Here is a 92865-nt window from a genome sequence, read left to right as displayed (position 1 = left end):
TTCCTTTTTAGGCTAGCAAAGGTATATGCATGAAGGGAATTGACTAAACTTAATCCCCCAAGAATTACAACTGAGCCAAAAAGTTGACGCTAATTCGGTGGCTAATTCGGTGACACGAATGCTCTTTTTTGATATTTTTTTGAGTGGTTCTCAAAAAAAATAACGATGAGCCAAAAAAAGCAAACTTTCAATGTTCTTTTCTGGATAAGGAAAGGAAGAACGAATGAAAAACTGTCACCTCTTTCATGTCGGGTTACGATTTCGGGACAAAGATACGAAATTCCCACGAAACTATACCTACGGTCTGAATCATGGTCGGCAGTTGCGCAAAAGTCACTTGGTAAGACCGCCAATGACAAAGAAGCCAACCGGTATATCGAAGATTTGAAAATCACGATCGAAGATACCGTTACCAAAATCAGACAGAAAAACTACCCTCTCAACATTGAGAACTTCAAACTCATGTTTCAGACACAGGATAATGAGTTCTCTACCATCAGCACACTGTTTGATTACCATGAAATCATGGAGAAGAAAAATCTCCGTGCCAGTACATTTGTCGGCTATCACGTAACGAAGAAACACCTGCTCAACTTTATACGTATCAAATACCATGTCTCTGACTATGATTTGACCGCCATTGACAAAGCTTTCGTTTATGAGTTTTACGCCTATCTGCAAGGCTATAAGAGGGAAGGGGAGACCGTATGCGCTGTCAATGGTGCATTGAAGCATATCCAGCGTTTCAAAAAGGTGATGAATGTCGCCCTGCAAAACGAATGGATAAGCCGGAACCCTGTCTGCCTGCTCAACGCCAAGAAAACGAAAGTAGAAAGAGGATTCCTGTCCGAAAAGGAACTGAAGAGCATCGAGGAAGTCCCTTTGCCCGTCAACCTCTCCATCGTGAGGGACGTGTTTGTATTTGCTGTCTACACCGGACTGTCATTTGTCGACATCAGTAACCTGACGAATGAAAATATAAATGTCGGTATCGACAAAAGCTTGTGGCTGAACTACTATCGTCAGAAAACGGACATACACGCCATGCTGCCTTTATTGCAGCCTGCTGTCTGTATATTAAAGAGGTATGAAGCATACCACAAAGGAAAACGGACTAATCATGTATTCCCGGTACCGCCCAACCAGGTGGCAAACCGATACCTGAAAAAAGTGGCCAAGGAAGCGGGAGTAGAGAAAAATATCACTTTTCACTCATAAAGGCATATTGAATTGCCTTTGTCGCTGAATTTGAATAGATTGCAAAGATTCGTTTCTTGATAGGTAACGATTTAGAAACGAGTGAAGTTCTGTATTTTACCTCGTCTTGCATTAAATCAAAAGAACGCCTTTTTGCAATGCAAAGATAGTGATTAGAATTGATTTACAATAAACTTCATCCTGCAAAATCGTGCAAAATCACAGATTCCTGTGCATTTTTATTGTTCAAATACTGCTAACTTCACTAAAAATGAGTAACTTTGCAAACTAACAAGTATTGGTTTTGCCATGGTTATAAGAACGATAAAATTGACATCGCTATTTGTCAATACTGAAAATTACAGATTTGAGCCTCTTTCTTCACAAAAGGAAGCGATAGATAAGATGGTAGAGGATCAAGGGGATAAATTATATTCCCTTGTAGATGATATTGTAACCAATGGTCTTAGCCCTGTCGATTTAATCATAGTAACACCTAATGAAGATAACAGCAAATATATAGTACTCGAAGGTAATAGACGAATAACATCGTTAAAATTATTAAACAATCCAACACTGGTTGATGACAAGTATGTTTCTTTAAGGAAGAAATTTCAGAAATTGCAAAAAGAAAATCCCAATGCTATTTCTGAATTGAAGAATATTACTTGCGCTGTTTTTGAAACTCCAACTGAAGCTGATATATGGATAAAACGTAAACACTCAGGAGAACTTAATGGTATCGGAACTGTCACTTGGAATGCTCAACAAAAGCAAAGATTCGAGGAGAAGACAGAAGGAAAATCATCAATTCCATTGCAAATTATCACTTTACTAAAATCACAAGAAGAGGTTTCTGATACGATTAAGGATTCATTATCTAAATTAAACATTACCAACTTGCAACGTTTGATGTCGGATCCATATGTTAGAGAACACCTTGGCTTGGAAATTAACAATGGAATTTTGGTTTCAAAGGTTAAAGTGTCCGAAGTTGTTAAGGGTCTTTTAAAAGTTGTTACAGATATTCTGAATCCGGAATTCAAAGTTTCTGATATTTATAACAGAGAAAAAAGAAAGCAATATATTGATAATTTTGACAAGAGTCAGAAGCCAGATTTGTCTAATGAAGCATCTGAACAATGGAGTGTTCAAGATATTGAAAACAATAAAGAACAAGCATCAAGAAATAGCGAGAAACAAGAAATAAAAGGGGATAAAAACAGGAAAACAAGAAACAGAGGAGTTTTAGTGCCCAAGTCTTTGAATTTACATATCAGCAACCCGAAAATTAATAAAATCTTCGAGGAGCTAAAACATGTTCAGGTCAAGACATGCCCCAATGCATCTTCAGTCCTTTTAAGAGTATTTTTAGAACTATCTGTTGATACCTATTTGGAGAAATTTGATTTAGTAAGAAACAATGCTATTACGGCTTGTTCTTCTGGTGAAAGTTTGCAAGGGAAAGTTGGTAAAGTCTTAAATCATATGACCCAATTAGGAACAATGAGTAATGACTTATCAAAGGGCATAAGGTCTGAAATAAATGATAAAAATTCAGTTCTTTCAATCGAATCATTGAATGCATATGTTCATAACGAGTTTTTCTATCCTAAAGCAGATAATTTGATTACTGGATGGGACAACATAGAAAGTTTTTTTATCCAATTGTGGGAATCGATAAAGAATAAAGAATAATATTATGGAATTTCTATCACCTTTAAGATACCCTGGCGGTAAGGCTAAAGTTGCTGATTTCGTACAATGCTTAATCAAAGAAAACGCATTGCTCGATGGCACTTATGTTGAACCATATGTTGGAGGTGGTTCTGTTGCTTTATCTTTGCTCTTTAATGAATATGTCAGCGACATACATATAAATGATAAGGACATATCTATTTATGCCTTTTGGTATAGTGCCTTAAATAACGCGGATGCTCTCTGCAAGATGATAAAGGATACACCTTTAAACATTGAAACTTGGTTTAAACAAAAAGAAATTCAATCCAATAAAGAGAATTCAGACCTGTTAGAATTAGGCTTTTCTACATTCTTCTTGAATAGGACTAATCGTTCAGGAATATTGAAAGCAGGAGTCATTGGCGGTTATGACCAAACTGGAAATTATAAGATTGATGCAAGATTTAACAAAGAAGATTTGATAAAAAGGATTCAACGTATAGCAGATTATGCAGATAGAATCCATTTAACAAATGAAGATGCTGTTTCTTTAGTACGACGGTTAAAAAATGAATTACCGTATAATACGTTATTTTATTTAGACCCACCATACTATGTAAAAGGCAAAGGACTTTATTTGAACTATTACAATGACACAGATCATCAAAATATTGCCAAATCAATAAGCGATTTTAAAGAACAGAAATGGATTATATCATATGACAATGTTGATTTTATAGTAGACTTATATTCTAAGTTCAGACAAAAAACTTTTGAGTTAAATTACAGTGCAAGTAATTCAGGAAAGGGGAAAGAAGTTATGATATTTTCCAATAATCTAGTTATACCAAACCACAAACTATTTTAGCATATAAAATCAGGTCTACATGAAGATTAAAAGTATTTCGTTTGGTGACATTCCATTTAGAATGTTCAGAAATCTTACAATTAATATTTCTGAGCGTCTGACAGTTATAGCAGGTCATAATGGCATTGGAAAATCCACCCTACTTGGTCTTATTGCTAATGGGTCTGAGTTAAAATCCAGTGAAGGGAAAACGCTACTTAAGCGTTCTTTTCAAGCACAATTGCATGAATTGTTTTATCTTGATATTGCACGAGATTATGTAAAAAAATCCGCAGATAAGCCATATTTTACTTTAACATATTCCGAACAAGGTAAAGAGGATCTGACGAAGATATGTAATGTTTCTAAACATTCAGATAAGAAACAAGGAATAGAACGTTTAAAAGTGGTACCTCGAGGTGAACAAGAAGGATGGAATGTTGGTCCTTCAGCAAAAGTTCCTATACCCACAATGTTCTTGAGTATGAGTAGAATGTTACCTAACGGAGAATACCAAAGCAGTCTTAACTCGGAATTGTCTAAGGCATTATCGGATGAGGACAAGCTATATATTCGGGAAAAATTCAAGGCCATTATTGACAATAAAGTTGTTGATAGCGACCATATTACCAAACAAGAATTAAAGGGGACAACAAAGAGGTCTTTATTACCCGAATTTGAACATTCTACTCGAACGATTTCTTTGGGTCAAGATTCTTTGGGTGTTATCATTACTGCATTAGCTTCTTTTGCAAAATTAAAACGTGAAAACCCCAACTATAATGGAGGGATTCTTTTAATTGACGAAATTGATGCAGGGTTTCATCCACGAGCACAAATCAAACTAATACAGCTTATAAAAAAGGAAGCCAAAAGTTTGAACTTGCAAATTATAATGACATCTCATTCATTGACTATTATTCAAGAAGTTCTTAAAATTAATGATGAGACAGCTCGGTCTGGCAGGAATATTGATTCTGTGGTATATATTGAAGATGTTTTAAGACCTAAGTTAATGGAATATCCGACTTATGAAAATATCAAAGGAGATATGCTTGGTGTTCTTCCTGCATTCGATGACGTAACGCCACAAATTAAGATATATTTTGAAGACAAAGAAGCAGAATGGTTTTTCAAAAAAATGTTAGAAATAGAGAATTTTGATTCGAAATTAAGCTATGGGTACGATTTAATATTCGTTTCTGCGAAACTCGGATGTGATAATTTAAAAACATTATATACTATTGATGATTACTTCAGACAAGTAGTTATTGTTTTTGATAATGATGTACTTTTGAATGATAGGATAATACCAATCATGAAGGAATCTAGAACGATATTGGCTCTACCTGCCATTATTGACAATGAGGTCAATAATGCAGAATTAAGAACTCCTGAATTTCAAGTTTTCAACTACTTGTCAAAACTTTTAGAAAATCTTGAACATCCATATTGGAACAATCTTCCACATAGATATAATATTGAATTGATTAAAGATTCAATAATTGAAACATTTCCTATGGTAGCAGGACAAGAGCCACTACGTGTAACTAGAAAAGAATGGTTTAAGACTAATATGATTCATTTTGAACAAACAAATTTGATGTCATATTTTTACAACGACAACATCAAAGTAATCACTCCATTCATTAATGATTTCAAAACTGCTATTGAAACTCTTATAAACAAATAAAATGTTCAGCGTTTACTTGTAGTGGGTAAACGCTGAATTGCTTTCATTACATTAGAACCTCAATAAAATATTTTTTTGAATATGAATTGGCAACTCAAAAATCAAATTTCAAACTTAGGATAAGACTTATTGAAATAAGAATTCACATTGGTTTTATCATTGATTCGATGAAAGCGATTTCCTCATCTGTCAGAGAGTATTTGATATAGAGTTGCTGATCTATCTCAGTAATAGCCTTGTTCCAGTCAATATCACTTGAAGATGTGAAGTTTTGCAAAGGGACAAGACGGTAAACACTCTGTGTAGCGTGCTGTGAGATTTTTAGAGGCGCAACAAGTAAATGAAAGAATTTTGTGTTAATATACTTCTCTGCATTTTCGACTTCTGCCCATGTGTCAAACGGCCCCACCATAAGATAAGTCTCAAAACACACAGATCGATGTTCTGGAATAAACGGTTTTAGCCTGTCTTCTCCAATTCGACCATTGCCCCAAGCACATGGTATAAACAACTTTGGCTTTTCAATAAGTGAAAGCCCCTCATTCACTTTATCAATATCAAGATACCCAACACCATCTTTTCGCCAACCAAAATAATAATATGCGACATCCGTCACTTTGTTGCGAGATAATGAAAATTTTGGTTTAACCTGAATATAAGTCCCTGTAGCTCGAATATCTAAACCGAAAGGGTCTCGTGAACTTACAATAGAATCAAATGTTGCCATTGTTTTCTTCCGAACTTTCTCTACAATAGACACTGCTTCGTTATGTCTAATGAAAGAATCCATCCCTGTCATTACGAGAGGTCTATCAGCGATTGATACAGTTCCGTTAGGAGTATGGGAGACTACATGACAATTTCCGTAGTAACCTTTATCCCAACGGAAATACATAATTCCTCCTTTTATCTCAACATTGGAGAAGCATGCTCTTGCATCAAAATAATCGTGTATGAGTGATAATTGCTTGTCTGCTAACATCGTTTTACGAAACTCATCAACACCACGACCTCCTGCAAACCATCGTGCAGGCATAATCAATGACATGTGCTTAGGCGAAAGTCTCTTTGATATATCAACAAAGAAATTATAGACGGGAGAGGCACTTGCACCAGCTCCGTCATTCATAACTTGATACGGCGGATTGCCTACTATCGCATTGAATTTCATATTCTTCATATTCTTTATTCCTGTTCTTTCGGAAACAAATTTGTCAACCTGCTTGATGAAATGTTCCGGCTTGTTCTTGATTTGATTGATTAAGTCCTCAAAGTATCGGGTGTTTACCTTTGCTTTGCGGAAGCCTATAAGAGTGCGTTTGGTAATGCTTTTCGCCATCGGGGTTTTGCAGATGACAAATATGTTCTCTGCCACTACTTTATCCCATATTCTCTGTTCTTCCTCAATGTTTGTCACCGAAAACAGAGAGTTCTTTACCCGTGTACGATAAATGCTGTATGCCATGTAAAGAGGATACAAACCAGACTTGGAATTGATTTCAAGGATGTGGGAATCTTCAGTAAATACATTGGCTGTCACCTCGCCATGGTCAATAAAGCGAGGTTCGGACAAAGTGGTGTCATAACCTTTCTCATAGAAGTTGTATCCACCCAAACAATCGCCCAAATGCATATTCACTACGCGCCACGGGGTAAGTACGGTTTCCTTGTCGGGATTGCGGAACGTGCTGAAAATATCCGTGATACGTTCGATACGTTCCTCTACTCTGAGTTTGTCCGCTGCACGAGCCATAGCACGGATGCGCTTGCCTGCCGCACAGAATATTTCCGGGTCGTAGTACTTCTTGATGCTGTTAAACTTTTGCTTGGTCACGCCCTTGGGCATAAACTCCTCCCACGATTGCGGGTCAATGAGTGAGGCGAAGTTGTCAATGGTTATCTCTTGGTTTTCATCACTCAATTCCGCACCGTAGATAAGCAAAGGCATTCGGATGGAGATACCCCTAAGAATGGAAATAGCCGCCTCGCGATTGTTCTTCTTCTTTTTCAGTTCTTCAAGGCGTTTCTTCTCTTCTTCCGTCAAAGGTTGCTTGTCCTTGCCCCGCTTCTTGGATTTCTTCTCAAGGTCATCGAGTTCCTCGTACTGTTCATCCGTCAGCCCTTGGTTGTTGATGTCCACCTGATTGGTCTTGGGCATGGCTTTTGTCTGTCCGATAATCTTTTTCAGATCGTCAAATTCCTGCAATTCCAAGTCGTTCAGCTTCATCAACTCGTCATTATACAGGCTTCTGTCCTCAAAACCGTTGCGGACAACCCTTTCCACATAAACCCTCTTGAGCTGTTCCAACATCTTGGGTACATCGAACTGGCTCATCTTGGAGCCTTCGATGGAGATAATCGGACAGAAGTTCAGGAACTCACCCATAATCTTGCGGTCATTGCCACTGGTTTTTCCTGCCTTGGATGAAATCTTCGCTGTTTCGGCTATGACTTTCAAAGTCCTATCCGGTGCGAAATCAAACACATAACATTGTTCCTTGACACGTCCATTGATGGTGGCAGGTGTCTGCACACGGAAAATGGTCTGCATATAACTTGATGCAGCGGTATTATAAGAGCCGGACAACATGAACACGCCCGTCCATGCTTTGACACTTACACCAGTTGTCAATCGTCCGCAGGACAAGGTAATAGTACGTGTGGTAACCGGATCTTTGCCGATAGCTTCTTCCACTGCTGCCAGTGCGTCCTTGCTTTCTTCGTCCTCGTCACCATCTCCCGCCACATTCACCACCTTGAAATGCTGGAATACAGGATGTGATTGTAGTAAAGCACTCATGGCACGAGCCTCCTTCACACCCGGCAACATCCATAGCGTATGACGGAAGATGTTGCGGTATTCCTCGTTGGCAAACGGATAGCAACTGTCCTTGTCCTCCTTGGAGATAAGATTCAAAAATGCCTTCACATCCTTTTCATGAATAAAGTTTCCGGCTTCATTGACCCGAAAAAACTCACGGAAGTTGAAAGCCACATCTTCATCCACGAACTCATGGAGTAACCGTCCAAGGTCGTAGGTATAGATGTTCATCGTAGGTAGAGAGGCGTATGGATTCGGATCACCGAAATGGGTCAAATCCCATGAAGCCTTTGCCCGTTGCTCCATCACATAGTCCCAGGTATAAATCTCGTCCTCCTTGAAGTCATCCAACAGGTTGAACGGAGTGCCGGAAAGTCGCAGAATCTTTGTATTTGCTTTTGTCAGTTCCTGCATGACAGCCTTGCCGAGTTCCGTCTGTGTCCCTTCGTGCGCCTCGTCCACGATGATGCAATCCCAAGCGGTGGCAAACACTTCATTGTTCTTGTCGAAGTTGCCGCCCACAAGTTCAGAACCGCGCAAATCCTGCATGGAAGCGAAATACACATACCGGCATTTTCCCTGTTTGGCTCTCACTTCAAGTGAGGCATGGCTGTCACCGTTGTTCTTTGAGCCATACGCAAAGTCGGGACTATCATAGAATATCTTGCCGAAATCCTCGAACCAGCCGCTATCCACTACGGGGCGATGGGTAAGAATCAAAGTACGGCTGAAATCCATGTCTTTCACCACCTGCAAGGCTGACAGCGTCTTGCCGAAACGCATCTTGGCGTTCCAAAGCATCTGGTTACTTTTCTTGAATTGCTTCTTGGTCTTTTCAATGGCTTCCCGTTGTTCGGGACGGAACACAATCGGTGTTTGGTCGTGTGATATCTCGGCCGAAGACAATGATTCCCGTCCTTCCTTCACGGCCGTTATTGCCCGCTTAACGGTTTCAAGGTCAGTGATGAACCACTCATTGGCTTTGTTTTCGGTATCGAATATCTTTTTCTTGATGCCGGAACGTTCCAAAACGCTATGCACTTCCTTGTCGTTGAAAGAACACAAGCCTTTTCTGCTGTTGTATATGGTAAGTTCCGTATATAAGAGGTCGTATACGATACCTGCCGTCTGTGTGTATTGGTTGATGCGTTTCTTCGCGGACTCGTTGAGAACCTTGCTGTTCGGAGCAAGACCGAAAACATTGTCATTGTCACAAGTGGCCTCGCCCACTTTCAGGCATCCCCTATGTGCGGCATCATTGATGCGGAACACATATATCAGTTTTAATTTTAGTGAAGATGTGAATTTCATACTGCACTATTTTATGAGGTCGATAAATCGGATTCGTTTTCCCATTTTTCCTGTTTTAGGGTCTTTGGCCCGCCAGTCCTTGATTTGGCAATAGATACCGTTGTGCCTGCGGATGTCATCTTTCTGACAGCCTTCGCATTGACTGACTTCTTCCCTTGTCCCGAACAAGTCGGCTACAACCGTCCGACGTTCACAGCAACTATTCGGCACGACACCTTTAAGCCCGTCCATCTGCCAGACGTTCCATGAAATGATGTAGGCGATATAATTGATGGATTTCAACAAGGGTCGCTTGCCGAACTTTTGTTGATAGTATTCGATAAAGGAGATAAGCATGGATTCACGGGCAATCAGCAAGTTATCGCCTTGCCATTCGTAAGCGTATATACTTTTGTACGCTTCCTGTGCCCACTCCAACCATTCGCCGGAAGTTTCCGTGTTTTCGCCAACTACCCGCAACTTACGGTCAAGCAAACCAATGCGTTCCTCAATAGGAATGGTCTCTCCGGTTGTGGTGTCATAGCGACTGACGATATAAGGGGCTTCCCCGCAGGTTATCTCCAGTCGGTTGTCACGTACATAATCTTTCCAAGTCTTACCTTCCAGAAATTGAATTTTCTCTGAGTTGGGTCTCCACCGATGACAGCCTTGTTTGTCGGTGTATTCCGTATTGAACACATCCTTTCTTCCAAACCATGCTTCATCGATCAGGTTGTTCTGCGCATTGCATATCCATGACGGAGTGAACACCTCTGCCATTTCTCGCGAACGTGCGGTTTGGGTGTCACGACTTTTGAGGATACGCGGCATGATGACATGCCCGTTATCTCTGGTAATAAGACAGGGAAGAATTGGCGAATCATATTGATACCCTTCGCCTAGATATTCATAATCGGAAGTAGCCCAAAAGATATTGCGCTGAATATCCTCCTTACTCGTTGTATGGTCTTTGAGCAGGATATTCAACAGTTCGGGCGAGAGCCGAAAGATACTATCTTCCAATATGTCAACTTCAACGGGCATTTTATTTCAAGTTTACGCCCGTCTCTTATAGAAATAAGGGAAAAAGGTTCTTCTCTTACCAAGAGACGGATATTACAATGCAAAATTACGCAAAATAATGATTTTTAGGATATAAAACGCTGAAAATCTTACTTATTGCCATGCTTTTGTTTTGCGAGGAATATCGGATGTTTTGCGAAATTATCCATAAAGAGGGAAAATACAACTCAATATCAATGGAATAAGGCAACTCATCCGTCTCTTGGTAAGCGTTGGACTGATTCGCAAAACATTCACGACTTTACAGCAAATCCAGTATCTTCTTATTGGCTTTATCCACCACTGTAGTATCTAATGATGCAAGATAAATCTGTGTGGTGTTCTCAGAATCATGCCCCATGCCCTCGCTGATGACGGATATAGGCACATTACGGCTCTTGGCGACACTTGCCCACGAATGCCGACCGACATACATTGTCAAGGGTATCAGCAGATTCAGATTCTTCCCGATTTTCTTCAGCAAATGGTTCACCCGATGAAGTCCGTTGGCATATTGCTTCCGATAATCTTCATTCCGTTTTGTGATAATTGGTAGCAGGTACTCTGTTTCGTTTATCGGATATTTGTCAAGAATCTCTTGCATACACTTTTCCCATTTGATGAATAGCTGTTGCCCCGTTTTACGTCTGCGATAAGAAAGAATCCCGTTTTGCAAATCCTTCTTCCTCAAATAAGCCATATCAATGAATGACATTCCTCTTGTATAGAAACAGAACAGGAACATATCACGCGCATAATCAAGATTGGGCTTCAACGACAAGTCTAATCCTTTGATGCGTTTAAGGTCGTTGAGCGATATGGCTCGTTTCATGGTTTTCTCCACTCCTGTATAAACGGACTTGAACGGATGCCGTTGCTCGGTCAATCCGGCTTCCACCGCACGGTTATAAACCGCTTTCAGGATACGCATATAAAAGGATATGGTATTGGGCGTATTTCCCCTGCTTTTTAGATAAGCCTCGTACTCTGCAAACAAATCTGCGTTAAGCTGGTCAAACAAGACCTCCTTATCATTCATAAAGCTACTGAAACTTCTGAGGGCGGCTGTATAGGTTTCCGGGGTGCGTATCTTTCCCAAGCGTTTCAGTCTCGCTATCTGCTGGCTGATGTAAGCGTTAAACGACTGTTCCTGCCTGTTGTCATGAAAGTGTATGACTATATCATCCGTTACAAATATGCCGGATTGGGATAACGCATGTATAATCTTGTTCAGCCTGTCCTTGTCCCACGTGATGCGTGAACCGATTGAAAGTAGATAGTTGTTCCGCTCTTGTCCTGTTGATATACGATGTAAGACAACCGTTTCGGAATGGCGGTCCCATTCCGAAACGAAAAGTTTATACTCGGTGTTTATCTGTCTGACCACACGGTTGTGGATGACCTGATAGTAGAGTGTACCCTCCCTGCCGTTCACGGTGGAGGGACGAAACTTGACCTTTACCGATGCCATATCAATCGGATTTTGATTTGATACTCTCCTGCATCAGGCTGTCGGAAACCGCTTTCAGGGATGTTTCATACCCATCAGCCTGCTTCCGTATCCACTCAATGGCCTTCTCGTCTCGGTGGATGTCAAACACCTTGTTCAACCAAAGCAAATCATTGGCATCACATCCACCCCAAGAGCGGATAGCACGGAACCTCAACGCATCATCGGAATACTTCCTATTGGACTGCCATTGCGAGATATTGCCCCACAGGGATAAGACACATGCCACACCCAATCCCACAACGAAAGAAAAAACCTTGCTTGACTTGATGTCAAAACTATGCCGGTGGATATGCTCCTGCGGTTGTGGCTCTTGTTGCACACCTTGTTCATCCTGCGACTTCTTGATTGTATCAAGGTGATGCAGTATCAGGGTGGAAATCTGTGCGTAAGCCTTCCAGTGCTTATCCAACAAGCCCTTAATTTCTCCAGACTGAGTTTTTGCCGTTTCCACAATAGCCTCCTTAATTGGAGATAAATCCGGTTCATTATTTTCTATTTGTGGTTGTTGTCCTGCCACCTTGGGCAATGCTTCCAGCTTGCCATTTATGCCTTTTAAGGCGGTCTTGATTTCCTCAAAGAGGATGAATACATTGTTGTCTGCCATGATTACCAGTTGATTTTACGTTGTTTCTTCTTTTTCTTGTTTTTCAGATATGGGTCGTATGGCTGTTGTTCCTCCGGCATATTGCTTGGAGAAAACAAGCCTAATGAGCCATTGATAAGTTCGCCGCCGACACTTGAAATCGGGCTTATTTCTTCCCGATTAGTCTGCGGTTGCGGTTGTATCTGCCGTTCCTCGTAATTGTTACGGTTCAATACCGCATCAATCTTGGAGTAACTGAATTGCCTGTCCACCTTTGAACCATTGAAACGATAGCCGTTCATCGTAAAGACTATACCTTGAATCTCATCCGTCTGTCCCTTATATTTGAACTGCACATCTACACCTTGCCGTTCTAATCTTTCAAGCAGGGTATTCCAAACCTTGCATCTGCTGACCTCCGTTTTCAAGATTTGGAACAACTCATACCTCGTCTTATCCGGCTCACGCAATCGGTCTGTCTTCACTTGCTCCTTGCCATTGGCAAAATGAAGCCCGTACATCTTGGTAAGTTCCTTACAGATACGCTCGCTGCGGAAGCGGTCGTTCCTGTCGGATATGGTCTTGCCATTATTGTCGATGCGGTTGAACGCAATATGCATATGCGGATGCTCCTTGTCAAAGTGCCGCCCGATGATGTACTGTGTGTTCTTGATACCCATCCGTTCCATATACTCACGGGCAATCTGCGCCATGACTACGTTGTTCAGTCGTGGCGCATCTTCCTTAGAAAAACTCAATGCGATATGCCCGACAACCTTTGTTACCATCGGATTCATCTGTGCTTGCCCGATAAATCCTTGCGCTATCGTGTCGTTATTTTCCAGAAATAAACCATCCGCATCTATGATTTGAGTACCCTTCTCATCATTCAGGATGTAGTAAACCACACCCTTGAAGTCCGAGCCTTTCATGATTTTTGCTATCATAGGCGTATTCGGTTTACAAGATTGTCTATCTCTATCATCAGTGTGCGGCAGGGAATAAACACGGAGGCGTACCCTTCCGCATTCGCCTTTCGTGCCAGTTGATTCAGATTGTTCGCCATACCGCAGAGTTTGCGGATAAGTTCGCCATGCTCTTTCGATAGCCGTTCTTTCACACTGCCTTCTGTAATGCAACCACGAATGAATTCACTGGCAGAAACACCTGCTGACTTTGCTTTGGATTTCAATAGGTAGTAGTCCTCTGTTGCCATCTTCACCGTGATACGGTATTGCAGTTTCTCGGTGGCTCCTTTGACGGGACGGCCTCCCTTGTTGGCTCGCTCCCGTCTGTTGCCTTTTACATTATTCTTCCTTTTTTCGTTGTCCATGATTTTCTGTTTCTTGATTTGATTACTGATTATAGTAGTTATACAGTAGATAGACCAACGGGATGTGCCTTCCCTGCGATGTTTGGAGCGGGGCAAGTGGTTTCGGTCTGCCCGAAACATAAACTTGCCCCTCCAAACATCGTTACAAGTGATTTAGAGCAACTCTGAAAGATGCCCTAAAAGTACCCGGTTAGTCTCGTCTTAATTCCTACAATTTACGCCATTGCTCGATGTATTCTCTGTAGGCTTCCATGTGCTGACGGGCGAGGTTCTCGATAAGCCCTGATACACTCATGCCACGTCCACCGAGGCGGCGCACGATTTCGTCCAGCCTATCACGGACCTCCCCACTGACGAACACGGGCTTGCGGTCGGCAATCTTGGGTACCCGCAGAAAGGTGGCACGGTATTCGTCCAATGACAGTCTGCGCTGTTTGCTGCTGATACGTCTGGCGATTGTCCGTTCCACGCTAAGGTTATCCGCCTCTATTCTCTTTGTCTCGTTGTCTGATCCCTCGCTTGTTTCCGGCTCGTCCAATACAGGAAAGAGATTGCCCGCTTTCACAACAGGTTCTTGTTCTGTTACGGAAGAACTCTCTTCCGGTTCGTGTTTGGGCATGGAAGGCATATAGTCTTCCAACTTGAAGTTCTTGAACGCTTCATCGTTCTCAATGTTTTTGAATTTCTTGCTCATTGTTGTTTCTTGTTAAAGTGAATACTTGTTGGTCTGTATGCGCATAGTTGACCGTTTGTCGGTAGCAAAGTAAGAGGCTTTAGTTCAGGCAGTCAAGGACTTGGATTCTGTTAGGCAATTTTGTGTAGTTTTGCCTTATGGCGGTATGAACAATGGTGCAGACTTCTTCGATTTGCCGGATATGAATCACAGGAAGAACAAAGATGTATTTACGGGTAAATTTGAATTAAGCCCTTATTTTGTTCTTGGCATTCTTGCTAAAATCCCCAATTAAGATGATAACGATAAATAGTACCCCGGACAACCTATGCCATACCGGTGCCACATGCTTCCACTTTTAGAAAATCCATTGTCGGATAACTGATTATATATTCCTTTGCGGCAAAAGAAACAATAACAGCAAAGAAGAATGTATATGGAAATCGTATCTATCGAAAGAAAGACCTTTGAGGCGATGGTCGCCAAGTTCGACCGCTTCGTCCACCGTATGGAAGCAATCTGCCAACGGCACGGCGAAAAGAGAATAAGTGAGTGGATGGACAATCAGGACGTGTGCCGGATGCTGAACATCAGTCCTCGCACGTTACAGACTCTGCGGGACAACGGTACGCTTGCCTACTCACAAATAAACCATAAGACGTATTACCGTCCCGAAGATGTGCAGCGTATCGTTTCCGTTGTGGAGGATAGACGAAAAGAAGCGAGATTCAAAGGACGGACGATATAATCTCAGTGCAATAAATAAAGTATAATAACAATACCCACTAAATTCAAAGTAACATGAACGAATTGATTAACAAAGACAACGAGTGGATAATCCACTTCATGGGCAGCCTTGACCGTCTGCTGGACAACTACGAGCGCCTGACCGCCAACTACCGCCCGACATTGGGCGGAGAACGTTTCTTTACCGACAAGGAGGTTTCAGCACGGTTGAAGGTAAGTCGAAGAACACTTCAAGACTACCGCAACGAAGGACGGATAGCCTATATCCAATTAGGTGGCAAAATCCTCTACCGTGAATCCGACATAGAGAAGATGCTAACTGACGGCTACCGCTCCGCCTACAGACAGAAGGCAATCTGATTTTCTTGAAAGAGTGCAGTTTGCCGTCTGCCCTATAATTTGCGGTAGTAATGGACTTGACAGCAAAAAGAAAAAGGAACGGTTTACGGATGAAGCATCAAGATTCCGCTTCGTCTGTTAGCCGTTCCTTTTCTTTGTCTTCTGATTTCCCGTCAGTCGCTTGTTTCCGTTGCCGGATGCCTTTCGAGCGTATGGTCGGCAGAGGCAAGGTTTTCGGGCTGAATACGCTCCGCAGGAGGAAGATTCTGCCCGAAACGGCTTTGCCGCCTGACCTTGCCACTGCCATCAGTGCCATGCGCTACCTTTGCATCCGAGCATCGGGAACAGGTGACTGATGGGATGAACCTCAACTATACCATAGGTTGCTTCCTCTGCCACAAGATACAAACAATGTTATTGAGTTCTCTTTCTTGGTGGCGTAGATTTCATTTATCACAAATCGTCTGAACAAGATACTTTCTCTACTGCATATCCTGAATGCAATGGCTATAACCATTTCAAGATTATAAACATCATAACTGATACCATCTGGTTGCTTGATATATTTTATCGTATCACATTCGTTTAACTCCTTATTCCTATATATAGCATGAATCGCTTTACGAATGTCACAAGAGAATACTCCAAACAGGTCGGCGATTTCGAATTGTGTCATCCATACGGGTGCGGTCGGAATAGTGACCATACCCGCTTCACTGATTGTGATTATACCTCTATCCATAATATATTGCATTGACATTGTTTAGTTACTTTTGTTTGTCTTTTCGCCGGTAGATTGTTTCTTCCGGCGTTCCATCAGTTTGTCCATATCCTTTGAGATTTTGTCATCGGTTATACGTGCATATCCCTGTGTCGTCCGAATATTGGAGTGCCCCATCATCTTGGCGATACTCTCTATCGGTATATCCGCTGAAATAAGGAAAGTTCCGAAACTATGTCGGCTTTGGTGGTAGGACAAGTTATCCTCTTTGCCTATGATTACACCTAACTCATGAATTTCAAACCACAAGGCGTCACGGTTAGGAAGCGGAAATACGGGCTGTTCGTCATTGACCGTGTTGTACAGCGACAATATCTGTTCCGCTATGGGATGCAGGGGTATGAACGCTTCCACCTTTGTCTTCTTGCGGTTGATACGGATATACCGTCTGCCCTCCGCATTCATCCCGATGTGGTGGGGATGCAACAACTGTATATCCACATACGCCAATCCTGTCAGGCAGGAGAATATGAAAGCCCGTCTCGCCAACTCCAGCCTGTTGTCGTACATCGTGGTGGAAAGTATCTTCTTGAACTCATCGCGGCTGATGTATCTGTGCTTTGCCTCCGGTTTGGTTTCATATTCCAACTCCTCGCAGGGATTCACTCGGATTATCTCCTTATCGACCGCCAGATACAACAGGCGGTTCAACCATCGCAGACAATGGTTGGTCTGAGATGCCCCGAAGTTCTTGCATCTTTTCAGATATGTCTTATAAGATTTGCCGAAGTCCTCTGTAACTTCTTCAAAACAGATGTCCTTTTTACCCGATGACACAATATAGTCTGTCAGGTACTTCTGGTAATACATTGAACTTCGATAGGAGGAGGTTGAATCTATTTCCTCGGAGTGTTTCTTTAACCGCTCCCGTTCCCATTCTCCCATTTGCAGGAGGGTAGTCGGATGAATGTTGTTTTGGGTGATGTAGCTCTTCAACATCTCTGCACTGACTACACCTTGCGATTTCAGTATTTCCTCGTATGCTTCTGAAATGATCCGGAGATATTCCTGCAAGCGGTTGTTTTCCCTTGTGGACTTTATCTCGTTCTTCTTGCCATTCCAATCTTCGGGACGGCAATAGATACTTGTGCTTATGACAGTCTGTTTCCCGTCAATGGTTATGCGGCAGAGAACGGCGGTCGTACCGTCAGCCTTTACCTTGCTGCGGTTGATATAGGGTAATAGTGAAAATGTACTTCGCATATCGTTTGCCGTATTAAAGGGTAAGTTTGAAATCCTCGGTAGCTTTGATGAACCTGTCCATGTCCTCAAAGAGTTTTTTCGGACTGACACGGGCGTACACCTGAGTGGTGGAAATATCGGAATGCCCCAACATCCTACTGATGGTCTCAATCGGCACACCAGCTTCGAGCGTAATCAGCGAGGCAAAACTATGTCTTGCCTGATGATAGCACAAGTCATCCTTGATGCCTGCCAGTGCCGCCAACGCTTTCATGTGCCTTCTAAGATTGGGCCAGCGAAGTAAAGGGAACAAGGTTTCTCTGTCCTCACTGTTATACTTATTGATAAGTGCAATTGCTTCGGGCAATAGTTTTACACTGGCACGGAGTTCGTTTTTCTTTCTGCGGTATTTCAGCCATAATGCCCCGTCCCCGTCTGTCTGCAAATTAGCATGGGTAATCGAAACGACATCCGCATAAGATACACCTGTGTAACATCCAAAAAGAAACATATCCCTTGCCAGCATATGGGATTTGCGGTATGCAGGTATTTCCACGTCACGGATTTTCTCGAACGATTCACAGCTCAATGCCCGTGGAGTCGTTTCCGTTTTCTTCGGCAGGGTGAAATGTTGGAAGTGGATTTTATCGGCATATCCCTCTTTATAAGCCAGACGGCAAATCTTCTTCAGTATGGCAAGATAATGTCTGGCGGTATCGATTGCCTGTCCTTTTTCTTCCGTGACAAATGTCTGATAGTCGTGGATGAATTGTTCCGTCAGTTGCCCGAAAGCCAAATCCTTGACCTTGTACTGATGCTTGATGAACTCTCCGAGTGCCAGCCGCATATAGTGATAGCCGGGATAAGTACTTTTGGCACGGTCTATGCCGATACGCGACTTGATGTCATCACAAACAACATCGGTCATTTTCATGAGAGTCATCTGCGTTTCCATGCTGCCTTGAAAAAGGTCTTTCACATCGGTGGCATCGAAATCAATCTTGCGCTCCACAAGATTGTCGAATGCCATGTTTACTGCCAACAGCAGTTTGTCAATCTTGGCATTGGTCTCCACCGCCTCGCGGCTCTTGCCGTTCAGACGGCTTTCACGAGAATTCCACAATTCGGGAGTGCAGGACAACTTGCATCCGAACTGAGCCATCGTGCGGTTCACCGTAATCCTTCCCATTATCGGAGCCTTGCCCGACTTGTCCAGTCCGCTCTTTTTGAGGTAGAGCAGCACCTTGAATTTTTCTACTTTCATACGCTTATATTTTTTTAGTGCAAAGTTACTTGCCATATAAGCGTTCCTTGATATGCAAAATACTGTGTATGAGCGCAAACAAAACGGTGAGGATTTCTTTTCATTGCTTTCCGTTACCTGTTCTTGTTCCGGTAACTGCCCGGCTAACGGTCTGGTAACTGAACAACCTCAATATTACGTTGTCATTTGCATTTTCTCAATTTGGCAAAATACTGAAACAATGCTCATTTCAAACGGTTTACGTTTAATCTTCTTCTGCCTGCTTTTCCTTGCGTAGCCTATCACTTTCCACATGGCGAGGCACACTTTTGCCACCACTATCACCCTGTCTCACGGCATACCGATTGAAACTGTGTCAAAAATGTTGGGACATACCAGCATTAAGACGACGCAAATCTACGCTAAGATTCTGGACACGAAAGTCATGGACGACATGGCGGCTCTCAAAGAATTGTACACCAGAAAGGAATCTCAAAAATCACCCGATAATAAAGCCGTAAACGGATGAAAACAACCGCAACCATCAGCCAGGAAGAACTGGAGCAGAAAGCTGTCGATAGCATGATAGCATACGAGAAGAACCTCATTTCCGGACAGGAAATGAAGGAAGCAGTCACCCGTGCGCTGCATCACTACGCCAACAGGGAAGGACACCGGGAAATCGTTCTGAAAGGGTGGATTATAAAAACTATCTACGCCCTCGACAGCAGCCAACTGAAAGACCTCGACCGGGTAGCTTTCACCTGCATGGATAAACGCCGGTTAACCCCTGATAATTAACTCACATAAAAAAACAAAATCATGAAAACAGAAACCAACAGCATGAGAATCGTGAAACCTGAAAAGGAATCTGAAAAAGCAGTCGTGGAATCCCAAAAGGAGAAAGCCACCGGAAAACCGAAGTACAAACCCGTGGAACCCGTCACACTCGAAACTGTTCCGGAAGATGCCGTGTTTATCCGCTCCATGGATGTATGCAAATTGCTCAACATCAGCAACTCAACGTTAAGGAACATGCGTGCGGAGCACGCAATCCCATTCTACAAACTGGGTGGGATATTTCTCTACAGCAAAGAAGAAATCATGAATTACCTCGCATCCAATTACAGTAGAAGAATCTAGCGACAATGGCAAAAACAGGATTATCATATTATCAGGCGGAAACCGACCGCTTTCAGGACATCAAGGTAAAACGCCTGAAGAAGCGGTACGGCTGCGAAGGGTATGCAGTGTACCAGTATATCCAAAACGAGATATACCGGGTTGAAGGCTGTTATATCCGTTTCACGGACGACCAGCTTTTTGATGTTTCCGAATACTGGGGCATTGAAGAGGAGCGGGTAGAAAAGATCATTGAATATTGCACGGAAGTGGAATTGTTCGATACCATCACTTGGCATACGAATCATGTACTTACTTCTGTGGATATTCAGCAGCGATACCTTGAAATCTGCCGGAGAGCCAAGAAAAAAATAGTACTGCCCGAAGACATACGGCTTGTCGAGATACAAGATGCGCCATCCGGCATGGATAGTGCGCCGTTACCTGCGCCACTACCTCTTTTCTCCGGTCAGGAAATCGAGACGAAAACGGGAGAAGCTGTTTATGGTTCTCCCCAAATAGATGCCCAGAGAGAGACTGCGGCCGGTACCGGAAAAGAGACTGCAACCGCTGCCGGAATATCTTCTGGCGCCATTATTCCGCAGAGTTCTGCGGAAACTCCGGAAACTCCGCGGAATTCTGCGGAAAAACGGCACAAAGAAAAGGAGAGTAAAGAAAATTCCCCCTCTATCCCCCGGACTATTCCGCCGGCAAGGGATGATGAGGATAAAGTTTCACTCTCTCCGGACGGGAATAGGGGAAATGTTTCCGCAGAATCCTGCGGGAAACGTCCGGAACATTCTGAAGATTACCGTTTGAAGTTGCAGCGGCTGGGTGAAACCTGCTACAATCTGGGGTGTTCGAAAGGAGATGTCCGTAAGGTTCTGATGATAGAAAATATTGCCATGGATGACAGCCCGATATGGCAACTGATTGAAGAGTTGAAGGCGAGCGGCGGACGTTATTCGTTCACCGGAGACGTGTTGCCCGCCCTGTGGGGACTGGTGAAGACGGGACGCCTGCGGATGATGGAAGAACATACGGATGAAGTGAAAGAGGGCGTTCATAACGTCAGGCAGATGCTGTCGGGTATCGGCGTGCCGAGTTACGACATGGACGAACTATGCGAAGAGGCGAAAGGCAAAGAAGACGTCCTGCAGGAAGTGATACGGGAAATACGACGATCGAAAGGGCGGATTCTCTCGGTGAGCTGCTTCATCAGGTCACGGCTGAAAAAAGTGAAGAAAAACGAATTGCAAAAAACGGCGTAAGCCACACGGTTATGAGTGAAGATAAAAACAAGACGCCACTGTATTACCCCCGCAAAATGCGTACAGGGTGGTGCGTGGCGCACGAAGTGACAGCCGCGGGCGTCACTATCGAGAGATACGGAATACACTGCCAGACGTATGCGGAAGCATACCGGCGGGCGGAAGTGATGAACCGGAAACAAGAGGCGGAAGTGGAAGCGGGGCGCGCCGGAACAGAAGCCGGGGAAGTCACCGATTCGCTGGAACCGTCCGTCTCCGGAGAGAAAGGGGGTGGGTGGTCATGAGCGAAAAAGTAAGTACCATCACGCTACGGCTGACTGCCGAAGAAGCCGCCCAACTGGAGATACTCAAAGACATCATTGGGAAGAAGAGCGGGAGCGAAGCGATTAAATACGTCGTCAAGGAATACCCCCGTTTCTGTACCCACTACAAGCAGGAAGCGAAGGAACACGGAGAACTGAAACGAAAGTACCGGGAGCAGGGCGAAGCCGTGCGGGGTTTTCTGTCGGCACTCGACAAGTTGGAGAAAGCGGGCAGGGAGAAAGAGTAGGGGAAACGATTGCTAGCAAAATACGCTCCGGAAGATCTTGGCCAATGAAAGATTTGCTAGCAGATGTTTCCGGATCGTGTGTTCGAGCTGCGTAAAAGTGCTAGCGGATTCTTCCGGATCGTGTGCTGCAGATCGGGAATAATGCTAGCAACTGTTTCATCCTGGAAGAATCCGGCTGCCGGATTCTGCTAGCGGATTCTTGTTCCCGGTTCGTTCCGGAGCAACTAATTTGCTAGCAATTAACGGGGATATCAAGTTGATGGAGCCGGGATCCCGACAGGTATGTGATAGCAAGTGAAGGTAATAGGCAAGTGCCGAACCAAGCAGATTACTTTCGCGAGCGGCTTATCGTCTGACTGCTCACCGTGCCGCCGTGTGGTTCGTGGCAATGCGTGCAGCGGGAATACCGCCGCCCACACAGCCCCGCTCCCCACAGCAGCACTCCGTCAGTGTTTAATCGGAACATTCCTTCACCGGCAGCGTTTCTCGGATGGACAGTGTTTCTGTGCACCGTGCCGCTTTCCTTGCTTTCCCGTAGCCGTCGGACTGGCGCAAAGAAAGCCGCCCTCTGACAGTGTTTCTATGGAACGTTCTTGGGGGAAGTCTTCCCAAGAGTTACTCCTGTGTGTAACAGTCGAGGCTTGCCAAGTGGGTGATTACGGAAGTTACTACCGCCTGACGCATACGGCTCCGGCTTCCGCTCACACCCCGGCACAGCCGGACTACAAGCGACAGCCTATGCGGTGGCCCCCCCTTGCGGAAGGGTATCCCCTGCGGAACGGGTGACAGCTGTGATGCCCGGTGCGGTTTCGCTCCGCCCGGCACTTGCTGCCGGGACTAAGGCGAGAATCCGCCACCTCTTTTCGGCTGACTATGGGAACGGAAGTGTTAGCCAGGAGTGCAGCCCTGCGGTGCGGAGTTCCCGGGTTTACGGTTGAGCGGGTTTGTATTGTGGAAGTAAGCACCCTTCGCCGTCCTTCGGGCGCGTGCAGACGTGATGCTGCGTGCGCCGTGACAGCAATTGTTTTCCGTCCGCCTTCCTTTTTGGGGGACACCCAAAAAGAGACCGGCAGAAAAACAAAAGGGTAGCGATATTAAACATAACGGGTCATTATGCCCGCACGCCTTGCCATTCAGGCAAGTCGGGTGCATAATGCGTGGTTATGTTTAATATGGATTGTTTTATTTTTCCGCCCCCGGGCGAAAAAAGCCATGCGGACGGTTAACGCCACCACAGTGGTCAGCACCTTTACCGCCCTTTCCGTAGCGTTCGGGGTGGCGGGCGCAAAAGGCGCAGCCGCCCCCGACCACCGCCCCGTAGTTACTTCTGCCTGTCCCAAGCCGTGCGGTTTTCTGACCTGTTGCGGGTGCTTGTGCTTCCTGCGGGTTGCGCCTGGCGGCGTGCCCGATTGACTGATTGCATCCTGCGGGCAGCCTTTGCTGAATAGCGGAGATTTCCGGCGGTCGGCTTCGCCGTCCGCTCCGCGAAGCGGGGCGAAACGCCCCGCCGAGAAGTAACGAACAGAGGAAATCCGTGACAATTGCTCAAATGTCACAAAATAAAATGTAAATTTGAAGCCCTATACAAGACAGTGGAAATATGATGGGCGAGAAAGAAGATTTCTTTTTTATGGTATATGTAGAGGGTGAGCATACCCCAGCGTATAAACACAGCGATCTGACAAGTGCAGAGACAGAGGCTAAACGATTAGCAGAATCTTTGAATAGAAAGGCTTATGTTCTTTGCTCTATAAAATCCTTTGAGGTAAACAAGCTCACGGTAAGAGATTGCCGCCCGACACTTGGAGATGACCTTCCGTTTTAATCAAATCCCAGTAAGAAATGAAAGAATCACATACAGGTATTGGTGTCTGTCATTGTTACCAATGCCGGATGAAAAAAAAGAGCTGCAGCACATCGGGGCGTAAATCGTTTAAACGTGCAATCAATAAGTTTCGCCGCAAGCAATTGAAGTTGGATAAAGTAATCAAGCACAATCACTTCGGCGGATATTGGGCTTAAGACTAATACACGCTTTTATCTGCCCCATACTGCACAGAAACACATTTTTTCCCTTTTTTCTTATACATCTTTTAGGGCATGGACGAACGGCAGGCAAGGAATTTCAGGTAAAAATACCGCACGACGCAGGAGCGCAGGATATTTTTATCTGAAATAGCGTAGCGGTTCTTGACTGACGGGCGGCCATGACCTATCTTTGTAGAAGAAAAGAGGAAAAATACGATGTAAAACAGCAAACTTATCATTTATCCATCCCCATCGCTTTATAGATAATTGCGTTTTTGTCTATGTCACTATGTTTATTTACAGATGGAATCATACGGGAGTAGGAGATAAAATACATGAGAACAAGCGGATAAGAAGTAAAAATGTAACAGAAACCTTTCGATATGTTTTCAAAAATTCATCAGACGTTTTTTTTATTTCATCAGACGTTTTTCAAAAAACTCCTGACGTTTTCTATGAGGCTTTCAGAAGCATATTCCGTTCACCAAACACCCGAAAATGAAATGCCCGGTGAAATGATTTCTCATTCATCGGGCATTTTTCTTGATTGGTTTGTGATGTGCGAAACGAGGGTAATGTGGTAGCTGGTGTTTCCTCGTTACCGGTCACTGTTTAAGCTGCCGGGTCCGGTGCTTCTCCGCCGCCTTCGTCAGGTTTCGGATTTGGTTTCTCATCTCCGCCTTCGCCATCTTCGTTCGCTGCGCTTGCTCCTGCCTTGGAGAAAGAATACATTGCAACGGCTTCCTTGATTTCAGCAGAAGGAACATAGATGACACGTGCTTTCTTGACGGTGCTTGCACCGCATTTAGCAGCCTCTTCGGTGCCTTTGCCGGAAACAGAAGGACGGAATGAGCCAAGGTCGCCCAGGCGGACGGGTGAACCGTTTGCAAGGTTGCGCTTGATGACTACCATTAATGCGTCAAGCACTGCCTTGATGTCAGAGCCGGTCAGCGTACAACGGTCTGCGATCTGTTCAACGATTTGTTTCTGTTTCATTTCCGGAGCGAGCACTACCTGCGCGTAGTATTTTGCTGCAGCGTCTTTGTCCTGCGGATTCTTGCGCAAAGCGGGTTTAATTGTAATTGCCATGTTTATTAGTGTTTTGATGATTAATAATGTTGCAAATCTACATGATACGCACGTGGGCGTGCGGGCGTATGTTCTTATCTGTGAAGATACGTGCCTTATCATGCAATTATGTGCATGAAAAAAGGGCTGCGGTTTGTACTCCGCAGCCCTCAAAACAGGGGTTTCTGATGTTGTCCGTCAGTTTTTGCTGTCCGTTCTCTTTTCGCTTTCACCTACCGGGCCATCAGCTCCGGTGAGCCAGACGAAAATTTTACCGATAACTTTCAGTACTCGCAACGTGTTTCTCCAAAATGGTTTCATTATGACCTCCTTTTTAATTGTTGCCGGCAAAGGTAGGGGAAATGAAGAATGAAGAATGATGAATGAAGAATTGGCTGCGCTTTCATACATTTACATCTGCATAGTAATTCTTCATTCATCATTCTTCATTAAATACCCGTATTCGACGGAGACACAGAAGCAGGGACACTGCTTGATATATTCGCAGGGTTCTATGGTACCGTTCCCGTTCAAGTCGGGCGAGAGGTCACGGTGACCGCAAATCTTTGCTCCCGGATAGGTAAGCAGCAGGAAACGGAGAAGGATTTCAAGACTTTGTTTTTGTGCGTCGGTGCGGGTGTCGGCAGCGCGTCCCGATGCATCCAGTCCGCCTTCGTAGGCTATTCCGATTGACGGGGTGTTGTAGCCTTTGGCGTGGGCGCCGACATGGGTGATGTCACGCATGTGGTGTATGCGGCCATCTTTGGTGATGTAGTAGTGATAGCCACATTCGACAAAGCCTTGGCGTTTGTGCATGGTGTCGAGGCTTCCGGGGTGAGGTTACTTGTGCAACGGGATGCGGTGCAGTGAACCACGATCAGGGTGATGTTTCTTTGTTTAATCATTGTTTTTTGTGGGTGGTTTTTCTTAGTTGTGTATTCTTGTTCTACCCCCCTTCCGTCCCCCTTTGGGGGAGACGCTTGTCGGGGGAAGTGCTCTTCCCCCTTGCCGCAGGGCGTTCCCCTAGCGGAGTAGGTCGGGCTGTAGCCGTGGTAGCTGCTGCGCTGCGGCTTAAAAGGGAGAACCAAAAGAGATGGTTATCAGGTCCTTTTGTTTGGGGGTGAGGATGCGGTTGCTTAACTGGTAGTTTGTTTCCTGCAATGCTTCAAGTAGTTTGGTGTCGTCCTTTATCCACTGTTTGAGGCGGATAGAAGCGGAAGCGGGTGCGATACTAGGAAAATAGAGAACTGCCAGTTCTTTAAAGCCGTAGCTACGGTTGGTCAGACTTTGGCTGTTGTTTTGTGGGTGTACGTTGGTATACATGATTATAGTGTTGGTTTACAGATGTAAAGGTAGGGCTTTTAATGGATGGTTGTTATCCGCAGACTTGGTAGATATAGTTATATATGTTTGTTGGCAGAGGAAATCCGTGACAATTGCCCAAATGTCACAACTTTCTTCTGTTCGTTACTTTCCGGCGGGGCGTTCCGCCCCGCTTCGTGAAGCGGACGGCGAAGCCGACCGCCGGAAGTCTCCGGCTGTAACAGGGATGATCCGCAAGGTGTAAACAGTCAGCCAGGCACGCCGCAAGGCGAAGTCCGCAGGAACAGGAAACCCGCAGGGAACCGGGGCAGGCAGAAGTAACTTAGGGGCGGTGGTCGGGGTGGCGGCTTGCCGCCATAGTGGGGGCGTTTACATTCCGCAAGGCGCAATCCGAAAGGGTGAACACAAGCAGGAGTAACTTTTGGACCCGTTCCCGAAACAACGGAAAGCTCGCAATCAGCAGGAATATCTGGAAGATGCTGTTATGTTGAATTAAAGCACAAAATCCGGAACGGTTTTGTGACTAATTAAACATAATTGCTCTTCCGGATTTCCTGCGCAAAAGCTGCACTCCACTAGAAAAACCGGAAGACCACGGCGCTAGCAACATCACGTCAGCACGGCGGAGAAAGCTTTCGACGCCTCTAGTTCAAACGGACAAACCCGCTCAATCATAAAACACGGGAACCCCGCACCGCAGGGCTGCACTCCTGACTAACAGCCCGTTCCTATAGTCAGACGAAAAGAGGTAGCGGATTCTCGCCTTAGTCCCGGCAGCAAGTGCCGGGCGGAGCGAAACCGCACCGGGCATCGCAGCTGTCACCCGTTCCGCAAGGGCTTAGATTCCGCTAAGGATATCATCCGAAAGAGTGCCCATCGCATAGGGTGCTGCTTCCTTTGCTGTATTCGGCAAGTGAGGGAGCGGCAACCGGAGCCGGATATAAGACGGTAGTAACTTCTGTAATCACCCACTTGGCAAGCCTCGACTATTATACACCGGAGTAACTTTTGGGGAGACTTCCCCCAAGAATGTTCCATAGAAACACTGTCAGAGGGCGGCTTTCCTTGCGCCAGTCCGACGGCTACGGGAAAGCAAGGAAAGCGGCACGGTGCACAGAAACACTGAACGTCCGAGAAACGCTGCCGGTGAAGGAATGTTCCGATTAAACACTAACGGAGTGCTGCTGTGGGGAGCGGGGCTGTGTGGGCGGCGGTATTCCCGCTGCACGCATTGCCACGAACCACACGGCGGCACGGTGAGCAATCAGACGAAAAGTTTCAAGCATGACTTTTTTCCAGTTTGCTAGCACATACCTGGCAGGATCCCGGCTTCATCAACCTGTTATCCCCTGCCAACTGCTAGCAGAATCCGGCAGCCGGCTTCTTCCAGGACGAAACATTTGCTAGCACTATTCCCGAATTGCAGCAGCTGATCCGGAAAAATCTGATAGCAAATCTTTCCTACTGCAGCCGTGGTGAGCTATACAGCCATCGGTTCCTCTTTGATAATCGAGATTTCCAGTGCGTTTTCAATCTTGGTCAAAGTTTCGAGTGAAAGGTTCTCCCGTCCTCTCAACACCTTTGAGATGTATTGCGGGCTGCAATTCATTTTTTCAGCCAATTGCTTTTGGCTCATTCCTAATTCTTCCATCCTGTCCAGCATCAGCATGGCAATATTTTGCGAATGTCGGAGCCAAGACTTGTTTGTTTCAAGGAAGTCAAACAGCTCACGCCATTTCGAAGGCGTTGGAGAAGCATGTTCTTCAAGCCTTTGTGCGATAGATTTCATACGATTTTCCATATCATTCCTCCCAAATTATAATTCACTAATATACTCTATAAACCCTTCGTCGTCAATGATTCCTTCTTCAAGCAAGTAGCGTCGAACCCTGTCTATTTTCACAAGTTCCTGCTTGGTGTGCTCTCTTTCCTGCATCGTAGCCGTCAGCTTGATGGCACCTCCGGTGATGATGTAGTTGCCTTGAATCAATTTGATAGCGTATAGCCGAAGCCATGACGAGTGACCGTATTTACGTTTTAACCGGGCCTTTTCTTTTTGCAGCATCACATCCGAAGCCTGGTTGTTGTCCAGCGGGCGGAATATTTTGCTTAAATCGGTTTCCGGGGAGATGTCCATTATGATGTATCGAAGGCGTTCACTATCTTCAATCGTATCGCTGATAGCTTCTTTTATGTCTGTTATTTTAAAGTAGGCGTTCAAGTCGTCAATGTTCTCCTTGAAGAAAGCACGTAGCCAAACCACGTCCGCCCAGTTGTTGAACACCTTATAAAGTTCGTTATCATCCTCGCCTTCAAAGTGTACAGCCCATAATTTTCTATCTCCAGTAATGTCGTCAAATGTCATATCTCCTTGTTTTATAGTAAGACAAAGATACGCAAAAATAACGAGATAATAAACTTATAGGTTGATTATTTAGCAAGAAAAATGTTTTATTTAGTTGGTTTAGTGGTTGTATGGTAGATGGTGGTGTCTGTGTCCCAGTCATTAATTTCATCATTCGTGTTTATTTGCAGACTGTCAATGAGAGTTTTTTGATGAGTTATTTCCGGTTGTTCGCAGCCTCCTATCAGTTGTATAATGAATATTATTCCTGCTATAACGATTCCTGCTATAGTGTTATTGATAACATTTCTTTTTAAGCCTTTAATATAAGAATTCTGATACCTTTTATTTTGCATAATTTATATTTTTTACGCTGTGAAGTTAATAAATTAAATGCGATATTTATCATTATTTGTCACTTTAATTAGGTTTATCCGATAAAAAACGATACCTTTGTATTACAAAACTTGAATCCTCAATGGGATATTAAAAGAGGGTTTTTGCCAAAGTCGGTGTCTAATTCGGTGACACTACGAAAATAGGAAGCTGTTAATTCATTATGAATGAGACTATAAAGGAATTAAAGTTTGAGGGCAGGTAGCCCAACAAATTATAAGACAAAATAAGCTAAAAGCCGTTATTACTAGGTAATAACGGCTTTTTTGCATGTTTAATAGTATGTGTCTCTAAACTTCTCACCATCAAGAGGTCACATAATAGGTCACTGGAAGTTTTAAAAAAAAAGTTCCTCGGTGGCAAATTCGGTGACACGAATGCATGTTGATAGTCCGAAAAACGCTAATCTTATGAAAAGCCGTGAAGTTGATTGATAAAGAATAAATCCTTAAACTGGCTGTCGTCTTGTTTAGTAGAAAAGAAAAACAGGTTTTATAGCTCAAGTGAGTATAAAACCTGTTTCTAATTTTTCTAAATCGGGCAGAACTCTTATTCTTCTGCTTTTATTGATTCATCGATTACTTTGATCTTTTGTAATACCAGTTCCAAGTCTGCTTTCAACTTATCTACCTTGCGGTTCAATTCAGTCAGCAGGCTGCTGCCTTTCTTAGAAGTAGAAGTCAGGAAGCCCAGATTGTTCTCATAAGTCTGAAGCTCATTCTTCATATTCTCATAAGTACGTACCAGCTTTTCACGTTCTCTGTACAGAGATTGAGTACCGCTTCCCTGGATATTGCTGATATTCGAACGGAAGTTACTTAACTTCTTGTTGGAAGCATTGATGTTAAAGCGGTCGAATAGCTGATCGATGATTCCGTGATACTGCTTGTATAACTTATCTTTTTCTTTGAACGGCACATGACCGATAGAGTTCCACTCTTTCATTAAATCCCGAACCAAGGTACTTGCTTCTTCGGTATCCATGCTTTCATCAATAGCGGATAACTTCTCGATCAACGCTTTCTTCTTTTCCATATTCTCTGTTTCTACAGAACGTTGTGAAGAAGTAGCTTTGTTCTTTTGTTCGAAGAAGTAGTCGCAAGCTGTGATAAACCGTTTCCAGATAGCATCCGAGTGTTTCTTGGCAACAGGTCCGATGGTCTTCCATTCTTTTTGAAGTTTGGTCAGTGCATCGGCAGTTACTTTCCAGTCTGTACTATCTTTCAAGGCTTCCGCTTTTTCGCAGAGCGCTTTCTTCTTTTCCAGATTCTCGTTCATTCCTTCTTTCAGGCTCTTGAAGAATTCTCCTTTCTTCTTGAAGAAATCATCGCAGGCATGGCGGAAACGCTCGAAGATCTTCACATTCATCTTCTGGGGCGCAAAACCGATAGTTTTCCATTTGTTTTGCAAGGCAATCACTTCCTGGGTCTTGTTTTCCCAGGCAGAGAATGTTTTCAGTTCATCATACTCAATCGCTTCAACGATTTCGCAGATGACGGTTTTTTGATCCAAATTATGCTGTTCGGCTTCTTTCAACGATTCGAAGTGCTGCTGATGGCGGCGGTTGACAGCGGTAGAAGCTGCTTTAAACCGATTCCAGATTTCATCACGCAGTTCTTTGGCTACCGGACCTGTATCGCGGAACTCCTGATGCAACTTCTGAAGTTGGTGGAAAGCGGAAACAACATCTTCCTCGTCAGCCAACTTTTCGGCAGCTTCGCAGAGATGTGTTTTGATTTCCAGATTCTTTTTGAAGTCATATTCGCGGAATTCATTGTTCAGTTTCAATAAATCGTAGAACTTCTCTACATATAATTGATAGTTTTTCCAAAGTTCATTCACTTTACCTTGCGGCACCTGTTTCGTATCATTCCATTGCTGTTGCAGCTTCTTGAACTCTGTATAAGATTTGTTGGCGTCATCTCCGGATTCCACCAATTCTTTCAGTTCTTCAATAATGGAAAGTTTCACTTGCAGGTTTTCTTCCTTTTGGCGTTCCAGCTCGGCAACCTGTTTGCTGCGTTTTTCCTTGATAACCCCCATCAGACGTTTGAATTCTTCTTCCGTCGGGTCCTCTTCGGCAACAAAATCTTCAATGTTTCCACCGTTGTCTGTAAACTGTACCTTAGCAGCTTCCAACTCGGCATTATGTAACTTGTAGAATGATTGTTTCAGATTGTCAATATCCTGCTTGTTCGCATTTTCAGCATCTTGCGCAAGCTCTTTTAGCTGGTTTAGTACATCTTCCTTAGTGGCAGGTTTAGGAGCTGCTTCAGGTTGAACTTCGGCAGTAACATCTTCAGCCGGAGTCTCTGTAATAGCTTCAGAAACCTCGACTGTTTTCTTTTCTTCTTCTAATTCCCCTTGGTTCAAGGGTTGATTAGTGTCATGAGCGTCCATCATTGTATATTAGTTTTGGGTCACAAATTAATGAAATAAAACGATTACTTCATACTATTTTGCTTATTTTTTTTTGTTTATCGTGTTTTTATGACAATAAAACGGTTATTCCCATGTACAACATCATTCCGATGATGTCATTTGTAATGGCTATAAACGGACCTGTTGCAATGGCTGGATCGATTTTGAACTTCTCCAATGTCATCGGTACCAGTGTCCCGAAAATAGAAGCGAACATTACCACGGCAAACAGGCTGATGGATACGGAATAGGTGACCGTAGCCGTTGCGCCGAACCTGATAAAGTTGTAGGTGTATACTAATAAGGAGATAATAGTGGCATTAATTAAAGCTACTACCGATTCCTTGGTAATCTGCTTGAACGTGTTTTTAGCGTCCAGCGAGCTGTTTGCCAAACCTTGTACGATGATTGCCGAAGATTGTGTTCCGACATTTCCTCCTGTACCACCGATTAGCGGGATGTACAGTGCCATTTCGGGATGGGCAGCAAAGGTGGAGTCGAAATTACCCAATATCATAGAGTTGCCGATTCCGCCGATCATACCGATTAATAGCCAGGGGAGGCGGGCGGTGGTCTGTCTCAATACATTATCGTCTGTTTCTACGTCCTGCGAAAGACCGGATGCCAACTGATAGTCACGTTCCGACTGCTCACGGACTTCATCCATGACGTCGTCGACGGTGATTTGTCCCACAAGCCGACCGATACTGTCGACAACGGGGATAGCCACCAAGTCATACTTCTCAATCGCCTGTACTACCTCGTCAATGGGAGTATCTACGTGTACCGAAATCGGATCTTTCTGCATCACGTGTTTCACTTTGGATACAGAAGGGGAAGTAATCATCTTTTTGAGCGGGAAGATACCTCGCAGACGTTCGTCATCGTCAATGACATATACGTAATAGATTTCGTCCAGCTCTTCCGCCTGTTGCCGCATCTCTTTCAGACATTCGGGCATACTCCAGTTTTCGTTGACGAGTACCATTTCCGTACCCATCAAACCACCGGCGGTATTTTCGTCGTATTTCAACAAGTCGACGATGTCTCCTGCCTGTTCGATGTCCTCGATGTGCGAAAGAACCTCTTCCTGCTTGTCTTCATCGAGTTCACGCATCAGGTCTACGGCATCATCCGTGTCCATGTAGTCAACGAAACGTTTGGCGATTGTCTCCGAAGGAAGCATTTCGAGCAGCTCTTTACGAGCATCTTCGTCCATTTCGACAAGCACGTCGGCAGCAATTTCGTTATCGAGCAGGCGATAGACGAACTTAGCCTCTTCCGCATTCAGGTCATTGCACAATTCGGCGATGTCGGCCGGATGGAGGTCGATGAGAAGACCTTTTACCTTGTCGGCGTCTTTTTGCTCAATAAGGTGTTTAACGTTGTCAATGTATTCCTCGTTCATCGTTGTCAATTACAAATTACGAATTACAAAATCCAGTTCTCTGCTCACTGTTGCCCGCCAATTATTGGGCGTTGCCGGCTGTCTTTAGTGCTTCTTCCACTTTATTGGTCAGATCGATAAATTCGGCTACCGATAGTTGTTCCGGGCGTTTATTAAATAAGATGTCCTCCGTGAGCGGACAATCTTTGCCTAAAATAGGTTTGATGGAGTTGCGCAATGTTTTCCGTCGCTGGTTGAAGGTCGTTTTCACTACTTGCTTGAACAGTTTTTCGTCGCATCCCAACTCTTTAGTCTCGTTGCGTGTCATACGGATAACAGCGCTTTTCACTTTGGGAGGCGGATTGAACACGTGTTCGCTGACAGTGAATAAATATTCTACTTTATACCATGCCTGTATCAATACGCTAAGGATACCGTATGTCTTGCTGCCCGGTCCGGCTGCAATACGTTCGGCTACCTCTTTTTGAATCATTCCCGTGCAACAAGGGACGATATCTTTGTTGTCCAGCATCTTGAAAAAGATTTGGCTGGAAATATTATAGGGGTAATTACCAGTCAGTACGAAAGGCTTCCCGTCGAACAATCGGTGAAGATTCATTTTCAAGAAGTCATCCTCGATGATGTGGTCTTCCAGTGACGGATAGGCTTCGCGAAGATAAGCAACCGACTCATAGTCAACTTCTACGACCTTTACCAATCGGTCTTTCTTTACTAGAAACTGGGTCAATACTCCCATACCCGGCCCCACCTCTAAAATAGGCAGTTCGGGGAAGATGTCGACCGTATCGGCAATATCTTGCGCAACTTTCAGATCTTTCAGAAAGTGTTGTCCGAGAAACTTTTTAGGCTTTACTAATTTCATTTACCAACTAAATAATTACTTTTGCAGCTGACAAAGGTAATTCTTTTAAATGAAGAACGTACCACTATTTATTAAAAAATAAATGATGTGTCAGCGAAGCTAATGAAGAATTAAGGATGAAGAAACTATTAAAAAAGACGCTGAAACTGATGTTACCGGTTGTTTTAGGCGGCTTTATCTTATTCTGGGTATATCGCGACTTTGATTTTACAAAAGCGGGCGATGTGTTGTTACACGGTACAAATTGGTGGTGGATGCTCTTCTCGTTATTGTTCGGAGTGTTTGCACAAGTCTTTCGTGGTTGGCGGTGGAGACAAACATTGGAACCGTTGGACGCTTTCCCGAAAAAGAGCGATTGCGTGAATGCTATCTTCATTTCATACGCTGCCAGTCTGGTGGTTCCCCGGATCGGGGAGGTGAGCCGTTGCGGAGTGTTGGCGAAATATGATAATGTCTCGTTTGCCAAGTCGTTGGGAACAGTCGTTACGGAGCGGTTGGTCGATACGTTGACTATTCTCCTCATCACAGGCATCACTGTATTGCTCCAATTACCGATATTCGTCACTTTCCTTCAGCAGACCGGAACGAAAATCCCTTCATTAGTCCACCTGTTGACTTCAGTGTGGTTTTATATCATTCTGTTTTGTTTTATTGGTGTGGTGATACTTCTTTATTATTTAAGAAAAACGTTGTTCTTCTATGAACGGGTGAAAGGATTTGTATTGAATATATGGGAAGGAATTATGTCTTTAAAAGGCGTGCGCAACATTCCTCTCTTTATTTTTTATACACTGGCTATTTGGGCTTGTTACTTTCTCCATTTCTATTTTACATTCTACTGCTTTGCCTTTACGGCACATTTGGGTATCCTTGCGGCATTGGTCATGTTTGTCGGCGGCACGTTTGCCGTAATTGTGCCTACCCCTAACGGAGCGGGACCCTGGCATTTTGCCATCATTTCTATGATGATGCTTTATGGAGTAAACGTGACGGATGCCGGAATATTTGCCCTGATTGTACACGGTATTCAAACCTTTTTGGTTGTTTTATTGGGTGTGTACGGCTTGGCTGCTCTGCCGTTCACCAATAGACATCGGGCGTAAATTTTTAGCTAAAAGTGTATATTCTTACATGTTTTTGCCAACCTCCTTTGTCATCTGAAAACTTTTCCATAACTTGGCACTGTTTAATTATCAGATTTAAAATAGTTTTAAAATATTTATTATGAGTACCATTCTTTCTTTAGCTCCACAGAACGTGTGGAAGCATTTTTATTCGTTGACACAGATTCCCCGTCCGTCAGGACACATGGAAAAGATTACAGCATTTCTTTTAGGTTTCGGAAAAGAGCTGGGGCTGGAGTCTTTTGTAGACGAAGCAGGTAATGTGATTATCCGTAAACCCGCCACTCCGGGTATGGAAAACCGGAAAGGTGTGATTCTTCAGGCGCACATGGATATGGTTCCGCAGAAGAACAACGATACTGTACACGATTTTGAAAAAGATCCGATTGAAACTTTTATAGACGGTGACTGGGTAAAAGCAAAAGGCACTACTTTGGGCGCAGACAACGGACTGGGTGTAGCTGCTATTATGGCCGTGTTGGAAGCAAAAGACCTGAAACACGGTCCTTTGGAAGCTCTTATCACGAAAGACGAAGAAACCGGCATGTACGGTGCATTCGGCTTGAAACCGGGTACACTGAACGGAGAGATTCTTTTGAATCTGGATTCGGAAGATGAAGGCGAATTGTATATTGGTTGTGCCGGAGGTATGGATGTAACTGCAACTTTAGAATATAAAGAAGTAGCTCCCGAAGAAGGAGATGTAGCAGTGAAAGTTACATTGAAAGGATTACGTGGCGGACATTCGGGATTGGAAATCAATGAAGGACGCGCTAATGCCAATAAGTTGCTGGTTCGTTTCGTTCGTGAAGCGGTTGCCAGCTATGAAGCCCGTTTGGCTAGCTGGGAAGGTGGTAATATGCGTAATGCTATTCCACGTGAAGCACATGCGGTTATTACCATTCCGGCTGAAAATGAAGAAGAGCTATTGGGCTTGGTGAAATACTGCGAAGATCTGTTCAATGAAGAATATTCGGCAATTGAAACACCGATCAGCTTTACGGCCGAACGTGTGGAACTTCCTGCGGGTCAAGTGCCTGAAGAGATTCAGGACAATCTGATTGATGCAATCTTTGCTTGTCAGAACGGTGTGACCCGTATGATTCCTACTGTTCCGGATACGGTAGAGACTTCTTCCAATCTTGCTATTATTACGATTGGTGGAGGAAAAGCAGCCATTAAGATTCTGGCTCGCAGCTCGAGTGATAGCATGAAGGAATATCTGACTACCAGCTTGGAGTCTTGTTTCTCTATGGCAGGTATGAAGGTGGAAATGACTGGTGGATATTCCGGTTGGCAGCCTGATGTTAATTCTCCGATTTTGCATGCGATGAAAGCCTCTTATAAGCAGCAATTTGGGGTAGAACCTGCAGTGAAAGTAATCCACGCAGGCTTGGAATGTGGTATTATCGGTGCTATTATTCCGGGATTGGATATGATTTCTTTTGGCCCGACTTTGCGTTCACCGCACTCACCGGACGAAAGAGCATTGATTCCTACTGTACGGAAGTTCTACGACTTCCTGGTGGCTACTTTAGAACAAACTCCACTGAAATAAGCGTATTCTTTATAATGTAAATATTCTCCTATTATATAATAGGTATTTATAGCGAAGGCACGGATGAAATCTCATCCGTGCCTTTTTGTCATATTTGTTGCAGGCTATATTACAATTTTATTTCATAACAAATAAATTAATTGATGCAAATCAAGAAATATGCTATAAAACATAAATTTCTCTCTTTTTTAGGTCAATGTATAAACAAAGGCCGTATTTTTGTGTTATAAAACATGTAATTAAGAGGATAACAAAATGAAAAGTTTAAAAAGATTGTTTAGAAAGATCGGCGAAGCCGATGTACATGTTTGGGGATATTCGACAATTAATGCTAAACCAAACAAGTAAGTTTTATTTTTTAGTTTTCAGGAATTAGTAATTTAAAGTTTTAAAGATTATGGCAAAGAAAATGAGTTCTTTAGTTAGAAAAATCCTTAGTGAAGTAGGTCGTAATGAAATGCTTTCATGGGGGTACAGAATTGAGAAATGAGAAAGAGTACATTAACTAGGTTTAGAGTGGGGATACGTTATTAAAGACGATATCCCCACTTTTTCTATATAATTGTAAAAGTTAAGATTAACATCTGTAAATCTTAAGGTTTGTTTTTATGATAAAAGAATGACTTGTACTTTTATACATACTTTATAGCAGTAAAGTCGCTATTTCGGGCGATAATTCGATGTTTTTGTCTTCACCGACAATGATGAAATGGTTGTTGCATAGTGTTTCTATCATGCGCGAATAGGTGACTTCGCCCATACCATGTAGATTTCTTACTTTGTTCCACCCGTATTTAGAAGCATATTGTAGCAGTTCGCGCACGTTTTCAATGTTCGCCTTTGTTTTTAAGACGGCATTGGCATGCGTTTCAAGGATATCGCCTATGCGTGTATTAGTTGGGTCGGTCGTGTCGAATCGGCTGTATAATAGTTCCATTGTCCGGTGGCGGAACGTGGAGATTCTATTTGTGTTCTCACCCAGCTTTTCGAGGATATTGCTATAGGCATTTGCGGTTTGTACGTAAGTGAGCTGATGGCGCGCCGCTACTCTTGCGATAGGTTCGCCTTTGGAAATGGCGAGAAATATTTCCCGTTGATAGTCGTCGGTGATTAGTGCGCCAAGCTCCTCTATCACGATATGGAAAAGTGGTTGATATAGCTTTTGGGTTTTTAATAAGTACAACTCGTCTTCAAAGTAAGCGAGCGTTGCTTCGCACTCCGCTTTTTTCTCCTGAATGAGTTGCTTGAGATAGTCTTCTTCCAGTTCTTTTGTTTGGTTGGCGTCGAGAAAGCGGGTTACGCTATTGTCATCCAGCATCACTACGTTGTCGATGGTTGATGAAGCGATGTAATTCAAGCTCTTCCAGTATCGGAGAGTGTTTTCGGGGATGCCACGCTTCTCTGACAATTGTTTGAGGGTTAGCCAATCAGCCATGCTGTATCCTCCTTTCTGATTGTTTCGTACGATACTTGCATGTCTTTGAGGAGATGATAGTCCACCGGAGTGTTTTTTTTGTTTGGTATGTTCATATCTTATCGAATATTTATGAACGCCCACCTTATTTATATATAAGAAGTCGGGCGCTGAGTTCATATTTATCCGGCAAGAGGTACGACCAAGCACCTACAACATTCAATAAATATGTTCACACGCCCGACTTTACGTCGTACGCATGAAACCAATTCATTGGAATGTTGTTTTTTGCTTTAATATAATTTGGTCGTTTACTTGCCGCAAAAAAAGTTTCAATGAGCCGCATTTCTCTTCGGCTTTCGATAGGCAAAGATAGAAATTCTTATTGATATGGCAAAAGAAGTTGACAGGGAATTTAGGGAGAGTTATATAATAGAAGTCAGGTACAACCTTCTCCTATAAGATGTTTCTCACTTTTTATCTTATATGAAAGAACATTTTGCTCAAAACGGTATAGAATGAGTGAAACGGTGCAGAAATGAACTGATCCGCACGGAAAGAAATTAAATAATATAGTTTAGATTTTTCTCCACTGTATAAACAATCTATCTGAGACCCGGGTGTCAGATAGAACTCTACTACTAAGCGTTTTTTCTTTGTTACTAGAGTAAATAAAATTCCGATGCATCTAATATCTATTCAAATCCGAATTGATATGAACATTACTGTTGAAGCATATTTCAAGTCTATCATAATAAAATTTAGAAATAAGCCGCCGAATACTTTTCTTTTTAAACAAAATATTATAAATTTGGATTCAACATCTGTCTAATCAACAAAAAAATAAATATTTACTATTTAATTAGAAGAATATGAAAAACACCTATCACTTTTTAAACTTATTCTGCATTGTTATATTGTGTACGATGTGTACAGAAAGCATGAGTAACATTGGTGACGAAATTGATTTAATTTCATCAAGATTACAAAATCCAATTGCAATTCAGTTGTTACAGCAGATGCAACGACAACCTCTTATTTACGAACAAATGAAAGAACAATCAGTAGAAAACGTTATCTCTTTCGAGCACACAGTTATATCTTCATCTTCTCAATATGGAATGTTTTATGCAGTACCTTACACCCAACAAGAAACAATAGAAGGATGTTTCATTATACCTATTCAAGAAGAGCACTACAAGAAATTAAGTGTTCCAATCAATCAAAACATTCAAGGTATAACCCCATACAAATGCCAATAGTCATGAAAAAGAACATCTTTACCCTGTTATTTACCATCTGTTGCCTCATGTCATACGCACAAGAGAATGCAACAGCATATGTGTATCATCCTTTGTCCGAATTTGGAACGGACACGTTACGCTTTCTCAAAACAAACTTTGAACGCAAATCGGATTATTTTAAAGGAAAACCTTTGGGAGAAGTTCTCAAATATTATAGAAGAGACCTTCCTGTGAATGTTTTTTTTACTAATGGAACAAGTCCATACATCGACCCTGATGGAAAAAGCTATATTAAAAGCCTCACGGTGGCTCATTATGATCCTATATATTACCATTATGCATTAAAAAGTAAAGGTACTCCAGTAATCGAATTTGAAGTTTACATATCTCAACTACCACGTATCGATGACTATCTGTTTTGGAGAGATATGCCCGATTGTGAAACAGAGGATGAAGAGGCTGAATATGCAAGAGAACTCATAGTAGACCACATCAAAGTGTTCTATCTACGAGAATAAGCATTTTTCATTGGATTTGTAATCCCAATATACCACGCATCATCGGATTACAAATCCGATTGAATACATGCAGTCATTACCATAAAATGCAAATAGTCATAAGAAAAAACATCTTTACTCTGCTATTTTACATCTGTTGTCTCATGTCATACGCACAAGAGAATGCAACAGCATATGTGTATCACCCCTTGTCCGAATTTGGTACTGATACACTTCGTTTTCTCAAAACAAACTTTGAACGCAAATCGGGTTATTTTAAAGGAAAACCACTCGGAGAGGTGCTCAAATATTATAAAAAAGATTTGCCGATAAATATCTTCTATTCTAATGATACGAGTCCATATATAGATCCAGAAGGGAAAAGCTATATTAAGAGTTTCACAATAGTCCATTACGAATATCCTTATTATTATGCAGCACTAAAGAATAAAAACATACCTGTTATCTCGTTTGACGTTTACATATCCCAACAACCACGTATTTACGACGGCAAGTTTTGGAGAGATATGCCTGATTGTAAGACAGATGAAGAGGAAGCAGAATATGCAAGCAGCTTCATTGTAGACCATATCAGAGTATTTTACGTAAAAAGATGAACTATCTAACTAAATAACTCACCGGGTGATCGTTTTTTATTTTATTCCAGAGTGAATTTGCTAATAAGCTAATGTTGGATACAGTGCAGAGCTGATATTTTGATAAAAGTTTTTTTTAAGCTAAAAAGTACAAATCTTTAAACTTTATTTCTTTACTTTGTTATTTATAGAGTGAGACTTATAGCGAACTTAAACTAGAAAGATTATGAAAGTAAAGCAGATTTGTATGATGGTGCTACTATGGTTGGGAGTGATTCCGGCGGTGCAGGCACAGACTTTCGACAAATTATGGAAAGAAGTGGAGCAAGCAGAGAAAAAGAGCTTGCCTAAGACAGTGATAAAACTGACTGATGAGATTTATCAGAAAGGGGAAAAAGAGAAAAACTCTCCGCAGATGCTCAAAGCATACGCGTGGCGGATGAAATACCGGGAAATGTTGAATCCGGATAGTCTTTATGCCGGTCTGAAAGGACTGGAACAGTGGGTGAAACAAACCGACCAACCAATGGACCGTGCTATTTTGCATTCTCTGATAGCCGGAATTTATGCAAATTATGCTGCCAACAACCAGTGGCAACTTCGCCAACGGACGGAAATTGTAGGCCAAACGCCTTCTACGGATATACGCGAGTGGACCGCCAATATGTTTGTAGAGAAAGTGCGGACAAATGTGAAAGAAGCCTTGGCTGACTCTGTGTTACTGCTCAAAACTTCTTCACGCGACTATATCCCTTTCGTAGAACTGGGGAAAACGAGTGAATATTATCACCATGACCTCTATCATTTATTGGCTTCCCGTGGCATTGATGCTCTGTTGCAAGTGGAAAAACTAGGTAGCGGGTATACTGAAACGAACGCCGTAAATCCGGTGAAGCAGGATATAATAGCTATTTACGGAAATATGCTTTCTGCTTATAAAGCAGCCGGATTGAAAGAAGGTTATGTGTTGATCGCACTTAACTATTTGGAATGGAGACGGGGAGCGGAACGGTATATCCGACCTCTCCAAGTAAAGGGAGAGGCTTCAGTATTGACGGATGACACTTACCTGAAAGCATTGAATACATTGAAAAGTAAATATGCTTCGGAGCCGATATGTGCTGAAGTGTACCTGGCACAAGCCCGTTATGCTATTGAAAAGCAACAGCAGGTTAATGCATTGCAGCTTTGCGATGAGGCGATTCGTCTTTATCCGGGGTATGACAGAATCAATGCTCTGAAAAATCTTCGGGAAGAGATATTGGCTCCTTATTTGAATGTCTATGCAGCAGATCAGGCTTTCCCGAACGAAGAGATAGAACTAAGAGCCTCACATAAGAATCTGGATGGTTTTACCGTCCGGATTTATCAGGCGAAGAAACTGATAAAAGAACAACATTACTCTGTAATTCGTCCGGAAGATTACCGGACACAGGACACGGTGTTTACGTTCAAAGCTCCCGAACTTGGAGCTTACGTAATGCGTATCATACCGGATATTCGTGCAAAGAGAGACAGTGAAAGCAAGTTTGACGTAACACGTTTCAAGGTGTTGACTTGTCGTCTGCCGGAAAAACAATATCAAGTGGTGACGTTGGACGGACAGACGGGACATCCTATTTCGAATGCGAAAGTTACGATGTATAGTAACGATGAAAAAGTTTTGCAAGAGTTTACGACGGACAAAGATGGTAAGGTGGTATTTCCCTGGAAATCTGAATACCGCTATTTGAAAGCCTCCAAGGGTACGGATACAGCGATGCCGAAGCAAGGTATCTATGCAGGAAGTTACGGATATTACGGTGACGAAGATAAAGTGGCGGAAAATATGACTTTATTGACTGACCGTTCTTTGTATCGTCCCGGACAGACGGTGTATGTGAAAGGAATTGCCTATTCTCAAAAATCAGATACGGCGGATGTGCTTCCGAACAAGGAATATATGGTTACTTTATTGGATGCAAATAATCAGGAAGTAGGGCAGAAGTCGGTACGCACCAATGAGTTCGGCTCGTTTGCCACTGATTTCGCGTTGCCTTCAGCTTGCCTGAACGGAATGTTCTCGTTGAAGGCAGGAAGAGGTCGTACAAGTATCCGCGTGGAAGATTATAAACGTCCGACATTTGACATCACTTTTGAAAAGCAACAGGGAAGTTACAAGTTGGGAGATGAAGTGCAGGTGAAAGGCAAGATAGAATCTTATAGCGGTGTATTGCTTCAGGATCTTCCAGTAAAATATAAGGTGATGCGTTCTACATATAGCCTTTGGCGCTTTGCGGAATCGGTGCAGATTGCTTCCGGTGAAGTGACGGCCAATGAGAACGGAGAATTTACGATACCGGTCCGCCTGCAGGAAAGTGACTCTTATAAGAATGATGATAAAGTATATTATCGCTATTCCATTGAAGCTACTGTTACCAATGTGGCGGGTGAAACACAATCTTCTACGGATGTCATTTCGGCCGGAAATCGTTCGTTGGTTTTGCAGGTGGAATTGCATGATAAGACTTGTAAGGATAAACCATTCGACACGATGTTTAACGTGCAAAACCTGAATGGACAACCTGTGGAAGTGAAAGGAAATTATTACTTATATCCTGCCAAAGACCAGGATTTCAAACAACTGGAAGAGAAACCGGTTTTAACGGGAACTTTTACTTCTAACGAAGAAATAACGCTCGATTGGAAGAATCTTCCTTCGGGCCCTTATGTACTGAAAGCATCGGTGAAAGATAATCAGGGCAAGGAAGTGACTACTGATACTAACACGATTCTTTTCTCCATTGAGGACAAACGTCCGCCTGTTGAAACGACGGTTTGGTTCTATGGAGAAAATATGGAATTTGATGCGACTCATCCGGCTGTATTCTGCTTCGGTACGTCGAAAAAGGATACTTATGTGATGATGAATGTATTCTCCGGTGATAAACTGCTGGAAAGTAAGATGTTGAACTTGTCTGATACGATTGTTCGCTTCGAATATCCATATCAGGAGAGTTATGGTGACGGTGTGTTTGTGAATTTCTGTATGGTAAGAGATGGACAGGTTTATCAGGAACATGCCCGGTTGACCAGACGTGTGCCGGATAAGACATTGACTATGAAGTGGGAAGTGTTCCGCGATAAGTTGCGTCCCGGACAGAAGGAAGAATGGAAACTGACGATTAAAACGCCACAAGGACAAGCCGCTAATGCGGAGATGCTGGCAACGATGTATGATGCTTCACTGGATAAGATATGGAACCGTCAGCAGAATTTCCAAATCTTCTATAGTCAGATTGTTCCGTATTCTAATTGGATGAGCGGATATTCCGGCAATAATTCATTTAATTACTGGTGGAATACGAAAAGCCTTAAAGTGCCGGGATTGGCGTATGATCGTTTTGTGATGCAGCCGGGGTATGGTATCGGAATTGCTTTAGAAGGAAAATTGGCCGGAGTGATGGTGAGAGGATATGGAACGACAAGAAAGATGACGTTGACAGGCAGTGTTTCGGCGATGGATGTTAGTGCACCAAATATGAAATCGGCTATGGCTGCTGATGCCGTGAATAATGTGGAGTTTCAATCGGAATTAGTATCGACGGAAGAAAAAGCGGATGAATCGTCTGACAGCGAAATGCTTCCCGAAGCTCCTGCCGACCTGCGTACAAATCTTGCAGAAACGGCCTTCTTCTACCCGCAACTTCGTACCAATGAACAGGGAGAAATCTCGTTCTCTTTCACGATGCCCGAAAGTCTGACGCGTTGGAACTTCCGTGGATATTCTCATACGAAAGGGATGTTGATGGGAACATTGGACGGTGAAGCTACCACGAGTAAGGAATTTATGCTGACTCCTAATCTTCCCCGCTTTGTACGTGTGGGAGATAAGACTTCTCTTACTGCTTCTATCTCTAATATGACTGGTAAGCCGCAAGCCGGAACAGTAACTCTGATTCTTTTCGATCCGATGACGGAGAAAGTAATCAGTACACAAAAACAGAAATTCAGCCTTGTTGCCGGAAAGACGATTGGCGTGAGCTTCCAGTTTACCGTCAGTGATAAATACGAAATATTGGGATGCCGGATGATAGCCGACAGCGGTACTTTCAGCGATGGGGAACAACAGTTGCTTCCGGTGCTTAGCAATAAGGAGCATTTGGTAGAGACACTTCCAATGCCTGTACGTGGAGAAGAAACCCGTACTTTCTCACTCGACCGCCTGTTCAACCAACAAAGTAAAACGGCAACCGACCGTAAACTGACTGTCGAGTTTACAGGAAATCCGGCCTGGTATGCTATTCAGGCATTGCCTTCTTTGAGTCTTCCTACAAGCAATAATGCGATCTCCTGGGCTACGGCATATTATGCAAATACCTTGGCTTCGTTCATTATGAACAGTCAGCCGAAGATCAAAGCAGTGTTTGAAAGTTGGAAATTGCAGGGAGGTACGAAAGAAACCTTCTTGAGCAATCTGCAAAAGAATCAGGAAGTGAAGAATATTATTCTGTCCGAATCTCCCTGGGTGCTCGAAGCGCAAACGGAAGAGCAACAGAAAGAACGTATCGCCACTTTGTTTGATTTGAATAATATCCGTAGCAATAATATAGCGGCTTTGACCCGATTACAGGAGTTGCAGAACGCAAACGGTGCATGGTCTTGGTATAAAGGAATGACCGGCAGCCGATATATTACTACCTATATCGCCGAACTGAATGCCCGTCTGGCTATGTTGACAGGTGAGAAATTAACAGGTCCAGCTCTCTCCTTGCAACAAAATGCTTTCACTTACCTTCATCAATCAGCTTTAGACGAATATAAGGAAATCTTGAAAGCACAGAAAGAAGGAGTGAAATTTACCGGTGTTTCGGGCAGTATTCTGCAATATTTGTATCTCATCGCTATTTCCGGAGAGCAGGTGCCTGCTGCCAATAAAGCTGCTTATACCTATTATCTTTCTAAAGTAGGAGAACTGCTTACTTCTCCTTCGATGGATACGAAAGCGATTGCTGCTATTGTACTGGATAAAGCCGGACGCAAGAAAGAAGCACAGGAATTTGTCGCTTCTCTGAAAGAATTCCTGACCAAGACGGATGAACAGGGAATGTTCTTTGCTTTCAACGAGAATCCGTATACATGGGGCGGAATGCAGATGCAGGCTCACGTAGATGTGATGGAAGCATTGGAGGCGATAGGCGGTAACAGCGATACCGTGGAAGAAATGAAACTTTGGCTGTTGAAGCAAAAGCAAACACAACAATGGAACTCTCCGGTTGCTACTGCCGATGCGGTATTTGCGTTGCTGATGAAAGGTGTTAATTTGCTCGACAATCAGGGAGATGTACGGATTGTAATTGCTAATGAAGTGCTGGAAACGGTTGCTCCGAGTAAAACAACTGTTCCCGGATTGGGATATATCAAACGTTCTTTCACACAGAAGAGCGTGGTGGATGCCCGTAAGATTGAAGTGGAAAAGAGAAATCCGGGTATCGCCTGGGGAGCTGTATATGCAGAATTTGAATCCCCCATCAGTGATGTGAAACAACAGGGTGGTGAGTTGAATGTAAAGAAACAATTGTATGTGGAACGTATGGTAAATAATGTCCCTCAATTGCAGCCTATAACAGCGAAAACAGTTCTTCAGGTAGGTGATAAAGTCGTTTCCCGTTTGAGCATCCGTGTAGACCGTCCGATGGATTTTGTGCAGTTGAAAGATCAGCGGGGAGCTTGCTTCGAACCGATCGGCAGCATTTCCGGCTATCGTTGGAACAACGGACTGGGCTATTACGTAGACATCAAAGATGCATCGACCAATTTCTTCTTCGATCATTTAGGAAAAGGAGTATATGTATTGGAATATAGTTACCGTGTCAGCCGTGCAGGAACTTACGAAACAGGTCTGGCAACCATGCAATGTGCATACGCACCAGAATATGCTTCACATTCTGCTTCGATGACGGTAGCTGTTAAAGAGTAACGCAGGACATTTGTAAGAGAAATATTCAGGCACGCATTATGCCTATTTTACGGTTCATTAGATAAACTGAAACCATAAAATAGGCGTAATCCGTGCCTGAATCTATTTGATACCTCTTGATGGAGAGAATTATCCTCTTTCGTCAATCTGTGTTAATCTGTGTAATCTGTGGTGAAAAACTCATCTAAAACCCCTACATTTGTGCACCAAAATAAAAAATATCGCATGAAACGTAGTTTACTATCTATATTATCTTTACTTACTGTCGCTTTGGCAGCCGTTGCCCAACCTCGTATCTCTTCAAATAAAGAGACACATAACTTCGGACAAATTGAGTGGAAACGTCCGGTGACAGTGGAATATACCATCACTAACACGGGAAACCAGCCATTGGTACTGACCAACGTCACAACCTCTTGTGCCTGTGCCGTGGCCGACTGGACCAAAGAACCGATTGCCCCGGGAGGAAAAGGAGTAGTAAAAGCTTCTTTTGACGCAAAAGCGTTAGGACATTTTGAGAAGTCGATAGGAATATATAGTAATGCCAGTCCGAGCTTGGTCTATCTGAAGTTTACCGGTGAAGTAGTGCAGGAAATAAAAGATTATACAAAGCTACTTCCTTATACAATTGGAAATATTCGTTTAGATCGTGATGAGTTTGCTTTCCCCGATGTCTATCGCGGACAGCAGCCTTCATTGACCTTTGATATCGCCAATCTTTCTGATCGTCCTTACGAACCGGTATTGATGCATCTGCCTCCTTATTTGAAAATGGAAGCGGAACCCAAAGTCTTGTTGAAAGGCAAGAAAGGAACTATCAAACTGACGCTGGATGCGAGCCAGCTAAAAGATTACGGATTGACACAGACTTCTGTCTACCTTTCCCGTTTCTCCGGTGATAAGGTGAGCGAAGATAATGAAATACCGGTTTCGGCCATTCTTCTTCCCGACTTCTCTCGTATGACGGAAAAAGATTCTTTGAACGCTCCTGCCATGCACATTTCGGAAACGGATATTGATCTTAGTATCCCGTTGATAAAGAAGAATAAGGTAAGCCATGATATATTGATAGCCAATTCCGGAAAGACTCCGTTAGTCATCAGTAAGTTGCAGGTATTCAATTCGTCGGTAGGAGTGAGCCTGAAAAAGACAGTCCTTCCTCCGGATGGAATGACGAAGCTCAAAGTAACTATTCGTAAGCGTGACGTAGGTAATAAGAAGCATCATTTACGTATCCTGATGATAACAAATGATCCGTTACGCCCGAAAGTCGAAATCAATATCAAACGCTAAATCCTATGATTATGGAACATCCTGAAAATAGTGAAGAATATAAGGGGCTTGTTGTCAATAAAGGCATTGAGCAACCCTCATCTGTGAATCCCTACTTAAAGCGGAAACCTAAGAAACGCCAACTTTCAGTAGCAGAGTTTGTAGAAGGTATTGTAAAAGGTGATGTCACCATATTGAGTCAGGCTGTGACATTGGTGGAAAGCGTAAAGCCTGAACATCAGGCTGTCTCACAGGAAATCATTGAGAAGTGTCTGCCATTTTCCGGTAATTCGATACGGATTGGTATCAGCGGCGTTCCCGGTGCGGGAAAGAGTACATCCATAGATGTATTCGGTCTGCACGTGCTCGAAAAGGGGGGTAAACTGGCGGTATTGGCCATCGACCCTAGCAGTGAGCGTAGTAAAGGCAGTATCTTGGGAGATAAAACCCGTATGGAGCAGCTTTCCGTACATCCTAAATCGTTCATCCGCCCTAGCCCGTCAGCCGGTTCTTTGGGAGGAGTGGCACGCAAAACACGTGAGACGATTATTCTTTGTGAAGCTGCCGGATTCGATAAGATTTTTGTGGAGACCGTAGGAGTGGGACAGAGCGAAACGGCTGTTCACTCGATGGTTGATTTCTTCCTGTTGATTCAGTTGTCCGGTACGGGCGATGAACTGCAAGGGATTAAGCGTGGTATTATGGAGATGGCGGATGGTATCGTTATCAATAAGGCCGATGGAGATAATCTGGAACGTGCCAAGTTGGCTGCCACTCAATTCCGTAATGCATTACATCTGTTTCCTGCGCCTGAATCCGGATGGATTCCCAAAGTATTGACTTACTCCGGTTTTTATAACCTGGGAGTGAAGGAGGTCTGGGATATGATTTACGAATACATTGACTTCGTGAAAGAAAACGGCTATTTTGAATATCGCCGCAACGAACAAAGTAAATACTGGATGTATGAAAGCATCAATGAACAACTTCGTGACAGCTTTTATCATAATCCGAAGATTGAAGCGATGCTCTTAGAAAAAGAACAGCAGGTATTGAAAGGCAACCTGACTTCGTTTATAGCTGCAAGAAGTCTGCTCGATACTTATTTTGAGGATTTGAAATGAGGCTTTTCTGCTTTTTCAAGATCAGCTCTCGATTTACTTTGAGTCACAATATATACTCCCAGGAATACAAGTGCGATAGCGATCCCTTTCTCCCAGCCGAAACTTCCGATACCCATCGCGATTGCTGCAATCGTAGCCACGATCGGTTGCATATAATTGTACATACTGACTACCGTAGGACGGAGCAGCCTCTGGGCAGTCATAATGCAGAGATACGCGAGGAAACTACCTCCTAATACGACATAAAGTACCTGTAGAATGGCGACAGTGGAAACAGAAGTCCATTGAATCGTAGAAATATCATAATAGGAGAACGGAATGTAACACATTGAAGCATATATGAACATCCATTTATTAATCGTTACTGCCGAATATCGTTGAGACAATCCTTTGAATACAGTCAGGTATATGGAGAAACTGATTTGTGCAACGAGACAAAGCAAGTCACCAATCAGGCTTCCATTTCCGTTGCTTCCTGCCTGGCTACTCATAATGAGAATGAGCGCTCCCATCGCACCTATAAAAATCCCCAGTACTTTCTTATTGGTAATAGGTTCTTTTAAGTAAATGGCCGCTACAACCATTGTTACAATCGGTAGAGTGGTAGTTACGATAGAAGCATCAATAGGAGAAGTCATAGAAAGTCCGAAGATAAACACTCCTTGATTGAATACTAGCGCAAACAGTGAAGCAAAGAAGATTTTCAGCATATCTTGATGATTCACATGTTCCTGTTTGCAAAACATGGAAAGGATCCAGAAAGCGGCTGCTGCCCCCACCATGCGGAATGTAGTGACAGAAATTGGAGAAAACTCTTGAAGAGCCGACTTACCGATGGGAGACATTAATCCCCACATAACGTTTGCTGTAAGCGCAAACAAATGACCATACAGGTTCTTACTTTTGTCCATGTTGATACTATTTATTTTACCATATCTCTGATATCATTAACAATCAAATAGAGAAAACGGTTGCAAAGGTAGTCTTTTATCGTATGATTTGTTTATATTTGCCTTGATTAAACTTGAATATTATGGAACAACAAGCCAATTATATCCGTCGTATCGAGATACACGGACTATGGGAACGCTTTAATATAGGATGGGATTTGCGTCCCGATGTGAACATCCTCTCCGGCATCAACGGAGTGGGGAAGACTACCATTCTGAACCGTTCGGTGGGATACCTCGAAGGACTTTCCGGTGAAATGAAAAGTGACGAGAAGAACGGAGTGCGTCTCTTTTTCGACAATCCCCAGGCAACCTATATTCCTTATGACGTCATCCGGAGCTACGACCGTCCCCTGATCATGGGTGACTTCACAGCCCGCATGGCCGACAAGAATGTAAAGTCTGAACTGGACTGGCAGCTTTATCTCTTGCAACGCCGTTACCTCGATTATCAGGTCAACATTGGTAATAAGATGATTGAAATGCTTTCCAGCATTGATGAAGAAGAGCGTCGTAAAGCAGCTACATTATCTGTAGCCAAACGTCGTTTTCAGGATATGATTGACGAACTGTTCAGCTATACACGCAAAAAGATAGACAGGAAACGGAACGATATCGCTTTCTATCAGGATGGCGAACTATTATTCCCTTATAAACTGTCGTCCGGTGAAAAGCAAATGCTGGTTATCCTGCTGACCGTACTCGTGCAGGACAACAGCCATTGTGTATTGTTTATGGATGAGCCGGAAGCCTCCCTTCATATAGAATGGCAGCAGAAACTGATTGCTATGATACGTGAACTGAATCCGAATGTGCAGATTATCCTGACTACCCATTCGCCTGCCGTCATTATGGAAGGCTGGCTGGATGCCGTGACAGAAGTAAGCGATATATCTACCACCGTAGGGCACAAGCTCGACAAGGATTCTCCCAACTGTAATTTGTAATTCGTAACCTGTAATAGAACAAATGGCAACTTCACTACGAGATAATCTGACTTCTTCTTATTTCAATGCCGCCCATAAGCTTTATCCGAAGAAAGCCCGCCGACGTATCATCGCTTACGTAGAAAGCTATGACGACATCGCTTTCTGGCGCACATTGCTTGAAGAGTTTGAAGACGACGAACACTATTTCCAAGTGATGCTTCCTTCGGCCACCTCCCTGGCAAAAGGAAAAAAGATGGTACTCATGAACACGCTGAATACAGCCGAATTGGGGAGAAGTCTGATTGCCTGTGTGGACAGTGACTATGATTTCCTGTTGCAGGGAGCTACCAATACCTCCCGTAAAATCAACCGGAGCAGGTATATTTTTCAGACTTATACCTATGCTATTGAAAACTATCATTGTTTTGCCGAAAGCCTTCACGAAGTATGTGTGCAGGCTACGTTGAATGACCGTTCCATTTTAGATTTCAACTTCTACCTGAAGAAGTATTCTGAAATAGTATATCCGCTTTTCCTCTGGAACGTATGGTTTTATCGCCAACGGGATACTTACACCTTCCCTATGTACGATTTCCATACTTATACTTCTTTGCGCGAGATTAATCTCCGGCATCCGGAAAAGAGCTTGGAATCCCTTCAACAACGGGTTAATCAGAAGTTGGCAGAGTTGAAAAGGAAATTTCCCCATAACATCAATCAGGTGAATGGATTGCGGACTGAATTTAAAGAGCTGGGCTTGGTGCCGGAAACTACTTACTTGTATATGCAGGGACACCATGTGATGGATAATGTGGTAATGAAACTACTGATTCCAGTCTGCACCGTATTGCGCCGTGAACGGGAACAGGAAATCAAGCGACTGGCCGAACACAATGAGCAATTCAGAAACGAACTGACTTGTTATCAGAACAGCCAGGTGAACGTAGAAATCATGCTCAAGAAGAATGTAGCCTACAAAAGGCTCTTCCATTATGATTGGCTACGGCAGGATATCAGTGAATATTTGGAAGAAGGAAAGAATAAAGAAGAAAAGAAACAGAGATCATAAATAAAAGAAAAACTAAAAAAGAGAGAGACGATTGCTTATGAAAGAAGTAAAAGAAGTGGTTGATACAGTGAGTGTGGCATTGGCAAACGGGCAACCGGAAGAAGCAGGTAATGTAGTGATGCAAGAGGTGAATCATGCTTTGCTCTCGATGGGAGTGGATGAAGCTATGGCTGATAAGATTGATAACTTTATCATCTTATTGTTTATTATTGGAATAGCATTACTGGCCAATCTGATTTGCCGCAAGATTATTCTGCGTACCGTGGCTAAATTGGTGAGACAGACAAAAGCTACTTGGGATGATATTGTATTTAATGATAAAGTAATGGTGAACATCAGCAGGATGGTGGCGCCTATATTGATTTATATATCTATTCCTATTGCTTTTCCCGAACATGCAGACTCTGCTTTGCTTGATTTTCTTCGAAGACTTTGCATGATTTATATCCTTGCAGTCTTTCTTCGCTTCGTCAGTGCTTTGTTTACGGCTGTGTATCTGGTATATAGCGCGCGTGAACAATATAAAGACAAACCTTTGAAGGGGCTTTTGCAGACAGCGCAAGTCATTCTCTTCTTTATAGGAGCTATCATCATTATCAGTATTCTGATAAAGCAAAGTCCGGTGGTGTTGCTGACCGGATTGGGAGCTTCCGCTGCGGTTCTGATGTTAGTTTTCAAGGACAGTATCATGGGATTTGTCTCCGGCATCCAGCTTTCCGCCAATAATATGCTGAAGGTGGGCGATTGGATCACGATGCCGAAATACGGTGCGGACGGTACGGTGATAGAAGTAACATTGAATACCGTAAAAGTACGTAACTTCGATAATACCATCACCACCATTCCTCCTTACCTATTGATTAGTGATTCTTTCCAAAACTGGCAGGGAATGCAGGAATCCGGCGGACGTCGTGTGAAACGTTCCATCAATATAGACATGACCAGCGTGCATTTCTGTACGCCGGAAATGTTGGCAAAATACCGGAAGATACAAATCTTGAAAGACTATGTGGATGAAACAGAAAAGGTAGTGGAAGAATATAATAAGGAACATCATATCGACAACTCTGTGTTAGTGAATGGACGCCGGCAAACAAACCTGGGAGTTTTCCGTGCCTATCTGACTAACTATCTGAAGAATCTGCCTACCGTCAACCAAGACCTGACCTGCATGGTACGTCAGCTTCAGCCTACCGAAACCGGTATCCCGTTGGAACTTTATTTCTTTTCTGCCAATAAAGCATGGGTTGCCTACGAAGGTATACAGGCAGATGTTTTCGATCATGTGCTTGCCATTATTCCCGAATTCGACTTGCGTGTCTTCCAAAACCCGTCGGGGGCAGACCTGCATCGGATAGGGGTAAAGATAGAAAACTAATCAAACGATAAAACGCTTATAAATTGTAATTACTATGACTACACCGTTATCCAACCAGATTATCCGTGAAATCACTCCTTTGTCAGATAAGGATTGCTTTTACATTGCGGAACGTTATAAAACGGAATTCACTTATCCTATACACAACCACTCCGAGTTTGAATTGAACTTCACCGAAAAGGCTGCCGGAGTAAGGCGGATTGTAGGAGACTCTTCCGAAGTGATAGGTGATTATGATTTGGTATTGATAACAGGAAAAGATTTGGAACACGTCTGGGAACAGAACGACTGCCATTCGAAAGAGATACGGGAGATTACGATTCAGTTTTCTTCCGATCTTTTCTTCAAGAGCTTTATCAATAAGAATCAGTTCGACTCTATCCGCCGGATGCTGGATAAAGCACAAAAAGGGCTTTGTTTCCCGATGTCTGCCATACTCAAAATATATCCGTTGCTGGATACGCTTGCTTCCGAGAAGCAAGGATTTTATGCGGTCATTAAGTTTATGACAATCCTGTATGAACTTTCTCTCTTTGAAGAAGAAGCGCGTACCTTGTCCAGTTCGTCTTTTGCCAAGATAGATATTCATTCGGACAGCCGGCGTGTGCAGAAAGTGCAGGAGTACATCAATACACATTATCAGGAAGAAATACGTCTGGGGCAGTTGGCTGATATGGTTGGGATGACGGATGTGTCATTCAGCCGCTTTTTCAAACTGCGTACAGGCAAGAATCTTTCCGATTATATCATTGATATTCGGTTGGGCTTTGCTTCCCGGTTGCTGGTAGATTCTACGATGTCTATCGCCGAGATTTGTTATGAGTGCGGTTTTAATAACCTTTCCAATTTCAACCGGATCTTCAAGAAGAAAAAGAGTTGTTCGCCTAAAGAGTTTCGTGAGAACTACCGGAAGAAAAAGAAACTGATTTAGCGCATTTTCTTTTATGAACTCGGTGATTAACTCCCGAGTTCTATCTTCCACTCACCAATCGTTCGTGTGGCACTGTCAAAGTTTACACCTACTTTAACTATTTTCCTGTGATCCGCCTGATACGGAATAGCATACCCCTTGCTGTTAATCTGCGCTAATGCTTCTTCGGGTGTACCATTTACTTTAAATTCAAAAACATAGATGGTATCTTGAAGTTTCACAACCGCGTCTGCTCTTCCGATGGCTGTATCCACTTCCACATCTATATACTGTCCCATCAGCCGGAAAAACAGATAAAAGATAGTTTGGTAATGTTTCTCTTCCTTGTTGTTCAGTTTATTCGGGATAGACGCAAAGAAAGATTTCAGTCTTTCCAGACATTCCTCTAAATGACCGATACGCAAGTCTTTAATAAAGGACACTACATAAAATGTATTCTCTCGTGCAGGCAGATGCACATAAGCGGGCATCAGCGATTCGATAAATCCTTTTCTTACTTCTTTGTTGGGATAAGCCAGTGTATACAGTTGGAAATCCGGATCATATCCCTTAATTGTGAGATAACCGCTTTGGTAGAGCACCGGAAGAGGATCGGTGATTCTATTGCTAGGTGCATCAAACTGTTCGGCGGTGGCGGTCGTGTTATCCAGTTCCCGGATATCAAAATCGCTTTCTTGCAGAATATCTATCAGGAAAGTGGGAGTACCGGTCGAAAACCAAAAATTCTCATAACTCTTTTGCGCAAATGCATTGAATAAACTAAATGGGTTATAAATGTCTACACAATTCTTACTGAAATGATAACCGTCATATTGTTGTTTCAAATGTACACAGGCTTCCTCGTATGTTTCCTTGTTGGCTTGGGCCATTTGTTCAATATCAATTTGCAATTGCGTGCGCAGTTCTTGTTCGGTGATGCCGCAGATAGCACTGTAATCATCCCTCATGCTGATATTCTGCAAGTTATTCAACTCGCTGAAGATACTCATTTGGCTGAATTTGCTGATACCTGTCAATAATAAGAAACGAAGATACTGTCCCTGGGCTTTCAGTGGACTAAAGAAATCCCGCATGATATTACGTATTTCCTTTTGAACTTCATCATTATGATTGCTGTCCAGCATTGGTGAGTCATACTCATCTATTAATACCACCACCTGTTTACCCGTCTGTTTGTAAGCACGACGAATAATTCCTTCAAAACGTAAACTGAAAGTCGTTTCTCCTTCTTCCCGTTGATAAATTTTCTCCCATAAAAGCAATTGGCGGTTAATAACGGCTGACAGCATATCAGCGGTTATATATTTACTCACACTAAAATCAAAGTGTAATACCGGATAAACCGTCCAATCCTTTTCCAGAGTCTCCATAGCCAAGCCCTGAAACAGTTCTTTTTTTCCCAGGAAATAAGCCTCTAGTGTAGAAACCAGCAAACTTTTCCCAAAGCGTCGGGGACGACTTAGAAAATAGACTTTATTTGTATGAGTCAAACGATAAATCAATTCCGTTTTATCAACATAGACACAATCATTATTGCGTAAATCTTCAAAGTTCTGTATTCCTATCGGATATCTTCTGAAATTCTCTTCCATGACGCATATTTGTTTTTAGCGTGAAACATACACAAAGATAATGATATTTAGTTTCAAGTCAATTATGCCTGTTCTTTTTTTAAGAAAGTCCAACGTTGGATATATACTTAGTGGGAAAGGAGCTATCGGTGTTTCTTTGCGTAATGCATTGAAAAGCGATGAAACATATCTTTGACGACAAGCGGGTAGAAATACACTATCAGCCAGAATTTTCACCTTCTCACAACTATCAGACGATTAATTTTATGCATAATGAGAGATAAAAGAGTGAAGTTCTGGTCTTAAATTTGCTTATAAACAGGTTAAAGTTATAGCGTAACTGATTGATAATACGTTTGTAACATCTTGTCATCATCTTGCAATGACTCTTTCAATAGATTGTATTTATTTCGTCTTATAGTTGTAATGCTCACCCTCTATCTTTGCCGACGTAATTAAAACGTAGAGCAAAGTTAGATGAAAAAACTATTTCTTATCCGATTTTCAGTGGTAGCCTTCTTTTGCCTGTTGTGTGTACTTCCTGCATTGGCTGCTAATATCAAGATTAAAGGAGCTGTGAAAGACAAACTATCCAAGGAACCTTTGATAGGAGCTACGATACGTTTGCTCGGAACTCAAGCCGGAGCAGTGACCGATATGGAGGGCAATTTCGAATTGAACAGTATGGGCATTCTGGAAGGTATGTATGATATTGAGATTAAATATGTAGGCTACAAAACAGAAGTGCGCCATAAAGTGCGTGTGGAGAATGGAAAACAGGTGATACTGAATCTGGAGTTGGAAACCGATGCACAGGAACTTGCCGATGTGGTGGTTGTAGCTAAGAAGAATAGGGAAAATGAGAATATGCTGTTGCTCGAACAGCAAAAAGCAGTCATTGCCGTACAATCTGTTGGTGTCAGGGAGCTTTCCCGCAAGGGTGTTTCGGATGCAGAAGGTGCTGTGACGAAAGTTGCCGGAGTGTCTAAACAAGACGGAGTGAAAAATGTCTTTGTCCGTGGATTGGGAGACCGGTACAATGCAACTACTTTTAATGGATTTGCTCTTCCTTCCGAAGACCCGGAATATAAGAATATCTCTCTTGATTTCTTCGGTACGGACATTATTCAGTCCGTAGGCGTAAATAAAGCATTCAACGCGGGAGGCAGCAGCGATGTCGGAGGGGCAACCATTGATATCGTATCCAAAGAACTCATTGGTAGCGGTAATCTGGGATTCGGCATTTCCGGTGGCTTGAATACACAAACGGTAGCAGCCGATTTTCTGAAACAGGATGGAGTGAACTTCATGGGCTTTGCTAATCGCACCGAACCTGCCGATGAAAACTCATGGAACTTCAGAAATAAGTTAGACCCTTCCGCTCAACATTTGCAAATCAACCGGAGTTACAGTATTTCCGGAGGTAAACGATTCTATGTCGGAAAAGACAAAAATCCACTTTCTTTCTTCCTGACTGCCGGACATACGACGGACTATCAGTATACGGATGAAATCATACGTAATACAACTACCGGCGGTACGGTCTACAAAGATATGAATGGAAAGAAGTATGCGGAGAATATCAGTCAGCTGGCACTTGCCAATGTGGATTTCGATATGCAGAATCGTCATCACATCAGTTATAATTTGATGATGATTCATGCCAATACCCAGTCGGTGGGCGATTACAACGGTAAGAACTCGATTTTTAGTGACGACTATGAAAACCTCGGATTCACCCGTCGCCAACAAACGAATGATAATATGCTGATCGTTAATCAACTGATGACTAACTGGGGATTGACCAAATCATTAAGTCTCGATGCAGGTGCTTCCTATAATATGGTGAAAGGGTATGAACCGGATCGTCGTATCAATAACCTGACTAAAGCGGAAGACGGCTATACGTTGCTAAGGGGCAACTCACAACAGCGCTATTTCTCAACTTTAGATGAAGACGACTTGAATGTAAAAGCAGGCTTGGTCTATCGTCTGAAAGATAATATAGACGAAATTTCGAATATCCGTTTCGGATATACAGGCCGATTCGTAGATGATAACTTCAAAGCTACGGAGTATAACCTGACCGTAGGACATGTTTCTACCATCCCTTCTTTGGACGACTTCTCGCTTGACGATTATTATAATCAGGAAAACTTTGCTTCCGACTGGTTCAAGATACAAAAGAACTTAGATGAATATACCGTGAAAAAGAATATCCATTCCGCTTATGCCGAGGCTACCTACCAGTTTACTCCCCGTTGGATTGTGAATCTGGGAATGAAATACGACAAGGTAGATATTGAAGTGGATTACAATGTGAATCGTGGAGGTTCTAAAGGAAACAATACCATCCAAAAAGATTATTTCCTGCCCAGCTTGAATCTCAAATACAATCTGAATGATAAAAACTCGCTTCGTCTGGGAGCTAGTAAAACATATACGCTTCCGCAGGCAAAGGAAATATCTCCTTACCGTTATGTCGGCGTGAACTTCAACAGTCAGGGGAATCCCAATCTGAAACCTTCGGATCATTATAACCTTGATCTGAAGTGGGACTTTAATCCCACTCCGACCGAGTTGATTTCTCTCACAGCTTTCTATAAATTGATTAAGAATCCGATATCCCGCATCGAAGTGGCAAGTGCCGGAGGTTATCTTTCTTATGAGAATATAGCGGATAAGGCAACCGTGGCAGGAGTGGAGATAGAAATACGTAAGAATCTGTTTGTCCGTCCGGTGAGTAATGCTGCGCACGGAATGAATAAACTCTCTTTGGGATTGAATGGCTCTTATATCTACACGAATGCAAAAATGCCTTTGGCAACGGTTACCACTGGCTCGCAACTGGAAGGAGCTGCACCGTGGATTGTCAATTTCGATCTCTCGCATAACTTCACGAAAGGAGAACGCAGTTTTGTCAATACATTGGTACTTAATTATGTGAGTGATAAGATATATACCATTGGCACGCAGGGTTATCAGGATGTGATGGAGCAGGGAGTACTGATACTGGATTTTGTGTCCCAAGCCAAACTGAACAAGCATCTTTCCCTTAACCTGAAAGCCCGCAACCTGCTGAATCCCTCTTATAAGTTAAGCCGCAAAGCGAACGAAAACGGGGAAAAGGTGATACTGAATGATTATAAGAAAGGAATAAATATAAGCCTGGGAGTGTCGTGTACATTCTAAGCCGGGTGATGAAATAAGATTATTAACTAATAATGAAAGCAAAATGAAAAGATTGTTTGTGAACTTTATGACGTTTGCCGTTATGGCAACAGCACTTACATTGACTGCATGTAGCAGTGATAGTGACGGGGACGGTGATGGTAACGGAGATGGTGGAAACAACGGTGGGACCGGTAGTTCTATTGTTGTGGGCGAAAATATCCTGTCCGGCACGCTGACCGGAGAACAGACACTGGAAGCTAAGGAATATATTCTGAACGGAACGGTAGTCATTGAAAATGGAGGCCGTCTGAATATCCCTGCCGGAACAACGATTAAGGCTCGCGAAGGTTTCAGCAGTTATCTGCTGGTAGCACAGGGCGGTAAACTTTATGCTGACGGTACAGCTGATAAACCGATTGTTTTCACTGCCAATTCAACAACCCCTACATCCGGCTATTGGGGAGGAATCATTATCAATGGTAAAGCTCCGATTTCCGGTTCGAACGCCAATAAGAGTGATACAGGTCTGACGGAAATCGACAACAACTATAAATACGGTGGTAATGTCGATAATGACAATTCCGGTTCACTGACTTATGTGAAAATCTGCTATGCCGGTGCCCGCTCTACTGCCGATATCGAGCACAACGGATTGACACTGAACGGTGTTGGAAACGGTACCAAGATCGAGAATATCTACATTCTTGAGAGTGCGGATGATGCCGTCGAATTCTTTGGCGGTACGGTGAATGTAACCAACCTATTGGCTGTGAACCCGGATGATGACATGTTCGACTTCACTCAAGGATATTCCGGTAAATTGAAAAACTGCTATGGTGTTTGGGAAAGCGGTTATACCAGTACGGAAGCAGATCCGCGCGGCATTGAAGCAGATGGTAACTTGGATGGCATTTATCCGGATCATTTACGTCAGTCGGACTTTGTGGTTGAAAATATGACAATCGTAAATAATGCTGCCAATACAACGGATAATGTAGACCGTATGCAAGATGTGATTAAAATCCGTCGTGGAGCAAAAGCTACGATCACCAATGCCCTTGTCAAAGGTTCAGGCGGTACAATCGATTTGATTGATATGAATGACAATAAAGGTACAGGAAATGCTGCTTCCAGCATCAGCATCACCCATACATTGAACTTTAAGAATAAGCTGAACGGTACATTGAATACATTTACCGAGCCAACTACGAATACAGGTGCAGATGCATCCCTGTTCACTTGGAGCGGATATAATTTCTCTTCCTTATAAATAAGATATAGAGTAGCAAAGTGTATCTTTTTTAATAGGAGGTATGGGAGAATTTGTAACAAACAGATTCTCCCATATTCTATTTATTTGTTTTCGTAATCTTCTTTTAGCTTTTTTATTTGCTCCTTTATGGTATCAGTGATTACCTTTTTCGTATATTTGTCAACCTATTATTTTACAACGATACAAAATATGCAAACAGACAACGAGCGATACAAAAAAATGGCTTCTCTTGCACAAATCGGATGGTGGGAAGTAGATTTAACGGCAGGATGTTATTTATGTTCCGATTATCTTTCTGATCTTTTGGGATTGGACGGCGACACCATCTCTACTTCGGATTTTCTAAACCTGATACGTGAAGATTATCGCAAGCAGATTGCTCAGGAGTTCCGGGCAAATTCTTCTATCCATAAGGACTTTTACGAACAAACTTTCCCGATTCATTCAAAATATGGTGAGGTTTGGCTGCATACCCGTCTGGCTTTTCGTGAGAAGGGTACGGGTGTTGATGGAGGTGATAAGTCCTTCGGAATAATCCAGCGCGTTGAGGCTCCCAAGGAGGAAGATCAAAGGGATGCATTAAGGCGTGTGAATGATTTGCTTTGTCGTCAGAATTTTGTTTCGCAATCGTTGCTTCGTTTCCTACGTGATGAGGCAGTAGAATCTTGTATCGCAGATATTTTAAGAGATATTCTGAATCTTTATAATGGAAAAGGTCGTGTTTATATTTTTGAATACGATGAAATTTATGCCCATCATAGTTGTATCTACGAAGTTGTTTCTGAAGGAGTATCGGCAGAGATAGACAATCTGCAGGACATGCCTGCCAGTGAGTCAAAATGGTGGAGTGAACAGATATTATCGGGCAAGCCGATTATTTTAAATACACTGGAGCAGTTATTAGAAGAGGCTCCTGATGAATATCAGATTCTTGTAGTTCAGGGAATCAAATCGTTAATGGTGACTCCTTTGATGACAGGCGACCGCGTTTGGGGATATATGGGGATTGATTTGGTTGAGACCTACCATGACTGGAGTAATGAAGATTTTCAATGGTTCTCCTCATTGGGAAATATTATAAATATCTGTATCGAGTTGCGTAAAACTAAGGACAAGGTAATCCGTGAACAGACTTTCCTAAATAATCTGTTTCATTTTATGCCGATGGGATATATACGTATGTCCATTATCCGTGACGAGAATAATAAACCTTGCGATTATCGGGTGACGGATGCGAATGAGGTCAGTTCAACCTTTTTCGGGCTTCCTTTGGAGTCGTATATTGGTTCTTTGGCATCTGAAAAGCATCCTGACTATCTCCAAAAACTTAATTTTCTGGAAGAGATACTGGATAGTAATTCTTATAGGGAGAAAGATGAATATTTTCCAAGAACGGAACGGTATACGCATTGGGTTATTTATTCTCCCGGAAAAGATGAAATAGTCGGTTTGTTCCTCGATTCTACAGGATCGGTACAAGCTAACCGGGCATTGGACCGTAGCGAGAAGCTCTTTCAGAACATATTTGCTAATATTCCGGCAGGAGTAGAGATCTACGATAAGGATGGCTATTTGATAGACCTGAATAATAAGGATTTGGAGATATTCGGTGTAGTGAATAAGTCGGATGTGATCGGAGTTAACTTCTTTGATAATCCGAATGTGCCGCAGAACATACGTGATCGTGTACGGAATGAAGATTTAGTAGATTTCAGACTTAATTATTCTTTTGAGCAAGCAGGAGGATATTATGAGACAAGCCGTTCTAATGTGATAGAACTATATTCGAAGGTTAGTAAACTATATGATAATGAGGGCAACTTCAGCGGATATATTTTAATAAGCATTGACAATACGGAGCGTATTGATGCAATGAACCGTATTCGTGATTTTGAGAATTTCTTCTTGATGATATCCGATTATGCAAAAGTAGGATATGCTAAATTGAATCTCTTGAACCGCAAAGGTTATGCTATAAAACAGTGGTATAAGAATTTAGGTGAGGAGGAAGATATTCCTTTGAGTGAGGTGGTAGCAGTTTATAGCCAAATGCATCCCGAAGACCGTAAGCGTTTCCTTGATTTTTATGATGGAGTCAGAGACGGAAAAAGGAGGCATTTCCAAGGGGAGATGCGTATTCGTCGTCCCGGAACGAAGAACGAATGGAATTGGGTCAGCAGTAATGTGATGGTCACCAATTATAAACCGGAAGAAAATGAAATAGAAATCATCGGTATCAATTATGACATTACAGAATTGAAGGAGACTGAAGCCGAATTGATTCAGGCACGTGATAAAGCAGAGATGATGGATCGTTTGAAAAGTGCTTTCCTTGCCAATATGAGTCATGAAATCCGTACGCCGCTGAATGCCATTGTCGGTTTCTCCGATTTGCTGGTAGAAACTGAAGAGCTGGCAGAACGTCAGGAGTATATTAAGATTGTACGTGAGAATAATGAACTTTTGTTGCAATTAATTTCAGATATACTCGATTTGTCAAAGATTGAAGCGGGTACATTTGAGTTTACTAACGGAGATGTAGATGTAAATCTGTTATGTGAGGATATTGTCCGCTCTATGGGGATGAAAGCGAAAGAAGAGGTGGAACTGGTGTTTGATGATCATCTTCCGGTTTGTCATGTCATTAGTGACCGTAACCGTATACATCAGGTGATCTCTAACTTTGTTAACAATGCAATGAAGTTTACCTCTGAAGGTAGTATTCATGTGGGATATAAACTAAAAGATGGCGAATTGGAATTCTATGTTGAAGATACAGGCATCGGTATTGAAAAAGAGCAGTTGCCACATATCTTTGAGCGTTTTGTGAAGCTTAATTCTTTTGTACACGGTACAGGATTGGGACTTTCTATCTGTCAGAGCATCGTTGAACAATTAGGTGGGCGGATTGGCGTTGATTCTGAAAAAGGAAAAGGATCAAGGTTTTGGTTTACTATTCCCGGAGTGATCGTGACGGAAGAGATGAACTGTGCCCGGTAGAGTGGTAATAAGGCAGGTGAATATCTTCCTTCCTCATTAATAAAAGCGGCTTTTATATAGAAGAAACGGTCTTGGTTTTGATGTCGATTGATACTGACATGAAACCAAGACCGTTTCTTTGGTGAAAAGGTGTAGTCCGTTTAAATTCCGAACGACAGTTTATCGATAGATTGATATACGATACTTGCAATACCCAGTCCGATGATACCCAATGTGCAAAGTGCTAGTCCCCATTTTGTGCAACGATCGCTGCGGAAAGTAGGAATCGGGTTGTCGGAAGGAGTGATGTACATTGCTTTTACAATCAATAGATAGTAATACAACGAAATCACTGTATTTACCAATGCGATGAATACCAGCAAGTGGAAACCTGCATCGAAAGCAGCCATGAAGATAAAAAACTTAGAGAAGAATCCGGCAAACGGAGGGATGCCTGCCAATGAGAACAGAGACAGAGTCATCAAAAGAGCGATTTTGGGATTCGTTTTATAAAGTCCTGCGTAATCTTCGAGCGTGAATTTCTGACTGCGTAATGCCACGATAGTGATAACGGCAAATACTCCGAGGTTGGCGGCAGCATACACTAATACATAATATACCAATGCTGTCATGCCTTGTGCTGTGCCTCCGATAACGCCTAACATAATATATCCCGCTTGCGAAATACTGGAGAACGCCATCAAACGTTTCAGGTTTTGCTGACGGACAGCAAATATATTGGCAATAGTGATAGAAGCGATGGTTACCCAATAAAGTACTTCCTGCCAGTCATTAATCATTGGAGCGAATACTTTGATAAGGACGGCCAATAATACAAATGCAGCCGATCCTTTTGATATAACACTCAAATAAGCGGTAACTGTACTCGGAGCGCCTTCGTAAACGTCTGCTGTCCATAAGTGGAACGGAACCAGTGACAACTTGAATGCCATTCCTGTGAAGAAGAATATAAATGCCATGATCTGTAACGGATTTCCGTCGATATGGGCAGGGAGGTCATCGAAATAAAGAGTCCCGGCAGAACCATAGATCATGGACAGACCAAATAACAGCAATGCACTGGAGAAAAGAGCTGTCAGAATGTATTTGGCACCTGCTTCGGCAGAGTTGTGACGGTATTTATCGAAGGCAATCAATGCTGCCATCGGAATAGAAGCTGTTTCGAGCCCGATGAAGAACATCAGGAAATGGCCGGCGGAAATCATGAGATACATACCAAACAAGGTAGAGAGTGTAAGCACATAGAATTCTCCTTGTTTGAATGAAGTGTCTTCTCTTTTCATCCACTCGTGTGCCATCAGGAAAACAATCAGTGTACCGACGTTCAGGATCGATTTAACAACTGTGTGCATCGGTACATAGTGATACATACCACCGAATGCATCGGCAGCAGTTCCCGGAATCAGGTTGATAGCCGTATGGATAGCCATCAGAATAACGGGCAACATGGTGTTCAGGCGTGCTTTCCCACTATTTTTGTGTGCATCCGGACTCATGAAGAGGTCAGCTAGAAATAGCAGCAGTAAGACAGCTATGAGCGACAGCTCTTCTCGCATATTTAGAAATTGTGAATAATCCATCTTGTTTATTTATGAATTAAGAATTATGATTTATGAGTTAGGGGATTAGTTGTGAGACAACCGGTAATACGCTTTCACCAATCATGTGGCTAACCCAGAAAGGAGCCATACCTAGTCCGGCAACGCAAACGATGAGGCAGATAACGGCTACACGTTCGTCCCACGTTGCGTCGGTCAGTTCGAGGTGATGTTTGTTGGTGCAGGTTCCGTACAGGATCTTACCTACCAGGCGCAGGATGTAGACTGCGGTAATCACAATCGAAGAGCAGGCGATGATGGTCAGTGTACGGTGAAATACGTCGTTGTTCTGGAAAGAGCCGACGAAGATGGTCATTTCAGCAATGAAACCGCTTAATCCCGGCAGACCGAGGTTGGCAAGACCGGCAATCACATAACATACACTAAGGAACGGCATAATTTTCATTAAACCGGCAAGTTCGCGAACGTCACGTGTGTGTGTACGTCCATATATCATACCGATCAGAGCAAAGAACAAGGCTGTCATCAATCCGTGCGAAAGCATCTGAAGGATTGCTCCTGTTGCTGCTGTCTGGTTTAGCATCAGAATGGCGAAAAGAACCAGTCCGCAGTGTGATACGGATGAATAAGCATTGATATATTTCAAGTCGGTCTGTACACAAGCGGAGAAGGCTCCGTAAACGACAGAGATACCTGTCAGTATCAGGAATATCCAGGAAAGTTCGTTGGCTGCTTCCGGCATCAGATACATGGCGATACGGAAACATCCGTAACCTCCCAGTTTCATCAATACTCCGGCATGAAGCATGGATACGGCAGTCGGGGCGGAAGCGTGACCGTCAGGGCTCCATGTGTGGAACGGGAAAAGGGCGCCCAATACACCGAAGCCGAGGAAAGTCAGCGGGAACCAGATGCATTGCTGTGCAAAAGGTATGTTGTGCAACTGTGCAATTTCGAGGAGGTTCATGGTGGTTGCTCCCGAACCGAAATAGATTCCGAGAATACCGATCAATAGGAAAGCGGAACCGCCCATCAACATAAGAGTCAGTTTCATGGCTGCATATTCTTTACGTCCTGATCCCCATACACCAATCAGCAAGTACATCGGTATCAACGCAATTTCGTAGAACATGAACATGGTGAACAAATCGACGGATATAAAGAATCCGAATACTCCCATAGACAACAGGGTGAACCAGAGGAAATATTCTTTCGTCAGCGGTTGCAGGCGCCAGGAAGCGAATGTACCGGTGAATACGATGACAGCAGACAATAACAACATGGCTACCGAAATTCCGTCAACACCTACTGAATAGGATATGTGAAGCGGGGCATACCAAAGCATATCTGCACGGAAAAGCATTTCTGCCGTGTTTCCGGCGCTACGCTCTCCCAGATACAGGAATGTAAGTACGACGGAGGCAATCAGAAGTGCCGATGCGCCAGTAACCATAACCCCCCGGATGGCTTTGATTCCTCGTGCTGCCCAAAGTCCGGCCAGCATCAATAAGGGGATAAGTACGAATATGGATAAGAAATTCATCTTTATGATTTACTATTTAAAGATTTACTATTTACTATTTAGAGAATCAGCAGTAGGATAAGTGCCAATGCACCGCAAAGGAACACATACGCATATTGTTGTACCTGACCGCTCTGCAAACCACGAATCTCGTCGCTTGTTGTGTTGGTAGCCCATGCCAGGAAGTCAAAGAATCCATCCACTACATGACGGTCGAACCATGCGATAGGAGTAGAGATGCAGCGGAAGATAATCTTATGCGTAATAAACTGGTAGATATCATCAATATAGAAGCGATTATAGGCTGCCTTGTGCAGACCTTTGAATCGTTTTGCCAACGAATCAGCAACAGGCTGTTTGGCATTCTTGTACATCCATGTAGCGATTGCAATCGAAATAATCGCAATAACAACGCTCGTAATAGCTACTGACGGATCGAGATGGATAGAATAAGATTCACCATTCGAACTGATGAAGTGTCCGAAAGGAATAAATCCTGCTCCACAAGTTACAACTGCCAGGAACATCAGCGGGAAAGTCATAGCCAACGGACTCTCATGTGGGCGGCAAGGTGCCGCTTCCAAGTTTCCGTGCGGCGTGTTATGTTCCGAATGGGAACCTGCCCGGGGCGGCTCGCTCCCCCAAAAAATACCGTAGTAAAGGCGGAACATATAGAAAGCTGTCATTGCAGCGATGACTGTCATCACCCATCCCATTACAGGGCTGTATTGGAAACAAGCAGCCAGAATTTCATCCTTCGAGAAGAAGCCCGAGAACGGAGGAATACCGGCAATAGCCAGACAAGCAATCAGGAATGTCCAGTGAGTGATCGGCATATATTTGCGTAAACCTCCCATAGCGGACATTTCATTAGAATGTACGGCATGGATAATGCTACCTGCACCGAGGAAGAGTAATGCCTTAAACATGGCATGTGTGAAAAGGTGGAACATGGAAGCCATGTAGCCCAAACCTCCTTCGTGCGGATTCATGGAAGTACAAACACCCAGAGCTACCATCATGAAGCCAATCTGTGAAATGGTAGAGAAAGCCAGTACACGTTTGATGTCTGATTGTACGCAAGCCACACTTGCCGCGTAGAATGCTGTAAATGCACCTACCCAAGCAACCATGTGCAGCGTATTCGGTGCGTATGTAATGAAAAGTGGGAACATACGTGCCACCAGATATACACCGGCAACTACCATGGTAGCCGCATGAATCAATGCGCTGACCGGAGTAGGACCTTCCATTGCATCCGGCAACCAGATATGCAACGGGAACATGGCACTTTTACCGGCACCACCGACAAACATCAGTCCGAGAGCCAACGGAAGCATAGAAGCTCCACCGCTTATCAAGGATACTGTATCCGGAGTGAAGCCGAATGTACCACCGTAATATCCGTAAATCAGGATACCGATCAGGAAGCCCAAGTCAGCAAAGCGAGTAACAATAAACGCTTTCTTGGAAGCAGCAATGGCAGCCGGTTTTGTATAATAAAAACCGATTAGCAGGTAAGAACTTACCCCCACCAGCTCCCAAAAAAGGTACATCTGGAAGATGTTGGTTGCAACGACCAATCCCAGCATAGACATGGTAAACAGGGATAGGAAAGCGTAATAGCGTTGAAAACCGACTTCTCCTTTCATGTAACCGAAAGAGTAGATATGTACCATCAGTGACACTGTAGAGATGACGATCAACATCATTACCGATATAGGATCGAGCAAGATGCCCAAATCGAAGTGTAAAGTCTCTGTAAAAGGAAGCCACGTGAAGTTGTAAGGCATCAGTGTGGCGAATGTTCCGTCTTCCAGTCGTGGAGCGGAGAAATATTGGATAGCTGTAACGTAGGATAGTACTGCTACTGCTCCCAGTATCAGCGTACCGATTGTACCCGCTGTCCGGTGGGACATCCATTTACCTCCGATTCCCAATATGAGAAAGGAGAAGAAAGGAAGAAGGAGTATTAGAATTGTTAGTTCCATACAGTTTTATTTAATTACTTGAGTTATTATTATTAATTTTTGGTCTTATAGCTGATAATCACTATACTCGGACCTTCTGTTTGGTTTCCCGGTGTGAAACTAGTTGTTCCTCGGTGAGAAACACTTTGTTTCTCGGTGTGAAACGAAGTGTTTCAAGGGATGAAACACCTTGTTCCTGGGAATGAAACAAATCACCACTTCAACTCGTCCAGGTTGCGCACCTGAATGCTTCGAAGATTACGATAAATGTTAATCATGATGGCGATAGCTATTGCAGTTTCCGCAGCCGAGATGGCGATGGAAAAGAGTGCAAAGAAATAACCCTCCATTCCCCCCGGAAAAAGGAAACGATTGAATACGGCGAAGTTGATGTCCGTAGCATTCAGCATTAACTCTACAGAAATCAGGATAGCCAGTGTGTTTCGGCGGGTAAAGAATCCATAGATTCCTGCAAACATCATGATGGTAGAAACTACCAGGTAATATTCCATGTGTATCATATTCGAACTCTATTTTGATAGTTAATACTTAAAATTCCTATCTCTTACGTGCAATCATGATGCCACCGATGATACACGCCAGCAATAATATGCTGACAGCTTCGAAAGGCAATACATAACCGTATTTGTCACTACTTAATAAAGCGTTCCCGATAGCATGAATGCTAATTTCTTGCGGGGCTAAATTAGCTGTCTGCATGAAATCGTGCTTCAGTGTGATAAACAGGATAATGGCCAAACCGGCAATCATAGTGAAGAGTCCGGCTAAGACTTTACTTCGTTTTGCTTTCTCGGCCCGGTCGCCTTCTCCGCTGGTCAGCAGGATGGAGAATACATAAAGAACGACAATACCACCGGCATAAACCATAATCTGAACGGACCCCAGAAAGGTGTAACCCAGCAAAAAATAGATGCCGGCCGTGCCGAAGAGCACGAAGAGCAGGTAGGTGGCCGAGCGTACGATACGTTGGGTAGTCACCGTCATGATGGACATAGCAATAATAAATGCTGCCAAAAAGTAGAATACTACTGTTTCAAGTGTTGATCCCATATCTAAACTTCTTTTTTCTTTTCTATTACTTTACTACCGTCGTGGTTCAACTTCAGGACAAGTTTCGTCCGGTCGAAGACTGCATGTTCGAAGTTCTGGTCGAATGTGATGGCATCGTGCGGACAAGCATTGACACAGAGCTGGCAGAACATACAGGCACCCAAATCATATTCATAGGTTGCCAGGATTTTCTTCTTTTTTCCATCTTCTGTTTCGACGGTTTCGCTGGTCACTTTGATTGTATCGTTCGGACAAGCCATTTGGCACAGTCCGCAAGCTACACAGCGATGTTCATTATTCTCATTGTGGGGCATATTCAGCGTACCACGGAAACGGTCGAACATTTTCAGCTCTTTCCGGTTTTCGGGGTATTGCTCGGTCACTTTCTTACGGAAGTATACCTTGATGCTGGTTTTCATACCCGTTGCCAGTGTACTGATGCCATGCACCAGACCACCTAAGTACGTATATTTTTTATCTTTATATTCCATAATTTTCATTTATCAAAAGTGGAAGCCGAAAGCTACGCAGCATGCCATTAATAATAGATTTACCATAGAAATTGGAACCAGGTATTTCCATTCCAGATTCAAGATCTGGTCGATACGCAAGCGTGGGAAAGTCCATTTGATCCACATCAAAAGGAATACCACAAAGAATGCTTTGGCGAAGAACCAGATAAAGCCCGGAATATAATCCATTACAGTGTTAAATCCATCCAAACCAACAATGTGCAGCGGCATCCATCCTCCCAGGAAGATAGTGGCGGCAACACTGGCTACGATAAACAGATTCAAGTATTCTGCCAGATAGAAGAAACCGAAACCCATACCGGAGTATTCAGTATGATATCCGGCTGTCAGCTCACTTTCCGCTTCGGGAAGGTCGAACGGGCCACGGTTACATTCTGCATTTCCGGCAATCAGATAGATGATGAAAGCAATGACCGCAGGAATATGTCCCTTGAAGATGAACCAACCATCAGCTTGTCCTTCTACGATTTCAGAAAATTGCATGGTTCCCGTCAGCACTACCATTGTCATGATACTCATACCAACAGAAAGTTCATAACTGATAATCTGTGCACCGCTTCGCATGGCACCGATCAAAGAGAATTTGTTGTTACTACCCCAACCGGCCAGCAAGATACCGACAACTCCAATGCTGGAAGCTGCCAACAGGAAGAACACGCCCACATTAAAGTCCAGAATCGCCGCACCTTTATTAAAAGGAATACAAGCGAAAGTCAGGAATGAAGCGATAATCACCATGAATGGAGCAAGATTGTAAAGGAAATGGTCGGCACCCTTCGGCATGAAGATTTCTTTGGTCAGCATTTTGAGCACGTCGCAGACCACTTGGATAGACCCCCATTTACCAACACGATTCGGTCCAAGACGACACTGGAAGAAACCGCAGACCTTACGCTCCATGTAGATCAATATGATAGCCAGGATGGCATACAGTGCTACGAGGCACACGCCGACAGCTACACATTCTATAAAGATGGCTAATCCCTCCGGCATAATGGAGAGCAGTAGCTCATGTATCCAGTTTGTTACTATACTAAAGTCGAACATATATTTTTAATAATTAAGTATTATCTGTCAATATCCGGAACGACATAATCTATTGTTCCGCCAATAGCAATTAAGTCGGCAATCTTTGTGCCCCGGCAAATGGTGTCAATTGCAGCAACAAGCGGCAATCCCGTAGCACGGTAGTGCAGGCGGTAAGGCGTTTTGTCACCCTGACTTTCCAGGAAGACACCAAATTCACCACGACTTCCTTCTACTGCTGCATAGTAACTGCCTTCCGGAACACGGATGATAGGTTTCATCTTCTCCTGATAAGGTCCCTCGGGAATATTGTCTATTAATTGCTCAATGATGTTCAGACTTTCCATGATCTCATCCATACGCACCAGGTAACGGGCAAAGCAGTCGCCTTCCGTATAAACGATTTCTTTGAAATCGACTTTGTCATATACACCGTATGGCATTCGTTTACGTACGTCACACGCCCATCCTGATGCACGGCCTGTACCTCCGGTACAACCGAAAGAGATGGCATCTTCACGGCTTAACACACCGACGCCTTTCATACGGCTTTGTGCGATGATGTTACCCGTGAATATATCATGATATTCGTGGATAATTCCTCTCATATATGGAATGAACTCTTTTACTCGTTTGACGAAGTTAGGATGAAGATCAGCCTGTACACCGCCAATCGTATTGTAGTTCATAATCAGACGTCCGCCGCAAGTTTCTTCAAAGATATCGAGAATTTTCTCGCGGTCACGGAATCCATAAAAGAATGCTGTCAACGCTCCTAAGTCCATAGCAAGACAAGAGTAGAACAGCAAGTGAGAATCGATACGTTGCAACTCGTCCATTATGGTACGGATGTACTGTACGCGTTCACTGACCTCAATGCCCATGGCTTTTTCAATGCACATACACAATGCATGGCGGTTCTGATGCGCGCCCAAATAGTCCAGACGGTCTGTCAAAGCCAATGTTTGAGGATAAGTGAGGCTTTCATTCATTTTCTCGATGCCTCGGTGGATATACCCGCAGTTCGCATCAATCTTACGAATAATTTCACCTTCCAGAGAAACACGGAAGCGCATTACACCATGGGTAGCAGGGTGTTGCGGACCGATGTTGACTACATATTCTTCTTCGCCGAACAGTTTCGTCTCTTTGTTCTTGATGGTTCCATCCGGGTTCAGTTCTATTTCTTGAGTCGTATCAAACGTCTCTTCATTGGTCATGCACAGTGGGTTATCCTTTTCCGGATCGTTATCTTTACGCATTGGATAACCGATCCAATCGTTACGCAGGTAGAGCCGGCGCATATCAGGATGACCGACAAAGGTGATGCCATAAAAATCAAAAACTTCACGTTCGTAGAAGTCGGCTATCTTCCAGATGTCGCTGACAGACGGAATTTCCGGTAGCTCGCGGTTGGTTGTCGCTGTTTTTAGTGCTATCCGTTCGCCTGTAATGGTAGATTCCAGATGGTAGACTACGCCTAAGCCGCGGAGCTTTTCCGGAGCGTCTTTCTCATCGGCTACTCCCCAGTCCATACCGGTGAGGCTTTCGAGAAAGTCCATCTGTTTTTCATTTCGCAAGCGCAGCATCTCGTCGTGTAACGCTGCAGGAGCTATAAATTGTATTTCTTGCATAAATCAAATTAAATTAAGAATGAAAAATTAAGAATGAAAAATCTGCCGGGATGTTGCATGCGAATTCTTCATTCATCATTCATCATTCTTCATTTCTTAAATAATCCGGTTTCTTCTCTTTTCTGTTTACTCCACCAAAGAACTTTTCTATTTTTACTTTGCGTTGCAATTGCATCATGCCATAATAGAATGCTTCAGGACGTGGCGGGCATCCGGGAATATATACATCTACCGGAAGAATCTTGTCCACCCCGTTTACTACGTGATAGGACTTCTTGAAAGGACCTCCGCTGACAGCGCATCCGCCTACGGCAACCACATACTTCGGATCGGGCATCTGGTCGTAAAGTCGTTTCAGTACCGGAGCCATTTTATTGGTGATTGTTCCGCATACCATAATCATATCAGCCTGACGCGGGCTGGCACGTGCTACCTCAAACCCAAAGCGGGCCATGTCATAACGCGCGGCACCCAGTGCCATAAATTCGATACCACAACAACTGGTTGCAAAGGTAAGCGGCCACAGCGAATTGCTGCGCCCCCAGTTGATAAAATCGTCAAGTACTCCGAGGGCAACATTGGCTCCTCCTGCATTAAGTTCTTTGACCAACTTTTCCAATGATTCATTGTCGATAAACTCATCATACGGAATAGATTTTATTTTTGGTTTTTTGGTTATTTCCACTCCAAAGCTCCTTTCCTCCAGGCATAAGCAAGACCCAGAACTAAAATAATAAAGAAGAAGAGAACACTAATAAGTCCCTGTGGTCCCATGTCACGCATAACTACCGCCCACGGAAACAGAAAAGCTGTTTCGACATCGAACATCAAAAATAGAATGGCAAACAGATAGTATCCTACACGGAACTGCATCCATGATTTACCACGTGTCGGTATACCACATTCATAAGCCTCAAACTTTTGCAGGTTGTATGAACGGGGAGAGATAGCACGCGAGAGGGCTATTACTACACCGACAAAAGCAAGCGCTGTCAGCAAAACAACAACTAAAAATGTAAAATTCATAATTCAATAGCTGTTTAGATTGAATATTATATAGAAATAAGCAATTAGTCTATTCGCCCTATGGAGAATAAAACCAACTGTAATAAATGACGAGCAAAAGAGTCTACCGTACTGTAGGCTAAATGACAATCTTTCTCAACCCATATATATAATAGGAGATAGGATCGTAATAATATGTAGGAGAATGGGATGAGACAGGGTAAGGTGGACCTTGATGTTTGTAATGATCACAAAAATAAGCGATTAACAAGAACATGCTTTTATCTGTCGGAACATGTGCGACATCTGTATGACTCATATCACAGGTTTGAGTCGTATAAAGATTATAAAGACGTTCCAAAGCATCCTGAATCGGACGATCTTGTGATACATAGCATTTCTCCTGCCGATAAGTCGGGGAGGAAACTTTGCACATATCTTCCATTGCTCTGTTAGTTGCGCAATGGATGAGCAAAGCCAACACTAAAAGTAGTCCGAATTTTAAGTTTTGTTTCATCTTTCTCTTTTAACGGCTGCAAATATAGAACTAATATTTATACTTTTTGCAAAGTCCGTATGGCAAAAAAGCTTTTTTTAACTCCATATCTTTTAGATTCATTTTTTAGTCAGCATGGTTTCACAAATATCATTTAGAATGGGATAATTTCTCCATCCTCATTTGTTAAAAGATGCAATAAAAAGAATGATTTACGCTCTTTTTGGCGAATAACACAAAGAAAATACATTTTTTTGCAGATTAAGAAAGAATACATGATTATGAAACGCACACTTTGGTTTATATTTTTCCTTCTAAACTCCTTGTTTTACCTCTATGCAGATAGTGAGAATGATTCTTTGTTGAAGGTGTTGGATAAAGTGATTTCTGAACGTTTGATATACACCCGGAAAAAAGAAGCTACCATAAAAGAATTAAAGAAAAAGAAGGTCGGCCTTAATTCTTTGGAGGATACATATAATTTAAATAAAGAGATTATCCATCAATATGAAACCTTTGTCTGTGATTCGGCAGAACAATATATTCATGAGAATATTGATATAGCAAAAACGATCGGTAATAAAGAATATCTTTTGGAAGGGCAGCTCCGGTTGGCTTTTGTCTATTCCTTATCCGGTTTGTTTATTCAAGCAAATGATATTTTTAAGTCGATAAAATGTGCGGATTTACCCGATCATTTGAAAGCTTTGTATTGCTGGAATCGTATACGTTATTATGAAAATCTCATTAAATACACGGACGATGTACGGTTTTCAAACGAGTATGTATCGGAAAAAGAGGCTTATCGGGATACTGTGATGAGCATCTTATTTGACCAGTCGGATGAATATAGAAAAGAAAAAGCTGTGAAGCTTCAAGATAAGGGTAGTGTAAAAGAGGCTCTTCTGATTTTGACAGAGATATATGATAAACAAGAGCCGGCATCTCATGGCTATGCTATGATGGCTATGGGACTTGCCAAGGCTTATCGGTTGATTGGGAATTATGCACTGGAAGAAAAGTTTCTAATGCTGGCTGCTATGACAGATACAAAATTGGCAGTCAAAGAGAATGAGGCATTATTGACATTGGCAGTTCATTTATATCATAAAGGAGATATAGACAGGGCTTATAATTATATAAAAGTAGCGTTGGATGATGCCATCTTTTATAACTCCCGTTTTAAGAATACAGTTATTGCCCGCATCCATCCGATTATTGAAAATACGTACTTGATCCGGTTGGAAAAACAAAAACAGAACCTTCGTTTTTATATATTTCTGACTAGCTTGTTTGTGGTAGCACTTGCTATTACCCTGTATTTTACATATAAACAAACCAAAATTGTATCCCAGGCTAAACGGCATCTTAAAGCTATGAATGAGGAACTGGTCGGGCTGAATAAGAATCTCGACGAAGCTAATTTGATTAAGGAAAAGTATGTGGGGTATTTTATGAATCAATGTGCCGTTTATATTAATAAACTCGATGAGTACAGAAAGAATGTAAACAGGAAAATCAAAACCGGACAGATTGATGATCTATATAAATCATCCTCCCGTCCTTTTGAAAAAGAACTTGAAGGGCTTTATCAGAACTTTGATAAAGCGTTCCTTAAATTGTATCCTAACTTTGTGGAAGAGTTCAATGCTTTGTTGAAATCGGAGGAACGCTATAAACTGGAAAAAGATCAACTGAATACAGAATTACGCATATTTGCATTGATTCGATTAGGAATTACCGATGTTGGACAGATCGCTGTATTTTTGCATTATTCTGTGCAGACAATTTATAATTATAAGAGTAAAGTGAAGAGAATGTCCACTCTTGATAGTAATATCTTTGAAGAAGAGGTAAAAAAACTTGGTTCTTTGTCTCAAAAATGATTCTATTCAGTTTACCAAAACTAAAAAATAGTATTATTGTAAACTATTGATTATTAAATGTATATATAATAATTGAACTGTAAAACGTTTACTTTCCTGCCTACTTCCACTAAGAAGTAGGCTTTTTTCATCTCTATATTTGCATCACAAGATTTTTGATAACTGAATACTAATTTAAAGAAACACACAACTATGAGTTTTTCAGAATTGTATCTTATTTATTATCCCAAACTAGTTCGGTTTGCAAAAGAATTTGTGATGTCGGAAGAGGATGCTGAAAACATAACACAAGATGTTTTTGCAGATCTTTGGGAAAAAAGAGAGTCTATGGATCATATTGAGAATATAAATGCTTATCTTTTTAGGCTAGTAAGAAATAGATGTCTGGATTATCTAAAGCATAAAGTGTTCGAACAGAAATACGTTGAGAATGTACAAGCTTCTTTCGAAGTCGAGTTGAATTTGAAAATGCAATCTTTGGATCGCTTTGATGTATTGGATATCTATGAGGGAAATGAAATGGAAAAGCTAGTCCGGGAAGCAATTAATAGTTTGCCTAAAAAGTGTCGTGCTATATTTTTATTGAGTCGTATGGAGGGGCTGAAATACCGGGAAATTTCCGAGCGGTTGGGGATTTCGGTTAATACAGTGGAATGTCAGATGGGAATAGCGCTTAAAAAGTTGCGTGTAATGTTGAATATGCGTTTGGCTGCATAAACGTTTAACTAATTTGTAGATGCTTTTTAGGGGTATTTATTGATATAATCGTCCTTTGATAAAAAAAGGAACGAAGAATGAAGGAGTCTTTAAATAAATATTTTGCTGGTGAACTTACTTCTGATGAGAAGGAAAGCTTTTTGATGGAGGTGGATAAGGATAAAGTTTTGAAAGAGAATTTTGTTGATAATCAAAGTCTTTTGGTAATCATTGACTGGACATTCCCCGGAAATAAAGACAATGAGGAAGTGATACAGCAAAAATTGGATGAATTTATGCGCAAGATGGAACAGCGCGAAAGATAACTAGTTTTGGAATACCATGAATCAATTTTATATCATATTACTAGCAGTTTTCTTTTATAGTAATGTTCGTGCACAACAAGCTTATTTTGTTGATGGGTATCATGGTGGAATATATGGGCATTACCCGGTGAAGTGGAAAACTCAATTTATAGTAGACCAGCTATCTATGCATCCGGATTGGCGGATTTGTTTGGAGATAGAACCGGAAACCTGGGATACTGTTTATGTACAAACTCCTGAAGCTTATCAACAATTTAAAAAGCTCGTGGCAAGTCGGCAAGTAGAATTTACGAATCCTACTTATGCACAACCTTATTGCTATAATATTTCAGGAGAGAGCATCATTCGGCAGTTTCAATATGGTATAACCAAGACCAATGCACATTTTCCGGAAGTTGATTTTGTTACTTATTCTGTAGAAGAGCCTTGTTTTACGAGTTGTTTACCACAGATTCTTAAACAATTCGGTTTTAAATATGCTGTCTTAAAGTGCCCTAATACTTGTTGGGGAGGGTATACTGCTGCGTATGGCGGCGAACTGGTTAATTGGATAGGGACAGACGGGACTTCTATTTTGACGGTTCCTCGTTACGCTTGTGAACGACTGGAAAAGAACTCAACATGGCAGACAACAGCTTGGGGGAATTCAGAAGCATATTTGACGGCTTGTCGTGAAGCGGGGATCAAGCATCCGGTTGGCATGTGTTTTCAGGATGCCGGATGGAAAAACGGTCCGTGGATCGGAAGTGGAAAGAACACAAAAAATAATTCTATATATATAAGATGGAGGGATTATATAGAGAATATCTCCATCGGAAAAACTGATGATGATTGGCATTTCTCACAGGAAGATATACGCGTAAACCTGATGTGGGGTAGCCAAGTATTACAGAAGATAGCGCAGGAAGTTCGTACTTCTGAAAACAGGATTATCATGGCAGAGAAAATGTCTGTTATGGCTCATCTGAAGAATGGGTATACTTGTTTGAAGGCAGATATGGATGAGGCATGGCGTACTTTAATGATGGCACAGCATCATGATTCTTGGATTGTGCCCTATAACGGATTGAATAGACAAGGTACATGGGCTGATCAGATTAAACGATGGACGGATGATACGAATCGAATTTCTGATAGAATCATAGAAGCGTCCATACAAAACTTTGATGATTTGTCAGGCTCGCAGCAAGGTGACATTAACCAGCAATGGGTACGTCTTTTTAACACTTTAGGAGTGGAAAGGAAAGAACCGGTGAGTGTTCTTCTTTCTTTAGAGTCTGAGAATTCAGATTTTGTTATTTGTGATTGGAAAGGTAAAGAGATAGCTTGTTTTGTAGAAAGTGAAGGAGAAAAGAAAAGATTGTTTTTTGAAGCAGAGATTCCTCCCTTCGGATACTCCACGTATTGTATAAAAAAGAAAGAAGTAGGTAAAAAGATCGTTGCAGGAAGCGAAAAGGTTTCAGAAAGTAAGAAGGTTAATGAGCAGGAATACGTGATTGAGAATGACATGTATAAGGTTGTTTTTGACTTATCGAAGGGAGGAGTTATCAAAAGCCTGATTGCTAAAAAAGAGGGGAATAAAGAATTTGCACGTAAAACAGGTGAGTATTTTTTAGGAGAGTTGAGAGGTTTCTTTTATGAAGAGGGTAAGTTCCGTTCCTCAACAGAAGCTCCAGCCAGATTGACTATATTGAGGGATAACATATATGAGAAAAAAGTAAAGATAGAGGGAGAGATTGCTTCTCACCCATTTACACAGTTAATAACCCTTTCAAAGGGGGTGAAACGGATTGATTTTGAATTGACGGTTGATTGGAAGAAGAATGTAGGTATTGGTGAGTATAAAGAAAATCATTGGAGTGGTAATCGCAGAGCTTTTTGTGATGATCGTTTTAAATTGAATGTATTGTTTCCGGCCGATCTTCGTTCTCCTCGTATTTATAAGAATGCACCATTCGATGTGTGTGAAAGTACACTCGATAATACTTTTTTCAATTCTTGGGATCAAATCAAACATAATATTATACTCAATTGGGTCGATTTAGCTGAACAGAAAGGCGATTATGCATTGGCTTTATTTTCTGATCATACAACTTCTTATTCCTATGGAGAAGACTTTCCGCTCGGGCTGACAGCTCAATATTCGGGTGGGGGACTTTGGGGACCTGATTATAAAATTACCGGTCCTTTAAAAATGAAATATGCGATTATGCCTCATCGGGGTAAATGGGATAAGGCATCAGTAGCAAACAGCAGTGATTGTTGGAATGAACCTTTATTATCTTCTTGTTATTCGGTGGCAAAACCGGAATCAAAGTCGTTTATTAATTTACAAAATACCGGTTATCAGGTAAGTGCTGTTTATCTGGAAAATGGAAAGATCGTATTACGCCTGTTTAATTCGGAAGGGAACGAGAAATTACAGAAGGTTACTTTTGACATGCCATTGTCCGGTGTGGAAGAGGTGGATTTAAATGGAAAATGTGTCGAAAAAAAGAATATAAAAACATGTGCGGGAAAATCGGATATGATGATCTCGATGCCTCGTTTCGGTGTTAGAACTTTCGTTCTGAGTTTGATTTAAATTTATTATATTGTTATGTATAAAGCGACTGCTAATCTTTTATTTGTTTGCTTTTTATGCTGGATGACGGGATGTTCGTCCACCAGTACAGTATCGGAAGATTTGATCCCGACTGATTATGTAAATCCGTTTATTGGCGCCAGTACCAGTGTAGGGGCTGCGGGTGTATATCATGGATTAGGTAAAACTTTTCCGGGAGCTACCACTCCTTATGGTATGGTACAAGTTAGTCCAAATACCATCACAGGAGGAGATAATGGTTCTGGATATAGTGATGAACATAATACGATTGAAGGCTTTGCCTTTACACAGATGAGTGGTGTGGGCTGGTTCGGCGATTTAGGAAATTTCTTGGTAATGCCTACAACAGGTGAATTATATAAAGTAGCAGGGAAAGAAAATAATGATAGTATAAAGGGATATCGTTCAGTTTATAACAAAGTGACTGAGACAGCCAAGGCAGGATATTATTCGGTTGAGTTGACTGATTACCGTATAAAAGTGGAAAGTAGCGCAACGCCGCATTGTGGAATTTTACGTTTTACTTATCCTTCTAATAAGCGGTCTCGTATTCAGATTGATTTAGCGCGTAGAGTGGGAGGAACATCTACTTCCCAATATATTAAGGTTGTAGATGAACATACCATTCAAGGTTGGATGAAGTGTACACCTGATGGTGGTGGATGGGGGAATGGTGAAGGAAAAGCCGATTATACTGTCTATTATTATGCTCAATTCAGTAAACCTTTGGCAGATTATGGTTTCTGGAGTGCGGATATTCCTGAAAGTTGGGTTCGGAAACGTGATGAAGTGGTTAGTATTCCTTATTTGACTCGTGTTTCACAAGCTCCGGTCATCAAAGATAAGAAAGAATTGGAAGGTAAGCATTTGGGCTTTTTTACAGAGTTTCCTACAAAAGAAGGGGAGACTGTAGAGATGAAAGTGGGTATCTCTTTCGTTGATATGGAAGGAGCTGCTAATAATTTCAAACAGGAAATAGCTTCTAAAGATTTAGAGCAGGTAAAGAAGGAAGCTACGGATTTGTGGAATAAAGAACTTAGTCGTATTCGGATATCTGGTGGTACGGAAGATGAAAAAACTATTTTTTATACTGCTATGTATCATACAATGATTGATCCTCGTATTTATACTGATGTGGATGGTCGTTATGTAGGAGGTGATTATAAAATACATACAACGGACAGTGCTTTTACAAAGCGTACTATTTTTAGTGGATGGGATGTATTTCGCAGCCAGTTTCCTTTGCAGACTATAATTAACCCATGTCTGGTGAGCGATGAATTGAATTCATTGATTTCAATGGCAGAGCAGAGCGGACGTGAATATTACGAACGTTGGGAATTTCTAAATTCCTATTCCGGTTGTATGTTGGGAAATCCCGCCTTGTCTGTTTTGGCGGATGCTTATGTAAAGGGAATTCGTACGTATGATGCAGAGAAAGCTTATCGGTATGCCGTTAATACTTCACGGCATTTTGGTAATGATTCATTAGGTTATATACCGGAACCATTAAGTATTTCGACAACTTTGGAATATGCTTACACAGACTGGTGTGTATCTCAAATGGCACAGGCCATGGGAAAAGACGAGGATGCTAGACTTTTTTACGAAAAAGGCCAGGCATATCATCATATTTTTGATCAAGAGAAAGGTTGGTTCCGTCCTCGTAAAGCAGATGGCTCATGGGTAGCATGGCCAGAGAATGCACGTCTTAAAGAATGGTATGGCTGTATAGAAGCAAATTCTTATCAACAAGGTTGGTTCGTGCCTCATGATGTTTCGGGAATGGTGGAATTGATGGGCGGTAAAGAGAAAGTAATTGAAGATCTGATTTATTTTTTCAGTAAGACTCCTTCCAATATGTTGTGGAATGAATACTACAATCATGCTAACGAACCGGTGCATTTTGCTCCTTTCCTCTTTAATCAGCTTGCTGTACCTTGGCATACCCAGAAGTGGACACGTTATATTTGTGAAAAAGCGTATGCTAATAAAGTAGAAGGTATTGTTGGTAATGAAGACGTCGGTCAAATGTCGGCATGGTATGTGTTGGCTGCTTCCGGTATTCATCCTTCTTGTCCGGGTAATACACGTATGGAGATTACAAGTCCGGTATTTGATAAAATAGAGTTCAGTCTTGATCCCAATTATTATACCGGGAAGAAATTCACGGTGATAGCTCATAATAATAGTATAAATAACGTCTATATACAAAAGGCTTTGTTGAACGGTCGGGAATACAATAAATGTTATCTTGACTTTGCGGACATTGCAGCTGGAGGTACATTAGAACTGTTTATGGGCGATAAACCGAATGTTGAGTGGGGAGTCTGATTAATAATATCTTTTTTAACTAATTGTTACTTTAAAGTTTTGATAGTATGATAAATAGACTTGGACTTTTCATTGTATTGGTCATATTTGTTCTTATTCAGACAGGCTGCGCCGAGCAGAGTACTAGAATGTCTTTGAATAGCTCTAATCCTCGGGTTATCTGGGAAGTGAAACCCCAGGCAGATTTAGAGAACATAACCGGAGAGCAGATTTCTACTCCGGAATTTAAAATGTCCGATTATGTAAAAGGGGTTGTACCCGGAACTGTTTTTACTGCTTATGTTGAAGCAGGAATCGTTCCTGATCCTAATTATGCCGATAATATTTATAAAGTAGACGAAACGTTTTATAACCGTCCTTTCTGGTATCGTACGGAATTCGAACTCCCGTCTTCTTATTCGGAGGGGAAGCGGGTATGGCTTCACTTCGACAATACGAACCGCTTTGCCGATTTCTATTTTAATGGCGAGAAGATATCAGGAACAAAAACATCTACTAAAGATGTAAGCGGTCACATGTTACGTTCGAAGTTTGATGTGACCAATCTGGTAAAGAAGTCTGGTAAGAATGTGATAGCTGTTCTGATTACCGATGCCGATCAGAAAAAGACGCGTAAGGCTAAAGACCCGTATGGAGTTGCATGTAGCCCCAGTTATCTGGCTGGTGCCGGTTGGGACTGGATGCCATACGTACCGGGACGTCTGGCTGGTATCACAGGCAATGCTTATCTTGTGGTAACGGGAGATGTAGTGATGGAAGATCCTTGGGTGCGTTCAGAGTTACCGACCTTGCAGAAAGCAGAGCTTTCTGTCTCAACAGATATTAGAAATGCTTCTTCTTCCCCAAAAGAAGTCGTTGTATCCGGAGTGATTCAGCCGGGGAATATTTCTTTCTCTAAAGACATTCGGGTAGAAGGAGGAACAACAGCCAGACTATCTATTAACAAAGATGACGTAGCTCAATTGGTTGTTGACCATCCGAAACTTTGGTGGCCGAATGGTTATGGTGATCCCAATCTCTATACTTGTAAGCTGACTTGTTCTGTAGATGGAAAAGTGTCGGATGTAAAAGAAATGACATTCGGTATCAAGAAGTATGAGTATAAAATGGTCGATAATGTAGTGGGATATCCTGTTCTTACATTCTTTATCAACGGACAGAAGATCTATCTGAAAGGTGGAAACTGGGGAATGAGCGAATATCTGCTTCGCTGCCAGGGTAAAGAGTATGAAACGAAAATCAGACTTCATAAGGAAATGAACTACAATATGATCCGTCTATGGACCGGTTGTGTTACTGATGATGAGTTTTATGATTATTGTGATAAATATGGAATTATGGTATGGAATGATTTCTGGTTATATGTAGCATACAATGACGTGGCGCAACCGGAAGCATTTAAAGCGAATGCTCTTGATAAAGTCAGACGCCTTAGAAACCATCCTTCCATTGCTATTTGGTGTGGAGCAAATGAAACGCATCCGGCACCTGATTTGGATAATTACCTGCGTGAAATGATTGCGAAGGAGGACAATAATGACCGTATGTATAAGTCTTGCTCCAATCAGGATGGATTGTCCGGAAGTGGTTGGTGGGGAAATCAACCTCCAAGACACCATTTTGAAACTTCAGGCAGTAATCTGGCATTTAATACACCGGCTTATCCTTATGGCATTGATCACGGTTACGGTATGCGTACAGAAATAGGAACAGCCACTTTCCCGACATTTGAAAGTATCAAAGAGTTTATTCCGGAAAAAGACTGGTGGCCTCTGCCTACCGATGAGCAGTTGAAGAATGATGATGATAATGTATGGAACAAACATTTCTTCGGTAAGGAAGCGTCTAATGCCAACCCGGTTAATTATAAGAATTCAGTGAACACACAGTACGGAGAATCATCCGGACTGGAAGAGTTCTGCGAGAAAGCGCAAATGCTGAATCTCGAAGTGATGAAAGGTATGTATGAGGCTTGGAACGATAAGATGTGGAATGATGCAGCCGGACTTCTGATCTGGATGAGTCATCCGGCTTATCCCTCGTTTGTATGGCAGACTTATGACTATTATTACGATCCTACAGGTGCTTATTGGGGAGCAAAAAAGGCTTGTGAACCTTTACATATCCAATGGAATGCTTCCAATAACAATATAAAAGTAATAAATACTACAGCAAAGGACTTGAAAGGTGCAATAGCTAAAGCTACAATTTACGACTTGAATGGAAAAGAAGTGCCTGCATACGGACAGACAAAACAGGTCGATGTGGCAGCCAGCAACATTGCGGAAGCATTTTCTTTGAACTTTAATCCTTTCAATCTGGCTTATGGAAAGAAGGCTGTAGCTTCTTCTTCAACAAGTGCCTCTAAAAGTGCTTCAATGGTTACTGACGGAGGAGCGGGAAGTCGTTGGGAAAGTGCATACAGTGATCCTCAATGGATATACATTGATCTTGGTAAAGAAGAAAAGATAGAAAAGATTATTTTGAAATGGGAGGCAGCTTGTGCTAAGAAATACGAACTGCAAGTATCGAATGATGCGCAAGAATGGAAAACCGTTTATACCAACAAAGATGGAAGAGGTGGTACTGAACAGATTGAATTGGAACCTGTTACAGCACGTTATGTGAAATTGGCAGGCATCAGCCGTGCCACACAGTTTGGATATTCATTGTTCGAATTCGAAATCTACGGTGAGAAACCAAAAGAGATAGAAGAACTAACTCCGCTTCATTTTATCAAGTTGGAACTGATAGATGCCAAAGGTAATCTAATCTCTGAAAACTTCTATTGGCGGAATGGCGTGAGAGATCTTGACTATACATTGCTGAACACACTTCCGGAAGTTGCTTTGTCTTGCCGATTGGTGGATAAATCGATGTCTGACGGAAAGATGAAGATAGCTGTAAAGAACAATTCCGAGACTGTGGCTTTTGCTAATCGGGTGAGGCTTGTTAATAAGGCTACGCAAAAACGAATACTTCCAATTATTATGTCCGATAATTATGTGACGTTGATGCCGGGCGAAGAAAAGGTTATCACTATGGAGGCGACTCCCGAACTGTTGAAAGGAGGCGTAAGTGTATTGGTGAAACAGTATGGGAAAGCAGAGAAGAATAAGCTGGATATAGTAGATTGATTGTTGTACGGTTATCTTTATGGTTTGATTAAAAGAATAAAGAAAATGGCTAATAGACTAAAAATGAGAATACTCTTGTTGTTATCTTTAGTTTATATAAATTGCGATTACTTACAGGCACAAACAACAATACCCCGGTTTGAAGAAGGGGAACGTGTGGTATTTGTAGGAAACAGCATTACTCACGGCGGACATTATCATTCATTTATCTGGCTGTATTACATGACTCGTTTCCCGGATAAACCGATTACTATCATGAATGCCGGAATTGGTGGAGAGAGTGCGTGGGATATGAAGGATCGTTTGGACTATGATGTTTTCAACAGGAAACCAACTTATGTGACTCTAACTTTCGGTATGAACGATACCGGTTATGATATTTACATGAAAGACAATGCAAAAGAACTGTCAGAACAACGGATTGCAAAGTCATTGGAAAGCTATCGGGAAATAGAAGAACGCTTACTGGCTAAAAATAAAATAAAGAAAGTTTTGATTGGTGGTTCTCCTTATGATGAGACTTCCAAGTTTAATAATTTTATATTGCATAATAAGAATAACGCTATTTTAAAAATAATAGATGCCCAACGTATATCGTCTAAAAAGAATGGCTGGGGTTTTGTTGATTTTAACCAACCGATGCGTGAGATAAGCAGAAAAGAGCAGGAGGCAGATTCTACATTTACTTTCTGCAGGATAGATAGAATTCATCCGGATAATGACGGACAGATGGTTATGGCCTATTTGTTTCTGAAAGCACAGGGACTGGCTGGGGATGAAGTGTCATCAGTATCTATTGATGCATATCATTCATCTGTAATAACCCATAAGAACTGTAAGATTTCAAAACTAAAAAAGAACGGAACTGATCTGACTTTTGATTATCTGGCGTATGCTCTTCCTTATCCGCTGGATTCTATTTCTAGAAGTGGCTGGGGAAATAAAAGGTCACAACGCGGTGCAATGCGGTTGGTTCCATTTATGGAAGAGTTTAATCAGGAACGTTTTCAGGTAACAAACTTAGAGAAAGGAATGTATCGGTTAACTATAGACAATCAGTTTATTGACAATCTCTCATCCGAAAAGTTGGCGAATGGAGTGAATTTGGCAGATTACCCGAATACTCCCCAATATCAACAAGCTGCGAAAATCATGTATCTGAATGAAGAACGGTTTGAAGTGGAGAAACGCTTCAGAGAATACTTGTGGACCGAATATTCATTCTTGAAAAAGGAAGGATTACTGTTTGCAGATGATCAAAAGGCTATCGATAAACTGAAGGAATATTTACCTAAAGATGGTTTCCTTAGGATGAGCTACGACTGGTATATAAAAGCGATGAATCCCGAAATACGGGAGGTTTGGAGCAATTATATGAAGACTATTGTTGAAACAATTTATAAAATCAATAAACCTGTCACTCATAAAGTGAGGCTGACAAGAATTGAGTAATAATAGAAAATGAATAGTATGAAACGGTTATTATGTTTAGTTTGTTGTTTCTGTTGGCTGTCTGTGATAGTGTATGGAAGTCAGAAAACAACTGCTTTTTATTTGTCAGAGTTGAAATGTGAAAATCTTATTAATCCTCTAGGAATTGATAATGTGACCCCTCACTTCAGTTGGAAGTTGAAGGGAAACGGCTGGAAAGGCGGGCAGACTTATTATGAGATACAGGTAGCTTCGGATAGTATTCTGTTGACGCAGGATAGGGCTGATTTATGGAATACCGGGAAATTGAAATCCAATGTTTCTGTTATGGTTCCTTATCAGGGTAAGGCTTTAACTTCCCGTTCTTTGTGCTATTGGCGGGTACGTGTTTGGGATGCTAAAAAACAAGTTTCATCATGGAGTCCAGTTGCTCGTTTTGGAGTTGGTATCTTGAATAAATCACAGATGCAAGGAGATTATATAGGGGCTTCTATTGAGGGTGGTAAGATTTGTGCTCCTATTCTTCGCAAAAAAGTGAAGCTGACTCAAGGGGAGACTTCTTTCCTGCATGTAAATACGTTGGGGTATCACGAAATTTATGTCAATGGGAAAAAGGTAGGGAAAGATGTCCTTACACCTGCTGTATCACATTTATCTAAACGTTCACTGATTGTTACTTATGATGTAACTCCTTATCTAAGAGAAGGAGAAAATGATCTGCTTATCTGGCTGGGACAAGGTTGGTATAAAACGACTACTTTCGGAGCTGCTTATGAAGGTCCGTTGGTAAAGGCAGAACTGGATGTGTTGAGAAACGGTAAATGGGAAGTGGTAACGAAGACAGACGAATCATGGAACGGACGTGAAAGTGGTTATTCGGATACAGGTACTTGGCGTGCTTTGCAGTTTGGAGGTGAGAGGCTAGATGGAAGGATTCTTCCGCGAGATCTCTCAACACAGGCTTTAGACAAAATGAAATGGACTCCTGTTGTGAAAGTGAATGTTCCTGATCATTTTGCTTCTCCTCAAATGTGTGAGGTAAACAAGATACATCAGACCTTGCAGGCTGTTTCTGTAAAAAAAATAGATGATGATACATGGCTGGTAGATATGGGAAAGGTTCAGACCGGATGGTTTGAGATGCAAATGCCTATATTGCCGGCAGGGCATGAGGTTATCATGGAGTATAGTGATAATTTGACGAAAGACGGTGAATTTGACAAGCAAGGTGAAAGTGATATCTATATATCTGGTGGTAAGCAAGGAGAGTACTTCAGAAATAAATTCAATCATCACGCTTTCCGATACGTGCGCATCTCCAATCTTCCTCAAGAACCGGAAACAGGTGCTATGAAATCTCTGCAAATTTATGGAGATTACAAACAGACTGCTACTTTTGAATGTTCGGATGCTGACTTGAATGATATCCATAATATGATTCAGTATACTATGAAATGTTTGACTTTTAGTGGATATATGGTAGATTGTCCACATTTGGAACGTGCAGGGTATGGTGGTGATGGAAACTCGTCGACGATGTCTTTGCAAACGATGTACGATGTAGCTCCAACATTTGAAAACTGGATACAAACATGGGGAGACTCCATGCGTGAAGGAGGAAGTTTGCCGCATGTTGGTCCTAATCCGGGTGCCGGTGGCGGCGGTCCGTATTGGTGCGGATTCTTTGTACAGGCTCCCTGGAGAACGTATGTCAACTATAATGATCCCCGCTTGATTGAGAAATATTATTCTCAAATGAAAGAGTGGTTTAAGTATGTTGATAAATATACAGTAGATGGTTTGCTGAAACGTTGGCCCGATACCAAATACCGTGACTGGTATTTGGGCGATTGGCTGGCACCCATGGGAGTAGATGCAGGTAATCAGGCTTCAGTGGATTTGGTAAGTAACTGTTTTATCAGCGAATGCTTGAGCACCATGTATAAGACAGCCTTAACATTAGGAAACAAAGAAGAGGCGGAAGAGTTTGCTATTCGTAAAGAAAAACTTAACAAGTTGATTCATCAGACGTTCTACCGTGCGGATGAAGGAATCTATTCTACCGGCTCACAATTGGATATGTGCTATCCTATGTTGGTAGGTGTTGTACCTGATTCTTTGTATAATAAAGTGAAAGAGAATGTCGTTATGATGACCGAAGAAAAGCATAAAGGACATATTGCTGTTGGTTTGGTTGGAGTACCTATTTTGACTGAATGGGCTGTTCGGAATAAACAAGTGGATTTCTTCTATCAAATGATGAAGAAACGTGATTATCCCGGTTATCTGTATATGATTGATCGTGGTGCGACAGCGACTTGGGAATATTGGAGCGGAGAACGAAGTCGTGTGCACAATTGTTACAATGGAATTGGTACTTGGTTTTATCAGGCTGTAGGAGGAATACGTCTTGACGAGGCTGAACCTGGATATCGTCACTTCTATGTCGATCCTCAAATTCCGAATGGTGTGACCTGGGCAAAAGTAACGAAAGAATCACCTTATGGCACAATTGCTGTTAATTGGAAGTTGGAAGATGATAACCAGCTGAACCTTCAATTGACAGTTCCTGCCGGAACAACAGCTACAATTTGCATCCCCAATAATGCTGTCTCATGTAAGATGAATAAGAAGAAAGTGAGTATTAAAAAGCAGACTGTTGATGTAGAAGCAGGGCATTATGAATTTCTATTTAATTTGAAGTAGATACATCACTCCCATTTAGAAAGCATATCGTTATAAGGATTAAGCTTAGATTTGTTGGATGGTTGTTTTTATTTGATTATTCTATACCTGTGGTTTATTATAATCAAATAAAAGCAACCATTTCTTTGTATATAGTAAAAAGAAAGTGTATTTGTGGTTGGATATTGATGGTGGCACTCTTTTCTGAAAGATATGGATATATAAAAGTAATTGTTATCACTGGATAAAGTTAAATCAGATGACGAAATTTAGTTTCTATCTTTCTATTAATCAGCTTTATATTATTGTAATGGACAGATTTATACTTTAACTATAAATTTGTCCAAAGATAATCTTCTAATCCGGGAAATGAATAAGAAGAAATCCCAGCCTCTGAAGACGATTCGGTTCTTCTTCAAATTCCGTGCTAGTAAAGCTCATTGAAAGGTTGATGGATAAAGGGATATCGGCATATTAGAAATAGCAAATAAATTATCCAAGCTATATGCATCTTAAAGTACCCCGGAATAGCCATGAATAAGGTTATTGAACATAAATAAGTAGCACGGAATTTGATTAAGAACCAAATACGTTCCAGCCCCCCTAAGTTGAATTTCTTTATTGATATACTCAACCCCCACCCTGCATTGTTATCGGCTTAATTATGATTTTTATACGATTCTTTTTAAATATCTATTTTAGTGGTTTCCAAAATTTCAAGCGTTCATAGTATAAAGTTCAATAGATATAGGTAAAAAGTTAGGATTGGTGTTTGTATTTCCATAATATTTCTCTAGTTTAATGAAAAATATGATATCATGAAAAATGTTTTAGTAATGATTACGTGTGTTTTGATTTGCTTTTTATCAGCGTGCTCGAATGTAAAAAATGTACCTTCCATAGTAACTATTGAAAAAGGCTTTCGGGAAATTCCCGATAGTATCCGAGTGGGATGTTATTGGTATTGGATTTCAGATAATATCTCAAAAGAGGGAGTGGTTAAAGATCTGTATGCTATGAAAAAGGCAGGGATTACTCGTGTTTACATAGGAAATATTGATATAGGAGGAAATGCTTATGGAGATGTGAAAATATTTACGCCTGAATGGTGGGAGGTTGTACATGTAGCACTGAAAACTGCTACAGAACTGGATATGGAAATAGGAATGTTTAATAGTCCTGGGTGGAGTCAGTCGGGAGGACCGTGGGTGAAGCCGGAACAGAGTATGCGTTATCTGGCAGCTACCGATACGATGGTGAAAGGTTCGCAAACACTTTCATATACGATACCTGAATATTCGGATTCGATGCAATTGGTCCGTGTTATAGCTTATCCTACACAAAGTGATGTGTTTAAAAAAGAATGGAAACTGCAACAGAAAGGATATGAACCCGTAGTTTTTGAAATGCATCTTGATGAACCACAACCTATTCGTAGTTTTACTTTTACAACAAACAATTATGTATGGACCAAAGCGGAATTGCAAGCTAAAGTAGATGATACTTATAAAACGATCAGGAAATTTGAGATAGATCGCACCAATGGAATGCGTTCTGTTGGCTTTTTTACAAATGCTCCGGTTGTTATTTCTCTTCCTGCAACGCAATCTGCAGATTTTCGTTTGTTGTTGGATAAACCGATTAATTCTTATGGAGACATTGAGGCCATTGTTTCTCTTTCTTCCGCAAAAGTGGTAGAACGGTATCCTGAACAATCTTTGGCAAAAATGTATCAGCGTCCTGATCCAAAATGGAATTCATATATGTGGCCTAACCAAGATTGGTATAATGATTCGGAGGGGTTTGTGATACTGGAAGATAAGGTGACAGATTTAACAGCCTTTCTGTCGTCAGACGGAATGTTGACTTGGAATGTGCCTGAAGGAGATTGGATTATTTCTTGTTTGGAAATGAAAACGACAGGTGTGACAAATACACCTGCCACACCTGAAGCTACTGGGCTTGAAGTAGACAAGATGAGTAGAAAGCATGTTAGTGCACATTTTGATGCTTATATGGGTGAAATCCTCCGTCGTATCCCCGAAGCTGATCGGAAGAGCCTGAAAATAGTAGTGCAAGACAGCTATGAAACGGGTAGCCAAAATTGGACAGATGATATGCTGGAACGTTTTAAGAAGGTTTATGGGTACGATCCGTTACCTTATTTACCAACTCTATATGGAAAAGTGGTAGGTAATGAGGATATATCTTCGCGTTTTCTTTGGGATTTACGTCGTTTGATTGCTGATGCTGTTTCATATGATTATGTAGGTGGTTTGAGGTATATTTGCCATCAACATGGACTCACAACTTGGTTGGAAAATTATGGGCATTGGGGATTTCCGGGAGAATTCTTGCAATATGGCGGTCAATCTGATGAGATTAGTGGTGAATTTTGGAACTTTGGTGATTTGGGACTAATTGAGAATCGTTGTGCTTCCTCTTGTGGACATATTTACGGTAAAAAGCGTATTTGGGCGGAGTCTTGTACCAGTGGAGGACCTAATTTCACGAATTATCCGGCTAATATGAAAGCGCGGATAGATCGTTTCTTTACAGAAGGTATCAATGCTTCACTGCTTCATCTGTATATTCATCAACCGTATGAGGATCGCAATCCTGGTATGAGTGCTTGGTTTGGAAGTGACTTCAATCGGAAAAATACTTGGTTTAGTCAGATGGATTTATTTACAGACTATCTGCGGAGATCAAATTTCCTTTTGCAGCAAGGTACTTATGTGGCGGATGTTGCCTATTTTATCGGTGAGGATGCTCCCAAAATGACAGGTTCAATAGACCCTCAATTACCAAAGGGATATTCTTTTGACTTTATTAATGCCGAGGTTCTTTTAACGAGAGCTGTCGTTAAGGATGGTTATTTAACCTTGCCGGATGGAATGAGGTATCGTTTATTGGTATTGCCAAATCAAAAATCAATGCGTCCTGAAGTTTTGAGAAAGATTAGCGAATTGGTACGCAATGGTTTGGCTGTTTATGGTGATGCTCCTGAATATTCTCCGAGCCTATCTGATTATCCTGAGGCAGATAAGGAGATTTCACATACTGGTACAGAATTGTTTGCTAACGATTATTATGGAAAAGGGAGAGTGTTCCAACGGGGACTTGTTTTACAAGATGTGTTGGATACACTGAATATATGTCCTGATTTTATGTGTGAAAAGGATATGCCAGTTCTGTTTATACATCGAACTCTACCGGATGCGGAAATTTATTTTGTGTCCAATCAGCATAATGAGAAAGTGATTTTCAACGGAGAATTTCGTGTATCTCAGGATTTCTCTCCAGAACATTGGAATCCTGTTACAGGGGAGATTCGCTATTTACCGGATTTTAAGAGTAAAGAAGGTTATACATCTTTACCGATTGAGTTGGAAGGAAATGAAAGTGCTTTTATTGTTTTTCGCAAGAATAATAAAGTAACAAGAAAGAAAGATAATTTTCCACAGAAAACAACAGTTTATAAGATAGATACCCCTTGGAAGATCACATTTGAGGCAGGTAAACGTGGACCGGAGGCAGCGGTAATTTGGTCTCATTTGAAGGATTGGACAAATGTAAATGATAATAAAATTAAGTATTTCTCAGGAAAAGCTGTATATGAAACAGAATTTGTATTAAAAGAACTTCCGCAGAAGAATTTGTATCTTGAATTGGGCAGTGTGATGGTAATGGCTAAAGTAACTTTGAATGGACACTATGTAGGAGGTGTATGGACTTATCCATATAGTTTGAATGTGACAGACTTTTTAAAGGAGGGTGAGAATAAACTGGAGATAACAGTTGTCAATAATTGGCAAAATCGTCTAATTGGCGACCAGTCTCTTTTGGAAGACCAACGTCCGACATGGACAACTATTAATTCGTGGAAAGCAAATTCTCCGTTACAATCTTCAGGCCTACTTGGACCTGTAGAAATTCAGGTCGTTGATTATGAATTGGTAAACTAAAATAATGTTAAATAGGAAAAGAGTATTGTTATGGCAGATATATGTAGGGATATTCAGTAAATGTTCCTCTTTCTAAAAAATCAAGAGAAAAGCTTTGCTTTACGTGAGCTTTTCTCTTGATTTTTTCGTTCAACTCTCCCA

General features: G+C 42.2%; 73 protein-coding genes and 2 pseudogenes. 41 read left to right on the top strand and 34 right to left on the bottom strand.

Annotated features, from left to right (window positions below):
- The first annotated feature begins 165 nt into the window (after window positions 1–165).
- The 4 genes from KFO40_RS08435 to KFO40_RS08420 all read left to right on the top strand — a co-directional run bounded on the left by KFO40_RS08435 (window position 166) and on the right by KFO40_RS08420 (window position 5417).
- A complete protein-coding gene (locus tag KFO40_RS08435) occupies window positions 166–1218 on the top strand; it encodes a site-specific integrase (RefSeq protein ID WP_211146260.1) in 1053 nt (350 codons plus the stop codon).
- A gap of 288 nt (window positions 1219–1506) precedes the next feature.
- Window positions 1507–2895 (top strand): hypothetical protein, encoded by a 1389-nt coding sequence (locus KFO40_RS08430; RefSeq protein WP_195434629.1) that lies wholly within the window; start codon window positions 1507–1509, stop codon window positions 2893–2895.
- A 4-nt stretch (window positions 2896–2899) separates the two neighbouring features.
- Window positions 2900–3745 carry a DNA adenine methylase gene (locus KFO40_RS08425; protein WP_013610371.1) on the top strand — a complete coding sequence of 282 codons (846 nt, stop codon included), beginning with the start codon at window positions 2900–2902 and terminating at the stop codon, window positions 3743–3745.
- A gap of 19 nt (window positions 3746–3764) precedes the next feature.
- Window positions 3765–5417 (top strand): AAA family ATPase, encoded by a 1653-nt coding sequence (locus KFO40_RS08420; protein ID WP_195434631.1) that lies wholly within the window; start codon window positions 3765–3767, stop codon window positions 5415–5417.
- A 142-nt stretch (window positions 5418–5559) separates the two neighbouring features.
- Here KFO40_RS08420 and KFO40_RS08415 read toward each other — a convergent pair whose 3' ends face one another.
- From KFO40_RS08415 to KFO40_RS08385, 7 genes are all read right to left on the bottom strand, one after another.
- Window positions 5560–9549 (bottom strand): Eco57I restriction-modification methylase domain-containing protein, encoded by a 3990-nt coding sequence (locus KFO40_RS08415; RefSeq protein ID WP_195434633.1) that lies wholly within the window; start codon window positions 9547–9549, stop codon window positions 5560–5562.
- A 6-nt stretch (window positions 9550–9555) separates the two neighbouring features.
- Window positions 9556–10572, bottom strand: a complete 1017-nt coding sequence (locus KFO40_RS08410; RefSeq protein WP_195434634.1) for a restriction endonuclease subunit M — start codon at window positions 10570–10572, stop codon at window positions 9556–9558.
- Between the two features lie 280 nt (window positions 10573–10852).
- On the bottom strand, window positions 10853–12061 hold the full coding sequence (locus tag KFO40_RS08405; protein WP_195434635.1) for a tyrosine-type recombinase/integrase: 1209 nt from the start codon (window positions 12059–12061) through the stop codon (window positions 10853–10855).
- A gap of 1 nt (window position 12062) precedes the next feature.
- Complete coding sequence (locus KFO40_RS08400) at window positions 12063–12707, bottom strand: hypothetical protein (RefSeq protein ID WP_195434636.1); 645 nt, start codon at window positions 12705–12707, stop codon at window positions 12063–12065.
- 2 nt (window positions 12708–12709) lie between these two features.
- On the bottom strand, window positions 12710–13633 hold the full coding sequence (locus KFO40_RS08395) for a relaxase/mobilization nuclease domain-containing protein (RefSeq protein WP_195434637.1): 924 nt from the start codon (window positions 13631–13633) through the stop codon (window positions 12710–12712).
- The gene (locus KFO40_RS08390) at window positions 13630–14019 is read right to left on the bottom strand and encodes a plasmid mobilization protein (RefSeq protein WP_195434638.1); all 390 of its coding nucleotides are present in this window, start codon (window positions 14017–14019) and stop codon (window positions 13630–13632) included. The genes KFO40_RS08395 and KFO40_RS08390 overlap by 4 nt, the downstream gene beginning before the upstream one ends.
- A 208-nt stretch (window positions 14020–14227) precedes the next feature.
- Complete coding sequence (locus tag KFO40_RS08385) at window positions 14228–14713, bottom strand: DUF3408 domain-containing protein (RefSeq protein WP_195434639.1); 486 nt, start codon at window positions 14711–14713, stop codon at window positions 14228–14230.
- Between the two features lie 415 nt (window positions 14714–15128).
- On the opposite strand from KFO40_RS08385, the gene KFO40_RS08380 reads away from it, so the two are divergent.
- The 3 genes from KFO40_RS08380 to KFO40_RS08370 all read left to right on the top strand — a co-directional run bounded on the left by KFO40_RS08380 (window position 15129) and on the right by KFO40_RS08370 (window position 16134).
- A complete protein-coding gene (locus KFO40_RS08380) occupies window positions 15129–15440 on the top strand; it encodes a helix-turn-helix domain-containing protein (RefSeq protein ID WP_022199349.1) in 312 nt (103 codons plus the stop codon).
- A gap of 53 nt (window positions 15441–15493) precedes the next feature.
- Entirely contained in the window at window positions 15494–15799 is a 306-nt protein-coding gene (locus KFO40_RS08375) for a helix-turn-helix domain-containing protein (RefSeq protein ID WP_016212903.1), read from the top strand.
- Window positions 15800–15888: 89 nt separating this feature from the next.
- Window positions 15889–16134 (top strand): hypothetical protein, encoded by a 246-nt coding sequence (locus tag KFO40_RS08370; protein WP_117589642.1) that lies wholly within the window; start codon window positions 15889–15891, stop codon window positions 16132–16134.
- A gap of 11 nt (window positions 16135–16145) precedes the next feature.
- Here the strand turns inward: KFO40_RS08370 and KFO40_RS08365 are convergent, their stop codons facing one another.
- From KFO40_RS08365 to KFO40_RS08355, 3 genes are read right to left on the bottom strand one after another with little or no spacing between them, the layout of a single operon-like run.
- Window positions 16146–16520, bottom strand: a complete 375-nt coding sequence (locus tag KFO40_RS08365; protein ID WP_032588735.1) for a hypothetical protein — start codon at window positions 16518–16520, stop codon at window positions 16146–16148.
- 21 nt (window positions 16521–16541) lie between these two features.
- Window positions 16542–17762 (bottom strand): site-specific integrase, encoded by a 1221-nt coding sequence (locus KFO40_RS08360; RefSeq protein ID WP_195434640.1) that lies wholly within the window; start codon window positions 17760–17762, stop codon window positions 16542–16544.
- Window positions 17763–17775: 13 nt separating this feature from the next.
- Window positions 17776–19005 carry a site-specific integrase gene (locus KFO40_RS08355; protein WP_032588648.1) on the bottom strand — a complete coding sequence of 410 codons (1230 nt, stop codon included), beginning with the start codon at window positions 19003–19005 and terminating at the stop codon, window positions 17776–17778.
- Window positions 19006–19285: 280 nt separating this feature from the next.
- Between KFO40_RS08355 and KFO40_RS25650 the strand changes: the two are divergent.
- The 9 genes and pseudogenes from KFO40_RS25650 to KFO40_RS08310 all read left to right on the top strand — a co-directional run.
- Window positions 19286–19513 (top strand): annotated as a pseudogene (locus KFO40_RS25650) (tyrosine-type recombinase/integrase); the annotation flags it as partial.
- Window positions 19510–19785 (top strand): hypothetical protein, encoded by a 276-nt coding sequence (locus KFO40_RS08345; protein WP_055235525.1) that lies wholly within the window; start codon window positions 19510–19512, stop codon window positions 19783–19785. The pseudogene KFO40_RS25650 and the gene KFO40_RS08345, both read left to right, overlap by 4 nt.
- A gap of 21 nt (window positions 19786–19806) precedes the next feature.
- Entirely contained in the window at window positions 19807–20127 is a 321-nt protein-coding gene (locus KFO40_RS08340; protein ID WP_211146259.1) for a helix-turn-helix domain-containing protein, read from the top strand.
- A 5-nt stretch (window positions 20128–20132) separates the two neighbouring features.
- Window positions 20133–21377 (top strand): DUF4373 domain-containing protein, encoded by a 1245-nt coding sequence (locus KFO40_RS08335; protein WP_211146258.1) that lies wholly within the window; start codon window positions 20133–20135, stop codon window positions 21375–21377.
- Window positions 21378–21433: 56 nt separating this feature from the next.
- A complete protein-coding gene (locus KFO40_RS08330) occupies window positions 21434–21661 on the top strand; it encodes a hypothetical protein (protein ID WP_227237051.1) in 228 nt (75 codons plus the stop codon).
- Window positions 21658–21927 (top strand): hypothetical protein, encoded by a 270-nt coding sequence (locus tag KFO40_RS08325; RefSeq protein WP_211146257.1) that lies wholly within the window; start codon window positions 21658–21660, stop codon window positions 21925–21927. The genes KFO40_RS08330 and KFO40_RS08325 overlap by 4 nt, the downstream gene beginning before the upstream one ends.
- Before the next feature lie 294 nt (window positions 21928–22221).
- Entirely contained in the window at window positions 22222–22713 is a 492-nt protein-coding gene (locus KFO40_RS25645) for a hypothetical protein (protein ID WP_248005570.1), read from the top strand.
- An 814-nt stretch (window positions 22714–23527) separates the two neighbouring features.
- Window positions 23528–23752 (top strand): hypothetical protein, encoded by a 225-nt coding sequence (locus KFO40_RS08315; RefSeq protein WP_248005569.1) that lies wholly within the window; start codon window positions 23528–23530, stop codon window positions 23750–23752.
- 17 nt (window positions 23753–23769) lie between these two features.
- A complete protein-coding gene (locus KFO40_RS08310) occupies window positions 23770–23949 on the top strand; it encodes a hypothetical protein (RefSeq protein WP_121960475.1) in 180 nt (59 codons plus the stop codon).
- Window positions 23950–24567: 618 nt separating this feature from the next.
- On the opposite strand, the gene KFO40_RS08305 is transcribed toward KFO40_RS08310, so the two are convergent.
- The 4 genes and pseudogenes from KFO40_RS08305 to KFO40_RS08290 all read right to left on the bottom strand — a co-directional run bounded on the left by KFO40_RS08305 (window position 24568) and on the right by KFO40_RS08290 (window position 26346).
- The gene (locus KFO40_RS08305) at window positions 24568–25044 is read right to left on the bottom strand and encodes an HU family DNA-binding protein (RefSeq protein ID WP_121960477.1); all 477 of its coding nucleotides are present in this window, start codon (window positions 25042–25044) and stop codon (window positions 24568–24570) included.
- Between the two features lie 177 nt (window positions 25045–25221).
- Window positions 25222–25344 carry a hypothetical protein gene (locus KFO40_RS25825; RefSeq protein WP_259295886.1) on the bottom strand — a complete coding sequence of 41 codons (123 nt, stop codon included), beginning with the start codon at window positions 25342–25344 and terminating at the stop codon, window positions 25222–25224.
- A gap of 111 nt (window positions 25345–25455) precedes the next feature.
- Window positions 25456–25928 (bottom strand): annotated as a pseudogene (locus tag KFO40_RS08295) (N-acetylmuramoyl-L-alanine amidase).
- Between the two features lie 166 nt (window positions 25929–26094).
- Window positions 26095–26346, bottom strand: a complete 252-nt coding sequence (locus KFO40_RS08290) for a DUF4248 domain-containing protein (protein ID WP_211146256.1) — start codon at window positions 26344–26346, stop codon at window positions 26095–26097.
- A gap of 106 nt (window positions 26347–26452) precedes the next feature.
- Here KFO40_RS08290 and KFO40_RS08285 point away from each other — a divergent pair, with 106 nt between their 5' ends.
- Window positions 26453–26590, top strand: coding sequence for a hypothetical protein (locus KFO40_RS08285; RefSeq protein ID WP_211146255.1), 138 nt, complete (start codon window positions 26453–26455; stop codon window positions 26588–26590).
- Window positions 26591–27826: 1236 nt separating this feature from the next.
- Here the strand turns inward: KFO40_RS08285 and KFO40_RS08280 are convergent.
- The 6 genes from KFO40_RS08280 to rsmA all read right to left on the bottom strand — a co-directional run bounded on the left by KFO40_RS08280 (window position 27827) and on the right by rsmA (window position 33777).
- Complete coding sequence (locus KFO40_RS08280) at window positions 27827–28147, bottom strand: helix-turn-helix domain-containing protein (protein ID WP_008770400.1); 321 nt, start codon at window positions 28145–28147, stop codon at window positions 27827–27829.
- Window positions 28148–28162: 15 nt separating this feature from the next.
- Complete coding sequence (locus KFO40_RS08275; protein ID WP_211146254.1) at window positions 28163–28711, bottom strand: hypothetical protein; 549 nt, start codon at window positions 28709–28711, stop codon at window positions 28163–28165.
- A gap of 86 nt (window positions 28712–28797) precedes the next feature.
- Complete coding sequence (locus tag KFO40_RS08270; protein WP_008770401.1) at window positions 28798–29046, bottom strand: hypothetical protein; 249 nt, start codon at window positions 29044–29046, stop codon at window positions 28798–28800.
- Window positions 29047–29635: 589 nt separating this feature from the next.
- Window positions 29636–31489: a DUF349 domain-containing protein gene (locus KFO40_RS08265; protein ID WP_211146253.1), complete on the bottom strand. Its 1854-nt coding sequence runs from the start codon at window positions 31487–31489 to the stop codon at window positions 29636–29638.
- 85 nt (window positions 31490–31574) lie between these two features.
- Window positions 31575–32915, bottom strand: coding sequence for a magnesium transporter (gene mgtE / locus KFO40_RS08260; RefSeq protein WP_004312092.1), 1341 nt, complete (start codon window positions 32913–32915; stop codon window positions 31575–31577).
- 61 nt (window positions 32916–32976) lie between these two features.
- The gene (gene rsmA, locus KFO40_RS08255; RefSeq protein ID WP_211146252.1) at window positions 32977–33777 is read right to left on the bottom strand and encodes a 16S rRNA (adenine(1518)-N(6)/adenine(1519)-N(6))-dimethyltransferase RsmA; all 801 of its coding nucleotides are present in this window, start codon (window positions 33775–33777) and stop codon (window positions 32977–32979) included.
- Between the two features lie 116 nt (window positions 33778–33893).
- Between rsmA and KFO40_RS08250 the strand changes: the two genes are divergently transcribed.
- Window positions 33894–34880, top strand: a complete 987-nt coding sequence (locus KFO40_RS08250; protein WP_151936788.1) for a lysylphosphatidylglycerol synthase transmembrane domain-containing protein — start codon at window positions 33894–33896, stop codon at window positions 34878–34880.
- Window positions 34881–35001: 121 nt separating this feature from the next.
- On the top strand, window positions 35002–36459 hold the full coding sequence (locus tag KFO40_RS08245) for an aminoacyl-histidine dipeptidase (RefSeq protein ID WP_211146251.1): 1458 nt from the start codon (window positions 35002–35004) through the stop codon (window positions 36457–36459).
- A 643-nt stretch (window positions 36460–37102) separates the two neighbouring features.
- Here KFO40_RS08245 and KFO40_RS08240 read toward each other — a convergent pair.
- Window positions 37103–37894, bottom strand: a complete 792-nt coding sequence (locus tag KFO40_RS08240; protein ID WP_049702306.1) for a hypothetical protein — start codon at window positions 37892–37894, stop codon at window positions 37103–37105.
- A 920-nt stretch (window positions 37895–38814) separates the two neighbouring features.
- Between KFO40_RS08240 and KFO40_RS08235 the strand changes: the two genes are divergently transcribed.
- The 6 genes from KFO40_RS08235 (at window position 38815) to meaB (ending at window position 48565) form a co-directional block, all read left to right on the top strand.
- A complete protein-coding gene (locus KFO40_RS08235; RefSeq protein WP_151921898.1) occupies window positions 38815–39135 on the top strand; it encodes a hypothetical protein in 321 nt (106 codons plus the stop codon).
- Window positions 39136–39137: 2 nt separating this feature from the next.
- Complete coding sequence (locus KFO40_RS08230) at window positions 39138–39635, top strand: hypothetical protein (protein ID WP_151921897.1); 498 nt, start codon at window positions 39138–39140, stop codon at window positions 39633–39635.
- A gap of 143 nt (window positions 39636–39778) precedes the next feature.
- The gene (locus tag KFO40_RS08225) at window positions 39779–40231 is read left to right on the top strand and encodes a hypothetical protein (RefSeq protein WP_049701884.1); all 453 of its coding nucleotides are present in this window, start codon (window positions 39779–39781) and stop codon (window positions 40229–40231) included.
- Window positions 40232–40436: 205 nt separating this feature from the next.
- Window positions 40437–46169, top strand: a complete 5733-nt coding sequence (locus tag KFO40_RS08220) for an alpha-2-macroglobulin family protein (protein ID WP_211146250.1) — start codon at window positions 40437–40439, stop codon at window positions 46167–46169.
- Window positions 46170–46394: 225 nt separating this feature from the next.
- The gene (locus KFO40_RS08215) at window positions 46395–47462 is read left to right on the top strand and encodes a DUF1573 domain-containing protein (protein ID WP_004301426.1); all 1068 of its coding nucleotides are present in this window, start codon (window positions 46395–46397) and stop codon (window positions 47460–47462) included.
- Window positions 47463–47473: 11 nt separating this feature from the next.
- Entirely contained in the window at window positions 47474–48565 is a 1092-nt protein-coding gene (meaB, locus tag KFO40_RS08210; RefSeq protein ID WP_004320987.1) for a methylmalonyl Co-A mutase-associated GTPase MeaB, read from the top strand.
- Here meaB and KFO40_RS08205 read toward each other — a convergent pair.
- The gene (locus tag KFO40_RS08205) at window positions 48544–49476 is read right to left on the bottom strand and encodes a DMT family transporter (protein WP_120144454.1); all 933 of its coding nucleotides are present in this window, start codon (window positions 49474–49476) and stop codon (window positions 48544–48546) included. The two genes, meaB and KFO40_RS08205, sit on opposite strands and share 22 nt — an antisense overlap.
- Before the next feature lie 122 nt (window positions 49477–49598).
- Here KFO40_RS08205 and KFO40_RS08200 point away from each other — a divergent pair, with 122 nt between their 5' ends.
- From KFO40_RS08200 to KFO40_RS08185, 4 genes are read left to right on the top strand one after another with little or no spacing between them, the layout of a single operon-like run.
- The gene (locus tag KFO40_RS08200) at window positions 49599–50462 is read left to right on the top strand and encodes an AAA family ATPase (protein ID WP_211146249.1); all 864 of its coding nucleotides are present in this window, start codon (window positions 49599–49601) and stop codon (window positions 50460–50462) included.
- 22 nt (window positions 50463–50484) lie between these two features.
- On the top strand, window positions 50485–51513 hold the full coding sequence (locus tag KFO40_RS08195; RefSeq protein WP_004312100.1) for a DUF4435 domain-containing protein: 1029 nt from the start codon (window positions 50485–50487) through the stop codon (window positions 51511–51513).
- 37 nt (window positions 51514–51550) lie between these two features.
- Complete coding sequence (locus KFO40_RS08190) at window positions 51551–52891, top strand: mechanosensitive ion channel family protein (RefSeq protein ID WP_211146248.1); 1341 nt, start codon at window positions 51551–51553, stop codon at window positions 52889–52891.
- Window positions 52892–52925: 34 nt separating this feature from the next.
- The gene (locus KFO40_RS08185; protein ID WP_004315639.1) at window positions 52926–53822 is read left to right on the top strand and encodes an AraC family transcriptional regulator; all 897 of its coding nucleotides are present in this window, start codon (window positions 52926–52928) and stop codon (window positions 53820–53822) included.
- A 26-nt stretch (window positions 53823–53848) separates the two neighbouring features.
- Here KFO40_RS08185 and KFO40_RS08180 read toward each other — a convergent pair whose 3' ends face one another.
- Complete coding sequence (locus KFO40_RS08180; protein WP_004315640.1) at window positions 53849–55414, bottom strand: ATP-binding protein; 1566 nt, start codon at window positions 55412–55414, stop codon at window positions 53849–53851.
- Window positions 55415–55870: 456 nt separating this feature from the next.
- Between KFO40_RS08180 and KFO40_RS08175 the strand changes: the two genes are divergently transcribed.
- From KFO40_RS08175 to KFO40_RS08165, 3 genes are all read left to right on the top strand, one after another.
- On the top strand, window positions 55871–58585 hold the full coding sequence (locus KFO40_RS08175; protein WP_211146247.1) for a TonB-dependent receptor: 2715 nt from the start codon (window positions 55871–55873) through the stop codon (window positions 58583–58585).
- A gap of 43 nt (window positions 58586–58628) precedes the next feature.
- Entirely contained in the window at window positions 58629–59837 is a 1209-nt protein-coding gene (locus KFO40_RS08170) for a hypothetical protein (protein WP_009039047.1), read from the top strand.
- Window positions 59838–60029: 192 nt separating this feature from the next.
- Window positions 60030–62840: an ATP-binding protein gene (locus KFO40_RS08165; RefSeq protein ID WP_009039048.1), complete on the top strand. Its 2811-nt coding sequence runs from the start codon at window positions 60030–60032 to the stop codon at window positions 62838–62840.
- A gap of 140 nt (window positions 62841–62980) precedes the next feature.
- Here the strand turns inward: KFO40_RS08165 and KFO40_RS08160 are convergent, their stop codons facing one another.
- From KFO40_RS08160 to KFO40_RS08110, 11 genes are all read right to left on the bottom strand, one after another.
- Window positions 62981–64420: an NADH-quinone oxidoreductase subunit N gene (locus KFO40_RS08160; protein ID WP_008020687.1), complete on the bottom strand. Its 1440-nt coding sequence runs from the start codon at window positions 64418–64420 to the stop codon at window positions 62981–62983.
- 37 nt (window positions 64421–64457) lie between these two features.
- Window positions 64458–65942, bottom strand: a complete 1485-nt coding sequence (locus KFO40_RS08155; protein WP_128859034.1) for a NuoM family protein — start codon at window positions 65940–65942, stop codon at window positions 64458–64460.
- Window positions 65943–65980: 38 nt separating this feature from the next.
- Window positions 65981–67912: an NADH-quinone oxidoreductase subunit L gene (gene nuoL, locus KFO40_RS08150; RefSeq protein ID WP_004312108.1), complete on the bottom strand. Its 1932-nt coding sequence runs from the start codon at window positions 67910–67912 to the stop codon at window positions 65981–65983.
- Between the two features lie 191 nt (window positions 67913–68103).
- Window positions 68104–68412 (bottom strand): NADH-quinone oxidoreductase subunit NuoK, encoded by a 309-nt coding sequence (gene nuoK / locus KFO40_RS08145; protein ID WP_004312109.1) that lies wholly within the window; start codon window positions 68410–68412, stop codon window positions 68104–68106.
- Window positions 68413–68449: 37 nt separating this feature from the next.
- Entirely contained in the window at window positions 68450–68962 is a 513-nt protein-coding gene (locus KFO40_RS08140) for an NADH-quinone oxidoreductase subunit J (protein ID WP_004312110.1), read from the bottom strand.
- A gap of 2 nt (window positions 68963–68964) precedes the next feature.
- On the bottom strand, window positions 68965–69453 hold the full coding sequence (locus tag KFO40_RS08135) for a 4Fe-4S binding protein (protein WP_004305338.1): 489 nt from the start codon (window positions 69451–69453) through the stop codon (window positions 68965–68967).
- Window positions 69454–69465: 12 nt separating this feature from the next.
- Window positions 69466–70542, bottom strand: a complete 1077-nt coding sequence (gene nuoH / locus KFO40_RS08130; RefSeq protein WP_004315645.1) for an NADH-quinone oxidoreductase subunit NuoH — start codon at window positions 70540–70542, stop codon at window positions 69466–69468.
- 20 nt (window positions 70543–70562) lie between these two features.
- On the bottom strand, window positions 70563–72155 hold the full coding sequence (locus tag KFO40_RS08125; protein ID WP_004312112.1) for an NADH-quinone oxidoreductase subunit D: 1593 nt from the start codon (window positions 72153–72155) through the stop codon (window positions 70563–70565).
- Window positions 72156–72237: 82 nt separating this feature from the next.
- Window positions 72238–72840: an NADH-quinone oxidoreductase subunit B gene (locus KFO40_RS08120; RefSeq protein ID WP_004312113.1), complete on the bottom strand. Its 603-nt coding sequence runs from the start codon at window positions 72838–72840 to the stop codon at window positions 72238–72240.
- Window positions 72831–73181: an NADH-quinone oxidoreductase subunit A gene (locus KFO40_RS08115; RefSeq protein WP_004312114.1), complete on the bottom strand. Its 351-nt coding sequence runs from the start codon at window positions 73179–73181 to the stop codon at window positions 72831–72833. Before KFO40_RS08115 ends, KFO40_RS08120 begins: the two co-directional genes overlap by 10 nt.
- Window positions 73182–73299: 118 nt before the next feature.
- Window positions 73300–73677: a hypothetical protein gene (locus tag KFO40_RS08110; RefSeq protein ID WP_178286494.1), complete on the bottom strand. Its 378-nt coding sequence runs from the start codon at window positions 73675–73677 to the stop codon at window positions 73300–73302.
- 260 nt (window positions 73678–73937) lie between these two features.
- Between KFO40_RS08110 and KFO40_RS08105 the strand changes: the two genes are divergently transcribed.
- The 9 genes from KFO40_RS08105 to KFO40_RS08065 all read left to right on the top strand — a co-directional run bounded on the left by KFO40_RS08105 (window position 73938) and on the right by KFO40_RS08065 (window position 92724).
- Entirely contained in the window at window positions 73938–75542 is a 1605-nt protein-coding gene (locus KFO40_RS08105) for a DUF6377 domain-containing protein (protein WP_178286492.1), read from the top strand.
- A gap of 192 nt (window positions 75543–75734) precedes the next feature.
- Entirely contained in the window at window positions 75735–76259 is a 525-nt protein-coding gene (locus tag KFO40_RS08100) for an RNA polymerase sigma-70 factor (RefSeq protein WP_015532359.1), read from the top strand.
- A 77-nt stretch (window positions 76260–76336) separates the two neighbouring features.
- Window positions 76337–76564 (top strand): hypothetical protein, encoded by a 228-nt coding sequence (locus KFO40_RS08095; protein WP_015532360.1) that lies wholly within the window; start codon window positions 76337–76339, stop codon window positions 76562–76564.
- Between the two features lie 16 nt (window positions 76565–76580).
- Complete coding sequence (locus KFO40_RS08090; protein WP_015532361.1) at window positions 76581–79148, top strand: glycoside hydrolase family 38 C-terminal domain-containing protein; 2568 nt, start codon at window positions 76581–76583, stop codon at window positions 79146–79148.
- A gap of 15 nt (window positions 79149–79163) precedes the next feature.
- Window positions 79164–81503 (top strand): GH92 family glycosyl hydrolase, encoded by a 2340-nt coding sequence (locus KFO40_RS08085; RefSeq protein ID WP_211146246.1) that lies wholly within the window; start codon window positions 79164–79166, stop codon window positions 81501–81503.
- A gap of 47 nt (window positions 81504–81550) precedes the next feature.
- Window positions 81551–84640, top strand: a complete 3090-nt coding sequence (locus KFO40_RS08080) for a discoidin domain-containing protein (protein ID WP_195651449.1) — start codon at window positions 81551–81553, stop codon at window positions 84638–84640.
- Window positions 84641–84685: 45 nt separating this feature from the next.
- Window positions 84686–86092: an SGNH/GDSL hydrolase family protein gene (locus KFO40_RS08075; RefSeq protein ID WP_195651448.1), complete on the top strand. Its 1407-nt coding sequence runs from the start codon at window positions 84686–84688 to the stop codon at window positions 86090–86092.
- A gap of 9 nt (window positions 86093–86101) precedes the next feature.
- Window positions 86102–88777: a family 78 glycoside hydrolase catalytic domain gene (locus KFO40_RS08070; RefSeq protein ID WP_195436643.1), complete on the top strand. Its 2676-nt coding sequence runs from the start codon at window positions 86102–86104 to the stop codon at window positions 88775–88777.
- 797 nt (window positions 88778–89574) lie between these two features.
- Complete coding sequence (locus tag KFO40_RS08065; RefSeq protein ID WP_178287254.1) at window positions 89575–92724, top strand: glycosyl hydrolase; 3150 nt, start codon at window positions 89575–89577, stop codon at window positions 92722–92724.
- Window positions 92725–92865: the final 141 nt, after the last annotated feature.

The sequence above is a fragment of the Bacteroides sp. 1001302B_160321_D4 genome, from assembly GCF_015667765.1.
Taxonomy (GTDB): domain Bacteria; phylum Bacteroidota; class Bacteroidia; order Bacteroidales; family Bacteroidaceae; genus Bacteroides; species Bacteroides xylanisolvens.
This window is presented reverse-complemented; position numbering and strand designations above follow the sequence as displayed.

Excerpts from the sequence above, each read along its gene's own strand:
- KFO40_RS08435 (WP_211146260.1), top strand. The coding sequence starts at position 166 with ATGAGCCAAAAAAAGCAAACTTTCAATGTTCTTTTCTGGATAAGGAAA.
- KFO40_RS08430 (WP_195434629.1), top strand. The coding sequence starts at position 1,507 with ATGGTTATAAGAACGATAAAATTGACATCGCTATTTGTCAATACTGAA.
- KFO40_RS08425 (WP_013610371.1), top strand. The coding sequence starts at position 2,900 with ATGGAATTTCTATCACCTTTAAGATACCCTGGCGGTAAGGCTAAAGTT.
- KFO40_RS08420 (WP_195434631.1), top strand. The coding sequence starts at position 3,765 with ATGAAGATTAAAAGTATTTCGTTTGGTGACATTCCATTTAGAATGTTC.
- KFO40_RS08415 (WP_195434633.1), bottom strand. The coding sequence starts at position 9,549 with ATGAAATTCACATCTTCACTAAAATTAAAACTGATATATGTGTTCCGC.
- KFO40_RS08410 (WP_195434634.1), bottom strand. The coding sequence starts at position 10,572 with ATGCCCGTTGAAGTTGACATATTGGAAGATAGTATCTTTCGGCTCTCG.
- KFO40_RS08405 (WP_195434635.1), bottom strand. The coding sequence starts at position 12,061 with ATGGCATCGGTAAAGGTCAAGTTTCGTCCCTCCACCGTGAACGGCAGG.
- KFO40_RS08400 (WP_195434636.1), bottom strand. The coding sequence starts at position 12,707 with ATGGCAGACAACAATGTATTCATCCTCTTTGAGGAAATCAAGACCGCC.
- KFO40_RS08395 (WP_195434637.1), bottom strand. The coding sequence starts at position 13,633 with ATGATAGCAAAAATCATGAAAGGCTCGGACTTCAAGGGTGTGGTTTAC.
- KFO40_RS08390 (WP_195434638.1), bottom strand. The coding sequence starts at position 14,019 with ATGGACAACGAAAAAAGGAAGAATAATGTAAAAGGCAACAGACGGGAG.
- KFO40_RS08385 (WP_195434639.1), bottom strand. The coding sequence starts at position 14,713 with ATGAGCAAGAAATTCAAAAACATTGAGAACGATGAAGCGTTCAAGAAC.
- KFO40_RS08380 (WP_022199349.1), top strand. The coding sequence starts at position 15,129 with ATGGAAATCGTATCTATCGAAAGAAAGACCTTTGAGGCGATGGTCGCC.
- KFO40_RS08375 (WP_016212903.1), top strand. The coding sequence starts at position 15,494 with ATGAACGAATTGATTAACAAAGACAACGAGTGGATAATCCACTTCATG.
- KFO40_RS08370 (WP_117589642.1), top strand. The coding sequence starts at position 15,889 with ATGAAGCATCAAGATTCCGCTTCGTCTGTTAGCCGTTCCTTTTCTTTG.
- KFO40_RS08365 (WP_032588735.1), bottom strand. The coding sequence starts at position 16,520 with ATGGATAGAGGTATAATCACAATCAGTGAAGCGGGTATGGTCACTATT.
- KFO40_RS08360 (WP_195434640.1), bottom strand. The coding sequence starts at position 17,762 with ATGCGAAGTACATTTTCACTATTACCCTATATCAACCGCAGCAAGGTA.
- KFO40_RS08355 (WP_032588648.1), bottom strand. The coding sequence starts at position 19,005 with ATGAAAGTAGAAAAATTCAAGGTGCTGCTCTACCTCAAAAAGAGCGGA.
- KFO40_RS08345 (WP_055235525.1), top strand. The coding sequence starts at position 19,510 with ATGAAAACAACCGCAACCATCAGCCAGGAAGAACTGGAGCAGAAAGCT.
- KFO40_RS08340 (WP_211146259.1), top strand. The coding sequence starts at position 19,807 with ATGAAAACAGAAACCAACAGCATGAGAATCGTGAAACCTGAAAAGGAA.
- KFO40_RS08335 (WP_211146258.1), top strand. The coding sequence starts at position 20,133 with ATGGCAAAAACAGGATTATCATATTATCAGGCGGAAACCGACCGCTTT.
- KFO40_RS08330 (WP_227237051.1), top strand. The coding sequence starts at position 21,434 with ATGCGTACAGGGTGGTGCGTGGCGCACGAAGTGACAGCCGCGGGCGTC.
- KFO40_RS08325 (WP_211146257.1), top strand. The coding sequence starts at position 21,658 with ATGAGCGAAAAAGTAAGTACCATCACGCTACGGCTGACTGCCGAAGAA.
- KFO40_RS08315 (WP_248005569.1), top strand. The coding sequence starts at position 23,528 with ATGATGGGCGAGAAAGAAGATTTCTTTTTTATGGTATATGTAGAGGGT.
- KFO40_RS08310 (WP_121960475.1), top strand. The coding sequence starts at position 23,770 with ATGAAAGAATCACATACAGGTATTGGTGTCTGTCATTGTTACCAATGC.
- KFO40_RS08305 (WP_121960477.1), bottom strand. The coding sequence starts at position 25,044 with ATGGCAATTACAATTAAACCCGCTTTGCGCAAGAATCCGCAGGACAAA.
- KFO40_RS25825 (WP_259295886.1), bottom strand. The coding sequence starts at position 25,344 with ATGAAACCATTTTGGAGAAACACGTTGCGAGTACTGAAAGTTATCGGT.
- KFO40_RS08290 (WP_211146256.1), bottom strand. The coding sequence starts at position 26,346 with ATGTATACCAACGTACACCCACAAAACAACAGCCAAAGTCTGACCAAC.
- KFO40_RS08280 (WP_008770400.1), bottom strand. The coding sequence starts at position 28,147 with ATGGAAAATCGTATGAAATCTATCGCACAAAGGCTTGAAGAACATGCT.
- KFO40_RS08275 (WP_211146254.1), bottom strand. The coding sequence starts at position 28,711 with ATGACATTTGACGACATTACTGGAGATAGAAAATTATGGGCTGTACAC.
- KFO40_RS08270 (WP_008770401.1), bottom strand. The coding sequence starts at position 29,046 with ATGCAAAATAAAAGGTATCAGAATTCTTATATTAAAGGCTTAAAAAGA.
- KFO40_RS08265 (WP_211146253.1), bottom strand. The coding sequence starts at position 31,489 with ATGATGGACGCTCATGACACTAATCAACCCTTGAACCAAGGGGAATTA.
- mgtE (WP_004312092.1), bottom strand. The coding sequence starts at position 32,915 with ATGAACGAGGAATACATTGACAACGTTAAACACCTTATTGAGCAAAAA.
- rsmA (WP_211146252.1), bottom strand. The coding sequence starts at position 33,777 with ATGAAATTAGTAAAGCCTAAAAAGTTTCTCGGACAACACTTTCTGAAA.
- KFO40_RS08250 (WP_151936788.1), top strand. The coding sequence starts at position 33,894 with ATGAAGAAACTATTAAAAAAGACGCTGAAACTGATGTTACCGGTTGTT.
- KFO40_RS08245 (WP_211146251.1), top strand. The coding sequence starts at position 35,002 with ATGAGTACCATTCTTTCTTTAGCTCCACAGAACGTGTGGAAGCATTTT.
- KFO40_RS08240 (WP_049702306.1), bottom strand. The coding sequence starts at position 37,894 with ATGGCTGATTGGCTAACCCTCAAACAATTGTCAGAGAAGCGTGGCATC.
- KFO40_RS08235 (WP_151921898.1), top strand. The coding sequence starts at position 38,815 with ATGAGTAACATTGGTGACGAAATTGATTTAATTTCATCAAGATTACAA.
- KFO40_RS08230 (WP_151921897.1), top strand. The coding sequence starts at position 39,138 with ATGAAAAAGAACATCTTTACCCTGTTATTTACCATCTGTTGCCTCATG.
- KFO40_RS08225 (WP_049701884.1), top strand. The coding sequence starts at position 39,779 with ATGTCATACGCACAAGAGAATGCAACAGCATATGTGTATCACCCCTTG.
- KFO40_RS08220 (WP_211146250.1), top strand. The coding sequence starts at position 40,437 with ATGAAAGTAAAGCAGATTTGTATGATGGTGCTACTATGGTTGGGAGTG.
- KFO40_RS08215 (WP_004301426.1), top strand. The coding sequence starts at position 46,395 with ATGAAACGTAGTTTACTATCTATATTATCTTTACTTACTGTCGCTTTG.
- meaB (WP_004320987.1), top strand. The coding sequence starts at position 47,474 with ATGGAACATCCTGAAAATAGTGAAGAATATAAGGGGCTTGTTGTCAAT.
- KFO40_RS08205 (WP_120144454.1), bottom strand. The coding sequence starts at position 49,476 with ATGGACAAAAGTAAGAACCTGTATGGTCATTTGTTTGCGCTTACAGCA.
- KFO40_RS08200 (WP_211146249.1), top strand. The coding sequence starts at position 49,599 with ATGGAACAACAAGCCAATTATATCCGTCGTATCGAGATACACGGACTA.
- KFO40_RS08195 (WP_004312100.1), top strand. The coding sequence starts at position 50,485 with ATGGCAACTTCACTACGAGATAATCTGACTTCTTCTTATTTCAATGCC.
- KFO40_RS08190 (WP_211146248.1), top strand. The coding sequence starts at position 51,551 with ATGAAAGAAGTAAAAGAAGTGGTTGATACAGTGAGTGTGGCATTGGCA.
- KFO40_RS08185 (WP_004315639.1), top strand. The coding sequence starts at position 52,926 with ATGACTACACCGTTATCCAACCAGATTATCCGTGAAATCACTCCTTTG.
- KFO40_RS08180 (WP_004315640.1), bottom strand. The coding sequence starts at position 55,414 with ATGGAAGAGAATTTCAGAAGATATCCGATAGGAATACAGAACTTTGAA.
- KFO40_RS08175 (WP_211146247.1), top strand. The coding sequence starts at position 55,871 with ATGAAAAAACTATTTCTTATCCGATTTTCAGTGGTAGCCTTCTTTTGC.
- KFO40_RS08170 (WP_009039047.1), top strand. The coding sequence starts at position 58,629 with ATGAAAAGATTGTTTGTGAACTTTATGACGTTTGCCGTTATGGCAACA.
- KFO40_RS08165 (WP_009039048.1), top strand. The coding sequence starts at position 60,030 with ATGCAAACAGACAACGAGCGATACAAAAAAATGGCTTCTCTTGCACAA.
- KFO40_RS08160 (WP_008020687.1), bottom strand. The coding sequence starts at position 64,420 with ATGGATTATTCACAATTTCTAAATATGCGAGAAGAGCTGTCGCTCATA.
- KFO40_RS08155 (WP_128859034.1), bottom strand. The coding sequence starts at position 65,942 with ATGAATTTCTTATCCATATTCGTACTTATCCCCTTATTGATGCTGGCC.
- nuoL (WP_004312108.1), bottom strand. The coding sequence starts at position 67,912 with ATGGAACTAACAATTCTAATACTCCTTCTTCCTTTCTTCTCCTTTCTC.
- nuoK (WP_004312109.1), bottom strand. The coding sequence starts at position 68,412 with ATGATACACATGGAATATTACCTGGTAGTTTCTACCATCATGATGTTT.
- KFO40_RS08140 (WP_004312110.1), bottom strand. The coding sequence starts at position 68,962 with ATGGGATCAACACTTGAAACAGTAGTATTCTACTTTTTGGCAGCATTT.
- KFO40_RS08135 (WP_004305338.1), bottom strand. The coding sequence starts at position 69,453 with ATGGAATATAAAGATAAAAAATATACGTACTTAGGTGGTCTGGTGCAT.
- nuoH (WP_004315645.1), bottom strand. The coding sequence starts at position 70,542 with ATGTTCGACTTTAGTATAGTAACAAACTGGATACATGAGCTACTGCTC.
- KFO40_RS08125 (WP_004312112.1), bottom strand. The coding sequence starts at position 72,155 with ATGCAAGAAATACAATTTATAGCTCCTGCAGCGTTACACGACGAGATG.
- KFO40_RS08115 (WP_004312114.1), bottom strand. The coding sequence starts at position 73,181 with ATGAATTTTACATTTTTAGTTGTTGTTTTGCTGACAGCGCTTGCTTTT.
- KFO40_RS08110 (WP_178286494.1), bottom strand. The coding sequence starts at position 73,677 with ATGAAACAAAACTTAAAATTCGGACTACTTTTAGTGTTGGCTTTGCTC.
- KFO40_RS08105 (WP_178286492.1), top strand. The coding sequence starts at position 73,938 with ATGAAACGCACACTTTGGTTTATATTTTTCCTTCTAAACTCCTTGTTT.
- KFO40_RS08100 (WP_015532359.1), top strand. The coding sequence starts at position 75,735 with ATGAGTTTTTCAGAATTGTATCTTATTTATTATCCCAAACTAGTTCGG.
- KFO40_RS08095 (WP_015532360.1), top strand. The coding sequence starts at position 76,337 with ATGAAGGAGTCTTTAAATAAATATTTTGCTGGTGAACTTACTTCTGAT.
- KFO40_RS08090 (WP_015532361.1), top strand. The coding sequence starts at position 76,581 with ATGAATCAATTTTATATCATATTACTAGCAGTTTTCTTTTATAGTAAT.
- KFO40_RS08085 (WP_211146246.1), top strand. The coding sequence starts at position 79,164 with ATGTATAAAGCGACTGCTAATCTTTTATTTGTTTGCTTTTTATGCTGG.
- KFO40_RS08080 (WP_195651449.1), top strand. The coding sequence starts at position 81,551 with ATGATAAATAGACTTGGACTTTTCATTGTATTGGTCATATTTGTTCTT.
- KFO40_RS08075 (WP_195651448.1), top strand. The coding sequence starts at position 84,686 with ATGGCTAATAGACTAAAAATGAGAATACTCTTGTTGTTATCTTTAGTT.
- KFO40_RS08070 (WP_195436643.1), top strand. The coding sequence starts at position 86,102 with ATGAATAGTATGAAACGGTTATTATGTTTAGTTTGTTGTTTCTGTTGG.
- KFO40_RS08065 (WP_178287254.1), top strand. The coding sequence starts at position 89,575 with ATGAAAAATGTTTTAGTAATGATTACGTGTGTTTTGATTTGCTTTTTA.